This window comes from Polyangium jinanense (assembly GCF_028435365.1).
In genome coordinates, this window is record NZ_JAGTJJ010000007.1 from 230,687 (window position 1) to 346,029 (window position 115,343).

The window sequence follows — 115,343 nt, forward strand, 5'->3', positions numbered from 1 at the left end:
GCCGCTCTCGGTGATGATCTGCTCGCCGGGTTGGTCGAAGTAGACCTGGACCAGGCCGAAGTCGGGGTTGTGACGGATCTCGTGTCGCACGGTTAGGACCTCTTCACTGCTCGCGCGGTGGCAAGAGAGCGCCGATCGCCGAGCCGTACTCGGCGGCGTTGCGGGACTGCAGGTACACGGTGCCCTGCCCCTCGAAGTGGCAAACGAGCCCCTCGCCCGAGAGGAACGAGGCGATCCAGCCGGCTCCGCTCTTGCCGACCTTGTACTGGAGCGTCGACTCCCACGCGGCGAGGTGGCCCGTGTCGATCACCATGCTGCCGTCGACCTGCACCTGCTCGAGCGCGCCGAACGTGCCGATGATGACCTGGCCCATGCCCGACGTTTCGAGCGTGAAAAGACCCGCGCCCGAGAACATGCCCTTGAAGCCGCCGCTCTTCGTCTTCACGTCGACCGAGGGACTCGAAGCGACGTAGGCGCTGTTCTGGATGCACCACTGCTTGTGGCCGGCTTCGAGCACCGCCATGTCCCCGCAGAGCGGCGTGGCGAAGAGGACCTCGCCCTGGCCGCCTTGCGCGGTGAACGTGTTGCGGAAGAACGACTCGCCGCCGAAGAGCCGCTTCAGGCCCTTCATGAGGCCGCCGGACTGCGTCTGCATCTGGACGTTGGTCGACATGCCGACCATCGCCCCGCTCTCGGCGACCACGGACTCGCCGTTCTGCAGCCAGCACTGCGCGAGCGACTGGGACGGGCGGTAAAGAAGGTTCACTTGCATCGCTGTTCGTCCTTATCTCCGTTTGCCCCTCGCCTCACGGCGGCAGCATCGGCGTGAGCCAGTCGACGAGCGCGCTCGTGTTGCGCGACTGGATGAGGATCTTTCCCTGGCCTTGGAACTCGCAAACGATGCCCTCGCCCGAGGCCATGAAGCCGAGGAGGCCGCCGCCGCCGCTCTTGATCTTGAAGTTCAGCGACGAGTCGAATCCCACGATGTGGCCGTTGTCGACGATGTAGCTGCCGTTGCAGTCGATCTCGTCGATCGCGCCGTAGCTCGTCACGAAGACCTGCCCGTTGCCGGAGGCCTCGACGAAAAACGCGCCCTCCTTCGCGAGCAGCGCGCGCAGGCCGCCCCAGCGCATCTTCAGATCGATGTCGCCCGCGCTCGCGAGGAACGCGCCGGCGCTGAAGATCATGGAGTTGCCGGCGAGCTGGATCGGCTTGATCCCGCCCGAGAGAGAGGGCGCGAGCCATACCCAGCCGCCTTGCGGACTGGAGAAGTGGTTCACGAAGAAGGTTTCACCACCAACGATCTTGCGGATGATCGCGATGAAGAACGCCTTCATTTTGCCGAAGAAACCGGCGTTTTTACCCGCATTGAGCTTGACCTCCATCGTGAGGCTGCTCGAGCGGGCCACCATGGACCCAGCCTCCGCGATGATCGTCTCGCCCGGAGCGAGGCTCACCTGGAGCATCGAGAACGTCGGCTCGTACTTGACGATGTGTTGCATCCGAATCCTTCCCCTTCGTTCGGGAGGAGTTCTTTCGGCCGGGACGGCATGCGTTTCGACGCGCTCCCCCCACGGGCGGCCGAGAAGCGGGCAGGGTATAACGGAGACATGTCGGGAGCGGAAGCGAGAAGTGGGCAAGATGCGTCCGGTACGGGATTCGGGCACAGCCCCAAGCGCCTCGCGGCCGAGCTCGGGATCCTGCTCCTCGCCATCGTCGGGCTGATCTTCGCCGCGCGTGGATGTGCAGGATGCGCGTCGACGGGCATCGTCGCCGCGATCCCGCCCGACGCCGACGCGGCGATCGGAAAGACCGCCGGCGAAGCGATGCGCGCGCAGCACGGGCTCTCCGGTGCGCCGACCGAGGAGCAGAAGGCGCGCGTCGATCGGATCTTCGAGGAGCTGCGATCGAGCCTCACGGACGAGGAAAAGCGGATCCTCGTGGCGCCGCGAATCACGGTCTTGAAGGACGATCAGGTGAACGCATTCGCGCTGCCCGGCGGCGAGGTCTTCGTGCTGACGGGGCTACTCGATCGGTCGAAGGACGACGACGAAGAGCTGCGCGGCGTGCTCGCGCACGAGATCGGGCACGCCGTGAAGCGACACGGCGTGCGATCCCTCGTGCGAAATGCGCTGTTCGGGCTGACGATCGCGTTCGTCGTGGGCGACCTGAACGACATCACGGCCACGGTGATCGCAGGCGCCTCGCAGCTCGACACGCTGAGCTACAGCCGCTCGATGGAGGAAGAAGCCGACGCATTCGGGGTGGAACTGCTCGCGCGGGCGAACAAGAGCCCCGAGGGGCTCGCGCGGTTCCTCGAGAGCCTCGAATCCGCACCCGTGCCGGAGCTGCTCTCGACGCACCCGGACAGCGCGGAGCGCGCGAAGGCGATCCGCGAGCGGATGCGCGCCGGAAAGTGACCGTCAGCTCCGGATGTTGCGCGAGGCGCTGCTGACCGCGGGCACGAGCGTGTCGCCCTCGATGCGGGCGAAGACGTCGAGCACGGTGCGGCCCTCGGCGTCGCGGCCCGGGCGCTCGCGGGTGTACCGCGAAGGCGCAGCCGCGAGGATCACGCCGAGCTCGGTGGCGACGTCGTGGAGCGGCCCCGCGAGCTCGTCGTCGATGGCGCGGCCGCGCGCCTCGTGCGAGCTGCCCGGCGGGACGCGGACGGCGACCGAGCCGAAGACACGCGTCCCCTCCGCGACGATCGCGTGCTCCTTGCCGGTTTTTTCGAACAGGCGGAGCGCGGCTTCCGCGTCCTTCAACACCTCGCGCGCGTCGACGACCATGGCCTTGCGGCGACGGAGCTCGGTTTTGCGATCCGGCGAGTCGTCGCCGAGCTTCGCGATTTTCTCGGCGAGCTTGTCGTGTTCCGCCTTCAAACGCTCGACCTCGGCCTCCGCTGCCTTCTGGGCGGCCTCGAGCCTGTCCCGCACTTCGCTGCTCATGCGCGAACGTTGACGTTCGTCCTGGGCCACCGTCAACGGGGGAAAGTGCGAAGTTTTTACTTGGCCCGCGCGAACAGGATGCTGCCGAGGAGGAGCACGCCCGCGCCCGCGGCGCCGTAGAGGCAGTAGCGGGCGAGGTGCGCCTGGCCGGCGAGGTGGAGCTGTAACGCGGCGAAGCCCGAGGCGATGGCGAGCGCCGTGTAGATGAGCTGGCGGATCCCGGTGTAGACGAGCCGGGCCGCGCTTGGCAGGCCTTTTACGCGAAGCTCGAACTCGCCGCGGTTCGCACGGTTCAGGTACTTGCGAAGGTCCTCCGGGATCGTGATGGCCTTGAGGGCCATGTCCTTCGCCGCCTCGACCGCGATCTGCGCCCAGTCGCGGTTGCCGAGCACGAAGTCCTGCAGGTACGGCCGGATGACCTCCATCGGCGAGAGCTCGGGATCGAGCTGCGTGCAGAGCCCCGTGAGCAGGAGGATCGTGCGCTCGAGCAGGACCCAGTCGCGCGGGATGTGGAAGGCGCCCGAGAGCTCCTTCAGCCCGATGTTCATCTTGCGCAGATCGACCAGGCTCTCGATGCCCTTTTGCGGATCGAGCTTGATGTCCTTGAGGTTGAAGGTGTCGATCTTCACCTCGTCCTGGAAGCGCTGGTGGAAGAACTCGATGACCTTCTCGCTCACGTCGGGCGAGTCCGTGCGCGAGAGGAAGCCCATCTTGCGCATGGCCTTGATGAGCTGATCGGTGTCGCGGCGGATCACGCCCTCCAGGAACTCGGGGATGCCCTCGCGCATCTGCGGCGAGAGCTCCGCGACGGCGCCGAAATCGAGCAGGATGAGCGCGCCGTCGTCGCCGACGAGCATGTTCCCGGGGTGCGGATCGGCGTGGTAGACGCCGTCGATGAAGATCTGCTGGCAGAAGACCTGGACGACCTTGCGGGCGAGGGCCTTGCGGTCGATGCCGCGCGCGTCGAGCGCGGCGATGTCGCCGATTTTCACGCCGGGCACGAAGTCCGTGGTCATCACGCGGCTCGTGCAGTAGCCCTCGATCGGGCGCGGGAAGCGCACCGTGGGATCACGGAGGAAGTTGTCGGCGATGCGCGTGATGTTCCGCGCCTCGCTCTGGAAATCGAGCTCCTCCAGGATCATCGAGCGGACCTGGTGGTAGTAGGCGTCCAGGCCCTGCACGGGGACGAAGATGCTGACGATCTGCATGATGCGGCGGATCGTGGTGAGATCGAGCCGCACGATCTCGTCGATGTCGCGGTGCTGCACCTTCACCGCGACGTGCGTGCCGTTCTTGAGCCATGCCTCGTGCACCTGACCGAGCGAGGCGCTCGCGAGCGGCTCCTCGCAGAAGCGTTCGAAGAGGTCTTCGACGGGCCTGCCGAGCTCGCGCTCGATGCGCTCGGCGATCTCGCGGTACGGCCGCGGCGGGACCTGATCCTGCAGCGCCTCCAGGCCCGAGCGGAACTGCGCGGGCAGGAAGTTCGCCATGATGCTGAGGAGCTGCCCGACCTTGATGAACAGGCCCTGGAGCTCGACGATCGTCGAGAGCACGCGGCGCGCGTTGCGGCCGTGCACGTCGGCCATGCGCGCGTCGAGCCACGTCTGGCCAAACCAGCGCCCGAGGAAGAAGAACCAGAGGTAGCTGCCGAGGACGACGAAGGTCGTGTAGTAGGCGCGGATGAAGCGGTAGCTCTGCCGCCCTTTCGGCCTTACGCCGCGCGGCCCTGCGCCACGCTTCACGGGCTTCGAAGGCGCCTTCGCCGCGGGCGCGATGATGCTCGCGCGCGGCTGTTCCTGGAGAGACGGGGCGCCTTGCGACACGGGGCGAGCTTATCCCGCGGCTCGTTGGGCCTCCACCATCGCGTCGAACATGGCGTCGTAGGCGGCCGGCCGGGCGCGCCGGATCGCGAGTGCGGTGCGTGTCGGGTGGACCCGATTCGTGAGCAAAACGCCGACGAAACCCGCGTCCGGATCGATCCACAGGCTCGTGCCCGTGAAGCCGAGGTGGCCGAAGGTCCGCGGCCCGAGCCGCGCGCCGGAGCTCGGATCGTCGCCGCTGCGCTGATCGAAGCCCGCGAGGAGCGAGCCGCCCGGGCGAGGCCGGACGAGCGGCGCGAGATCGTCGGGGTCGAGGAAGTCGCGGCGGTCGCCGGAGAGCGCTTCGAGCAGGGCGATCCCGAGCCGCACGACCGAGCGCGCATCCCCGAAGAGCCCCGCGTGCCCCGCGGACGCATGCCCCACGAGCGCCCAGGCGTTCTCGTCGTGCACCACGCCCCGCACGAGGCCGTCGCGGAACGGGACGATCTCCGTCGGCGCGACACGCGCATCAAACGAAGAGTTTTTCGCACGGAGAATGCGCGCGGATCCGATGTCGAGATCGAGCGGTCCCGTGACCTCACGCGTCACGAGCGCGTCGAGATCGAGCCCGCTCCGCTGCGCGAGCGCCACGCCGAGCAGCACGTATCCGAGGTCACTGTAAACCGGCGGAAATCCTTCGGGCGGCGGTTCGCCCGTACAGTCTTCGCGCCTCGCGTCGGCGGCCATGACGAGCGCGGCCTCGACGTCGACGCGCCCGCCGCGCACGAGCGGACCGTAGAGCGATCCGTGCGCGTCGAGGCCCGCGCGATGCGCCGAGAGGAGGTCGAGCGAGACACGCGCAGAGCGTGTGTTTGCAAGCGTCGGCACGAGATCGACGAGTGGTTCCGAGCGAGTGAGCGAACCATGACGAGCGAGCCGAGCCATCACGAGCGCGGTGATCGGCTTCGTGACCGAGGCCAGATCGAAGGGCGTATCGAGATCCGCGCGTGGCGCGCCTTCCTCGAACGAGAGCGTGCCTGCCGCGCCCGCGCCGTGGATCCAGCCCGAGCTCGTTCGCTTCGCGGCGGCGACCACGGCGCACGGCGCGGCGCGGTGATCTTCGACGACGAGGCGCGCGGCGCCCGTGAGATCGATGGCGGGGGCGGGGTTCTTCACGGCGGTGAGGATCGCCGAGCGTAGCCCCCGAGCGTCGAGAACGGGAAGGGGTGTCAACGAACTCGCGGATCGATCAATCGTGCCGCGTCTTTGACCCCGAGCGCGCTCGCCCCTTATCCTGGTAGACCGGGGAGTCGAGCAAGAAACCATGGCCGAGTTTGCATGGGAGGCCCGTGCCAGGACCGGAGAGGTCCGCAAGGGCGTGATGGATGCGGAGAACGAGGCCGCCGTGCAGACCCGCCTGCGCGGCTTGCAGCTCAACCCGACGAAGATCACGCAGAAGCGGAAAAGCCTCGATCTCAAGAACGTCACGCTCGGCTCTGGCGTCAGCTCGCAGGACCTCGTCAAGTTCACGCGCCAGTTCGCGACGATGATCGACGCGGGCCTGCCGCTCGTGCAGTGCCTCGACATCCTCGCGAACCAGGAGCCGAACCCCAGGTTTCAGATCGCGCTGCGCGACATCAAGAACAGCGTCGAGCAGGGCGCGACGTTCAGCGACTCGCTGCGCCGGCACCCGAAGATCTTCGACGAGCTCTTCGTGAACCTCGTTCAAGCCGGCGAGGTGGGCGGCATCCTCGACACGATCATGAACCGCCTCGCGGGCTACATCGAGAAGCGCGCGAAGCTCGCACGACAAGTGCGCGGCGCGATGGCGTACCCGGTGGCCGTCATCATCATCATGATCGTGGTCATCGTCGTGCTGATGACGTTCGTGATCCCGGCGTTCGAAGGCATGTTCGCCGAGTTCGGCGCGAAGGACGCGCTGCCGGGCCTCACGAAGGCGGTCATCGCGACCTCGCGCGCGTTCGTCAGCGCCTTGCCCTTCACGATCGTCGGCTCGATCGGCCTCGTGTTCGGCTCGATCCAGTTTTACAAAAACCCGAAGGGCAAACGCATGGTGCACAGGCTCCTGCTGAAGTTGCCTATTTTCGGGCCGGTGATGCAGAAGATCGCGGTCGCGCGGTTCACGCGGACGCTCGGCACCTTGCTCGGCTCGGGCGTGCCGATCCTCGACGCGCTCGACATCGTGGCGAAGACCGCGGGCAACGTGATCATCGAGGAGGGCCTCGTCTACGCGCGGGCCAAGATCTCCGAGGGCAGGAACATGGCCGAGCCGCTCGAGGAGATCAAAGTCTTCCCCGGCATGGTCGTGCAGATGGTGGCCGTCGGCGAGCAGACCGGCGCGCTCGATACGATGCTGAACAAGATCGCCGACTTCTACGAGGAAGAGGTCGACGTCGCGGTCTCGGCATTGACCTCGCTGCTCGAGCCTCTGCTCATGGTCATCGTCGGCGTGGTCGTCGGGGTGGTGCTCATCTCGATGTACCTCCCGATCTTCAGCCTGGCAGGCAACATCAAGGGCGAGTGATGAAGCTCGGCATCCGCGACGGCGCCGAGAGCTCGTTCGCGGTTCGCTTTGCGTGGCTCACGGGCCTGCGCCTGATCGTCCTCACGATCGTGCTGATCGTGATGACCACGATCTATCTCGGCGGCATCGGCACACGCGCGGATTCGAGCCGGATCGCGATGCTCACGTTCGCCGTCGCGTTCGCGCTCACGGGCGTCTACGCCGCGGTGCTGCGGATCGGCAAAGGTTTGCCGCTGCTCGCGTATGGGCAGATGCTCGTCGATCAGGTTGCGTGGTCGATGATCGTCTACGTCTCCGGCGGGGCGACGAGCGGCGCGACCTCGCTCTACGGCTTCACGTGCCTTTGCGGAGCGATCCTGCTCGGCCTCCGCGGTGCGCTCATCGGCCTGATCGCAGGGGCCTCGTCGTACGCGCTGATCTGCATGCTGCTCGTGCAGGGCTACCTGAAGCCGCCGCCGGATCAGCCGCTCGAAGCGTACGCGACGGACTGGTCGGAGGCCGCGTTCCCGCTCGTCTTGAACCTGCTCGCCATGTGCGTGGTCGCGCTGCTCGGGAGTTACCTGGCCGAGCGTTTGCGCGAAACGGGCGGCCGGCTCGTCGTGGCGACGGCGCGTGCCGAGCAAGCCGAGCGGCTCGCGGCGCTCGGCCGGCTCGCAGCAGGGCTCGCGCACGAGATCCGCAATCCGCTCGGATCGATCGTGGCCTCCATCGAGCTCTTGCGAACGGGTGGATCGCTCGGCGCCGAGGATGAAGCGCTCTGCGCGATCATCGAGCGGGAGACGACGCGCCTGAACGAGCTGGTGACCGACATGCTCGACGTCTCGCGCCCGCGCGCGCCCTCGAAGGCGCCGATGGATCTCGCCGCGACGGCGCGCGACGTGGTGGTGCTGGCCGGGAAATCGGGCCGTGGTCGCGACGTCCCGTTGCGTTTCGTGGGGCCGAACTCGCTCCCGATCGTGGGTGACATGGCGCAGGTGCGGCAGGTCGTGTGGAACCTCCTGCGCAACGCGATCCAGGCGAGCTCCGCCGGCGCGGAGGTCGTCGTGCGTGTCGAGGCGGACGCGGGCGGCGCGGTCGTGCTCGCGGTGGAGGACCGGGGCGTGGGGATCCCGCCGGAGGCGCGCGAGCGGCTCTTCGACGCGTTCTTCACGACGCGATCGCAGGGCATGGGCATCGGCCTCGCGGTGGTGAAGCGGATCCTCGACGATCACGGTTTCGCGATCGAGGTCGAGAGCGAGCCCGGGAAGGGCACGACGTTCCGCGTGCGGATCCCGGCCTCGAAGGAGCTCGAGCTCGCGTCCGGGTGAACGATCAGGGCGACTCGAAAGGCGCGACCGGCGGATCGATCCGGAGCGAGGCGTCCGGGAGCAGCACGATCGAGGACGCGTCGAGGAGCAGGATGGGCTCGTGCGGGCCGGCGTCGGGCGTTTCGGAGGCACCCTGGCCGCGGGGCACGGGCGGCGCCTCCGGGGGCGAGAACCCGCGCGACGCGAGCCAGCCGAGGCCGAAGAAACCGAGCGCGCCGGCGAGCCCCGCTGCGAGGAGGATCGGGCGGCGCTTCATGGCCCGATGGTGGCCCGCGAGCGACAGTGGCGCCACGCGTGTCGTGGCCGCCCGTTCACAGGACCTGCGTCGGGGTTCGGAATCGGCTAGATCCGGCGCGTGGCACGGAAGGTGAATAAAAGCGGGCTTATGGACGTCTGCCTGCAGTTCCGCGGCGCCCGGGCGGCGAAGAGCGGTGGAGGCAGGAGGAGCTGGAACGTGAAACGAACGAACTTTGTCGGCGCGTTGGTCTTGTCGTTCGCCGTGTCGCTCGCGGGCGCCGCGGGCCTCGCGCATGCCGGAGCGGCGACGGACGTGGTGAAGGCCAAGCAGACGGCCTTGTTCGATCTCCTCAAGAAGCCCTCGAACGACGCGAAGGTCAGCGCGATGTTCGACGAGCTGCTCGATTATCAGGCGCTCGCGGAGGCCTCGCTCGGATCGGAGTGGGCGGCCCGGACGGACGCTGAAAAGGCCGAGTTCAGCGAGCTCTTGAAGCAGCTCGTCCGCAAGTCGTACGAGCGAAACCTCAAGAAGACGCTCGATTTCAACATCGAGTACACGTCCGAAGAGAAGAAGGGCGACGCGATCGTGGTGAAGACGCGCGCCGTGTCGAAGAAGGACGCGCGCAGCGAGCCGGTCGAGATCGCCTACGTGATGGCCGAGAAAAACGGCACGTGGCGCGTGAAGGACATCATCACGGACGACGTGAGCCTGGTGGGGAGCTACCGCTCCCAGTTCACCAAGATCGTCAAGAAGGACGGCTTCCCGGCGCTCATCAAGAAGATGAAGGACAAGCTCGCGAAGGGCGACGTCTGAAGCAGCTTCCGACATGAACACGCGGCCCTCGGGCGAACGAGCCCGGGGGCCGTTTGCCTTTCGAACATCCTCAATCGACGCTCGGGGGCTCCGCCCGGACGAGCCGGGCTACGCCCCCAAACCCCCCGGCTCGGGAAATTCGCGGTACGGCACGCCTCTTTGGTAGGCTAGGGCGCGTGGCTTTTGGTGTCGGGCCAGGAGGGCGAGCGCGCCCCTTCGGACGCGCTGAGCCGCTCCGCGTCCCGACGACGACGGGGAGCAGCGGCGCGGAGGCGAAGCCTCGCCCGACGGATCGGCCGATCCTGCTGCTCTCGGTGCAACGAGGGACGCTTTCGATCGAGCTCGACGCGCCGTTCGCCGTAGGGCCGCTCGTCGCGACCGAGCTCGCGATCGCGCTGCCAAGCGTGCGTTTTCCGGTGGATCTCACGGGAGGCGTGACGCGGTTCCGGCATCGACGTGGTGTGCTCGGGCGGCTCGCCGTGTCGGCGAGGACCGAGGATCTCGCGGCGTTCGCGGCGCCGCGCGCGCGGGGTGTGCTCGGGGAAGGGACGCCCGAGATCGGGATCGTCGCGACGGAGGTGGGGCTTCGCGTGGGGATGCGGCTCGGACGCGCGGCGCTCGCGTTCGATGTGGTGATCGCGCCGAACGAGCGAGACGTGCGGCTCGTGCCCGAGCGCGCGCGTGGCATGGGCCTCGGGGCGCCGCCGCATGTGCTCGCGCTGCGTGTGCTCGCCGAGGTTTGTCGGCCGTTCGGGCGTCTTGCAGGCAGCGCGGTGATCCTGCCCGATGCCGTGGCTTCGCTCGTCAGGCACGTGATGCCGGCGGCTGGAGCGCGCGCGCCGTCGGTGCATGGTGCGCGGTGGGAAGCGCCGGCCGTGGAGGAGATGAGTTTGTCCCTGCGCGCCGATGCGACCGCGTCGCCGCCAGCGCTGCCGGCCGCGGCGATCCGGGCGATCGAGCAAGCCGAGCTCACGGCGGATGCGGACGCGATCGCGGCGTCCGGCGACCTGGAAGAAGCGCGCAGGCGGTACTTGCTCGCGCTGGAGCGCGCGCCGCGGCATCCCGAGATTTCCTCGCGGATCGCGTGGATCGACGTCGCGGAGGGCGAGCGAGCCGAGGCCGCGCTCTCGACGCTGGTCGACGCGATCCCGGCGATCGACGCGGGTCTGCTCGGCGGTGCGCTGCTCGCGGCGATCGGCGATGAAGGCGGGGCGGTCGCGGCGTACGCGCGCGCCGCGCACGCCGAGGCGTTCGGGCCGCTCGCGGCGCTCGTGTGGCTCGAGGTCGCGCGGATCTCGCCGGAGCTCGCGACGCGGCTCGACGCGCTGGATCAGGCCGTCGTGCGGTCGCCGAGCTTGGAGGACGCGCGCTGGGCGCGGATCGAGGCGCGGCTCGACGTGGGAGACGCGCAAGGCGCGCGGGTCGATGCCGAGCACCTCGAAGCCGCGGCCCGCGGGCCCGAGGCGCGGCATCGCATCTGGAGCCGCGCGGCCGATGCGTTCCTGTCGCGAGGATACGTGGCCGAGGCGCGTGTGCTGTTCGAGCGGGCGCTCCGGTATGCGCCTGACAGCCCCGAAGCCGCGCTCGGGCTCGCGCTGTCGCTCCGCGCCGCGGGGGAGGGACGGCGCGCGCTGGATCTGCTCGCGCGTGCCGCATCGCTCGCCGCGCGCGCGGGGCGCACGTTGCCTTCGGTCGAGATCGAGCTCGCGCGTGCGCTCGTCGAGCATGCGTCTGATCGTCCCGCCGCGATCGCGCGGGTCCGTGCGATCCCGCCGGGGCTCGTGCAGACCGCGGAGGCGCGTGCGCTCGAAGGTCGATGGCGCGCCGAGCTCGGGGATCTCGCGGGCGCCTCGCTCGCGCTCGCGCGGCTGCGCGAAGCGGCGGAGGCGGTTTCTCCGGACGATCCCGATCGGGCCGCGGCCGTGGCCGCGATGCTCGTCGAGGCCGCCGACATCGAGGAGAACGCGCGTGGGGATCTGCGCGCCGCGCAGCGCCACCTCGGCATCGCGATCCGGCTGCGCCCGCGTGATCGCCAGATCGGTGCGGCTTTCCGTCGAATCTCGACCGAGCTCGGCCGCGCTGCGCCCGCGCCTCCGCCCCAGGCCGCGCCTCCGCCGGTTCCCGCGGAAGAGATCGTGCCGTCCGATCGCGCGCCTTCGTTCACGCCTCCCGCGCCGTCGGTGGAGTCCGCTCGCTCGCTCGACGAAGCACCCACGAACGACGAGGACGACGAGAGCGACGAGATCCTCGTCGAGCGCCTCACCGACAAGCTCCGCGCGAACCCGCACGATCACGAGGTCGCGCTCCGCCTCGCCGACGCGCTCGCGCGTCTTGGTCGCGATCTCGAGCTCTTCGCGCTGCTCTCGGCGCGCATCGAAGAGGGCGGCGAGGAGGTCCGGCGCGAGCTCTGGCCGCGCAGACGCGCCGTGCTCGAGCGGCTCGCGGAGACGGCGCGGGCCGAGGGCCGGCCCTCGGAGGCGGAGCTCTACGAAATGATGGCGGCGAGCGAGGAGGACTAGCCTCGCCGCGTGTTTGCCCCTTGCGCGGCGGTCGTGCTAGCGGTCGACGAAGGCGCGCTCGCGCGCCCTCTTCTCTCCGAGGTACCTCGTGCAAGGCAGTGAGTCGAACGGAAGGCGGCGCCCGATCATCGTCCAGAAGTACGGCGGCTCCTCGGTGGCCGACGTCGAGAAGCTCGGGCGGGTGGCCGATCGTGTCGTCGCCGCGAAGCGCGCGGGCAACGACGTCGTCGTCGTCGTGAGCGCGATGGGCAAGACGACCGACGGCCTGCTCTCGCTCGCGCGGCAGGTCGCGAGCCAGGCCGGAGGTGCCGCCGATCCGCCGCGCCGCGAGCTCGACATGCTCCTCTCCACCGGCGAGCGCGTCTCCATGGCGCTGCTCTCGATCGCGATCCAGGCGCGTGGCGAGGCCGCGATCTCCTTCACCGGCTCGCAGTCCGGCATCCTCACGAACGACCGCCACTTCGACGCGCGGATCATCGAAGTCCGGCCGCACCGCATCGAGGACGAGCTCGCGCGCGGGCAGATCGTGATCATCGCCGGCTACCAGGGCATGAGCTACCGGCGCGAGATCACGACCCTCGGCCGCGGCGGCTCCGACACCACGGCCGTCGCCCTCGCCGCCGCGCTCGAGGCCGAGCGCTGCGAGATCTACAGCGACGTCGACGGGGTCTACTCGGCCGATCCGCGCGTCGTGCCGGACGCGCAGCACCTGCCCGAGCTCGATCACGCGATGCTACAGGAGATGGCCGAGTGCGGCGCGAAGGTCGTCTGCGCGCAGGCCGTCGAATGGGCGCGCCGCGCGAACATCGCGATCTACGCGCGATCGACGTTCGATGTGGAGGACTTTGGCGCGCGGCAAACCGTGGTGCGCAAGTTCGGCCCCCGCGAGGATCTCCGCGCCCGCGCGGTCGTCGGCGAAGGCAATGTCGCGCTCGGGAGCTTGCCCGACGTGGCGAAGCTCGACGATCTGCTCCGCGTCGCGGGCGAGGCGAAGGTGCCCTTGAAGGATCTCGCCGTGAACGAGCGCGGCGCGAGCTTCGTGGTTTCCCTGCTCAACGTGCCCGACTGGCGCGGCGCCAAGCAGCGGCTCACCGGCGCGCTTCCGTCGCTCGCGCTCGTGGAGGACGTCGCCGTCGTCAGCGTCGTCGGTGATGGCCTGGCCGCGACGACCGAGCCCCTCGCGCGGTTCCTCGCCGCGCTCCGCGGCGTCTCCGCGACCCCGAGCGCCCTCACCGCGACGCCGCTCCGGCTCAGCGCCGTCCTCCCCGCGAGCGCCCTCGCCGAGGCGCAGCGCGTCCTGCACCGCGCCTTCGTCGAGAGCTGATCCACCGCTGTCAGTGCGGCCGCGCCGGACCGAGCGCGACGAGGCCGAGGCGGCTCGCGATCCAGACGACCTCGCGCGAGCCGTCCCATGCGATCGATGCCTCGCCGAGGCCCGTCCCATCCGGCCCGCGTAACTCTGCGACGCGCGATACGTCGCCATCCTCGCCCACGCGCACCACGTACGACGTCGCGTTGCCTGGGGGCACCATCAACGCATAGAGCGGCGCATCCTCCTCATCGCCCGCGAAGCACGCCCCGATCACGTCGTGCAGATCGACCGACTCGAACGAATGCGCGCCGTCGTTCGACAGGAGCAGCCCGCGCGGCGACACGATCGCCACGCGCCTCCCCGCCGCCGCGACGGCGAGGCTCGACCTCGGATCCCCCACGGCGAGCTCGGCCGCCGCGCCTTCGAGCGGCGCCCTTTGCCAGGCCTCGTCATCGCCGCGCAGCCTCTCGATGGCCGCGCCTTCGGGCCGCGTCGCCAGCACCACGAGCGTCCCGCCCGCCGCCTTGATCGCCCGCACCCCGCCTTCCCGCGCGAGCACTGGCGTCCCTTCGCGGCCCGTCATCGACCAGAGCGAGCCCTCGTGCAGGATCCAGATTCGCCCCGGCGTCGCCGCGAGCTCCACGGAGCTCTTCCCCGATCGGAACCCCGCGACCGGCGTCGCCGACGCGCATCCATCACGGCTCACGAGCAGCCCCCCGCGCGCCGACGCCACCACCGTCACCTCGTCCGTCGCGACGACCGCCGTGCTCGGCGTATCGAGCCCCGTTTGCCGCGCCGCGTGCGCGCCCTCGTCCACCACCAGCACCACGTCCCCCGCGGCGAGCACGCGCCCTCCGCACACCGTCACCGCGGTGCACGGCACGGGCGCGCCGGCGCCCTCGAGCACCACGAACCGGCTCGGCGCCCACGGCGGCAGTTTTCCGCGCGCCGCCTCTTCGAGCAGCTCGTCCGCGAGCGCCTCGTCGTCCGCCTCGTCGTTCGCGCTCTCGTCGAGCTCCGGCAGCGCCGACTCGTCGACGTCGTTCTCCGCGTTCTCGCCTGTCCCTTCCGCGCCGCCGTCGTCCTGCGTCGCGTCGAGCTCCAGATCTGCCGCATCGTCGTCGCCGAACGCGCTCTCGTCCCGATCCTCGTCGAGCGCGCTCTCCTCGCTGTCGAGTGTCGCCAGATCCTCGTCGAGTGACCCGACGTCGACCCCCTCCTCGGCGTCGTCCCCGGAGCCTGCGTCCGCGTCCTCGTCCACGTCGAGCCCCACGTCGAGATCCTGGGCGTTTGCGTCGTCGAGCGGATCTCCGCCGTCGTCGCGCAGCTCTGGAAGCGCATCGTCGAAGCTACCGTCGTCCGCGTCGTCGTCCCCGGCGTTCGGGTCCGTGTCGAGCGGCGGCAGCTCCATGTCGTCGTCCTCTTCCTCGGTTTTCCGGGGTGCGCGGGCCGGGGCCCCGAACGCGAGCGCGCGCCCGGGTTCGTCCTCCCTCCCGGGCTCCCCCTCCCGGCTCTGCGGAGCGCAAGCAACTTCGGCAACCGGATCGTCTTTCCCGTACGACATGGCGGCACGAATCTAGCGCCTTTGCCCCGACGAGCACGGCGCGAGCGTTGCTTCCTCGGCTGGAAAGGCCGTCCCCACATGGCACGCGTGGAGGGTCGTACCCGTGCTGGATCCCGGCGCTGGGCAGTGCTTACCTGTTCCGTCCCATGCCCCCGTCCGACACGGCGCATCACGCCGATGGCGCCTGCACGCCTCACGCCGACCAAGCGCCTTCCTCCGCGCGAAGCCCTGGCCACGGAGGCCCGGCACGGAGGCGACGCGCGCTGCCGATCCCCGAGGTCTCGGCGGGCATGCTCGTGCGTCGCGTCGACGTCCGCCCCGCGGATGTCGTTTTTCTCAAGGGCATCCTCGAAGCGAGCGAGGGCCTCGGCACGATCTTCGCCGAGCGAGGTGGCGAGCTCTTCGTCGCCGCGCCGCCCGATCGCGAAAAAGATCTCGTCGAGCTGCTCGACGACCTCGTGCGCGAGATCGACGTCCGCGTCCATCCCGAGGCCCAAGCCGGGAGCGATCGATGAACGAGCCGCAGGAGCCCGGAAACCCCGAGCCTCGTATCCTCGCGGCCTGGCGCGAGTGGCTCGGCGCGCTCGCCAACGACGCCGACGCGGCCCTCGCCGCGGCCGACGTCTACGCCGGCCTCGCGCCCGAAGCCCGCGACGCCTGGCTCGACGCGCTCGCCGAGGATGCGCCTGGTTTGTCCGTTCCCCTCGTCGCCCTTTACGCCCCGCTCCTCGCCGTCGAGGCCGATCCCGAGCGCCGCGCGCGCATGGAGGCGGCCATCGTCCTCGGCGACACCTCGGCGTGGCGTGGCCGGCCCATCCGTGCCCTCTCGGGCATGGCGCGCGGCGGCGCGCGTGTCGTCGCGCTCGTCCAGCCCGTCTACCTTCGCTTCGTCCGCGTCCTCTGGTGCCGCTACTTGCCCGACGAAGGCTTCTTCTGGGCCCGGCACGACTGCCTCCTCAGCGAGGGCGACGCTCCTCGCAATGGCGCCGTCGTCGATGGCGTCTTGCTCGAAACCACGCCGCTCACCCCGGTCGTCGAGGAGCTCGCGCATGCGATCCTCGCCCATCGCCGTCGCGGCGGCGAGCTACCCGCGTCCTTGCGCGAGTTCGCCGACCTCTTCGACGCCGACTTCGAGGCGATCGATGATCCGCGCTAGACGCGCCCTGCTCCTCGCCTTCCTCGCGGCCCCGGTCGCGTGCTCGTCCACGCCTCCGCCCGACGCGCCCACGCAGCCGCTCGTGCGTGGCCCGCGCATCGTCTTCTCCTACGAGACGCTCGACGGCGGCGCGTTGTCGACGGACACGGTCGCCGGCCGCTACACCGTGATCGGGTTCGTCGCGACGTACGACGACTCGTCCCACGCGCAGGCCCGCTTCCTCTCGACCCTGGTGCGGCGCCATGTCCCGCGCATCAACGCCGGCCTCGTCGTCCTCGAACCGCCGCACCACAAGCTGCTCGTCGAGTCCTTCGCGAAGGTCGTCGATCCGCCGTATCCGGTCGCCATGGCCGACGAGGCCACGATCGCGGGCGCGGGGCCGTTCCAGGGCCTCCACCACGTCCCGAGCGTCGTCATCCTCGATCCCCAGGGCCGCGAGGTCTTCCGCAACCTCGGCCTCGCGACGGCCGACGCTCTCGACGCGGCCCTGCGCGCGCTGGAACAGGGAAAGACCCCGCAGACGAACGCGCGTTAGGCCTCGGGATCCTGCTTGGCGATGAGCTTCGCCAGCGGATCCAGGTGCTCGCTCAGCGCCACGACGAACCCTTCCGCGCCGAAGAGCGTTCGCGCGGCCCGACCGAGCTCGCTGTCTCCACTGCCCACGAGCGCCCGTTGCACCTTGCGCATCGTCGACACCGGCACGCGCACGCTCGCGGCCATCACATCGGACGGGATCGGCCCCGCACACGTGATCACGTGCACCTCCGCCGCGCCCCATCCGGCCCGCACCACGCGCTCGCCGCGCGGATGGCTCGGATCCGGCTCCACGTGCACGAACGTCGCGCCCACGTCCGCGTCGCCCCGGAGCACCGCGCGCGCCACCTCGCCGTGCGAACCGAAGAAGAGGTTCTCGCGGAAGGCGCGATCGAGGTCCACGCCGATCGAGCGCAGATGCGCCCGCAGCACGATGTACCCGGCCGCGCTCTGCCGATCCACCCACGCCGCGCGTAGCCCCTGGAGATCGCTGATCTCCCGCAGCGGCGAGGCCTTCGGCGCATACAACGCCGTCATGTAGGACGACGCCCCGTTCCGCACGGGCAGCACGATCGGCATGACGCGCGCGCGGCTCGTCGCGCGCATCGCCACGAGTGGCGGCAGCCAGCCGAGATCGACCTCGCCTGTCTCCAGGGCTTCGAGCAGTGTGTTGTAGTTCCAGCCTCCGAGGCCGTTCACCTCGAAGCCCGTCGCCTCCGACAGCGCCTTGCAGAACGCGTTGAGCGACGTGCGTGACCCCTCTGGATCCGACGTGAGCACGACGCCCACGGTGAGGGCCGTCTTCTCTTCTTCCGGAGCCATGCCCCACGGTCGCAGGGGGTCACGCGGTGGTCAAGACGGGAGGAAGGACGGGCCTGTCACTCCGCGGCGATCGGCTCGTACGTCGTCGTGCGAATCTCGGGGTTGTTCTCGAACACGGCCTTGCCCATGAGCTGCTCCAAGAGCGGTCGGAAGCGCACCATGGCCTTGCCGCGCACGATGTCCCGGAGGACGAGCGCGTCCTCGCGGGCCTTCGCGATCGTCTCGGGATTCGTCGCCTTTCGGTAGACCTCGGCGATCGTCCCGGGCGCGTTCACGGCCGCCTCGCGCAGCACCTCGGCCGCGTGTTTGGCCTTGTCGATCGCGCGCTCCGCGGCCGACTTCTTGATGAGCGGCGCCACCACGTAGACCAGGTTTGCCGCCGTCCCCGCGACGCGGTGGGGCGGGTAGTAGAGCGCGCTCTTGTACTTCGGGTTCGCGTCGAGGAACGCGCGCACCTCTTCGATCGTCACGCCCTCCTCGGCGAGCACGCGCTCGAGCTCCTGCTCGGCCGCGATCCGCGCCTTGAACATGTACATCTGGATGCGCGAGTAGAAGTTCGCCGCGCCGTCGCCGCTCGTCTCGACCGCGCAGAAGATCGTGCCCGGGTACTTCCCGGTGATCAGCGACTGCACGCCGTCCGAGACGCCGGACGACGGCATGCATCCAAACGGCTTCACGCTCACCGTGATGTGCGCCTTCGCGCGCACTGTGTTCACGATCAGCTTGCCGACCTCCATGTGCCCTTCGCCGCCGCGGAGATCGTTCGAGTAGTAGTCCTCGGCCACCTGCGCGACGAGGTCCATGTCCGGCAGGTGATAGTCGTGCAGGCCGATCGGTTGCGCGAACGCCTGGAAGCCGACCTTCAGCGCCGCCTCCGCGAGCCGCATCGTGGCGATCCGCTTCGCCACGTCGAACTCGCCCTGGTGGTCCTTGAGGCCCATCGTCCCCTCGTCCACGCCGCGCAGCACCTCGCGATCCTGCGTGTCGTGACGGACCTCCCACACGTTGTAGAGCAGCCACGCCGTCGTGAGCTGAATGTCGTTCTCGGCGCCCTCGCTCTCGAGGAACTTCTGGAGCTGGTAGTTGCCGTCGCCCTCCGTCGTCATCGCCCAGAACTCGCCGATGATCGACGCCTTCGCGCGCACACGCAGCCGGTCGACCTCGATGGCCTCGAAGAGCTTGCGGCACTTGTAGAGCGCGACGAACACGTTCGTCTGATCGTGCAGCGACTTGTAGATGATGCGCTTGGCCTCCTCGAGCGCCTTGTTCGTCGCGCCGGGCACGACCTCGTAGGGCCGGATGCGGTAGCCGAGCGCGTTCAGCACGTCGCCGCACACGATGCCCTTCACGATCCCCACGAAAAACGCGGGGTTCATGTCGATGCCCACGTCGTCGCCCGTCGCTTGCGACAGGCCTCCGGTCTGCTGGAACAGCATCACCCGGAAGCCGTCGAAGCCCGCGTCGCGCAGCGCCTTGCGGTACTCCGTCACGTACATCCCGAAGCGGCAGGGCCCGCACGCGCCGGCCGTCAGGAACACGTAGTTCTTGACGACCTCCTCGCTGGTCAAACCCTGCTCGTCGCGGAGTTTGATCAGGTAGTTCACCAGGTTGCCGACGGTGAAATACGTCGGGTTGCACTGCCCGCGGTTGCCGAACTCCTTGCCGACCTGCAGGCCTTCCTGGTCCGGACAGCCGATGTTCTTGATCTTGTAGCCGAGTCCGCCGAGCGCGCCTTCCACGAGGAAGTCCTGCGCCGCCGTCAGGCCCGAGATCAGGAGCGTCACGTTCTCGCGCTCGGCCCGCTTCACCTGGGGGTTCAACATCGAGTCGACCCACTGCTTGCGGTCGGCCTTGATGCCGAGGCGCTCGCGCTCCGCCTCCTCGAAGGCGCGGAGCTCGGCTTCCAGAGCCTCGTCGACCACGGACTGCTTCGCGCCGCCGTTCATGATCGGCAGCCGCGTCCTTTGCACTGCAGTTTCCATCGATTCCTCCCTGACTCTTTCGACGTCAAACCGAAACGACGCTGCCGTCGGCGCGCTTCTTCTTGAGTTGTACGAGGCCCTTCGGCGGCTCGGGCGGGGCCGGCGGGGGCGCCTCGTAGGCCCGCACCTTCGCCGAGAGCTCCATGATCTGCTTCTCCAGCTCCGGATCCGACGTTCGCCGCTCCGCCTGCTGCTTTTGTTTGAGCTGCAAGAGCTCGAGCCGCTTCTTGTCGATGTTGTGCGCGAGCTCCGCCTTCTTCTTCGCGAGGTCTTCCAAGGACTCCTGGTAGAGCTTCAGGCTGTGCGCGTACGTCTTCACGCGGATCTTGATCGAGCCGCCGGGCTTGTTCGCGTCGATGTCGTGCAGCGCCGCGTAAGGCGTCGCGCTCGACGACACGATCCCGTCCACGATGCCGTACGTCGGCGCGTCGTGGCCGCACTTGAAGCTCGACAGATCGAGCAGGACGACGTTCGGGTGCCGCGCGGCGAACTTCACGGCCCACACCTTCTGGGCGCTGTTCGCCGAGTAGTTCTCCGGCCACACGTCGTTGATGTCGAGCGGGTGTTGTCCGCGCGCGTACTCCTCTTTGAAGTAACGGCGCAGGTACTCGTCGTCGCGCGGGATCGAGCGCACGCTCAGAATCGGGTAGCCGAGCACCTGGAACTCCTCCGGGATGCCGTGGTTCAGCCCCGGATCCGAGTGGTACGGCCGGCCGACCATCAGGATCGCCACGCGGTTCTCCGCCTCGACCGTCTCCAGGATCGCGCGCCCCTTCTCCTGCAGATCCCGCTCGAACGCGCTGAGCGCCGCCATCGCCTCGCGATGCGCGTGATCACTCTCGTCCTCGGTGATCCCGAGCCGCGGCCCCCAGCACTCGTACATGCGACGCGCCGTGAGCAGCGGCTCGGCGAACGTGAGCGGCGGATCCAGGTACTCGATCCCGCGCGTCGCGAAGAAGTCGACCTCCTTCGTGAACGCCGCCTTCATCACGTCGGGCACGCCCGCGACGATCGGGCAGCTCGCGTTGTCCATCACGTTCTTCCCGAAGCTCGGCACGTGCGTGAGGATCGGGAAGAAGATGTACTTCAGCGGTTTGTCCGCGGAGTGATGGTGGAACAAGAGATTGTGGATGTGCGCCTGCGTCACCTTCGACGGGAAGCACGGATCCACGGACCCGTACTTGCCGCCCTCGACCCACATCTCCTCGGTCGTCTCGTCGCTGAAGATCACGTTTTGCTTCGGGATCCCGAGCGCCTCGAAGTAGGCCCGGAAATACGGGCCCGTCGAGTAGAGGTTCAAGACACGCGGGATGCCGATGCGCGTCCTGCGCAATCGCTCCTGCACCTCGTACCCGCTTCGCCGGAAGGGCCGCGTCGTCTCCACGCGCCGCACGCTGAAGAGACCCTTCTTGATGACGGTGTCCTTGATCGGCGTCCCGTCGGCGGGCATCGCGTTGCCCTTGTAAAAACTCCGGAACGCGAGCTTCGACTCGTAGTCGACGCAGTTCGGGAACTGCTTCGCGATCTTCTTCCGGTCGGCCACGAGCGCGAGCATCGCGTCCTCGCTCTCGACGGTGCCCTTCTCGCAGGAGAACCCCGAGATGTACCGCGCCGTCGATCCGTCGGGCCGCTCGGCGTCGATGAACGTCCGCTTGCACTCGTTCGGGCAGAAGTGGCAGACGGTCTCCTCGTCGTTTTTCGTGCGGTACTTGAGGTCGATCGCGGCTTCGAGCCCGATGAACGTGCTCGTCCCGCGCCGCTTGATCACGCGCAGCGTCTCGAACGCCGCGCCGATCGCGCCCGCCTCGCCCGTGTGCGGGTGGACGAACACCTCCGCGTCCGGCACGCGCTCCTTGATGTAGTCGACCTGCGCCTTGACCGCGGCGAGGTTGTACTGCGTGCCGCCCTGCAGGACGAACCTGCGCCCGAGCGACGCGAGCCGCGGGATCTGCACGACGTACTGCCACACGTTCTTCGGAAGGACCTGGGCCAAGCCGGCCAGGAGCTCTTCCTTCGAAAAACCTTCCTTCTGGAAGTTCACGCGATCCGTGTCGAGGAAGACCGCGCAGCCGTAGCTGAACTTCGGCGCGAGCTCGGCCTGGAACGCCGTGTCCGCGTACTCCGTCACTTTGAGGCCAAACTGATCGGCCATGGCCTGCAACAGCATCCCGTTGCCGGCCGAGCACGAGTTCGAGAGGCGGAAGTTCGCGATGTCGCCGTTCTTCATGAACAGGACCTTGATGTCCTGCCCGCCGATGTCGCAGATGACGTCGACGTCGCCGAAGTACCGCACCGCGCTCATCATGTGCGCCACGGTCTCGACGATGTTCACGTCCGCGCGCATCGTCTCCTGCAAGACGTCCGCCGCGTACCCCGTGGCCCCGAAGCCGAGCACCTCGAACGTCGCGCCGTGCCCCTGCACGTAGTCACGCAGCTGCGCGAGCAGCTCCTTCGTGTCCTGGATCGGATTGCCCTTCGAGAGCTGGTAGGCCTTGCAGACGATCTCGCCGTCCTCGTCGACGAGCACCGCCTTCGACGACGTCGACCCGCCGTCCACGCCGATCACGCCGCGCACGACCTGCCCGGCTTCGAGCTGCATCGGCTTGAACCGCGGGATCGCGTAGAGCTTGCGGAAGTCGTCGATCTCGTCGCTCGTGCGGACGAGCGGCGGCCCCGCGCTCTCGCCGAGCCGCGCCTTGCGCCCGTTCTTCATGTAGTCGACGAGCCCGTCCGTCCCCGCGTACAGGCCCACCTCGGGCGCCTCGCGCAGGCCGTACACGCACGAGCCGTACGCCGCGTAGTACTGCGCGTTCTCCGGGACGAAGATCGTCTCCTCGATCGGCCGATCCTTCGGCCACGCGTAGCCGCGCTCCTCCCACGTCTCGGGGATGCGCTTGCGCCAGCACTCCTGCAAAAACGGCAGGTACGTATTCGGCCCGCCGAGCAGGATCACCCTGTGTTTCAAGGTTGACCCGCGCGTCAGTACGGACAGGTTCTGCAAGACGATCGCGTCCGCGAGCGAGCACAGGATCTCCGTCGACGGGATCCCGCTCTTCACGAGGTTCACGATGTCCGTCTCGGCGAACACGCCGCATTTCGCCGCGACGTGGTGCAGCTTCGAGTCGTCGAAGTGGATCTCGCGCACGACCTCGGGAGGCAAACCCACCTTGATCATGCACTTGTCGATCGTCGCGCCCGTGCCCGAGGCGCACTTGTCGTTCATCGACGGCGCCGCGGTCTTGTCGCCAGTCTTCTCGTCCTTCTTGAAGATGATGATCTTCGCGTCCTGACCGCCGAGCTCGATCACGCTCCCCACGTCCGGGTGGAGTTTTTCCACGGCGAGCGTCACGGCGTTGACTTCCTGGACGAACTTCGCGCCGAGCGAGGGGCAGAGCGGCGCCGCGCCCGAGCCCGTCATGAACACGCGCCATTCGGCGCGCGGCGAGTCCGGGAACGCCTCCTCGATCTGCTGGAGCATCTCCAGCACCTTCTCGGGCTGCTTGGTCTGGTGGCGCTGGTAGTCGCTCCAGAGGATTTCGAGCGTCCCTGGATCGAGCACGACGGCCTTCACCGTCGTCGAGCCCACGTCGATCCCGACCACCACCGGGTCACGTCTCTCCATGCGGTCCCTCTCCCGTGCCGTTTGCCGCCGACTGACTGTCCAGTCAGTCAGATTGGGGTATCATGGTGCCCCGAGCGAGGCAAGGCAGAGCCCGCTCGCTCGGCGTGCTTCCGTTGTGCGCATCACGCGGGCGAGGTGGTACAAGGCCCTTCATGGACAAGGCCGAGCGTCGTCTCGAGCTCCTCCGCGCGGCTCGCGACGTCTTCGCGACGAAGGGCTATCACGCGGCGAAGGTCGACGACATCGTGGCCCGGGCGAGCGTCGCCAAGGGCACGTTTTATCTCTACTTCCCCGACAAGCGTTCGGTCTTCGTGGAGCTCGTCGACGGGCTCTTCTCGCGCCTCGGCGGCGCGATCCTCACCGTCGACACGCAGGGCGACATCGAGGCGCAGATCAAGCACAACATCCGCGGCATCGTGGCCGTCCTGCTCGACGACCCGGCGCTCACGCAGCTCTTGCTCTCCTTCGCGCCGGGCCTCGATCCGGCCTTCGCCGCGAAGATCCGCTCCTTCTATGACGGCGTGAAAACGCTGCTCCGCGTGAGCCTCGACGAGGGCCAGCGCCTCGGAATCGTGGCTGAAGGCGATACCTCGATGTACGCGACGTTCACCGTCGGCGCCCTCAAGGAGATCTTCGCCGAGAGCACCGATCGAGGCCAGGCCTGGCCCCGCGAGCAGCTCGTCGAGCAGCTCTTCCGCCTCCTGCAGCGCGGCTACCTGCGCATCGATCGCGCCCCCGAGGCCCCCGTCTCCGTGCCCCCGAAGCCGCGCAAAACCCGCAAAAAGACCGCTTAGCGCAGCGCAGACCGGCCGGTCATTCGGAACCGCGAGCGGGGTTCGTCATGACCTGACCCGCGAGTCAGTTTTTTACGGTGATGACGTAACGTGAGCGGAGTCGCGGAGCGTCAGCGTGCGCGGCGCGGGAGGATGTAGCGGATGAAGTTCAAGAGCGTGCGCCGCCCGAACTCGCCTTCCTCGATGTCGGCATGCAGCGTCTCCACCGCAAATCCCTCGCCGGCGAGGATTTCCCAGCGGTGCTCGATGTAGCCGCGCATCACGTCGGCATCGAGCTCGGGGTGGAATTGCACGCCGTAGCAGGTCTCGGTGAAGCGGATCGCGTGGTGGTCTTCGAGGTCGTTTTTCGCGAGCGCCGTCGCCCCGCGCGGCAGCCGCACGACCGTGTCCACGTGCGTCACGTTCGCCCGGAAGACCTCGGGCAGGCCGTCGAAGATCGGGTCGTCCGCGAGCCTGTGGATCGGCCGCGTGCCGATCTCGCGTCCGCGCGGGTTTCTCTGCACCTCGCCCCCGAGCGCCTGGGCTAGAATTTGGTGGCCAAAACAAATCCCGAACGTGGGCACGCCGAGGCCCACGACCTCGCGCAAAAAGCCCTCCGTGGCGAGCATCCAGGGCTCGCGGTTGGGCACGTTCGCCGCCGAGCCGGTGATCACGAGCGCGGCGGCGTCGCGCATGTCCGGCGGCCCGCCCTCGCGGGCGTCGAAGGTCTCGTAGTCGCCGCTCCAGGCGTCGCCGATGACGCCCGTGATGAGATCGGCGAACTCGCCGCGGCGCTCGCGCACCTTGGGCACGGGTTCGCCCGTCTTCATGATGTAGATTTTCCGGTTCGTAACGTCCGCACGCTCGGCTGCCATCACGCCGATCATAATCATGTTGCGGGAAAAGGTCCCCCTCCCGGCGCTCCGCACGTTATAGGGGCTTCCCATGTCCGCGCCGCCCGTGGAGCGCCCCGTCTGGCGCAGGTTTCGACCACGCAGGCTCTCGCGCGCGGCGGCCCACGTGCGCGCGGGCGGGTTCGCGGCGATCGTGGACGACCGGGATTCGGTGCAGATCCTGCTCGGGCTGACCGAAGCGGGAAAACTCACCGAGCTCGGCCTCTGCGCCCTGCTCACCCTGGAGCAGCGGCGATTTCAGCGCGTGAAGACCGGCCCGGCGGCGGGGCTCGCCCTCGTGCGGGTCCGGCCGCGCTTCCGGCCCGCCGTGCTCGACTGGTGCGCGCGCGACACGCTCTACGAGGGGCCGACGCGGACGATGCCGCTCGATTGCACGACCTGCGCGGCCTGTTGCCACGGCGCGGACGTGCGCCTCGACGCGCACGACCTCGCGCGGTTCCGCGCTGCGGGCCGACGGGACCTCGCGGGCCGGGCCTACGTGAAACGGTCGCGGGACGGGCGGGTCACGCTTCGTCTGGCCGACGATGGCCGCTGCCAATTGCTCGGCCCGGACAAACGGTGCACGATTTACGAGATTCGCCCCGGGGACTGCAGGGCATTCGTGGCGGGAAGCGAGGCGTGCCTTTCGGCGAGGCGGGAGACGCTCGGGCTCCGGGACGGAGCCGCGTGGGACGAGATCCTCGAGGCGTTCGATCGGGGCCCTCGCACGCGAGGGCCCTGAATCACTACTCGGGGATGTCCTTGTTGAGGAACTGGTTCGCGGCCGCGTCCTCCACGCAGGTGAGCGTGTTGTCCGCGTTCAGGTTGCAGCGGATGAGCTTCGAGTTCGCGTCCGAGCAACCCCGGCCCATGCCGAGGAAGCCGCTCGAGCACGTGCCCTCGAGGTAGGTCTGGTACAGGGCGACGGGCTTGCGCTCTTCCGACATGAGCCAGCCGCCGGCGGTCCGGTAACGGACCTTGTTGCTGCACCCCGAGAGCAGGCAGAGCGCCGCGCCGATCAGGAACAACGTCTTTTTCATGGTCGTCGCTTCTCCGCTCAATAGATGCTTTGGGGGATGACGTTCGTGAGGACCTTCGTCTCCTTGCAGTTGGTCGCGCCGGTTTCGGTCGCGTCACAGACCTGGACGGAGAAGTCGAAGAGCATTTGCTTCGTGGCCGGGTCGATCTCGCCGCGGGTCTGGATGCGCTCCTGGTACACCTTCTCCCCGCCCAGGAAGGTTTGACGCGTCAAGACCTTCGGGGGCGGCCCACACGCGACGCCGAAGAGGGCGATCAATGCGACAAGCGCGATTTGAATCGATTTCATCGTGCTTCCTCCTCAGCGGACGTTGCTACCCGCGCCGCCGTAACCGGCCTGCCCCTGCGGGCAAACGACATCATTCTTGCCGTCGCAGGACAGCTTGCACACGAGCTTGTCGCCCGTGTCCTGACACATGTAGAACTGGTGCGTCCTCTTCGCGAAGAAGAGGTAGTTCTCGGTCTTCAGGACCTCGAGCGCGGTCACTGGGCTCTTCAGGTTGTCCTCGAAGTTGACGACCGCGCGCGTGACGCAACCCGTCGAGAGGGCCGCGAGGGCGAAGGCAAAGAGCGCCATCGGGATGCGGGACATGGTCATTCCTCTCAATCCTCATCCTGCAGGACGAGCTGCATCGTTTTGCATCCGGAGAGCGCGCCGTCGGCGGCCACCTGGCACTTGACGATCTGCTGGGAGTTGCCCTGGACGACCAGGAATTTCATCTGGTCACGAGCGCTCGTGATCTGTGTGACGACCTTCGGAGGCGTACATCCGAAGGCGCCCGACAGCACCACGAAGGCGCCCGCGCTGAGTAGCCATTTGCTCATCTGCACCAAGCTCCTGTGATCTCGCGCGGAGCCTGCGTGTGGCCCCCCGCCGCGCATAGACGCTCGCCAACTTTTACGTCTATGTCAACGTTTTCCCACGTGCGTGTGCTGACACGGGGGACTCGGACGTACCCGCGCGAAGGGGACTCGACAGCGGGGGGATCAGGGCGTGGGCGTGGGCTCGACGGGCGCGTCGAGCGCGCAGCGGAAGCCGATGGTGACGTGCGCCGCGCTCGGGATGACGCCGAGGCGGAAGCTCGCGCGGATGCGGCTCGCCGGGTCGAGGAAGCTGCCGCCGCGAATGACACGCAGAGGCACGCTGGTCGGGCCCTTGGGATCGTTGCCCGCAGGCGGCGGCGCGGCGTAGCCGTCCGCGACCCACTCGGCCACGTTGCCGCCGAGATCGTAGAGCGCATCGGGCGTGCGATCGAGGGGCCTTCCGCCCGCCGGGCACGTGGCCACGCCCTCGCTGCCCTCGACGCACTTGCCGTTGCGATCGAAGCAGGCGCGGTTGCACGTGGGCGCGTTATCGCCCCAGGGGAAGGCGCGGCCCGCAGTGCCACGCGCGGCGATCTCCCACTCGGCCTCCGTGGGCAAACGGCGGCCGCGGAAGGCGCAGTAGGCCTCGGCAGCCGCGTGCGTGACGCAGTTGATCGGGTGATCCGTGGCGTCACGCGTGTCGTTGCACTTCGACGTCCACGCCTGGGCGAACTCCTCGGGCGAGGCCTTCGCCTCGGGATCTTCCTCCGCGTCGGCCGACGCCATGAGCTGCGCCGCGCTCTCGGCCGGCAGGACGACTTGCTTCGCCGCCGGGCATTTTCCGGCTGCGACGCAGCCGCGGTACTGCCCCGTCGTGACCTCCATCGCGTCGAGGTAAAACCCCTTCGTGAGCGTCACTTGCCGCTGATCCGGGCCCTCGCCGAGCTTGGCCGAGCCCGGCGCGACGAGGACCATGTCCCGCGGCGGCACGAACGGCGCGGCCGCGGACGCCGAGGGCATCGCCGACGCGCTCGCACTCGCGCTCGCGCTCGCGAGGGCTGACGGCAGCGTGGTGTTCGGGCCGCCGGAGGGCGAGCCCTTCACGGTCGCCGTCGCGCTCGCCACGGGCTTCTGCGTGGGTTTGCCCTTGGGCGAGCCCATCGTGAGCAGCGTGTAGCCGAGCGCCCCGCCGCCCACGAGCAGCGCGCCGAGGAGCCACGGCCACACCGGCTTGCCTTTCCCCTCGGCCGTCGACGTCGCTTCGAGCCCGGTCTTCTCGGTGTTGTCCTTCGCCGGCGGCAGCGGCGTCGCGCTCGCGGGCGGCTGCTTCGGGCCCGTCTGCGAAGGCTGCGGCAGCCGCTCGCCGAGCGGCGTCTCCGCCATCGGATCCCGATCCCGCGTGGTCATGGGGCCGGCGGGCCTTGCGCCCGGCTTCCCCACCGTGGGCGCGGCCTCGGTGGCGCCGAACGCGTCGCTGTTCCGGATGTTGCCCGTCGCGCGGTTCTGCTCCGTCACCACGCCGAGCTGCTTCTTTTCGGCGAACTCGGCCGTCGAGAGCAGGCTGTCGGCGGCAGACTCCTGGATCGTCGGCGGGATGGACGCGGCGTGTTTGTCCGGGGACGAGGCCCTGGCCGCGCCTGCGTTGCCCTCGGCCGCGGCCGTGACGAGCGCGTCCCAGAACGCGCCCGCGTCGGGGAAGCGGTGCTTCGGCTCCACGCTGAGCGCCCGCTCGATCACGCGCTCGACGGCCTCGCTCACGTTCGCGCCTCGTGCGCGTGGCGTGGGCCGCATGCTCGGATCCGCCGCGATGATGTAGAGCTCCGTCGGATCGTCGCCTTCGAGCGCTTTGCGCGCGCTCACGAGCTCCACGAAGATCAGCGCGAGCGCGAACACGTCGGTCCACGGGCCCGTGGCGCCGCGTTGCTTGTTGAACTGCTCGGGCGCGCCGTAACGCGGCGTGAACGCGGTCGGGCCTTGCCTCGTCGCGGCGAGCGCCTCGGTGAAGCTCGCGTGCTCGGTGAGCACCTTCGCGATGCCGAAGTCGAGCACCTTCACGGTGCGCTTGCCGCCGACGTCGGTGACGAAGAGGTTCGCGGGCTTGACGTCGCGGTGCGCGATCTTCTGCGCGTGCGCCACGGCGAGCGCGCGCGCTGCCGGTTCGAGCAGGGCGATCGCCTCGGCCGTGCTCATGCCGCCGCGGCTGCTCTGGCTCTTGATGAGCTCGCCGAGCGTCTCGCCTTCGAGCCACTCGAGCACGAGGTACGGCACCCACGTGCCGTTTTGCGTGACGAACGCGCCGACATCGAGCGCCTGCACGATCCCCGAGGTCACGCGCGAGAGCCGATGGAGCAGCCGCCCCTCCTCGCGGAGCTGCTCGAGGAACTGGGCGCGTTGCTTCTCGCCGAGCTCCGCGGGCAGCTTCAAGCACTTGATCGCGATGCTCTCGCCGAAACCGATGTGCTCGCCGCGGTAGACGACGCCGAAGCCGCCGTCGCCGATCACCTGGGTGACGCGGTACTTGCCCTCGATCGTGGTGCCGCAGAGCTGGAAGGGATCGCGGTTCTTTTCGGGCTCCGACATGGGCGGCTAGCTTCTACCGCTTCCGGCGCCGCGCGTCATCGCTTGGCGCCGACGATGTCGGCGATCGCTTGGTAGTCCGTCTCCTCGACGGCCCCCTGGATGAGGCAGGCGAGCTGCCCGCTCGGGGCGATGAGGGCGTGGACGGGGAGGTTGCCCGCGTCCTTGACCCCGAGGGCCGAGATCCACGTGTCGCGCCCGCCGCCCTCGGGCAGCCAGTAGGACGCGCGTACGCCGGCCTCGGGTTGGGCTTCGAGGAACCGCGAAAGTTGCCGCTCGTCGTCGTCGAGCGAGACGAACGCGAGGTCGATCATCACCCCGGCGTTGCGCAGGCGGCTCTGGAAGTTCTGGAGCCGGGGCATTTCTTCTTTGCACGGCCCACACCAGGCCGCCCAGAGATTCACCCAGACCCATTTTCCGACGCCGAACGAAAGGCTCCCGGGCAGCGCCGTCGCGCCCGGGGCCGCGGCGGTCTTCAGCGCGCCCTTCGGCGCCGGGCGCGCCGTCGTATCGGCGCAGAGCTTGCGGGGCGCGGCGGGCGCGGCGCTCGGTTTGGCGGAAGCCGTGGCCGAAGCCGGGTTCGTCCCGGCCGCGCCATTCGGGGCCGTGACCGCATTGCTGCGGCCCGTCACCGGCGGCTCCGGCTTTGCCGTTTCGCCGTTTTGGCACGCCGTGAGCAAGAGGACCGGGAGAATCAGAGCTGACAATCGACCCATGACACGAACGCGCTCCGGTTGATCGCCTCCGCGGCGCAGGGCTTGCCTTTCCGCGAGACATTCCATTCGCAGTATTCCTTGCCGAGCTGGGCAAACTCGTTGCCGAGCCAGAGCAGGCCCACCTGCTTGTCGAGATCGGGCTCCTTGAATTTGTCGCCGACGTGGAAAAACGCGCTATTCGCGCGCTTGTGCGAGAGCGACCGGTTGAAGTCCGGCGTGCCCGTCTTCGAGGCGCGGGCCACGATGAAGAAATACCGGGCGCCCTTTCGCTCGACCCAGAGCTCCTCCAGCATCTTCTTGCCGTCGTCGTCGAGCTTCTCCGAGCCGTCGTCGAACATCACGACGCCCCCGCGCTCCTTCAGCGGCGTGAAGAGCGCGTTGAAATCGTCGTCGCTGATCGAGGCCAGCGTCTTCACGTCGGCCGGCTGACAGCCGCGCCGCGCCGCCCCGCCTTCGAGGCCGCAGGCATGAATCACGCGGGCCAGCACTTCCTTGAATTTCGGCGTGCAATAGGGGGCTTCCGCGTCGTTCGCGATCGCCACCGCCGGCTTCACCGACTCCGCGATCCCCGTCTTCAGCCGCTCCGCCGAGGATTTTACCTCCGCGTGCACCGCGAAGGCCGATCCGGCGAGCAGCGTGCACCCGGCCACGATTCCGATGATTCCAGCGTATTTCATGGCAACCTCAAGTCCGGCGCGAGCTTGCGGATGCTGTACGCGAGGCCGATGTCGCTGTCCTCGTCACAGAGCCGCGTGTCGCCGAGGAAGAGCTGCGGCGTAGAGACCTGCAGCTGGTTGTTCACGATGTGGCGGAGCATTCGATCGAGGCGGAGCTTCGTTTCTTTCGAATCGATGCACGCGTCGAGGCTCGCCCATTTCTCCCGGATCGCCGCGCGCACGGTCGGCAGGCCCGCCGGAGACTTCGCGCCTTCGAGCAGCCGATCCTGGTTGTCGTAGGCCCATTCGAGCACGTCGACCGCGCGGTTCTCCCCGCAGAGCACGGCCTTCGAGACCAGGCAGGCGCCCGGGTGCAGCGGGCGGTCGAGCATCCAGTTGCACTCGTTGTCGAGTGGGAAAAGCACGAGCGTCGTGTCGAGGCGCTCGAAGATCCCGTCGGCTTCGAGGCGCTTGTGGAAGGCCTTGCACGTCGGGCAGAGCGGGTCGACGAAGAGCGTCGCCGGCTGCTTGGCCCCGGCCGGCGTGTGCCGGAGGAGCGCGTTGTTCGGCTCGGTGGGCTTCGCGAGCTTGCCGCAACCCGTGATGTACGAGGCGTAGCTCGGCAGCGCGCTCAGGTAGATCAACGTCGGCGTGATCGTGAAGATCCCGAGCGCGACGAGCCAGGCGGGCACGAGCCAAATCGATCCCACGGGCCGCCCGCCAGAGCCCCCGCCTTCCGCGGCGCCTTCCGGCTTGTCCGCCGCGGGCGCGGGGGCCGAGGCGCCCTTGCGGGCGTCGAGGAGGATGACGATGCCGGCGATCGCGAGCAGGACCGACGAGATGTAGATCCCGACGCAGGTCTTGCAGTACTGCCCGAGCTTGAGCGCCGAGATCGCGAACATCAGCGCCGAGACGACGAGGGGCGTGACGCTCACGGCGCCGTAGAACTGGGCGGCGCGGCGCGGGGCCGTGGACCCGGCGAGCAGAAGGTAGAGCGCGTAGGCCGCGAAGAACGCGAAGGCGCCGACCGCGAAGAGCGAGATCGGGATGCCGCCCCAGTACCGATCGCGGAAGAGCGCGGAGTACGGGCTGTACATGGCCGTGCGGCAAGCGCTCTCACCCGCCCCGCCGGAGGCGAGCCCCGGGATGAACGAGCAGTGGATGTCGTGGACCTGGCGGTCGAGGTGCTTCGAATAATCGAGCGTCGAAAGACCGCCGAAGACGAGCCCGATCAGCGATGCGACGAGCGCGAGAGCCGAGGGCCAGCGACGAGGTGCGCCGGACATGGAAAGGGCTTACGCCGGACACACCGGCCCGTCAAACGGTCTCTGGAGTGCGCAGGGGCCGGCGCGGCTTGCGGTTGAGCGTCTCGGGTCTGCGCAGACGGGCATTCCGGAGAAGAAGCGGGCGTCCGCGATCCGTCTCGGTTCTGGACGGCACCACCGTTGCGAGGCGGTGAGGGCGGAGGCCCACCGGGACCTCGGGGGGGGAACCAGGCTCGTCATGGCCCGGCTTCCCGAGCGTCGAATGGGTCGGAGGAGACGGAAAGCCATGAAGAAACTCTTTGGTCTGATGGCCGCGGCCGCGCTCGCCACCACGGCGGGGCTCGCGATGGCCGAGGAAGGCGCGCAGCAGCAGCCGCAGCCGCAGCAAGGGGCCCAGCAGCCGCAGCAGGGCGCCCAGCAGCAGCAGGGCATGCAGCAGCACAAGCAGCAGCGCGGTCAGAAGATGGCGCAGGCTGGAATCGGGCGCCATCAGGTGACCGGCCGCATCGTCGACATCGACAAGGAGAAGGGCGACCTCAAGGTGGAGACCGAGCGCGGCCAACTGGAGTTCAACTTCCCGCCCGCGTCCCTCCAGAATTACAACGAGGGCGATCAGGTGCGGCTCGAGGTCCTGATCCGCCCGGCCCAGCAGCAGCAGCAGCAGCAGCAACGCCAACAAGGCGGCCAGCAGCAGGGCGGCCAGCAGCAGGGCGGCCAGCGGTAAGTTTGCGGTCGTTCATGCGAACGCGGGGGAGCGGCGCGTGCTCGCGTTGGCTCCCCGTTTCGTTTGTCCTGGAAAGCCATTCAAGAAAAAACGCGAGAGACCGGCGATCTCGCGCCGGTCCCTCGTATCCTCCGACGGGTCTCGTTCAGCGACTGCTCTTCTTGCCGCTGCTCTGCTCCTGTTCGCCGCCGCCGCTGCCTTCCTCGGCCTCGTGCCCTTTTTGCACGAGCTCGCGCTCGCGTTGCCCACCCTTCTCGCCCCCGAGCCGTCCGGCCTCTTGCACCGTCATTGAGCCCTTTTCCTGGTCCTTCTTCTGCTCGGCCATGACAACCTCCTCCCGGGCCGCACTGCAAGGTCGGGGCCGCGATCCCGAGCTGCCCGCGCGCACGTGCCCGTCCGCGTAAAATCCTTTCCGGGCACCACAATTGCCCCGGCACGTCGCGCGGGGCGCGCTCTCACGGGGAGCGTGTGCCGCGACGAACCGACCAGAGAGAGGGAGCCATGGCAGCACGGAGGTTCACGCAAGGGCTCGTCGCGCTCGCGACGATCGCGGCGGCAAGCGTGGCAGGAGCCCAGGATCGCGCCGAGGAGGGGAGCCTCCTCCTCGACCGCGCCTTCATCGGGCTCGACGCGGACCAGGACGGGAGGATCGAGCGGTCAGAGGCGATGACGCAGCTCAACATGCTCGTCGGCGCCGTGTTTTTCCGGGCCGACGCAGACGGCGACGGCGTGGTGTCGGCCGACGAGGCGCGAGAAGCGTCGGCGTCGATGCCGGCGCTGTCGCGGGTGCTCGGCGCGCTGACGGGGCAGATGAGCGGCGAGTCGCTCGACGCGCTGGAGGCCCGGATCGGCGTGACCTGGGGCGAGTCGATCTCGGCCGCGCAGGCGCGCGAGGCGACCGAGCGCGCGGTCGACGCACTCTTCGGCGCAGTGGACGAGGACGGCGACGGGACGATCTCGCCGCGCGAGCTGCACGAGGGCGCCGCCGCGTTCGCCGAGCGGATGGCGACGAGCGCATTCGAGAAGGCCGACGCGAACGGGAGCGGGACGCTCGACGCGAGCGAGTTCGAGGCGGCCATGCTGGTGCCGGCGCGCGCGGCGTTCGCGGCGGCGGACGAGAACGAGGACGGCGAGCTCTCGCCGGAGGAGGCGCAGGCCGCGACGGCGCTGCTCGGAAGCTGGGTCTCGCTCGTGCCGGCGGCGGCAGGGCAGCCGCAGGGGACGAGCCCGGAGCTCGAGCGGCGGATGCGGGAGCGGATGCGGCCGGAGGGCAGGGGGCGAGAGCCGCGTTGACGCGCGGGGAGGGGCCTTGCTACCACGCGGGGCCATGTCCCTTCAGCCGTTCGACGAAGCGTTCCTCGCCGATCTACCCTACGACCCGGAGGTCTTGCTCTTCGACGCGATCGTCGAGCTCGACCCCGCCGGAAAACGCGTCGTCTGCCGGATGCCCACGGACAAACCGCTACCGTTCACGATCTCGCAACGCGCGCACCCGGTGCGTCACCCGCGGCACGTGGCGGGCGCGGCGATGGTGCATGCCTCGGGGATGCTCGGGTTCATCCATTCGTATTACCTGCACGGAATGCGGCATGCGGCGGGCTGGATCGGATATGGGACGCACCTTTATCAGGTGGTGTTCCGCAAGCTCGTGCCGCCGGGGGAGCCGATCATCGCGACCTGCCGTGAAGTGCGGGCGCGGCGGGGCGAGACGAAACAATTCGTGCGATACGCGTTCGAATTCCGGCACGAAGGCGACGTGTGTTACGAGGGGGAGCAGAGCGCGGTCTGGATGAAGGTGGGGGAGGGGGACGCGGCCTCGGGGCTGACGGAGGAGGCTTCAGGCTGACCCAGGGGAGCCCCGAGCCCCGCCCGTGAGCCTTTCGCCTGACCCGGGTCATCCCGCGAGCCTCGTCGAGAAGCCGCCGCCCTCACCCGGGTCACCTCGAAGCCTCGTCGACGAGCCTTCGCCCTCACCCAGGTCATCTCGAAGCCCCGTCGGCGAGCCTTCGCCCTGACCCGGGTCATCCCGGAAGCCTCGCTGGCGAGCCTTGGGGCTCCCTCGGGTCAGCTCGAAGCCTCGACGGGACGCCTGCTATCTCCAGGGAGTCACCGAAGCGAGGCGACGGCGAATCGCGAGCGTGCGCGTGAAAGAGGGGCCACGATTCGCAGCCGCACCCGGCGGACGTGGAGGGCGGCGTCCCACCCCACGAGGTTCAGGGCGAGTCATCAAGGCGACGTGTTCCCGCTTGCCAAGCTCGCTGTGTTCGTCGTACCGTCCGCTACATATGCGACGTCTCCGCCTTCTCAACCTTTCGGACCTGAAGCTGGGTCTCGACGACCTTTTCACCCAGCGTCTTCCAGCGCTGACCCTGTCTTCCCTCGGCAAGGGTTACGTCCCCTCGCTCAAGCTCAAGAAAGAGCTCGTCGATGATCTCCCACCTGCCCTTACCGGAGGGCGTCCGCTCGCCGAGGAGCTCGACGAGACCGACCGCGCGCATGACGGCTTCGGCGCCGCGCTTTACTACACGACCGAGGTATACCTGCGCCTTCCAGGCGCGGATCCGGCCCTCGTGGCCGCGGCCAAGCGTATTCGCGCCGCTTTCATTCCCGAGCTCGAAGACCTTCGCGACAGCTATGCCGACGAGGCCGCCGCCGCCGTCCGGCGCAAGGACGACCTGCCCGCGCTCGAAGCCGATCTCAAGCTCTTCCCTACCGCCAAGGGCGGCACACTCCACGACTGGGCCATCGCATACCTGGCCGCAGGCGAAAAACTGTCGACACTGCTCAGCAAGCGGGCCGACGTGGAGACGGACGGTCGCAAGCACGCGTCGAAGCTCCGGTCGGAGACGGTGGCATTGCTGAACCGGGTGCGGAATGCGATCGCGGACGACGTCGCGACGATGCCCGAATTGCCGCGGGATCTCGACGCGCAGATCTTCGGCTACCTCGACGAGCTGGAGCAACGACGCGAGGTCGCAAATCGCGCGGCGAAGGCGGCGAAAGAAAAGAAGGACGCGGCCGCTATCGGATGAATCGGACCCGGATCGGCGGCGTCTTCGCCGCCATGGGCCGGCCGTCTTTGTCGAGCGCTGGCGAATACTTCCTCACCATCGCGCATTGCGCTGCGACCATGCCGAACCCGTGGCCCGGGTCGTTCAGGATCTGCACCCACTCCGGGGATCCATTGGTGGTGACCCAGACCCTCAGCATGACGGTGGCGTCGTCGATCTCCGCCGCGTCGGCCGCCTTCGGGAATTGGCAATCCCACGTGTTCACCCCGCCCGGCGGTGGCGCGGCGTCGCTCGGAGCCGGCCTTTGCGGGGCGACGCCGAATGCGATTTTCGCGATCCCGCCTTGTCTCAAGAGATCCATCGTGTGCACGACGTCTTTCCACGGCGCCGCGGAATCCGCCTGGATGACGGCCCTCACGTCCGGGGCTTTTTCGTGCGCGCGCGCCGCCGCCGCGCGGATCTCCTCGTCGGAGTGGACCACGTTCCCGTCGATCATCGTCGCGCCGTTCGCGTTGACCACGACGACGAAGACCGTCACGACGTTCGACCATTCCGCGGCCTGTGGAAGGTCCACGGGGATCGCCGGCACGGCCGGTGGGGTGGTGGAGGGCGACGACGCGGCAGGCGGCGGCGCAGTCGCCTGGCACGCCGCGAGCAGCGGGAGCAAGCCGAGGAGGGCTCGGCGGAAGGGCACGGGTTGTCGCATCGAACCCGTATCCTGCCACGAGATGGGCTCAGGGCGAGAGCTTCATCACGAAGATATCGTCGTACCCGGTGCTCGAAAGCTCCGTGACGCCGAGGTTGATGTTGCCGTCGAACGAGCCGGCGAAGATCGTGTTGCCCGCGCGATCGATGGCCATTCCCTCGGTCACCTGGTCGTCGTCCTTGTCCCCGAACGGCTTCGCCCACAGATATTTTCCGTTCGGATCGAGCTTGAGCGCGAAGAGGTCGTAGCGGCCCACGTCGAGCCCGCTATTGATGAGCGCGTCGTCGCCCGTGAACTGGAGGACGCCCTTATAACTTCCCGTGACAATCACGTTGTCGTCGGCGTCGACGCCGATGGCCTTGCCTTCCTGCGGGCCGACGCTGCCGGCGCGGAAGCTCCAGAGGTGCGCCCCGTCGGGATCGAACTTCGCGACGAACAGGTCCGGATCGCTGTTCGAAGGGCTCGAGAGCGGGTCTCCGCCGAAGTTGATGGTGCCGGCGAGCTCGCCGGTCAGCAGGATGTTGTTCTTCGAGTCGATCGCGAGGGCGCGGCTGCGTTGCTCGGTATTGGCGGCGCCGAAGACCTTCTGCCAGAGCGGCACGCCGTTCGTGTCGAACTTGGCGAGCAACATGGTGCGGCTGCCGGGGCTCGCCTGATCGGGGAGCGGATCGCCGAGGCTCATGGTGCCCGCGAAGGCCGTCTCCAGGACGATGTTGTCCTGGTGATCGAGCGCGACGCGGCAGAGGATATGGTTCGGCGGGTCGCCCGGGGCCCCATTGCCGAGGCGCTTGCTCCAGACCGGATTGCCGTCCTTGTCGAGCTTCGCGAGGAAGACGTCTCGACCGCCTATCGCGTTGATCAGCTGGCCCGAGGCGAACTGCAGCGAGCCCTCGAAATACCCGGCGATGATCGTTTCACCCTTCGAATCGACGGCGATCGTCGTCGCAATCTTCGGCTGCGACGAGCCGTCCCCGAATCCCTTCGCCCAGACGGTCGCGCCCTCCGGGTCGAGCCGCGCGACGAACACGTCGGATTGGCCGCCCAGGTCCGTGAGCTTGATGCCGTTCGGCAGCTGGAGCTCCCCCTGATAAGAGCCGGCGATGAAGATGTTTTGGTCGGGGCCAACGGTGACGGCGTTGACGTACTGGGCTTGCCAGTCGCCCGACCACACGACCCATTGAAATGCGCCCAGCGGATTGAATTTGGCCAGGTAGATGTCCCAGCCTTGCCCATTCGTTGAATTGTTCGCCCCATCGAACGAGAACCCCCCGTCGTAGTTCCCCACGAGGTAGATGGAGTCGTCCATCGGATCCACGGCGACGCCCGACGCGCGCTGGTGGTTGAACTGGCCGCCGAACGCCTTTCCCCAGAGGACATCACCCGTCGCCGCGCCGCCCGATCCGCCGGCCCCGCCGCCGCCCGCGCTCGAGCCGCCCGGCCCGCCCATGCCGCCCGCGCCCGCGTCGCGCTCGGGCGACGGGACGGCGTCGGGCGTGAGGCAAGCCGCGAGGAAAATGACCGACGAGCTCAGAGCGACGATAGCTTTCATTAAAATCGACCCCCGACGGCAGCACCTGCGACATTCGGTCCGATCCAAGGGACGACCACGGGGCCCGCCGACGTCCCCCGAGAGGGCGACCGGGACCCGAGGACAAACCCCGTCACCGCCGCGCCGAGCGCGAGGACACCCCCGGCGCCGAGGCCCACGAAGAGCGCGAAATCCCGCTTCTTGCGGGCATTGTCTTCCGTGGGATCGTATTCCGAGAGCGGCGGGCACCCGCGCTCGAGCTCGCCGTTGCAACGCGCCTCCTGCCGCCCCTCGATGTGGGCCTGATCGACGCGGAAGGTCGCGGCCGCGACGCCGAGCGCGACGCCCCCGCCCGCGGCGACCCACGCCCATGCCGGAATGCGCCCGCCGCCCGGCGTGGCCGCGTCGCCGCTCTCTGGTTCGAGCTTGATTGCAATCTCCTCCGTCTTGCCCTCGGCCGCGGTGAACGATTTCCGGATCGCGCGGAAGCCCGGCGCTTGCACGGCGAGCGTCTGCGGGCCCGGGTCCACGGGAATGACGCTCCCGAGCATGGCCGCGGGCACCTCCTGGCCATTGCGCGTGATGTAAAGGCCGGCGGGCGGGTTCACGACCGTGAGCTTCACGCGCGGTAGCTTCGGCTCGATCTGCGTGATGCCTTCTTTCGCGATCGTGTCGAGCGCGCTTTTCCGCTCCGCGCCGGGCGTCTCCTGATTGAGGACGAGCGCCCGCTTGTACGCGGACCAGGCTTTGGCGAGCTTGCCCTCGTGCTCGTAGCACTTCGCGAGGTTGAGCATCGTGCTCGGTGCTGAATACACCATCAAGCTCGCCTCGAATTTCGCGCAGCCGGCGGCCCAGTCGCCCTTCTCCACGAGCTCCCGCGCGCTCTCGAAGAGCGCCAGCGCCGCGGGATCCGGCACGGCGGGCTCCGCGGCGGCCGCGGGACGGGCCCACGCGGTCGCCGCAAGGAGGCCGACCCAGGCGGCGCGCCGGGAATGCCTAGAGAGTCTTGAGCTGATCATAAACGGAGGTCTTGCGGGCTGGCTTGGACGGTGCATTCTGCGACGGAGGTCTCCCGCGGGGCGAAGCAGAAGCGCTGGCGGTCGGCGCGGTCGGGAGCGCCGAGGCCGTTGCCGCGACCGGGACCAGCTCGGCTGTCGTGGGCGGCGTCTGCGCGGACGGCCGAGGCTCGGGCGGTGCCGCGTTCGTGCTCTCGGGCGGTGCCGCATGCGTGGTCCTGGTTTCCTCCTGTGCAGGCCACCGCGCAAAAACGACGACGAGCGACGCGCCCAGGAGCAAGGCCATGAGGGCGACGAGGACGGCCGCCACGCCGGTCTTCGATTGGGGTTTGTCCGAGGCGACCGCGGGCGCCGGGGCCAGAGGCCGGAGTACCTCGGCCTCCGCGGGTCCCGGAAGCGCCACGCCGAGCGCCGTCGCGAGCGCGGTGATCTCCTCGGAGGCGCGCTCGAACCTCACGGAAGGCACGATGTCGGTTGCCCGGGCAAACCACGCGTCGAACGCCTCGGGCAGCGTCACGCCATATCGCTTCGCCCGCTGCGTCGGCGCCTCCTTCGCGCCCTGCATCATGGTCATCAGGAACGCATACACCGAGTCGCTCGTCTTCGACTCGTCCATCCAATACGGATGCCCCACGAGCAGCGCATACGCGATGTGCCCGAGCGCATACAGATCGGAGCGCGGCCCGATCGTCCCGTCGCCCGTGATCTGCTCGGGCGACATGTACGGGGGCGTGCCGAGATTGCGGGTTTGCCGGTCCGCGGCCTCGCTTTGCGCGACCATTTTCGCGATCCCGAAATCGAGCACCTTCACGCGCGGCGAGCCGTCGTCGCGGTGCGTGACGAAGAGGTTCTCGGGCTTGAGATCGCGGTGCACGATGCCCGCGGCGTGGGTCTTGTCGAGGGCGCGCGCGACCTGCCAGAGCAGCGTCACGACCTCGGCCGGCGCGAACCGGCCGCGGTCGTAGAGGAGCGTCGCGAGGTCGTCGCCCTGGAGGAGCTCCATCGTGAGGAACGGCGCGCCCGTCTCGGGATCCACCCCGGCGTCGAACGTCTCGACGAGGTGCTCGCTCACGATGTCCGCGGTGATCGTGGCTTCGAGCTTGAACCGCTCGCGCATCTCGGCGTTCTGGATGATGCTCGGCAGCATCACCTTGAGCGCGCGTCGCCGCCGCGTCTTGAGGTCGACGACCTCGTAGACCACGCCCATCGCCCCGGCGTTGACGGAACGCACGATCTGGTAGTGCCCGTGAAAGATCGAGCCTTCGGAGAGCTCCGTTCGCGAGGGGGCGTTCACGTGAACGCCATCGTACCCCGGCCTCGCGCGGCGGTTCAAGAAGGAGGAGACGCCGGGGGAGTGCTCGTGACGGCGATTGCCGTCGCCCGCGTGACGCGTTTCACTTGGGCGATTCCATCACGCATTTCTGATCGCAGCCGTCGCCCGGCGTCTTGTTTCCGTCGTCGCACGACTCGAAGCCCGCCTGCACGATGCCGTCGCCGCAGCGGGGCCCGAGCGCGCAGCCCGCGGCGCATTCGCCGTAGCCGCCGTCGTTCGTCCCGTCGTCGCAGAGCTCGCCGAAGAGGCTGTCGATCTGTCCGTCGCCGCAGGACGCGGCCGTCTTGCAGCCCGGCGCGCAGCCATTGCCGTACGGGGTCAAATTCACGCCGTCATCGCACTCCTCGTTGCCTTCCGCCTGCACGATGCCGTCCCCGCAGTACGGGCCCTTCTTGCAATCGGGGGTGCACGAGCCGTAGCTGCCGTCGTTCGTCCCGTCGTCGCAGGCCTCGTTCGGGGTGACGATGCCGTCGCCGCAGACGCTCTGGCAGGTCGATTTCGTGTTCACGAAATTGGAGAGCGTCAGCCGGTAGTTCGATTGCGTCGTGTGCCGTTCCGCTTGGAGCACGACGGTCTCGTAGATCTTGCCGACCTCGAGCCCGAGCTCCAGCGCCTTCGCCGCGTTCAGCAAGACGCTCCCGGAGAGCGCCCCGTGCACGCCGCCGAGGTTCACGGCGAGCCGCTTGTTCACGAAGACCCACACGTCGTCGTCGCCCGTGAAATCGAGCTGCTCGTTGCCCTTGTACTCGAACCAGTACCTGACCTCGCTCGTGAAATGGAAGTTGTTCGCGTTCCCCTCGTTGCCGAAGCCGAGCCCGTTCAGCGGGAAGAACGTCGTGTCGTCGAACCGGTACGCGCCCGAGGGCAACTTGTTCAGCGTGAGATTCTGCAGGACCGTGAAGTTTACCCCGGCGACGTCGCGGTACCATTGATCGAAGTTCGCCTTGCCCGAGGTGGTCGGCGTGGTCGGGTTGCCCGCGTAGACGGGTTTGCCGTCCGGGCCGAGCATGTTCTGCACGATCCCGAGGTCGCTGCCGTTCGGTCCCTCGAAATCGGGGTGCGCGATCTTGAAGTCGCGCAGGACGATCGGGATCTCCAGCGTGTCCCCCGCATTCTGCGCGACGTCCTGGCAGGAAAAACCCGGCTCGATCTGGCAGGTCGAGGAGCAGCCGTCGCCGTTCGCGCTATTGCCGTCCTCGCATTGCTCGTCGTCGCCCGGAAGCTTGAGGCCGTCGCCGCAGGTCGATTTGCACGCGCCCATGGCGCAGTCGGGCTCGCGCTGGCAGAACGGCGTGCAGCCGTCGCCCATGTCGTTGTTGCCGTCGTCGCAGGGCTCTTTGCCCTCGACCACGGCGTCGCCGCAGACGGTGGGCTTGCAAGGCATTCCAGGCGGACAAACCCACCCGATTTCGAGCTGGCAATTCGTGTCGCAGCCGTCGCCGGGCGCCACATTGCCGTCCTCGCACTCTTCCTGTCCCGCGAGGATGCTGTCGCCGCACGCGGCCGCCTGGCAGGCGGCACCGATCACGGAGCATTGCCAGCCGAGCTCGACCTGGCAAAGCGCGTCGCAGCCGTCCCCCGGCGCCGCGTTCGTGTCGTCGCACGTCTCGGCGCCCGTCACCTTGCCATCGCCGCAGACGACCGTGCTCACGCAAGCCATGCCCGGCATGGGGCACGCGTAATCCTTCTCGATCACGGAGCAATCGTTGGAGCAGCCGTCCCCTGCGTTCACGTTGCCGTCGTCGCACGTCTCCCCCGGCTCGATGATCCCATTGCCGCACACCGGCCCGCAGGGCCCGCCGTCGCAATCGCCGCCGCCGCCGCCCCCCGCGCCGCCCTCGCCCCCCGCGCCGCCAGAGCCACCGGACCCGACGAAAATGTCCCCGCCCTCGCCCCCGCCGCCGGAATCGCCGCCGTCGGGCGCGCCGCCAGTCCCGGTCCCGCCCGGCGTGCCGGGGTTGGACCCGCCTCCGCAGCCGGCGGCGATCGCGGAGGCGAGGGAAACGGCCGCGAGGGGGAAGAAAAGCAAGGCGTGTTTGTGTCGCATGGGCAAGCTCCTTTGCTGGGGCCTCGGGTGTGCTTTGGGCACAATCATGGAAGATAGCGCGAACGGGCGAGCAAGCTCGCGGATGGCAAGGGCTTGACGGGTCCGCTTGCTCGCTCTAGCCCGAAGAGCCCCGAGGCCTTGCCCCGTTCCCCTCCGAACCCCCATGAAACGCCGAGCCCCATGAGCGAAAACGACATCGCCACCCTGCGCCGCGCCCTCACCGAAGGCGCCCTCCTCCTCCGCGCGCCCGAGCTTGGGACGCTGTCGGTGCGCGGCAAGGACCGACAAACCTGGCTGAACGGGATGATCACCTGCGACCTTGGGCCGCTGAAAGCAGGGCAGGGCGCGTATGGATTCGCCGTCGCCAAGACCGGCAAGATGCTCGCGGAGCTGCGGATCCTGATCGAGGACGACCGGATCCTCGTGGGCGCGCCGCGGGATCGGATCGCCACGCTCGTCGAGCACTTCGATCACTACGTGATCATGGAGGACGTCGAGCTCGAGGACGTGAGCGAGGAGGTCGCCTGGATCGTCGCGCACGGCCCCGGGGCGAAAGATCTCGGCTCGCTCGCGCGTGCACACGGCGCCCTCGCCGCAGCGTCGGTGGATATGTCGGGCAAGGGCGGGGCGCTGCTCGCGTTCGAGCCCAAAGACGTCGACACCGCGCTCGGACGCTTGGAGCGCAAAGGATCAGCGCCGCTGCTCCTCGCGGACGAGGCCGCGTGGGACGCGTTGCGCGTGGAGATCGGCCTCGGCCGCTGGGGCAAGGATTTCTCCGGGGAGAACTATCCGCAGGAGGCCTCGCTCGAGGCTTTCGCGGTCTCGTTCCAGAAGGGCTGCTACCTCGGGCAGGAAGCGGTCTTCATGCTGCAGAACCGCGGGCACGTGAAGAAGAAGCTCGTGCCGATCTCGATCGAGGGCGACGCAGAGGTGCCTGCTTCCGCGGAGATCACCGACCCCACGGGCAAAGTGATCGGCGCCGTGACGAGCGCGGCGAAGGGCCCCGAGGCGGGTCGCGTGCTCGCGCTCGGGTACGTGAAGTACAAGCACGCGGCGAAAGGCACGGCGATCTCGGTGGCAGGGCGGCCGGCCGTCGTTTCCTGAAGGATCGGCCGAAAAAAAAGCGGCGCGCGGATCCGAGATCTCGCGCGCCGCAAAGACGGCCTTTATCGGGCTTGGATCAGGGGAAGATGTCGCGCTCGCCGTAGGCGGCGGCGATGCGCTGGAGCGCGACGGCGTAGGCGGCGACGCGCATCGAGCACTTCTTCTGCCGCGCGACCTCGACGACCTCGCGGTAGGCGCGCTGCATTGCCTTCTCCAGGCGCTCGTCGACCTCTTCGAGCGTCCAGTGCTCCGAGCGCTTGTTCTGCACCCACTCGTAGTAGCTGACGGTCACGCCGCCGGCGTTCGCGAGCACGTCGGGCAGGATGTCGATGCCACGATCGATCAGGATCCGCTCGCCCTCGGGCGAGCAGGGGCCGTTCGCGCCCTCGGCCACGAGCTTCACGTTCAGCGCCTTCGCCTCGTCGATGCCGACCTGGTTCTCCAGCGCGGCGGGGATGAAGATGTCCGCCTTGATCTTGAAGAACTCCTCGCGGCTGATGTGCTTGCCGCCCGGGTAGCCCGCGATCGAGCGGTTCTTCTTGACGTAATCCTGGAGCTTGTGCGGGTTGAAGCCCTCGGGGTTGTAGAGGTAACCCGTGTGATCACCGACCGCGATCGTCGAGGCGCCGAGCCGCGACAGGATGAGCGAGGTGAACGAACCGACGTTGCCGAAGCCCTGCACGATGAGCGTCGCGCCGCCGAGCTGGAAGTCGCGCTCCTCGGCCCACTCCTGGATGCAGTACACGAGGCCCTGGCCCGTGGCCTTCTCGCGCCCGAGCGTGCCGCCGCAGGCGACCGGCTTGCCCGTCACGACGCCCTTGACCGACTGGCGGAAGAGGCTGCCGACGGTGTTCATGTACGTATCCATGGCCCACGCCATGGCCTTCGCGTCCGTGCCGACGTCCGGCGCCGGGATGTCCGTATCCGGGCCGATGTTCGAGCCGAGCGCATGGAAGAACCGACGCGTGATCCGCTGCAGCTCGTCGCGCGAGACCTTGTTCGGGTCGAACTTGACGCCGCCCTTGCCGCCACCGAGCGGCAGGTTCATCAGCGCGCACTTCCAGGTCATCATCGCCGCGAGCGCCTTGACGTCGTCGAGCGAGACACCCTCGTGATAACGAATGCCGCCCTTGTACGGGCCGAGCAGGTTATTGTGCTGGACCCGGTAGCCCTTGAAGAGCCGGATCGAGCCATCATCCATCTTCACGGGGAAGTTGATGATGATCTCGTTCTTCGGCTGGCTGAGGATCGTCTTGATGTACTCGGGCAAATCGATGACGCGGGCGGCCTCGTCCAGATAGCCCTGTACGACCTTGAAGAACTCGTACTTGTGGTGCTTCTCGACAGAGGCGGGCGGCACGCTCACGGACCCGGCAGTGCTCACCGTCTGTTGGTTATCCATGGGTGGCCGTTCTAGTCCGTGCCAAAGCCCAAATCCATTTTTTGTTTCGAGGTTCTGCGCACGCGCCGCGCGTCATTCGCCGATGACGCGCGGCATCGACCCTTTTGCGAAAAAATTGCCATTGTGCGCTGCAACATCGCGCCCGGGCGACGATGCGCGTCAATGGGTGGTCACTCGATCGATCAAGGTCGAACCCAGAAGAAGAGGACGTAGATGTATGTGAACGTCCCCGTCACCATGAGCGCATCAACACGATCGAGGATGCCGCCGTGCCCAGGCACGATGCCGCCCGAGTCCTTGACCCCGGCCGATCGCTTGATCATCGACTCCGCGAGATCACCCGCCTGGCCGAGCGCGCCCGCCACGAGGCCGAGCACGATCGCGTGGTTCAAGGGCAAACTCTTCACGTACACATAGTGCCCCACGACAGCGCCGATGACGGCCGCCGCGAGTCCACCGATCGCGCCCTCGATCGTCTTCTTGGGGCTGACCGCTTCGTAAAGCTTGTGTTTGCCCAGGAACCGGCCCGCGAAGTATGCGCCGGTGTCGCTGAACCAAGAGAGCACGAGCGCGAGCACCACGAAGCCCGGCCCGCTATCGCCTGCGTCGCGCCGGAGCAGCGCGAGCGAGCCGAGCCCGCCCCCGAGCCACAGCGGGCCAAACCCCATCGCCGCCGCCCGCAACGCCGCCGTCTCGATCGAGCCGAGCCGGAAGAGCGTGAGGAAAAGCGCGACCGTCGGCAGCAGGAAGACGAGCGCCACGAGGGCACGCGCATCCGTGCCGAAGAACCAGAGCACGGCCATCACGGCGAGCGTGACGCCGACGCCGAGGATCCGCGACGGGCCGTCCTGCGGATGCGTCATGCCGAAGAACTCGATCGCGCCGACGATGAGCGCGACCGCGAGGAAGATCGCCCAGCCCCACGCGGGGCCGAGATAAAGCAGCGCCAGGATGGCTGGGACGCCGATCAGCGCCGAGAGCAGGCGCATCGCGAGGTTGCTACGGGCCAAGGTCAAACCCCAATCGCCCCGCCGCCAAGGGGCGAAGCCGTGCGCGGAGACGTAGCATGCGACAGGACGCGACCGAAGCGCCTCTCGCGACGCTGGTAGCTCGCGAGCGCCTCGAAGAGGTCCTGTTCCGTGAAGTCGGGCCAGAGGACGTCGGTGAAGGCGAGCTCGGCGTAGGCCGCGCCAAAGAGCAGGAAGTTCGAGATCCGATGCTCGCCGCCCGTGCGAATGATGAGGTCGGGCTCGCCGACGCCGAGGCTCGGCAGGCGCGAGGCGATCGCCCGGGTGTCGATCGTCTGCGGGTCGAGCCTGCCCTCACGCGCCTCGATCGCGAGGTCCCGCGCCGCCCGCGCGATCTCCTCCTGGCCGCCGTACGAGAGCGCCAGCGCCAGCGTCATCTTGCGGTTGTCCCCCGAGGCCGCGCGCAGCGGATCGAGCGCGTCACGCACGAACGGCGGCAGTCGCTCGAGGTCGCCGATCGCCACGAGCCGGATCTCGTTGTCGAGGATCTCGTTCCGCTCGGCGACCAGAAACTCGTGCAAGAGCCCCATCAGGGCGTCGACCTCACCGGTCGGTCGCGCCCAGTTCTGCTCGCTGAACGCGTATAGCGTCAGCGCCGTCAGCCCGAGCCGCCGCGCCGCTCGGACCACCCTTCGGACCGCTGCACTGCCGGCCTTGTGGCCAGCCTCACGAGGTTCGCCGCGCAATTCGGCCCAACGGCCGTTGCCGTCCATGATGATCCCGACGTGGTGTGGGAGGTTGCTCGCGTCTACGTACGTCATCACAGTCTCGAACGCCCGAAAGGCGCGGCGCAGTTTCCCCTGTTGACTACCGACTGTCGACTGTTGAGTCTCCCGCCATGAGCATCGGCCTAGGTTTGACCGTCACGCTTCGCGTCCGTATCGGAGCCCACGACGCCCACTACGCGGGCGAGCTCGTCGATGGGGCGCGAATCCTCGGGCTCTTCGGCGACGTCGCCACGGAGCTGCTCATCCGCCTCGACGGCGACGAGGGCCTCTTCCGTGCCTATGAGGCCGTGGAGTTCCTCGCGCCCGTCCGTGCCGGCGACTACATCGAGGCGACCGGCGTCATCACGAAGGTCGGCAACACCTCGCGCACGATGGCCTTCGAGGCCCGCAAGGTCGTGGCGAACGTGCGTGATCCCGCGCTCTCGCCCTCCGCGGCGGACGCGTTCGCCGAGCCCGTCGTGGTCTGCCGCGCGATCGGCACGTGCGTGGTGCCGAAGGATCTGCAGCGCCGGCCGCGCCTCGTGCTCCCCGCGCTCTCTTCGCCCGGCCCCGAGCTCGTGGCCAAGTTGCCCGAGCCGCGCCCGATCATCACGCCGCCTCCGAACGTGATCGTCACGCCGCCCGAGTCGCCGCTCGTGCTCACGGCCGCGATCGTGGGCGCCGAGGTGACGCGCGCGCACACGCCCTACCTGCCGATCACGGCGCAGGAGCTCGCCGACGAGGCCGCTCGTTGCCGCGACGCCGGCGCCGCCGTGATCCACCTGCACGTGCGCAACGCCGACGGCTCGGCGTCACAATCGAGCGAGCTCTTCGGCGAGGCGATCGCCCGCATCCGCGAGAAGACGGACGTCATCATCCAGACCTCGACCGGCGGCGCCGTCGGCATGAGCGTCGAGGAGCGGCTCGGCCCGCTCGCGTGCAAGCCCGAGATGGCCACGCTGAACTGCGGCACGATCAACTTCGGCGACGACATCTTCGTGAACACGCGTCCCGACATCCGCGCGATCGCACGCCGCATCCGCGAGGCCGGCAGCATCGCGGAGCTCGAGTGTTACGAGGTCGGCCACATCCACGAGGCGATCGCGCTGCTCAAGGAAGGCCTCATCGGCGAGCCTTTGCACTTCCAGTTCGTCCTCGGCGTGCCCGGCGCGATCATGCCGAGCGAGGCGGTCATCCAGTTCATGCGCTCGCAGATCCCCGCGGGCGCGACCTGGGCCGTCGCCGCGGTTGGTCGTCACCAGCGGCCCATGACCGAGCTCGCGATCAAGCTCGGGGGCCACGCGCGCGTCGGCCTCGAAGACAACATCTACCTGGAGAAGGGCGTCCTCGCGGAGGGCAGCGCGCCGCTCGTCGCGCGCGCCGCTGCGTACGCGAAGAGCCTCGGTCGCGAGGTCGTCGACCCCGATCGCGCCCGCGTGCTCCTCGGTATCACCACGGCCGCCGCGTGATCGTGCGAGCCCAGAACATCCCCGCCCGGAAGCCATGACGTCGCCGCGAGGCCCTTTTTTCGACACCCTCGCGGCGCACGCGCGCTCGCGTGGACCGTTCGTCCTCGGGATCGCGCTCGTCGCGCTCCTGATCCGCGTCGCCACGAGCCCCGCGCCTCCCGCGCGCAGCGTCGAGGCGATCGCGGCCATGCTCGGCGCCTCCGTCGGCGGCTCCGTCCAGCCCGAAGATTTCGTGTGGGAAGAGCGCGGCGGGTTGGTGCACGACGCCATGATCGGTCGTCGCGTGCTGTTCATCGCGGCGCGGCCGAGTGGCCCGAATGCTACGCCCACGAACGATCTCTACCGTGCGGAGGTACGTATCTCGCGCGGCGGTCGTCCGATCTCCGTGCGCAGGGTCGTCAACCTGACGAACACGCCGCTCGGGCACGAGCACGACCTCGTCGCGCACGGCCGATGGGCCGCGTATGCCACGAGCGCCGACGGCCTCGTCCAGGGGATCACGATCCTCGATCTCGCGGGCGACGCGGCCTCGCAGGCCGCGCGCACCCGAAGCGAGCGCCTGCGCGCCTCCGTGGAGAACTGGCTCTCCGAGGGCGCGCTGCGTGGCATCGGGGAGACCGCGGTGCTCTTCGGCGTGCCGCCCAAGGAAGCGCGCTTCGAGCTCACGGAGGACATGCTCGTCATGGCCCTCGGCGAGGCCGCGCTGCCCGCCGCGGTGACGCTCGCCGACGCCTCGGTGAACCCCGGCCTGCGCGATGAGCACGTGCTCGCGGCGCAGCGACTCCCGCACGACGTGACCCCGTGGTCGCGGTTCCTCGAACAGACCACGCGCGAGCTCGTCGGCGAGGGCGCGGCCGGTCGCGTGAAGCGGATCTCCACGAGCGCCCGGACGATCGCCATTCGCCTGCGCGAGGCGACCGCATCGCCGCCGCCCGAGCTCCCGGCCGCGCCGCCGCCCGAGACGCCCTCGGACGAAGGTTTCCCGCCGCCGCGCGTGGCCACGAAGCGCGACCGGACCTTGCCCGGCGAGGGCCTGTGGATCCCGGCGCCCGCGGCGCATCCCTTGCCGATGAGCAAGCCCGAAGCGCCGCCCGCAATCTTCACGACGCTCGTCCGCCCCGATCCCGATCGCCCGCACGCCGTCGTGCACCTCGTCGCGATGGATGGCCGTCGCCTCGAGCTGCGCCCGATGCCCGGCACGCTCGCGCCACGCACGCCCACGGGCCTGCGCGGCGAGGGCCGCATCCCGGCCGCCGACGTGCCCGCCGCCGTCGCCGTGTTCGCGGGCGGCCCGCCGGCAAACACGCCTCCGCTCGGCCTCGTCGTCGAGCGCCGCACCTTCCTCTCGCCGCGCCCGGATGCCTCCACGCTCGCCGTCGATCGCTTCGGCCGTCCCTCGATCGGCGCCTGGCCCTTCGGCGCGGACGTGCCCGTGGGGATTCGCTCCCTCCGGCAAACTGGCGCGCCGCTCGTCACGTCGGGCCACATCGGAAAACTCTCCGAGGCCGATGCCGTCCTCGCCGATCGCTCGGCGCTCTGCGTGACCGAGGCGGGCCACCTGATCTACGGCTGGGGCGAGGCCCTGCCTGCGGAGCTCCTCGCGCGCGCGCTCGTGCTCGCCGGCTGCCGCGACGCGCTCCCGCTCGCCACGAGCCCGGATCCCACGGGCATCGGCTTCTTCCAGCGAACGGGCGACGAGATCGGCGCGCGCGCGCACGTGGCCGGCATGTCCCTCGCCCCGGAGCGCGCGCTCAGCGGCTCGCCCACCGAGCTCGTCTACGTCGTCGTGCGCAAGGCGAACCCGGATGCGCCGCTGCCCGAGGGCGTCGCGTGGGAGCCGGATCTCGGCACGCAGCCTGCGCCGCTCTGGCAACCGGGCATCTACACGGCGACCGTCTCCAAGCTCGGCGCGCAGGTGCGCCTCGCGTGGTTTGCCCCCGAGCGCTTCACCTTCCACATCCGCGCCGGCGAGAAGGAGCTCTCGCACCGCTTCGGCGGCACCTTCCCGGCCGCGCTCTCCGACGCCGAGCGACCCCACGTCCTCGCCGCCACAGGCCTCGGCACGGGCCGCCGCAAGGGCCCGCGTGGCCTCGCCATCGACGGCTCCATCGGCCTCAAGTTCGGCCCCGGCGCCGGCGTGCTCGTCGTCGGCGACGGCCCCGTGCGCATCGACAAAAGCGAAGCCTTCACGCCCACGCCCGACGCCGACGCGACCGAGCTTCCTCTCACCGCGGACGAAGGCCGACCTCTCCCCGAGGCGCGTGTCGTCGGCTCGATGCGCCCGCGCACGGCCCTCTGCGCGTTCGGCGACGGCGCGGTCCTCCTCGCGTCGACCACCTTCGACACGGACGAGGCCACGACCGAGGCGCTCGTGGACGCTGGCTGCACGCGTGTCGTGGCGCTCGATCGCGGCGCGCACCTCAACGCTTTCGTCCACCGCGCTGGCGGCGACACGCCGCCCGAGGCGCGTTACGAGCAGACGACGCTCTACGCCCTCGAGAGCCCCATGCGGGGCCGCGCGTCCACGTTGATCGATTCTACGAAAGCAAACTAGTTGCGTGCGCCCCTCTTCCGAGCGGGAGAGGGGAGTGCGGCTAGGCCGCGGCCGCGGCGCGCTGGATGAGGATCTTCAGCCGCCCGAGGGCGCGCGCGTGGAGCTGCGACACGCGCGGCTCGCTCACGCCGAGGTGCGCGCCGATGTCCTTCAGCTTCACGCCGTCGAAGTAGTGCATCCCGACGATCTGCCGCTCGCGCTCGGGGAGCTGCTCCATCGCCCGGAAGAGCGCGCGGTACGACTCGCGGGCCTCGTATGCCGCTGCCGGATCCTCGTCCTCGGCGATGAGGTGCACCTGCTCCTCCATCGGCGTGAGCTCGTGCAGGCTCACGAGGCACGTCGGCCGCGCGGTACTCGAGTCGCCCTCTCGCGCGGCCGTCACGGCGGCGCGCCTTCGCCGGCTCAGCCAGTCCTGGGCGCGCAGCTCGTCCACCACGGCGCCGCGGATGCGCATGCGCGCGTACCACTCGAACGTCTCGCCCCCGTTGCCACCGTTTCTGCGGAGCGAGTCGAGCAGCCCGAACACGCCTGCGGCGAGCAGGTCGTCCCGCAGCACGTTGGCCGGCAGTCGCCGCGCGATCTGCGCGACGATCTGGTTCACGAGCGGCAGGTAGCTCTTGAGGGTTTGCGCGCACACCGGTGCCAGGCTCCCCTCTTGGAGCGCGCGCGCTCGTCGAGGTCTCACGTCGGACACCGGGCCTTCGGGGATCGAGCGGCGACTGACCATGCTGGCGGGCTCTTGCGGGGCGCAGGGCGACACCATGGCCGTGCACCCGCTCAGATCCGCCTGGGTGATGACGGTCGCGTCTCGTTCCTGAACATCCTGTCGGTGGAAGTAGGACTGCTGCATCTGTTCAGGGACCTCGTGATGTAAGCAACGTTCGTGGCACATCCTTGTGAGGTGGCAAGGAACGGCTCGTCCCAAACGTACACTGGTCCCGTCCTCCAGAGAAGGACCGCAAACGAATCTACACCACGCATTCTGCACCAGGAAATTCCCTCAGACTATCAGGAAAATCCCTACGGTTGCCCCGCCGGGGCTGGGTCAGTTCTGACCCGCCTTCGGCGCGTTTCGAGGCGTCGGATCCTGCGTGCTGGAGTTTCCAGTTGAAGGATCAACGACTTGCGAAGGGGGGGGATGGGTATCCCCGGACCCACCTCCCTGCGTGGGGGGTGTAGGCGGCGTTTCTTTTCCTGCCCCACCGGGGGCAGGGGTTGCGCCCGAAGGCGCTTGATCCACGTCCGCGGTCGACTCGTCCGCCGAAGCTTGGGCCACGGGGGAATCGTAGCGGGGGGCCTCACCTGGCCTGGAGTAGTCGATCCAGAAGGCCTTCGTGGTTCGAACGTCGAGGTGAACGAATGTGCTGTTCGGGTAGTAACCTACCCCAGCATTGCGGAAGGTCCGACAGAAATCGCGCAGCATCGTGTTCGGCACGCCCTCGATGCTGAAATCGATCGCCCTGCCCAGGTTGTGGTTGGAGTGCTTGGTGTACTGGGTGGGGGAATAGGGGCGGAACCCACTCGTGATGTGGATCGTGCGCCCGCCGAAGTGATCACTCACCATGCCGATCAGCGTTGCGAGGCGCGGATCGATCGCGGTCTTCGCGCCTGAAGGCCCGTGCCGCATCATCTTGCCGAGCCCCGTGAGCGCCGACGGCACGAGCCGCCCGTGCTTCGTGAGCAGCTGCGTCTCGAGCCGATCGGTACCGCGCACGAGCTTCACGAACCCCGGCCGCTTCGGCTTCATCACGAGCGGCTCGGGCTTCGCGGGTTTCGCGTCGCCCTTCTTTTTTCCCTTGCCAGCGGCGGCGTTCTCCTTCGTGTCCGCCTTCTTGCTGTCCTTCTTCGCTCGTTCCGCCGCCGCCTTCTTCGCGGCCTCCGCTTCTTTCCCCTTTTCGGGGATCACGAGCTCCTGACCCGGCTTGAGAAGCTGCCCAGGTCGCAGCCCGTTTGCCGCTCGGATCGCGTCCACCGTCGTGCGATACCGCTTGGCGATCTGGACGAGCACCTGCCCCTTGGCAACGACGTGAACGACGTCCCCCGCCTCGGCGTATACTGAGGTGAGCGCGACCGCGGCGCCGGCCAGCAAGGCCACGCAGCGGAGCCGGAACGAAGATCGAGCCGGTTTCGAGGCGAAAGCGTCCATGTGTGATGTGTTCAACGTTGCCCGGGGGCTCCCTACGAACGCGCACCCAAGGCTGTCTTACCTTCGGTACGCGGAACCGTGCGATGCGTAAAGCACTATTTTGGCCGCGGATTGGCGGCGGTGCGATGCTGGCTCCGACCCCCTCCCGGGGTCTGGCCGGCGGAGCCCTCCCGCGCCGCAGCTGCGAGGACCAGGACTGATCGATGGCGGACGGAAACAACCTGGTGGGCGTCGACATCGGTTCGAGCGCCATCAAGGTGTGCCAGCTCAAGGAAGGGCGCAAAGGGCTGTCGTTGGTCCGGGCCGGCTACTGCCCGCTGCCGCCGCAGAGCATCGTCGACGGCCACGTGATGAACGCCTCGGCGATCGTCGCGGCCGTGGGCCGGGCGCTCGCGGACGCGAAGATCAAGCAGCGCGAGGTGGCGCTGAGCATCAGCGGCCAGGCCGTGATCATCCGCAAGATCACGGTGCCGCTCATGACCCAGAGCGAGCTCGACGAACAGATCCAGTGGGAGGCGGAGCAGCACATCCCCTTCGACATCAAGGACGTGCACGTCGACTACGAGGTGCTCCGTCGCCGGCCCGAAGCGGGGCAGATGGATCTTCTGCTCGTCGCCGCAAAGCGCGAAGAGGTCAGCGACTACCTGGAGATCGCGCGACAAGCAAAGTTGAAGCCTCTCGTCCTCGACATCGACGCCTTCACTGTCCAGAACCTCTTCGAGTACGGCCGCGGCATCCCCGCCGATCAGACGTTCGCGATCATCAACGTCGGCGCCTCGCTCACCTCGATCAACATCGTCTCGCGTGGCGCGAGCTCGTTCACGCGCGACATCCCGAACGCGGGCAACTACGTCACCGAGCAGATCCAGAAACAGCTCGGCGTCACGTTCGAACAGGCCGAGGAGCTCAAGTGCCAGAGCGTGGCGCAGCCCTTCGGCCCGACGGCCCAGGTGCCGCCGATCGTCGACGCCGTTTGCGACACGATCGCCGGCGAGATCCAGCGCTCGCTCGACTTCTTCCTCGCCACGAGCGGCGAGCCCGAGATGCACCGGATCTACCTCACGGGCGGCACCTCGAACCTGCCGGCGCTACCGGCGGCGATCTCGCGGCGCTCGCGCGTGCAGGTGGAGCTGCTCCAGCCGCTCGAGCGTGTGTCCGTCGAGGGCAAGGACGTCAGCGCCGACATGCTCCGCACCCGCGGCTCGCAGCTCTGCGTGGCCCTGGGTCTCGCCATGCGCAAAGACAAGGAGAAGCGCGCGTGATCCGGATCAACCTCCTTCCGCACAAGCGCGGCGCGGCGATGGGGGCCCCGAGCCAGCGCTGGCTCGTCGTCGTGCTCGCCGTGGTGCTGCTCGAGATCGTGGGGCTCTTCCTCTTCTACCAGTCGAAGCGCGAGGAGCTCGACGCGCAGAACCGCACGAACGCGCAGCTCAAGAGCCAGATCGACGACATCAAGCGCCTCGTCGCCGATCACGACGAGCTCAAGAAGGCCCTCGCCGTCCTACGCGCGCGCGAAGAGGCGATCGCGAAGCTCCAGGCGGGCCGCACCGGGCCGACCGCGGTCTTGCTCGAGCTCGCGCAGATCATGACGACCGGCAAGGGGCCCTCGGCCGATCCGGACAAACTCGCGAAGCTGCGCAAGGACAACCCCCTCGCCGTCTTCAACCCGGCCTGGGACTCGCGCAGGCTCTGGCTCACGGGCTACCTCGAAGGACAGCGCACGGTGCGCGTCGAGGGCCTCGCGCGCGACGGCAACGACGTCTACGAGCTCGCGCAGCGGCTCAAGCTCTCGCCCTACTTCTACGAGGTCACACTTTTGCCGGGAAAGAAGGACGAGGACCGCGTCTCGAAGATCGATCTCGTGAGCTTCGCGCTCCAGCTCAAGGTGAGGTACTGATGGCCGCCAAAGCACCCGCGGCGGGCAGCTCGTCGCTCGATCGCCTGCCCCTTGCCGGAAAGATTGGTGTCGGCCTCCTCTTCCTGACGCTCGTCGGCGCGCTCTTCTTCGTCTTCGTCTACGAGGACCTCTCGAACGAGCTCGCCGCCGCCAAGCAACGCGAAGGCACGCTCCGCGGCGAGCTGCGCGCGGCCGAGGCCGTGAGGGATGCCTACCAGAAGGACCGCGACGAGAAGATCCGCAGCGAAGCGCGCGCCGAGCAGACGAAGAAGATCCTGCCCGACGAGCCCGAGACGCCCGCGTTCCTCGCCTCGCTCCAGCAGACGGCTACCATCGCCGGCGTGAACCTCACGAGCTGGACGCCCGTCGACGAGATCCCGCAAGAGTTCTTCGCGAAGGTGCCGATGAAGCTCACGCTCACCGGCCGCTACCACCAGATCGCAAAGTTCTTCCACGGCGTGGGGCAGATCGACCGCATCATCAACATGGAAGACATCCAGATGAAGCTGTCGACGAAGAACGGCACGGTGAAGCCCGAGAACCCCGGCGAGCCGGAGGTCAACGTCGAGTGCCTCGCGACCGCGTTCCGCGCCCTCCGGCTCGACGGCAAGGACGGCGCGAAGCGCAGGGGGACCGGCAAATGAAGCGCGCGCGTTCGCTCTTCTGGCTCCTCTTCGCCGCGCTCGTGCTCATCGTGTTCGCCTCCGGCTGCGAGGAAGACGAGCTCTGGGTGCCGCCGCCGAGCGCGACTCCATCGCCCGGCGCTGCGCCCGACGGCGGCGTGGGCACGGACGGCGGGCCGCAGACGGCCGCGAAGAAAGATCAGCCGGAGCTGCCGCAACGGGAGTTCGTCGAGGCCGACTTCACCGAGACCGAGAAGAACCGCGACCCGTTCCGCGGCTTCGCGAGCGTGTTCGCGCAGCAAGCCAAGGGCCGCGCCGTCGTGCAGCGGACGGTGGTGATCGAGCGGTACGCGCTCGACGAGCTCAAGCTCTCCGGCCTCGTCACGCGCTCGCAGCCCCGCGCGCTCTTCATCGACCCCGCCAACGTCGGGTGGGTCGTCAAGGTCGGCGATTACGTGGGCAAGCCCGAGATCGTGCGCACCGGCGGGCCCGCGGGGATCGACGTCGCCATCAACTGGCGCGTCGATCGTATTCGCGAGGGGGATGTCGTCTTTGTTCGCGAGGACCCGGCACACCCGGAAATTGCCCCCGTTACGCGCGTGATCGCGCTCTTCCCCGAGGAAAACGCCGGGAACGAAGCCCGGCGGTAGCGACGAATTGGGCCCCCTTCGCGCGGTTTGGGTAGGATCGGGGGCATGCTGACGAAACCGCGCTCCGCGATGCTTCTCGCGGCGCTCCTCTCCTTCGTCCCCGCGAAGGCATCCGCCGACGGGAACACGCGGCTCGAAGTACGGGACGTCAAGCTTGCATCGTTGGGTCAAGGCGAGGCGCGTGTCTCGATCACGACGAGCGCCGAGCCTCGCTTCTTCGCGCGTGTCGACAGCGGTGGAAAGCGCCTCGTGATCGACGTCTCGGGCGCGGAGATCAAGGGCGCGCCCGCGGCCATCACGCAAGGCAACGCCCTCGTCGGCGGCGTCCTCACGCAGACCTTCGATCAGGACGGCAAGAAGATCACGCGTGTCCTCGTGCAGCTCGCGCGCACGGCCGAGTACCGCATCAGCGCGACGCCCACGGGCCTCGTCGTCGACCTCGCGGCCGCGGATGCGACCGCGCCGATGCGCGCGCCCGCGCCCGTGGTGACGTCCTCGTCGCCCTCCGCGACGACGCCGAAGGCCGAGGCGCGCAAGGTCGAGCAAGCCTCCGGCGCGGCCGTCACGAACGTCCGTTACGACCACCAGGCTGGCAAGGATCGCGTCACGGTCGAGCTCAACGAGAGCGTGAAGTTCTCGCACGTGACCTCGCCGAGCGGCCGCTCGATCCTCGAGCTCGAAGGCGCGCGCTTGCCCGACGCGCTCGAACGCAAGCTCGACGTGAGCGCCTTCGGCGGCACCATCACGGCGATCTCCACGTACCGGCGCAAGAGCGACTCCTCGCGCGTCGTCGTCGAGGTCGAGCCCAAGGGCGATGCGATCGGCGTCGTCTCGCGGGAAGGAAGCACGCTCGTCCTCACGTTCGCGGACACGGCCGCGCACCCGATGCTCAGCGGCGTCGGTGCCGACGGCGGAGCCGCGCGCCGCGTGCGCACGGTGGCGCGGGAAGAGGACGTCCTGGCGACGCCGAGCACCTCGCGCGCTACCGAGACGACGATCGACGGCGAAGAGGCCGCGGGCTTCTTGCCGACCACGCTCGCGCAGCAACGCCGCTTCACGGGCCGGCGCATCGACCTCGACCTCAAGGACGCCGACGTCCACAACGTCCTGCGCCTCATCTCCGACGTCGGCCGCGTCAACATCGTCACGTCCGACGACGTGAAGGGCAACGTCACGATCCGGATGCGCAACGTCCCGTGGGATCAGGCCCTCGAGACGGTCCTCCAGGCCAAGGGCCTCGGCATGGTCCGCCAGGGCAACATGATCCGCGTCGCGCCCCAGGCCGAGCTCAACAAGGAGCGCGAGCTCGACCTCGCGCGGCGAAGGAGCGAGCTCGCGCTCGCGCCGCTGGAGACGCGCCTCATCCCGGTGAACTACGCCGTCGCCAAGGAACTCCAGGCGCGCGGCAAGGATCTGCTCTCACCGCGCGGCTCACTCGCCGTCGACGAGCGCACGAACGTCCTCGTGGCGCGTGACGTTGCGGGCAACCTCGACCAGCTCGAAGAGCTCGTGCGCGCGCTCGACACGCAGACGCCGCAGGTCCTCATCGAGGCGCGTATCGTCGAGGCCACGAGCCGCTACCTGCGCGACGTCGGCATCCAGTGGGGCGGCGACGGCACCTTCAGCCCTGCGACCGGCAACCCGACGGGCCTCGTCTTCCCCTCGCAGATTGGCCTCACGGGCGGCGCGAGTGATCAGACGACGCCCACGGGCGGCCTCTCGCCGTTCCAGAACACCGTCCCGAACCCGAACTTTGCGGTCAACTTGCCGGCCACCACGGGCACGGGCCTCGGCGGCGCGATCGGCATGACGCTCGGCTCGATCGACAACACGGTCAACCTCTCCGTGCGCCTCTCGGCGGCCGAGGCGAGCGGCCTTTTGCGGATCGTCTCGAGCCCGCGCATCCTCACGCTCGACAACCGCGAGGCGCGCATCAGCCAGGGCACGCTCATCCCGTTCTCGCAGATCAGCGCGCAGGGCGTGCAGACGACGTTCCAGGAGGCGAAGCTCCAGCTCCTCGTCAAGCCGCACGTCACGAGTGACGGCAGCGTCTCGATGCACGTCAAAATCAACCGCGACGAGCCCGACTTCAACCAGACCTCGGCGCGCGGCGATCCCACCATCTTGAAGCGCGAGGCCGAGACCGATCTGCTCATCATGGACGGCCACACCGCGGTCATCGGCGGCATCTTCACGCGCAACACGGGCAGAAACCTCGATCAGGTCCCCGTGCTCGGCGACATCCCGATCCTCGGCGTGCTCTTCCAGCGCCGCAGGTCGAGCGACAGCCGCAGCGAGCTCGTGATTTTCATCACGCCGCGCATCGTCAACCGGGCCGAGTCGCTGGGGAAGTGAGGTCGTTGACAGGTCGCTGGAAAGCCAGGTAACTGGCGACCTGAATGACCTCGAACGACCACCGGACCAAGCGCTCGTCTTTTTCCCTTTCTCGCGTCTTCCTCGGCATCTGGGGCACGGCTGCGATCGTCGCGATCGCCGGTTGTGACGACGGCGCCGGCACGTCTGGCTCCGCGGGCGCGCCCTCCACGGGCGGCAGCGGCGGCGCGGGCGGCTCGATGCAAGCCGGCGGAATGGGCGGCGTCGGTGGAATGGGCGGCGCCGGCGGCGCCGGCGGCGTTGGCGGCGTTGGCGGCGTCGGTGGAATGGGTGGTTCCGGCGGGCAGAACTGCATCCCCGAGACCTGCAACGGCGTCGACGACGATTGCGACGATACCGTCGACGAGGACATCCCCGGCGTCGGCATGTCCTGCGACACCGCCCTCTCGGGCGTCTGCGCGGCCGGCACCACGGCCTGCAAGGATTCCGCGCTCACCTGCGTGCAGAACGTCCTTCCGAGCCCCGAGGTGGCGGATGCGCTCGACAACGATTGCAATGGCCAGGTCGACGACGGCCTCATGCTCGGCAAGGGGCTCTGGGCCAAGGGGTACGGCAATGACACGTCGACGCAGAGCGTCCTCCGCATCGCCACCGATTCCGTGGGAAACATCGGCGTCGTCGGCTGGATGACGGGCGGGTTCGTCAATTTCGGCGGCAGCACCATGACCGTCTTGGGCTTGGAAGACGCCTTCCTCGTCAAGCTCGACCCGAACGGCGGCTTCTTGTGGCAACAGCAGTTCAGCGCCTCGAACAATCTCGGCTGGGTCTCGGCCCTCGCCTTCGATTCGACGGGGAACGCGTACACGGCCGGATATTTCATCAGCAACATGACCGTGGGGGGCAAGACCCTCAACCCGATCGGCAGCGGGGACATTTTCATCCTCAAGCACGACGCCGCCACGGGCGCGGTGCTCTGGAGCAAGGTGTTTGGCGAGTCCACCAACTCGCAAGGCGTGTCGGACCTCGCGACCACGCCGGCCGGCAACCTCGTGGCCACGGGGACCGTGCATGGTGGCGCCGTGAGCCTTGGCGGCGCCCCCTTGGCCGGATCTTCCAGCGACGCCATCCTCGCCATGTACGACGCCACGGGCGTCCATCTCTTCAGCAAGCGATTCGGGGACGGCTTGATTCAGTCCGGCAAGAGCGTCGCCGTCAATGCGGCGGGCGAGATCGCCCTCGCCGTCGACCTCGAGGGCACGGTCGATTTCGGCGGCGGCGTGCTCACGTCGGCGGGCTCCACCGACGTCGCGATCGCGAAATTCGCCGCGGATGGGACCCACCTCTGGAGCAAGAACTACGGCTCCGCGATGCAGCAGGCAGTCAACAGGGTCGCCTTCGATGCGCAGGGCAACATCCTGATCACGGGTACCCATTACGATCCCATCGATTTCGGATGCGGGCCCGTATCGGCGGTGAACAACTACGGATTCTACGTGGCGAAGCTCGATCCGAACGGCGCGTGCCTCTGGACGAAAACCTACGGCACGACCCCTGTCAAAGGGGTGTACGCATCCAAGATGGCCGTGGATCCGACGGGCAACGTCGTCGTGACGGGCACGTTCCTGGGCAGCATGGACCTCGGCGGCGGCATGATGACCGCCGTGGAATCGTCTCAGGATATCTTCGTGCTCAAGCTGAGCTCCACGGGCGCCTACGTGTGGAGCAAGCACTATGGCGACCCGGTCGTGTACGAGATGGACTCGGGCAACGACGTGGCGACCGATCCGATGGGGAACATCCTGCTCGGCGGGGATTTCGGCGGTAACATCGACTTCGGCTCGGGGACGATCTCGGCCGTCGACCTGAACCACCAAGACGCGTACGTGGCGAAGCTCTCGCCCTGAACCGGGCGGAATCGCGCGAAAAGTAGCGTCTGCGCGTACCGGGGGGCGCTTGCAACGCTTGCAAGCGCCTCTTTGCGTGTACAGGGAGCCGGTTGCAACGCTTGCAAGCGGCTCTTTGTATGGTCACGGAGCCGCTTGCAACGCTTGCAAGCGCCTCTTTGTGTGTACAGGGAGCCGGTTGCAACGCTTGCAAACGGCTCTTTGTATGGTCACGGAGCCGTTTGCAACGCGTGCAGGCGGCATCCGGTACGCGCAAAGCGCGGTTTGCACGCGTTGCAAGAGGGGGATCGCGTCCTGATCCGATGGGTCGACCGCGGGGGAGGCGCTGGGCAGGTAACCGCCTTGGCAGGTCGCCCGAAAGCCAGGTACCGTGAGGCTTATGACCTTGAACGATCACCGACCCAAGCGTCCTTCCTTTTCTCTCCACCACGTATTCTTCGGCCTGTGCGGCTCGGCTGCGATCGCGATCGGCGGCTGTGGCGACGGCGGGAGCACGGCGTCCACGTCAACCGGCGGGCAGGCCGGCGGCATGGGCGGGGCCGGCGGGCAGACGTGCGTCCCCGAGATCTGCAACGACCTCGACGACGATTGCGACGGCAGCGTCGACGAGGACGTCCCCGGCGCCGGCCTTTCGTGCGACACCGCGCTCCCTGGCGTCTGCGCGGCCGGCACCTCGACCTGCAAGAATGCCGCGGTGACCTGCGAGCCGAACGTAAAGCCGAGCCCCGAGGCGCCGGATGGGCTCGACAACGACTGCAATGGTCAGGTCGACGACGGCCTCTCCCTCGGCAACGGGCTCTGGGCCAAGGGATACGGGAGCGACGCGGCCTCGCAGTACGCACAAGGCATCGCCACGGATTCGGCAGGGAACATCGCCGTCATCGGCCAGCTCAGCGGCGGCGACATCGATTTCGGCGGCGGCAAGATGAAGGTGACGGGCACGGACGATTCGTTCCTCGTCAAGCTCGACCCGAGCGGCGGCTTTTTGTGGCAGCAGCAATTCGACTACGCCGGCGAGTACGACCGTATCAATTCCGTCGCTTTTGATCCGGCCGGCAACGTGTTCGCGGCCGGAACCTTCTCCAGCGAGATGACCGTGGGGGGCACGTCCCTCGTCCCCAACGGCGGCGGCAAGGACATTTTCATCCTCAAGCACAACGCTTCCACGGGCGCGGTGCTCTGGAGGAAAGTCATTGGCGCATCCACCGAGCCGGAGAACCTGTTCGACATCGCCCCGACCCCGGCGGGCGGCCTCGTGATCACCGGGACGTCTTTGGGAGACACCGTGAATCTCGGCGGCGGCGCCTTGAAAGGTTCGTTCGCCGATGCCTACCTCGCCGTCTACGACGCCGCGGGCGCCCACGTCTTCAGCAAACGATTCGGGAACGACGACCTGGGCCAGAACGGCCGGACCGTCGCCGTCAACGCGGCAGGCGAGATCGTGCTCGGCGTCGACCTCAACGGCGCGGCTGATTTCGGCGGTGGCGTGCTCACGTCGGCGGGCGGCAGCGACATCGCGATCGCGAAGTTCTCCGCGGACGGGACCCACCTGTGGAGCAAGGTGTACGGCACCGCGGAGCAGCAGACCGTCAGCCAGGTGGCCTTTGATGCGCAAGGCAACATGCTGATCACCGGCCCCCACGTGGATCCCATCGATTTCGGGTGCGGGCCCGCGTCGCCGCCGAACTACGCCGGGTTCTACGTGGCGAAGCTCGATCCGAGCGGCGCGTGCGTCTGGACCAGGACCTACGGCACGACCCCCGGCCAGACGGTTGGCACGCCAAGACTCGCGGTGGATCCGGCTGGCAACGTCCTCGTGGCCGGTGGCTTCTCGGGCACCATGGACCTCGGCGGCGGCGCGATGGAGAGCGGGGGCAAGCAGACCGACGTCTATGTGCTCAAGCTGAGCCCCTCGGGCGTCCCCATCTGGAGCAGGCACTATGGCGCCCCGGCGCCCGAGAGCGACGGCTGCGCCGCGCTGGCGACGGATCCCATGGGCCACGTCGTGCTCACCGGCCATTTCGAGGCCAACATCGATTTCGGTACCGGGACGATCCCGTCGGGGGACCTGGGCGAGTCCGACGTGTTCGTGGCCAAGCTGTCGCCTTGAATGTGCGCATGACCACTGCATGGTACGTGAGGCCCGCCCCCCGCGTCGACGCGCGCGCCGGGCCAAGAATCCGCCGCCGATTTCTTTGCCTCCCGCCCCGCGGCCGCTAGGTTCCCCCCGATGACCCCGCACTCGAACTGGTTTCGCGCAGCCACCGCGGCCCTCCTCGGCCTCGCCTCGGCGGGCGCGTGCGGCGCGGCCATGCCCGAGGCCGATTCCACGAAGCAAACCGCCTCCACGTCCGAAGCGGACGAGCTCGCCCGCAAGCGCGCGGACGGCGAAGGCGCCGATTCTCCGTCGAAATGCCCCCACGGCGCCCTCGAAGATCCGCACCGCGGGTTCGTCCGTTGCTTGCGCCCCGACGAGCGTGACGCCGGCTGGCTCCCGCCGCCCCCGCAACCCGAGCCGTCTTCCCCGGACGCCGGCACGGACGCGGCCCCGCCGCCTGAAACGGCCCCGCCGCCGCCTCCGCCGCCGCCGCCTCCGCCGCCGCCTCCGCCGGAAAAACCGAAGCCGGGGCCTCCGCCCCTCGTCACGATCTCCACGCCCAAATTCGAGGGCGGCGACGTGCCCCGCGCCGAGAAGTTCATCACGTCGAACCTCGAAGGCATTGCCAAGTGCATCGCCGACAATGGCGGGCTCGAGGCGGCGAAGGGCTCGATCAAGGTGAGCTTCCTCGTCCGCGCGCGCGGCCGCGCCGAGGGCGTCGAGATCGAGAGCAAGAAGGGCATCACCGAGGAGGCGGCGTCCTGCATCCGCTTGCTCCTCAAGAACCGCGCCGTGGGCGCCCCGAGCTCGGATCCCGTCGGCGTCACGGTCACCTTCTCGCTCGAACGACCCCGCTGACGATCGTATCCTGCCGGCATGGCACGGCAGCGCTTCCTCTCCTTGTCCTCGGGCCTCGGCGCCCTGATCCTCGCCTTCGTCGGCGCGGGCGCGCGCCTGCCCGACGCCGGCCCGAGCGCGGCCCGCGTCGTCTCGCCCGGGATCCCGCTCGACGCGCCGGCTTATGGTCCTTCCAAGGGAAAACAGGCGACCCCCGCGGTCGCCTACGACGGAACGAACTGGCTCGTCGTGTGGGAACACCACGCGGCGGACGGTTTTTCCTCGGGCCTGCGCGGCGTCCTCGTGGGCCCGTCCGGCGCGCCGCTCGACCCGCAGGGCTTCGAGATCGAGCCGTCCGTCGGGTACAACTTCGCGCCCGCCGCCGCGTGGGACGGCGCGAACTGGGTCGTCGCCTGGGAAAGCGGCGTTCCGGGCGACGGTACGAACTGGGACATTCGCGCGCGGCGCTTCGGGCCGACCGGTACTCCGCTCGGCGACTCGTTCGTCCTCGGCGGCGCCACCAATGCGCAACGCGCCCCGGCCATCGCCGCGGCAAATAGCCGCGTCCTCGTCGTCTGGGAGGATTTCCGTAATGGCACCTCGAACGACATCTTCGGCGCGCGTCTCCTCTCGAACGGCGTCCTGCTCGACCCGCTCGGCCTTTCCATCGGCGCCGCCACGAACGAGCAGAGCCGCCCCGCGGTCGCCTGGGATGGCACGAGCTTCGTCGTCGCCTGGCAGGACTATCGCAGCGGCACGAACCAGGATGTGTACGCGGCGCGCGTGACGCCCGCGGGCGTCGTCCTCGATCCTGCGGGCATTGTCGTCTCCACGGTCGCGGGCAGCCAGATGTATCCGTCTGTCGCCAGCAATGGCATGAGCTCGCTCGTCGTCTGGCGTGATTACCGCAGCGGCAGCTCGTACGACATTTACGGCGCGCGTATCGATCCGAACGGCACGGTGCTCGACGCCGCGGGCGTGCTCGTCTCGGCCGCGTCGGGCTCCCAGCGATATCCCCAGATCGCCTGGGATGGCGTGAACTTCGTCGCCGTCTGGGAAGACCTGCGCAATGGCGGCGGCGTGTACGATCTGTATGCCACCCGCGTCGATTCCCAGGGCACGGTCCTCGATCCGGCCGGGTTCGCCGTGATCAAAGGCGGCACGGACGACCTCTCCGTCGCGCTTGCCCCCGGCGCGACCCACACCCTCGCCGTCTGGGATGTCGACCGGGACAACCGCGATATCGTCGGCGCGCGTATCAGCCAGGGCGGCACGGCCGTTGACACGCCTCCGGCGCTGCTCTCCACGGCGCCGAACGAGGAGCGCATCGGCGACGCGGCGTTCGACGGGACGAACTGGTTCGTCGTCTGGGCGGACTCGCGAAATGGAGAGAGCGTCATTGCCGGCGTCCGCGTGAGCCCTGCGGGGGCGGTCCTCGATGCCTCGGCGATCCTCATCGCCACCGGCCAGGGCCCCGTCGCGGACCCGCGCGTCGCGTTCGACGGGAAAAACCATCTCGTCGTCTGGACCGACCGACGCACGATGCAAAACCAATCCGACGTCTACGCGGCGCGCGTGACCCCTGCCGGCGCCGTCCTCGATCCCGGTGGATTTCCCGTCGCCACGGGCACTTCGTCGCAGCAGTCGCCGTCCGTCGCCTCCACGGGGAGCGCCTGGCTCGTCGCATGGCTCGACGATCGCACGGGTGCCACGGCGTGGGACATCTATGGCGCGCGTGTCTCGCCTTTTGGCGCGGTGCAGGACCCCCAGGGCTTTCCGATCACGACCGCGCCGGGCTCCCAGTACATCTCGGACATGGCCTCGAATGGCTCGCTCTACCTCGCCGTGGCCACCGATCACCGCAATGACACGACAGGCGACGTGTATGCCTTCCGGATCGACCCGAGCGGCGTAGTCCTCGACGCCGCGGGCATTCCCGTATCGGTCGCGCCGAATGCGCAGACGAGCCCCTCGGTCGGCCTCGATGGCAAGGATTTCCTCGTCGTGTGGTCGGACGACCGAGCGGCCACGGCCCCCGATATTCACGCCGCGCGGGTCACGGCCGCGGGGGTCGTCCTCGATCCGGACAGCCTCGTGCTCGCGGCGACCCCCAGCGCCGAGCGTGCGCCTTCCGTGGCCTTCGACGGCGCGCGCCACGTCGTCACGTATTCGATTGCCTCGGACAGCGCGAACGACATTGCGGGGCTTCGGCTGCACACGGATGGCACGCCCGTGGATGCGATGCCTTTCGTGATCAGCGCCGAGCCGGCGGAGGAGAATCCGTCGATCGCTTGCGCGGGGCCGCCTGGAAGTGTGCTCGTCGCATACGGGGCGCAGGACGACGTGACGGATCGAATTCGCGTCCGGGCGAGGGTCGTGACCGACGATGGAGGCGGCGGAGCCGGCGGCGCAGGAGGCGGAAGCGGAGGCGGAGGCGGAGGCGGAAGCGGGGGCGGAAGCGGGGGCGCAGGCGCAGGCGGAAGCGGTGGCGCAGGCGGAAACGGAGGCGCAGGCGCAGGCGGAAGCGCAGGCGCAGGCGCAGGCGGAAGCGGTGGCGCAGGCGCTGGCGGAGCCGGTGGCGGAAGTGGCGGCGCAGGCGGGACTGGCGGCATCGCTGGAAACGGCGGCGCTGGCGGCAGCGCCGGCGCGGGCGGGGAGGGGGGCCTTGGTGGAATGGGCGGTGGGGCTTCGTCGGGGGGCGGTGATCGGCCTTCGGGTCCGATCCTCGTGGATGACGGTTGTGGGTGCCGGATGACCGACGACGCTTCGGGGACATCGCCGGCTCTCCTCTCGCTTGCCGCGCTTTTTCTCCTGCGGAGACGTCGGATCGAGCGTAAGCTCCGGTCCGCGTGACGACGGCGGGGGATCCATCGGTGGGCACGGAGCTACGTTTCGGCGCGCACAGGCTCGCGTTCGAGGAGCCGGACACGGTCCATATCGAGCTTTGCGGCGAGCTCGGCGACGAGCTCCAGTCGTTGGTCGAGGCCCTCGAGGCCTGGTCCGTCGGCCGCCCCTACATACTCACGCTCGCCTCCGTCTCGCGCGTCACGACCTGGACCGCGGGGGCGCGGAAGGTCGCATTGTCGTCGCACCAGATTCGCCTCCCGCCGCGCGCCCTCGCCCTTTATGGGGGAGGTTTTGCTTTACGCATGTCCGTCGAAATGCTCATGCGCGCGACCGCCGTGCTCGGCGCCCGCGATCGATACTTCTTCCACGGCCACGACGAGGCCGAGGCGCGCGCGTGGCTCACGGACATGCGCCCGAAGCTCGCGGGCGCGGCGAGGGCGTAACCCCGCGCGCGCTTCGTCGCGGGTTACCCCTCGTTCCGCGGCGCGAGCCAGCGTGCGAGCTCGTCCGGCGATCGATCGAGCACGACGTCCCCGACGCGAATCGCGCCGAGTTTGGCGAGCCGGTCGGCCAGGGTTTGTCGTTCCGGCGTGGTCAACGGGCGCCCGAGGCGCCGTTCGAACTGGTGGGCGAGTGTTTCGAGACGTCCCTGGAGACGCCCTTCCTTGCGTCCCTCTTTGCGCCCTTCCTTACGCCCTTCTCTGAAGATCCAGTTTTGCATGACCAACCTCCCGGACCCCACAGAAGCTACCACATCCCCAAGCCCTTTCACACGATCGTTTGTCTCCGCGAGGACGCTCATGGCTGCGCAGAGTTCCTCGAGCTCCGAGGCGGAGCACTGCGCGCGCAAAATCTCCATGACCTGCGCGAGTTTGTCCGCGTCCACATCCCGCGTCAGGGGCGCGAAGATCAACCAGAACGGACTTCCTTGTTCGGTTGCTCGTCGTACGAGCTCGGCCACGGTCCGCTGGTAGACCGGCTCCACGCGGAACGAGACCCCGGAAAACGGCCGATCGTCCGGCGAGGTTCGGTACACGCCTTGCTCGGGCCAGGGTTCGTCGCGGCCGGCCAGGAGCACGAGTACGCTCTCGATGCGCGGCGGCCTCTCGTCCGGGTTCGTCCCGCGCCGCGCGCGCGCCTCGTCCCCCAGCGCGAGCGCCGTCAGGGTGTTGTATTCGAACATCCGCCACGACACGTCCCGTGTCATGGTCCGCGCCCATTCCACGTGCAGCAGCCGTTTTCCCTCGGCTGCCTTCACGAGCAGCGCGCGATCGAGCCGCCGCTGTCGTGACGTCACCTGCGTATCGACCCATTCCAAAGGCTCGATGGGCCCCTCGCAATCGAGCAGCGCCCGCGCGACCGCGTGGGGCAGCTTCCGCGACACGTGCCGGAGGATCAGATCGATGTCGTCCCCCGCCAAGACTCGCCCCGCTCCTCGCTCGGTCGCTTGCACGCGCGGGGCCGAGAGCGATCCTCGTGCCAGGACAAAGCCCCTGCAATCCCTGCGAACTTCGGCCCTCCGGGGGTGGTGCCGCCGTTTTTCGCCAGGCGCCCGCCAGGCGCGCCCAAGCGACCCCTCGGCCTCGGCCGTGGCTCTTCGCGAGCGTAGCCCGGGGCGGAACCGGTGCTAAGGTGCGCGCGCCGCCGTGTCCGACCCTCAACTCCTCCAGCGCGAGATCGCTCGCCGCAAGACCTTCGCCATCATCTCCCACCCCGACGCGGGCAAGACCACGCTCACCGAGAAGCTCCTGCTCTACGGCGGGGCCATCCAGCTCGCGGGCGCCGTCAAGGCCAAGCGCGCGCGCGCGCACGCCGTCAGCGACTACCTGGAGATGGAGCGCGAGCGCGGCATCTCCATCCAGTCGAGCGTCCTGCAGTTCCCTTACAAGGGCCGCCTGCTCTCGCTCGTCGACACCCCGGGCCACGCCGACTTCAGCGAGGACACCTACCGCGCGCTCATGGCCACCGACGCGGCCATCATGCTCCTCGACTCGGCCAAGGGCGTCGAGGCGCAGACGAAGAAGCTTTTCCGCGTCTGCAAGCTCCGCTCGATGCCCATCTTCAGCTTCGTCAACAAGATGGACCGGCCCGGCCGCGATCCGTTCGAGCTCATCGGCGAAGTCGAGGAGGTCCTCGGCATCGGCGTCTACCCGATCACCTGGCCCATCACCGTCCGTGGCCAGTTCAAGGGCGTCTACCACCGCCTCCTCCGGCAGGTGTTCCTCTTTCAGCAGGTCGCCCACGGCGCCGAGATGGCGCCCATGCAGGCCCACGACCTCTATGCGCCCGAGCTCGAGCAGGCCGTGGAAGAGGAGGGCGTCAAGCAGCTCCGCGAGGACGTCGAGCTCCTCGACGCGGCCGGCGATGCCCTCGACACGGGCAAACTCGCGCGCGGCGAGGTCACGCCGATGTTCTTCGGCAGCGCATTGACGAATTTCGGCCTCCCGCAGCTCCTCGATTCCTTCGTGGAGATGATGCCCCAGCCGGCCCCTCGCGCGAGCGACAAGGGCGCGATCACCCCCGACGACGAGCGATTCACCGCGTTCGTCTTCAAGATCCAGGCGAACATGGATCGCGCCCATCGCGACCGCATTGCGTTCGTCCGCGTCTGCTCGGGCCAGTACGAGCGCGGCATGAAGGTCCGCCACGTCCGGCTCGATCGCGACATTCGCCTCACGAACCCCGTGCAATTCCTCGCGCAGGAGCGCACCGTCGTCGACGACGGTTTCGCGGGCGACATCATCGGCGTCTTCGATCCGGGCATCTTCCTCATCGGCGACACCCTCACGGACGGCGCGAACGTCAAATATGCGCCGCTCCCGCAGTTCCCGCCCGAGCATTTCGGCCGCGTGGTGATGGTCGATCCGATGAAACGCAAGCAGCTCAAGAAGGGCCTCGAGCAGCTCGCGCAGGAGGGCAGCGTGCAGCTCTTCCGGCCACCGGAGGGCCGCGAGGGCGAGTCCATTCTCGGCGCCGTCGGCGAGCTCCAGTTCGACGTCGTCAAGCACCGCCTCCTCAACGAATACGGCGCGGACGTCCGTATCGAGCGCCTCTCGTGGAACATCGCGCGCTGGGTCGAGGGCGAGCCCGTGCCCCTCGCGGAGCTCGAATCGCAGCTCTACGGCTATGGCGCGCTCGACGTGCATGGCCAGCCCGTCGTCCTTTTCAAGGGCGACTGGCAGCTCGAGACCTGCGCGAAGGCCTTCCCCAAGACCCGCTTCGTCGAGCTCGGCGCGGGCGCGCTCAAATTGCCCACGGCGGACTGAGCGCGCGTCTCAGGACGCCCTTCGGGGCGCGACCGGCGCATGATACAAGGGATCATGCGCCTTCGATCTCCCTCTTTCCTTCTCCTCACGGCCCTCTCCCTCCTCGTGGCGCCGGCTTGCGGCCCGGACGCGGAAACGCCCCCGACCATTGCCCCGGTCCGGCCGGAGCCGCCGGCCGAGAACGACCCTGCGTTCACCGTGACCGGCGTCCCGCGCTACGTCCTCGCCGGTGACGGCCTCACGGTGCCCACGAAGGCCTTTCAGATCAACGTCACGGCCCCCAAGGACATCGTCGACATCGACGCCTGGATCGACGGCGCCGCGGAGCCGGTTCCGCTCGTCTTCAACGGCAACCAGTCGGAGGGCGAGATCGGGACGCTCGACCTCCCGATTGGCAACCATTCCTTCATGCTCTCCGTGCGTGGCTCGAAGGACGCCTTTTTTCGCGCGGAATTCGTCAAGGGCCACGCCCTCTACATGGTCATCTCGACCGACTGGGATTTTTCGGACGTCGACGACCGCGTCCTCGACCACCACACCGAGCTTCACACGGCGCACCCCGAGCTCAAGATCACGCACCTCATCGGCCCGTACACCTTCACGGATCCGGCCATTCCCCAGCAGCGCCGCGACGACCTCGTGAGCTGGGCCCAGGGCATGCGCAGCACGTACGGCGACGAGATCGGCCTCCACATCCATCCATATTGCAACTTCGTCGAGGCGGCGGGTGTGGCTTGTAAAACTTCGCCATCCGTCGCCGATCCGGCCGGGGACCCCACCGGTTACACCGTGCGCCTCGGGGCCTACAGCCGCGAGGAATGGAAAACGCTCTTCGGCAAGGCCAACGAGATCTGGGAGCAGGTCGGCTTCGGCAAGCCCACCTCCTTCCGCGCCGGCGCGTGGACGCTGGAGACGCACGTCGCGCAGGCCCTCGTCGATACGGGCTTTTTGGTCGACTCCTCCGCGAACAACTGGAAGCTCATGGAGGAGTGGATCGGCTACGACATCTACGAGTTCAACAAAACGCAATGGGCGCCGATCGGCGACACGAGCCAGCCGTATCGTCCGACCGAGGACAGCATCGTCGCCGGCGGCAAGGGCCCCGAGCTCGGCCTGCTCGAGGTCCCGGACAATGGCTGCATGGTCGATTACTGGGCCGTGGAGGAAATGGAAAACATCTTCGACGCGAACTGGAGCGGAGGCGCGCTCACCGCGCCCACGCAGGTCTCGACGGGCTTCCACCCCGCGACCACGCAGTATTACTCCCCGAACGAGTTCGAGCGCCTCGACGCGTTCTTCACGTACGTCGACCAGTTCCTCGCCTCGAAGCACGAGGGCCCGGTCATCTACATCAACATGACCGACGCCACGAACGTCTGGTGAATCAATCGGGATCGCGCCGCGTCCTCCGCACCCGGAACGCCGTCTCCGGCGGCAGGACCGGCGTGACGCCCGTCCACGCTTCCAGCGCATCGAGCGCTTTCGCGCGGTCCGGCTCCATCAGATCGACGATCGACGCGGAATGGTTTTTCCCAGGCGCGAGGAACCAGTAGCTATCCTTCGCACTCCCGAGCTCGAAGGCCGCCGCCGTGTAAGGATCGGTCTCCCCGTACACGAAAAGGAGCCGTTCCCCCTCCGCCGAGATCCAGGTGGAAATGTCCTGCATCGCCGACGCATCGAACACCGGCGTCTTGCCCGGCGTGAGATACGTCTCCGGCACGTCGATCCCGGGGAACTGTAGCAGATCCGCGACGTTCGATTCCGTGACCGCCGGATACCCGAGCTCCGTGGCGGCTTGCCAGTAATAAGGCTCGTACGTGAGGAACTCCTCGTCCGACCAGAGGCTCGGCGAGGCGATCTCGTCGAGGAACGTCCACACATCGTCGTCCGTCGGCACGATGCTCATGTCGGGACAAACGCTCTCGTCGTAATACTGCCAGAACGTGAAGATGAGCTGCAGTGTGGCCACCTCGAGCGCCTTCTCCCGCCCGAGCAGCTCGTAACCGAGCCCGTTCTCCGCGGCCTGCGCGTCGATCCGCGCGAGCATCGCCTCGCGCCGCACGAGCACCTCCCGCTGGAAATACCGCAGCGCGTCCTTGCAGGTCGAGCTCCCGAGCGACCCCACGAAATCGAGGTACCGCGCATCCGCCGTGCCGAAGCTGTGCGGCGCCACGTACGCGACCGTCCCGTCCACGTCGTCGGGGAAAAACCGCCGATGATACACGGACGTCATCCCGCCCTTGCTCCCGCCGGACGAGATCCATTTGCCCGTGTAGATCGGCTTCAACGCAAGGGCGATGCGGTGGTGATCCGCCGCGGCTTGTTCGATCGTGAGCAGCGACCAGTCGGCCGGCTCCGGCCGCGAGGGCGCGAAGAACCGTTGCTCCACGTAGAGCTGATTCGCGCCGAGCAACATGGCCGGCTCCCGGATCCTTTGTCGCGTCGGACTGACGTTGTACCCCGACGTGCCGAGCACGAACGGCGCGGCCGCGTCCCTGTGGTGCAGGAGCAAGCGCTGCCGGAAGACCGACCCGCCTGCCGCGCCGTGATCCGCCGGCTGCTCGTACTCCATCACGAAGTAACGATATCCTTCGGCCCCCGAGTTCTCCTCCGTCACCACCATTCCGGGGATGGCCGCGAGCCGGTCGAAAATATCGACCTCCGGCGGCGGACGCGTGGGTTCGTCCGAGCAGGCGGGCAGAAAGCCAAGGGCGAGCGGGGCGACGAGGCAAAGCGCGCCCCGCATCCTTCGAGACATCATCGTTCCCTCAGAGCGGCGCGACCTTCACCCAGAACCGCGGCTCGTACGTGAAGAGCGTGTTGACACTGCCCGACCCCATGATCCCGAAGCCGAGCGGGGTGAATCCGATGGCGAAATGCGAGGTGAGCGGGAAGCCGAAGCCGAGCTGGAATCGCGCGCCGAACCCGTTCGCGGGCTCGAAATAGGCCGAGTCGAACACCACGCGCGAATAAAACGGCAGGGCCGTGAACTCGATCTCCGAGTACCTGCCGAGCCCCGTCACGAACCGGATCGGCACGCCGATGCCCCATTGCGCCGCATCGCTCGTCCCCACGAAGCGCCCTTCGAGGCCGACCTCGAAGCGCTGCCGGGGCCCTGTCGAGATGCGGTACGTCGCTTCGAGATCCACGAGCGCGCCGTCCTTCACGGCGAACCTGCCCGGCGCGAAATACCCTCCGCCCGCGAGGCCGATCCCGAAACGGAGCTTGTTGTAATCCTTCTGCGGATCCGCGGGCTTCTCCTCCGGCGGAAGCTCCTCGGCCGGCACCGACTTCACGCCCGCCTTCGGCGGCGTGGCGCCCTGCGGAGGCGGCGGATACGGGTAGGGGTACGGATACGGGTACGGATAAGGCGCGGCGCCCTGCGGCGGCGGCGGATACGGGTAGGGGTACGGATACGGCGCAGCGCCCTGCGGCGGCGGCGGATACGGATAGGGATACGCCGAGCCCTGCGGCGGCGGAGACGGCTGCGCCTGCTGCGCGGGCGGCGGCGGGGCGCTGGTTTGTCCCGCCGGCTGCTTGGGCGTCTGCCCCGCCGGCGCCTGCGTGGTTTGTCCCGCCTTCGCCGGTTGCGCCGCGGCCTCCTCCGGCACGACGAGCGCCGCCGCTGCCAGCATCGCCGACGCCAGGGACAACCGCGGGCCCTTTCGGGCGAGCAGAACCGCCGCGCCCACCGCGAAGAGCAACACGATCGACACGACCTGCGCCGAGCTCAAGGGCCCGTACGTCCCGCGCGACGCGTCGCCGCGCAGCATTTCCACGAAAAACCGCCCCGTCGCATAAAGCGCGATCCACGTCCCGAACGCCCGCCCGTCGCGCCGCGGCCCGAGCAGCCATAGCGAGGCGATCGCGCCCGCCACGAGCCCCACCGCGGCCTCGTAGAGCTGCGTCGGGTGCACGGGCAGGCTCGGCGCGCCGTGCGGCACCCAGCCGAGCGACGCGTGATCGAGCGCCGCCGGGCTTTCCGCCGGGAAACGCACCCCGAACAGCCCCGCCGTCGGTTTGCCGTAATCACACCCGGCGAGGAAACAGCCCGTTCGTACGAACCCGTACGAGATCCCGCAAAGCGGAACCGCTCGATCCAAAAAAGGCAGCGCCTTCGCGCCCCCGCGGCGCAGCACCCAGGCCGCCGCGAGCGCCCCCATCAAGAGCCCGCCATACGCCGCGCGTCCCGCGTGGAGCAGCGGATTCAGGGATCCCGCGGCGATCGCCTCCGGCACGGCCCGCAGCCATTCGAAGACGTAACCCCCCGCGAGCGCCCCGGCATAGGCCGCGACGAGCGCCCGCCCTTCGAGTCCCGCGTCGGCCCCGTCGCGCCGCGACAGTTTTTGCGTTGCAACCGCGCCGAGCAGCGCTGCGAGCCCGACCATCACCATGTAATCGGGCGCGAGCCACCCGGGCAGCCCGTTGCGCTCGAGCCAAGCCACGATGAGGGTTCTCATGGCCGCCTCCGACGCGAAAGGAGATACAGATACGCGACGGGGAGCGCGAGCCAGAACGCTGTCCCGACCGGCGCGGGCAGGGGCGACCGCCCGGGCCGCCGCGCGACGGCGCACTGGCTGCCCTTGCAGTTGTTGTTGCAGTCCTTGCAGTTCTGGTTGCAATCCGAGCAATTGTCATTGCACTTCGAGCAATTGTCGTTGCACTTCGAACAATCGTCGTTGCAACCGCCGCACGAGTCGCCCGAGCAACCCCCGCAGCTCGACGAGCTACTGCCGCCCGACGGCTCGCCCGAGAGGCTCCCGTCCGAGAGGCATTGCTGGAGCAAGCTCATGCAGCTCTCGCTCGCCAGGAACGCGAGCGCGTCGTCCCGCGTCGTCACCGGCAGCGCCGCGCAGATCGATCCGCCCGACTCCACGCACGCCCGCACCCCATCGATGTTCATCAGCGCGAGCACGCAGAGCGCCGCCGCGTTCGCCTCCGCCTGGTTCACCCACGTGCACTCCGCATTCGCGTCGGAGAACGTCGGATCCGTCACGTCGTGATCACACGTCCCGCTCGCCGCGCAGCCGCACGTCGTCTGCACCTGCAGCGAGCACTCCTCCAGGCTGTCGGGCAGCTTGTACGGATTGAAATCGACCGACAAAGGCTTCGATCCCGGCCACTCCGGCATCGGCACGACCGCGGGGACGGGCACGACCTGCGCGCCCTCCTCCTCCAGTGCCGCGAGCGCGACGAGCCACGACGCATTCACGTAGACCTTGTCCTCGAAGGCCCAGGCGCCCATCGGCAGACCCGTGGTCCGCACGATCTCCTTCGCCTCCGAACGTTTCGCGAGGTCTTGCACCCAGCGCCCCGCGCGCCCTTCGAGCGCCGCCTCTTCGAGCGCCGCGGTCACGTTCCCCGGGCGCCCCCGCATCTTCGGCGGCCCCTCGCTCGCGACGCCGGTCTCCTTGGCTTCACGCGCTTCGAGGTGGAGCTCCGCGCCCTCTCGCTCGATCGCGCCGAGCACGAGCGCATCTTTTCCTTGCTCCTCGCGCTCCTCGTCGGCGGCGCTCGCGAGCGCGTCGATCGTCGTGATGTCCCGCGGCGGGATCACGAGCCGCTCCTCCACGGGACCGATCCCGGCCTCTTCCAGCCGCTGCGCCACTTCGCGTCGCGTCTCCTTGGGCAGCGACGCCATCACTTCGGGCGCTGCGCGGAGCGCGTCTCGCAGCGGAAGCGCATCATAAGGCGGCGCCTCCTCCCCGCACCCCGCGGCGAGCAACGCGGTCACGGCCAGCGCCCCGCACCTCCCCCAAAGCCTCCCCAACCTCCCCATCGTCGCCCCCTTCCGTTTCCCGGGCGATCCACGAATATCAGACCCTTTACCGCGCGCCAAGCCCCTCCCGAGATCGTGATTCTTGCTACGCGTCGCCCCGCGTCAAAATCATGTCGGTGGCCAGCCCACGCACGTTTTTGCAAAGCTACGCAATCCGTATCGGCCCCTTCCGGGCCGGACTGCGAAAATGGCGTGGCACCAGGCGTGGGCGGAGCGGCCTGCCCATTGCGGTCGCCTTTCGGAGGTCCCGCTACGTGAAAGACCGCCGCCCCGACGCCCGGCCAAACCAGTTCTTTCGAGGATCAATCCCCGAGGCCGTAAAGGTCGATTCCTGGGGCGTTGTGCTCGATTAACGCCGCCGCTCGGCCCGTGCGCGGGCCTCTTCCTCGCCCATCTCCGCCTCGGCGAGCGCCTCCTGCTCGGCCGAATGCGGAGGCACCCGCGCCCCCGTCCCCACACGAACCCGCGGCGCGCCGATACGCGCGCCCATCATGTCCTTCACGTAATACCGGAGCGTCCCATCGTCGTCGACCTCCAGCGTGACCCGTCCATCCGGCCGTTTCGCCATTTCCGTGAGCCGGGCGTCCGCCTCCGCCTCGGTGATGTTCACGGCGCGCGCGAGCTCGGCCGGCGTGACCGATCCGGCATTCCGCCGCGCCACCGCCAGGACCGCCTGCTCGTGCGCCCCGCGCTCGCGCTCCTTGCCCGTCTTCCAGAGCAAGCGGCCGCCCAGGATGAACAGGAGGCCGAACAGCACGCTCATGCCGCCCAGGAACCCGCCGACGATCCACGCGACCGTCACATTCAGGAGCCCGATCAGCCCCCCGAGCGTACCCGCCAGGAGGAGACCCGTGATCAGAATGACCCAGCCGGCCACGCTCGCCACGCCGCCGCCGATCTTGGACGGCTGGCCCGCGACGTTGACGGGCGTGTCCTCCAGAAGCGAGCGAGGCGCGCCGCAGGCCGTGCAATACGCGCGAGCTCCTCGCACGATGGTGGGCGCATCCTGACGGCAGTTCTGGCATCTCATCGTTCTGGCTCCGACTCCTGGCGGCCGAACATAAGACTCGTCTTTCCCGTTGTCGCGGGGAAAGCAGCCAGGCGACGGCCGAGCCGTTCAGGCCCGCTCAGGGCGCAGGCGGATGCACGAGGATCCGCTGGGTCTGCTTCCACGACACGAGGTCGGCCGTGCGCACGGTCGCCGAGACCTCCCAGCGCAGCTCGTTGTTCGGCGCGCCAAACGAGGGCGGCGCGCGCAGCGGAATACGAAACATCTCCTGCACCACGGTCACGTGTCCCGGCGGCAAGCGCAGCCGCGCCCGATCGACCGAGCGCCGCTCGCCGTGCAGCGAATGACGATAATGCCGCGGCTCGTCCGGCTCGCTCGACGGGCGCACCACGACCTCCTGCGCCGCGAGCGAAACGATGATCTCCTTCAGCACCTCGGGCCGGCCCGGCTTGAACGAGACCGACACCGTGATCACCTCGCCCGCCCGCACGATCTCCGGATGCACCGCGAGCTCGGGCGGGCCGAGCCGTTCGCGCAGCGTGCGCCGCCGGAGATGCGCGAAGAGCGCCGAGAGCCCACCGACGAGCAGGACCAACGCGAAGACCCGCGCGAACGCCCCCGCGCGCAGGACGAGCAGCGCCGCGCTCGCCGCCGCGAGCGCCACGCCGACGATGGGATGCTCGAGCGTCTTCGGTTCGTCACGCTTGCCGAGCGAAGCGTCCGGCAAGGGTCCGGGGTTGTACACGAGCGCATGGCGCGACGGCGCCGTTCGATAACTCGTCGCCGTGAGCGCGCGCGCCTCCTCGGTCCACGGCAGGAGCAGAATGCGCGCCTCGACGCGCTCGCGCGACGTCCAGCCGAGCTTCGCCTCGACGCGCAACGTCCAGCTCACCGTGAGAATGTGCCCGTGGTACGTGAGCGGGCCGGCCGGCGCGGGAATCTCGAACGGCACGAACATCGGCTCGTCGGCCGGGAGCGCGAGGCCCGCGGCGAGCACGAGGGGCGCGCCGCGCACGGCATAAGGTTCGCCGCGGCTCTCGACGTCCCAATCGAGCGAGGCCACGAGCTCGTCGCAGCGTTTGCTTTCGGGACAAACGATTTCCACGCGCCCGGTGATGAGCTCACCGGGCCTGTGGACGGCATCGCGACGGTCGAGGTGGAGGGTCAGCCGGGGCGACACGGCATGGCCCTCGTTGCCTCAGAAGCGCGCCGAGACGCTGGCGCCGAAGCCGAGGAAGTTCGGGCTGATGAAGGTGCGGAGCGCCAGCGTGCCCTCGCTCGGGTCACGCTCGACGTACGTGCCGTTGTTGTCGCGCACGTACTGGAGCCACAGGAGCGCCGACATGATGGACGAGAGGTCCCATCTCAGGCTCGCGCGCGCCTGGAAGATCGGCACCGAGCCCTGGTTGACGGGCAGAATGGCGATGTTGCCCTGCTCGCGCACGACGACGGTGCGCGAGATGGGGGCGTCGGACTGGTCCACCGTGGAGGTGGAGAACGTCGACGGGAACTGGAGGCCCGCGCCGAGCCCGAACGTGAGCCGCGGGGCCGGGATGTGATAATCGGAGGCGACGGCCAGGAAGAACTCGTTCGCGGTCGCCGCGTCGTTCGGCAGCGACTGGAACGGAATGTAGCTTGGCTGGTTGCGCAGGACGTACGGCAGGTCGCGATAGATCGCCGTGAAGCTGCCGCGCAAGAAGCCGGACTTCACGTTCGCCTGCACCGCCGCGGCCCGTGCCTGCTGGTACGTGGTCCCGCCGGCGACGTCGAAGTCCTTCACGCGTTGCCAGAGGTTCGTCCCTTCGAGCGCGAGCGACCACGTCGTCTTGCCGGGGTTATAGACCTCCGGCTTGAAGATGATCATCGGCTTGTTCGGATCGTTCCGGTACAGCGCGAAATCGATCGACTGCGGCACCGGCGTGGTCTTGTCGTGGAGCAGGATGCGCATCGAGGCGCCGGCCGTGTGAATGCTCTGCCCCGCGACGTCGGGCAGATCGAACTTGCCCTGCTGGAAGAAGCCGCCGCCGACGTCGATGTGGAGGTAATCGTTCACGTCGACGCTGCCGCCGCCGAGCACACCGTAGTTCGTCTGGCCGATGCGGATCTCCTCGACCTCGCTCGTGCCCGGCGTCAGCGTCTGCTCGACCTGCACGATCGTGGCGGTCTTCAGGCCGAAATACACGCTCCACTTGTCGCCCGTGTATTCGATCTTTCCGCCGGGGGCGCCGCCCTGCACGCGCGGGAAGATCGATTGATTGATGAACGGGTTCGTGCCGCCCCAGGAGATGTCGTAGAGGTAGCCGAGGCGGAAGCGGTCGGTGTCGAGCGGCCAGAGCGTCACCGAGATACCACGCTTGCCGTTCTTGTCGCCGTCCGTGTGATAGAAGGCGCGGATGAACGAGCCGGCGTCGTAGAGCGATTGATTGAGGTTGTTCGTCGCGCGCGCGAGCGAGGCGAGGTCGAAGCGCAGGACCATCGACGCCTCGGTATCGAGGCCCTTGATGAACCCAGGCATCTTCTTGTAGAGCGCGAGGTGCGTCAGGTTCTCGCGGCCGGCGAAACGCGAATTCAGGTTGTCGAAGAAGAGCCGGTACGTCCGCCGATCCCCGATCGACAGGTTCGGCGAGAGCGGCTGCGCCTGCCCCGTCTGGTGCAGCACGTCGTCGTCGCCCATGACCCACGTCAGGCGCGTATCCATGAAATCGCCGATACGCACGGACGGCGGATTGTTATCGACCGTCTTCACCGGCCCCGGCTCGGCCAGGAGCACGGGCACCGCGGCGGGCGGCGTAGGCTTCGGCGTCTCGACGGCGGCGGGAGGCGCGGGCGGGGGCGGCGGCGGCGCCTCGGTCGTCGGCGGAGGCGTGGTCCCGCCGGGGTTCGTCTCCGCGGGCTGGGGGGTTGTCCCGCCAGGCTGTGCCGCCGGATCCGTCGGCGGAACCGGCTGGGCAGACGCGCCGGCGGCCGCGAGGAGGAGGGCAGGGATCAGGGCCAGGGGAGCGCCGGCGGCCTTGCGGAGTCGCATGCGGGAATGCATGAGCTATCGAGGGTCCTTCAGTTCGAGCCTTGATCGTTGTCGTCGATGGTCCGGAGGCGTACGCAGGCTTTCGTGGACGGCACGGTCGCTTTCACGCACCCCTGCGTCTGGCACACGAGATCGTCCGAGCAGCGCGTCTCGACGGTCCAGTTGAGCGAGCCTCCCGAGAAATTGCGGAGCGTGCCCGTGACGGCGTCGAGCGTCTCGCCCTTGTGCCCCGTCGGATCGAAGCCCGCCGCGGTGCCGGTCTGGATCTGGATCTGCGTGTTCCCTTTGAAGACCTTGTAATTGCCGCGCGCCGAGTACGAGGTCCACTCGGTACACTCGGCATCCGCGGCGCAGGCGTCCGAACACGCGCCCTCGGCCTGGCTCTCGAAATCGACCTGGCCGTCGCCGTTGAGGTCACAATTCGAGTGATCCGCGTCCGGAATGTTGTCGACCACGGGCTTCGGGCCGAACTTCGTGGCCACACGGAACCCTTCGATCCGCACGAGGCCGGATTCGAGTTTTTCCATCGCGTCCGCGTTCCCGATCGTGGCGTCGTCGAGCACGGTCGGCTCGGGCACTTCACACGTCTCCTCGCCCTCGAGCGGGTAACTCACGACGTACGAGGGGAACGAGAGCTCCGTGAAGCCGAAGAACTCGACCACGGTGCCCGTCAGGAACGTCACGCGGTCGCAAACGCGCATGCCCGGCGGCGTGGAGAAATTGAACGCGAAGATGTGGTTGTACCCCGTCGCCGCTTCCGACAGGTCCGTCACGTAAAACCCGTCGCTCGCCACGCGCGTCACGACGAGCGGCTTCGGCCGGTGCGTGTTGATCTCGATGGCCTCGTACGGGAACGGCGTCGCCGCGCCGAGGCCCTGGATGTCGCTGATGCGCGGGAGCTCGTAATGCACGGGCGGCGAGATGCCGGCCGCGAACGTGCCCACGTCCTCATTGTCGTCGTCCGCGAACGCGCAACCGGGATCGGCGGGGAAATCGATGAGCACGTCGCCATCGTCGTCCTTGCCGTTCGAACACGCGGGCTTCTCCCCGAGCGGCACGGGCGTATACCCGAGATCGTCGATCCAGAGCCGCGCCGGGCCATACACGGCCGTCACCGTGGCGACGCCCTTCGCTTTGCCGCCCACCATCTTGATGTTCCGGCCCGCCGCGCCCTCGCCCGTGACGCCGAGGACGGTGCCCGGCTCGACGCTGACCCGCACGGTGCCATTGAAATCGACGGGCTCACCATAAGGCGAGCGCGCTTCGATCTCGAACGCCCACGTATCCTCGCGATCCCCGCGGTTCGCAGGCAGCGGCGTGTCGTCCGAGGGCGCGTCCGCGCCGTTCACCTGCGTGATCACCACGCGGAACGTCGACGCGCCGCTCGGCAGCGGGACCTGATCAGAGCAGGCGGCGAGCGCGAGGAGCGAAGCGAGGCCGAGAGATGCCCTCTGCGGAGCGGTGAAAAACTTCATTGCCCGACCATCCGGATGCGACCATCGGAGAAGTTTCCGATGTAACGATCCACGCAAGCGAGGTACTTGCAGGTCTCGCCCGCCGTTCGGCAGGGCGCGAGCTCCCGCTCGCATTCCCGCTCGATCGCGGCGGACGGCGCATTCTCGCAGACCGACCGCTGGAACGCCGCGATGTCGTTGCGGCAGGCGCGGAGCACACACGTCCCGCTCGAGCAGGGGCGCGCCGGGTCGGAGCTGCAGACGTCGCCCTCGATGACGGACTCGGGGCAGGCGCAGACGAAGTCCTTGTCGAGCTTCTCGCAATCGGCGTCGACCTCGCAGCCGATGGGCTCGTCGTGGTCACACACGCCGTCGTTCGTACACGTGGCGGCGAGCCCGAGGAGCGAGGAGCACTCGTCCGATTGGCCGTTGCCGTTCAGATCGGCGGGGCAGGGGGGCCGGATCGTGCAGGGGTCGCCGGCGCGGATGTAATCGATGAGCGCGTCGCGCTGCTGGATCTGCGTGTCGAATTGCGTCGTGTTGCGCTGCAGGACGCGGAAGCCGCTGCCGCCGGCCGCGAGGTAGTTCGACGTGGCGAGCTCGTAGCTCGCGAGCGAGTCGAACGGCTGCCAGCAGACGCCGCCCTCGACGTCGCAGCTCCCGAGGCCCTTGTCGGGGCATTGCGCGTCGCTCGTGCAGGGGACCTTGGGGTTGCGCGCGCCGATGTAGATGTTCGTCGCGACGCCGGGCGGGCTGTCGGGCGTCTTCTGCTGCGTGCAATCGACCACGATGCGGGCGCCCGCGATCTGCACCTGCGAGACGCAGCCGCGGCCCGCGGACCTGCGCGCCACGAAATCGAAGAGGTCCTGCACCTCGACGCCCGAGAGCTGCATCTTCGAGATCGAGTTGTCGAACGGGAAGATGTTGTACATCTGCTCGACGGTCACCGGCCCGGGCACGAGATCGGCGCGGATGCCCGTGGTGTTCGTCAGCGAGAAATCGGTCTGCACGCCGAGGCGCAGCCACATCGCGGTGGAGATCATGTTGCCGAGCGGAGAATCGCCGCCGCTCGTGGAGAACCGCCGCGACCCGTCCCGCGCATACCCCACGAGCAGGTCGAGGTTCGCCAGCGCGTCGAGGCTCTGCGAATACGGCTCGAGCGTGGCGAGCACGAGCGGATCCTCGGGCACGTCCTCGGTGACGGGGAAGAGCCTATAATCGTTGGAGATGACCTCGAACCCGTTCGCCGGGTCGTATTCGGACTCGCCGCCGTTCTCGCCGGGGAAATCGACCGGGTCGTTGGAGAGGATGAGGTCGAGCCGGCCCACGTACTTCGCGAACGCGCCGGAGTGGGAGAGGACGACGTCGCGCGGCCGGCAATACCTGCGGATCTTGCCGCCGCCCGCGTTCGGGTCGTTCAGCTCGATGTAGTAGCTGTTCACCTCGGCGTCGTAATTGGCCGAGCAATCCCGCACGCGCTTCGGCGGCTGGAGCACGATGTGGTTGTGCCCGCCGAGCACGACATCGATGCCCGTCGTATTCTGGATCATGCGCTCGTCGACCTCGAGGCCGAGGTGCGTGACGAAGACGACGACGTCGACGATGGGGCGGAGCAGGTCAGTGTAGAACTGGGCGACCTCGACGGTGTTGAGCGGGGTGATCCCGAGCCGGTTCGGCGCGTCGAAGATCGAGGTCATGCTCGACAGGTTGCCCATGCCGATGAGGCCGACGCGCAGTCCGTCGAGGTGGTAGACGGTGTAGGGCTGGAGGACGGCGCCGAGGGGCGAGGCACCAGGCTGCGCGGGGTCTTCGAGCAGGTAATTGGCGGCGAGGACGGGGAAGCTCGCCCAGTTCTGGAGCTGGATGCCGAGGTTCAGGGCGCCACGATCGAACTCGTGGTTCGCGACGAGCATCGCGTCGGCGCCCATGGCGCTGAGGGCGCGTATCTCGGCTTCGCCGGAGAAGAAGTTGAAGACGGGCGCGCCCTGGAAGCAGTCGCCGCCGTCGACGTGGAGGACACGCGAGGCGCGCGCCCGTTCCCTGCCGACGATATGCGAGATCCGCGCAGCGCCGCCGACGTTGGCGATGCTGAGCGCCTCGCCGAGCCCGAGCCCGGAGTCGACCTGCCCGAGCTGGAGGTTGTACGGATAGAGGCGCGAGTGGATGTCGGAGGTGTGGATCAGGGTCAGGTGGGTCTGACCCTTGAGGCGTGGGGTGGGCGCGGACTCTTCACAGCCCGAGCCCAGGGCCAAGGTCGCGACGAGGGGGGCGGCCAGGAGGGGAGCCAAGAAGCGTCGGAAGCGCATCGAGCGGGCGTAACCTAGGCAGGATGCCCCGCGTGGCTCAAGGGAAAAACGTGGTAGGTGAACACACCATAGAAGGGCACGAGCCAGGGTTCGCCCGGACGCCCGCGAAAAACGGCGGGGTTCGAGGTGCCAGGCGCGAGCCGCGCCGCTGTGCGTCGTGACGAAGAGGGGACGTCACGGAATCGTCACCCGGGAGCGCTTGACAAACGGGACGGTTTGGATCTTGCGAACGGGCGAGGAGGCGGGGGAGCGCTCAGGCGTGGCTCGGGGCCTTGGCTTCCGTGGCGGGCGCGGGATCGGTTTCGGTGCGCGCTTGCTTGTTCTTGCGGCGCTGATCGGCGGCCTTCTTCGCGTACCGGGAGCGGTACTCCAGGGTCTTGTTGAAGGCTGCCTGTACGGACGGGTCGCCGTGCAGGGCGGTGGCGTCGACGAATCCGCCGATGCGGCTGATGTCGGCCTCGCGCGCGTCCTCGTAGTAGACCTCGCTCTCCTGGAGGACTTCGGCGAGCTTGAGGACATCCTTCTTGAGCGCCCGGATTTCGTCGAGCGTGGCTGTCTTGTCGACGATCCTCTGCCACATGCTGGTGTGAATGCCGAGGGTCTCTCCGTACTGCGGGATGGCCTTCGAAAGTTCGTCGAAGACCTCCGGAAAACCAACCTTCTCGCGCTGCGCGCCCGCGAGCTTGCCATTGGCAAGGTCCACGAGCTTCGGGCGAATCGTCGAAACGTCGATGATGCTGGGGCCCATATAGGGAGCGATCGTGTCGTTCATGAAAACCTCCATGCCCGCACCTCGATGGAAGGAGCGAGACGTACTGGGGTGAGGGCGGACTTGAGACGCCCGAGGGCGCGCTGCGATTCGACGGAAATTTGCTGTGTCGGTGTCGCGTCAGGGGCGTGGACGCGGTGGGGGGAATGCGCGGACGCGGTTGGCGAGGTCCAGGAGGCCAGGGGGAATCGCGCGGACGCGGTTACGGAGGTCCAGGGGTCCGGGGGGAATCGCGCGGGCGCGGTTGCCAAGGGTGAGGACGCGGTTGCCGAGGGTGAGGACGCGGTTGCCGAGGGCGACCACCCGATGGGGATCGCTCGGACACCGTTGCAAAGGGCGAAGACGCGGTTGCCGAGGGTGTGGAGGCGGTTGCCGAGGGTGTGGAGGCGGTTGCCGAGGGTGTGGAGGCGGTTGCCGAGGGTGTGGAGGCGGTTGCCGAGGGTGCGGAGGCGATGGGGAACCGATCGGACAGCGTTGCCAAGGGTGCGGAGGCGATGGGAATCCGCGTGGAGGCGGTAGCAAAGGGTGCGCAGGCGATGGGGAAGCGTGTGGACGCGGTTGCCGCGGGCGAAGTCGTCATGGGGACTCCCGTGGACGCGGTTGCCGAGGGCGAGGAGGCGATGGGAGGAGGCTCGGGCACGGTTGCCGAGGGCTCAGGCACGGGGAGCGAACCCCTCGGACGGGTTGCCGAGGGCTACGACGCGATCGGGGGGGCTGCGCGATCCTCAAGTCGACGGCTCGCCGCCGCTTCGCTTGGCCATGAGCTTGTCCCGGAGCTCGTGGAGCTCTTTGAGCTTTCGATTGAGCTCCACGCTGGTTTCCCCCGGGGGCCGCAAGGGTTCGTTGCACGCTTGGAGCTTGCGCTCGATCTCGGCGATCCACGGCTCGACCACGGCGAGCGCCGCCTCGGGCTCGTTGCTCTCGAGGCAAGTCTCCACGTACATCATTGGATACATCCAGCTCTTGTCTCGGCCTACCCGGACGAACTCGTCCCAGGCGTCCCGGCAGGCCTGGAAGGGCGCGCGAAGCTCACAAGCTGCCCTGAGGATCTCCTCGGCGGTCCTTGCCTTGATAGCGCCAACGCAATCCTCGAACGCCTCGCCTTCGCCCGCGCGCGCCACGAATTCCGCCTCGACCCGTCGGTAACCGGCCGAGATGTCGGCGAAGCTCCGATTTTTCGAGTCTCTGAAGGTCTTGTAAGCGGCGCGGTGCGCTTTCCAGAACTCGTCGTAAAGCTCGTCGGCCTGCTCTTCTTCAGGCGTCATCGGGGGGGCTGCCTCGTCCTCGCGGCGGGTCTCGAGCCACGGGACAACCTCGCCCCGTTTTTGGGCTTCGAGCGCGGCCCGGAGGTTCCCCAGACGCTCCAGCTCGTTTTCGTAAAGGCGCGCGGGATACTCCACCCCGCTCCCCTTCGTTTCCTCGAGCAGACTGTCGAGCTTGGCGAGGAGCGGCTCGAGCACCGCGAGCCCCTCGTCGGGCCGCTCGTCGTATGCGCAGCAATCGGCGTAAAACCAGGACATCGAGCACTCGAGGTCGATGCCCGAGAAGCCGAGGCGAACCAGATCGTTCCAGGCATCGCGGCAGACCTCGAAGGGGGGACGCTTGTCATGGGCGAGGTCCAAAATGGTTTCAGCGATGCGCCGTCTCGTTTCGCGCACATCAAATTCGTCATCGCCTGCGCGCGCCACGAACTCGGCCTCGAGCTTACGGAAGTCAAGGGCGGCCTCGGCGAAGGTGCGGGTTCGCTGTAGCGACTTGATCAAGAGCTTGCTGTGCGCCTGCACGAACACACGCTCCTCCGGGGTCATGGTTCTCTTGGGCTTTAGTTGTTCCATTTGTCATGCCCTTCATATTTGCAGGATTCGATTCCCCAGCTCATGGGGACGGTTTCTGGCCAATCTTTCGTGACCTCGCACGTTACTCGACACGCATTGCAGAGGGATGACTTCCAATGGTCCCCAAGTCTGTCGGCGATGCTGGCGTCATCCATACACCCCTCATAATGGTCCACACACGTCGGCTCGTCCTTCTTCTTCGGCTTCTTCCTCTTCGCAAACGCCTCCGCCGCCCCCGCCGCGACCGTCGCCGTGACCGTCACGCCGACGGCGATCGCGAAGGCTTCGATGATGACCTCGGTGAAGACGATCGTGACGACCACGATGGTCACGACCTCCCCGATCGGCCCCCGATCCGGCATCGCCTGCCCGTTCGCCGCGACGGACGTTCGCAAGCTGCTCCTCGCGAGGACATCTTCGGGCAGCCTCATCCCCCGCAGAGCGATCCGCATGCAAGCGCCGACCTCCGGATTGGGCTGGCCCGTCGTCTGCACCTCCACGACACGCCCTTCCTGGTCGACCTTCACCGAGGCGTCGAGCGTGTAGTATCCGGGCTCGATGGTGCCGCTGAGCTCATCCACACACTCCCTGAGGCGCTCTGCGGTGGCTTCAGGGACGCGCGGCCGGTCATCGGGCAATGAAGAACGGTAGATCCTCGCTGACGAGCAGCCAATCGGGATGAGCGAGAGCGAAAGGCAACCGAGAACGCCCAGGGAGAGGAGGGGTCGCCAGCGCGGACGTCTCATTTCTGGATGGGAGCAGAAATACCGAACTCATGTCAACGCAGCGCGTGTTTCGCCGGCCATGAGCGCGGCCCACACGTGCCCGAATGGATACACGTAATTGAATAGCCTTTGGAGGAGCGCCCGGCGTTCGAGCGCCACGAGCGGCACGGGCGGAACGATAACGAAGGGGTCGTTGCCCAGCCGCAAGCGTAGGTACTTCCGTGCGCGGAACAGCGCCGTATTCTTCGTGGAGCCATCAAGTTCGGCGTAATGGATCCGAAGATTGCCGATGAATTCGGCATGCCGCACGAGGCTCTTCATGCCCTGCCGGAGCAGCGTGCTTTTCTGGACGCGCGAAGAAGATGGCTCGTAGAGCAGGAGAAGGAATTTATCAAGACGTTGAATCTCGAGGTGAGCGATAGCGAGTCGTGAGGACCTGAGGGGCCACCTCATCACGCCCGTCCGCCAGATGGCTTGCTGCGACGAGCGGGGACTGTTTCGGGCTGTCCGGCGAGCCCCGACCTCGCCGTCCAGCTTCTAGCACTCCTGCATATACGTCTCGAACGCGCCGCCCCGCGCCCGCACCCTCTCACTCCGTCACACAGCGCAGATCGTACCTGACGGCCTCGACGTCCTTCCCAATCCACGACGGGAAAAAAGCAAAGTCGAGTTGCCCGAGGTCCTCGCTCAGACGAATCTCCGCGAGGTCGCCCGTCTCGACGCTGCCCGACGTGCCTGCGAATGAAATGCGGATCTTGCCGAGGCCCGTGCCGTCTTCGACGAGGCCGACGAGCTCGTACGTCTGCTCGGGGACGGGCTGGGACGTCCCGTAATAGAAGGCCGTACATGCCTCGAACAGGCACATCGCCTCGTACCGCCCGAGCGTGTCGAACGTGATTTCGACGGGATACTCTTCGTAGGGAACCCACCCCGCCGGGGTCTTCGCCATCCCCCGCCACTGGGCGGCGAACCCATACCGGAGGAGCCCGACGGCGTCGCCGGGCGCGGGCGCGGCGAGCGGGTCGCGGCCGCACGGGGGCGGCGTGAGATCGGGCGGATCGTCGGGCGGAGCCTCGCGGTCGATGACGACCTTGCCGCCGCAGCCGAGGCACAAAGACGCAATCGAGGCGGCGAGGCCGGCGAGCCGCGCGGCGAAGGAGAGAGAGCCCATGGCGGATTTCCTGGGCGCCTCAGCACCCCTGCATGCACATGTCGAACGCGCCGCCCGGCGTCGGACTCGCAATCTCCGCGCATGACGCGTTCACGATGCACGCCGATTCACACGCGTATTTGCCCGTGCATTTGTTCGGGTCCGGGTCCGAGCAGACGAAGTTGCATTCGTCGCAGAGCTTTTTCGCCGCGGCGCTGCACTGATTGCCGCCGCCGCACTCCGCGAGCGCGTCCTCTTCGATGTCGCAGCCGTCGAACGCGAACTTCTCGCCGTCCTGGCACTCGGCCTCTTTTTCGACGCACACGAGCCACGCGTCGTACTGATCCGTGCAGCCCTTGCTCTCGGCCAGCGTCACCGTGCTCTCGATGTCGCCGATGCAATCGTCGCGCTCGGCCTCGGTGCAACCCTCGCACGCGCACTTGATGTCGCAGATGTCCGAGGCCCCGGGGCTGCAGCCGCCCGCCGATCCGGCGAACGACACGAACCCCATGCCGAGGGCGAGCCACGCGCCGAGCCTCGCGAGCGGCCGATTCTTCGTTTCCATCGGTATCCTCCTCCCCCTCACGGACCACCGCCGGAGCTCGATCCCGAGTTCGAGCAGGCGACCACGCAATTGACGTAGGGTGTATCCGGCTGCGGATTCGAGAGATCGTCGCAGCTCGCCGAAAGCGCGCAGTACGCCGCGCACTCGTCTCCGCCCGTGCACGGGGAAGCGCCGCCCCCGTTGAGCCCGCAGGACTCACGCTTCGCGCGCTCCTCCTGGCAGGCCGTCTTGATGAACGCCGCCGATCGGTTCGAGCAACCCCGGAGCGCATCCGCCGCGGCCGCGCAGCTCGACGTGATGAAGGCGCCATTGGTGCACGTTCCTTCATCCACGTAACAGGTGATGAAATTCGAATACTCGGCCGCGCAGCCGTCGTGCTCCGCGAGGCGCTCGGCGTCCTCCACGTCGTCCGTGCAGTCCTCGGTCTCGCGTTCGCTGCAACCCTGGCAATCGCAGCGCGACGCGCAATACGACGCCGTGTCGCTCTGGCAGCCCCCGCCGAGCGGGGCGAGCACGACGCAAAGCCCCGCGAGCGCCGCCGTGACGAACCCCCGAAAGGGCCCGAGTCCCCTTGTTTTTCGCACGATGTCCCCTCCTTCGTCGCCCTTTTTCACGGCGCCGTGGGCTTGTTCATGTCCTCGCAGGACATGGGCCAGTATCCGGTCACCTTCGGCTCGACGCAGGCGGTGCACGCGTTCGGGAACGTGCGCGGCGTGGTCGAGGGGCAGGGCGCCTTGATGCAGCGGATGCCGTTATCCATCTCGCCGCAGACGGGCCGCAGATCCCGGGTACACCCCGCCGCCTTGCGCGACTCCTCCGAGCACGCCTGGAACGCGAGCCTGCCCGCGGGTTTTTCCACGGGCGGGGGCGCCTCCGTTTCGGTGGGCTTGTCCGCGGGAGGCGGAGGAACCTCGGTCGTGGCGGCCGTGGGCGCCGGCTCGACGGGGACCGTGGCCGTGGGGGCCGAGCCGTCGGTCGGCGGCTGCGTCGAGGCGCAGCCGAGGGCGAGGGCCGAAGCGAAAAGAGCGAGGGAAGCCAGGAATTTCATGATGGCGGCGCGTGTCTAGCCGTTTTCCCTGGCCGCTTCAAGGCGAGGCTATACTCGGATCCATGCTCTCCCCGCGCACCCCATCCTCGGTCTTCGTCGCCCGCCGTCGCGCCCTCGCCGAGCGCTCGCCGACCCCGGCGCTGCTCGCGGCCGGTCTGCCGCCAGCGCGCCAGTACCGCGCGAACACCTACCCGTTCCGCGCCAAGAGCCACTTCCTGTACCTCGTCGGCGAGCACATCCCCGGCGCGGCCCTGCTCGTCACGCGGGACCGGCAGATCCTGTTCGTCGAGCCCGAAGCCGACGGCGACGCGCTCTGGCACGGGCCCCGCCCGTCGTTCGAGGAGCTCCGCGCGGCGCACGCCGTCGACGAGGTCCGCGCGCTCGCGGACGTCGACGCGGTCCTGCGTGATCTTGGCGCGCCCGTGGCCACGCTCCCGACCGAAGACGCGCGGAGCGCTGCGTGGCTCTCGGCCCGGCTCGTCCGCGTGATCCCGGCCTCGAGCGGGGACAAACTCGAAGCGGGCAGCCCCGACGAAGCGCTCGCCGAGGCGATGATCGGCCTGCGCCTGCGCCACGACGAGGCCGCGATCGAGCAGCTGCGCGCCGCAGGTCAGGCGAGCGCACGCGCGCACCTCGCGGGCATGCGCGCGACGCGTCCGGGCGGCACCGAGGCCGAGGTGGCGGGCGTGATGATCGGCTCGCTGCGCCGCGAGGGCTTCGAGGATGCCTACGGCCCGATCGTGACAATCCACGGCGAGGTCCTGCACAACGAGCACCACCACGGCACGCTCGCCGCGGGCGATCTGCTGCTCGCCGACGTGGGCGGCGAGACGCCCGAGGGCTTCGCCGGCGACATCACCCGCACCTGGCCCGTCTCGGGCACGTTTTCCCCCACGCAACGCGCGATCTACGACGTCGTGCTCGCAGCCCAGCGCGCCGCCGTGGCCAAGGTTCGTCCAGGCGTCCGCTACCGCGAGGTCCACGAGACCGCGAAGCGCATCATCGTGGAAGGCCTCTGCCACCTCGGGATCTTCCGCGGCGAACCGAGCGGTCTGCTCGAGCGCGGCGCGGCCGCGATCTTCTTCCCGCACGGCATCGGCCACCTCATCGGGCTCGACGTGCACGACATGGAAGACCTCGGCGATCGCGCCGGCTACGCGCCCGGCCGCACGCGCTCGAAGGCCTTCGGCGACTGCTACCTAAGGCTCGATCGCGACCTCGAGCCCGGCATGGCCGTGACCATCGAGCCCGGGTTTTACCAGGTCCCCGCGATCCTTCGCGACGCGCGGTACGTCGGCGCCGTCGGCGACGATCTGCGCCGCGACGTGCTCGCGCGTTACGCCGACGTGCGTGGCATCCGCATCGAGGACGACGTGCTCTGCACGGACGGCGAGCCCGAAGTGCTCACCTCGCTCGTCCCGAAGGACGCGTCCGAGGTCGAAGCCGCGATGCGGTCGTGAGATTCATGGCGAGGCGTCGCGCCGGGGCGCTGCCCCGGGCCCCGCGGGGGCTATTCGCCCCTCGACCCGAACCAGGGCAAGCCCTGGACCATTTGGGGAAGAACTGCGCGGTGCGCAGTTCTTCGTCCTGGGTCCAGCCCCTGGCTGGTCCGGGTGCAGGGGCGGACAGCCCCTGCTGGGGCCTGGGGCAACGCCCCAGCGCAGCGGCGTCGACATGAGACCCATGCTCAGCCGCCGCGCGGTGAGGCTACTCTCGGTACGGATTCGCCGCCTCCACGTACTTCCGCTGCGCGCGGGCCTTGTCGATCCCCTTGGGCTTCGCCGCGACGTCCTTCTTCGCGCCGGAGATCGTGCTTTCCTGCGCCGCCAGATCCTGGGCTAGCGCCTCGCCTTTGGTCCCTCCCGCCGCGCGCCTTGCCCGCTCGGTTACCTCGCGCAGCGCCTTTTCCTGCTCCGCGAGCTTGGCCTCCGCCTCCTCGGTGCGACCTTGCTCCAGGAGATCGTTCACCGCGTCGAGCGTGTCGGCCGTCCGGGTACGCTCGATCCGCGTCGCGATGATCGGATCGAGCTCTGATGCCGCTTCCCCGTCTGCGCCGATGCGCACGTCGAGCTTGCCGCTGCACGAACCTTCCCCGCCTGCCTTCCGATCGTCGAAGCGCAAGCGCACGTCGGCCACGGGCGTGATGCCTTCGGCTTCGGCAGGCACGCCGACCTCGAGCAGAAGCGTCTTCGTGTCGCCTGCGGAGAAGTTTCCGAGCGGCACCGTGATGCTCGAGCCATTCTGGGTGAACGAGCGATCGAAGACTCGCCGCAGCGTGATCCCTGAGGCGAGGTTGACGGTCACGGAGGCCGAGACGGCGACGGTCTTGCGGAGTTTGTCGGCTTCGGCGAGGAAGACACGCTCGAGCGAGGCCGCGTCCTCGATGAAGTGGTGGCGCCCGCCCGAGTGCAGCGCGATCGCGCCCATGATCTTCTGGTTGTACGACGTGCCCACGCCGATCGTGCTCACGCCGATGCCGGTGTCCCGCGCCGATCGCGCGATCGATTCGAAGCCCGGCACGTCCCGCACGCCGGCCGTCGCGTCGCCGTCGCTGAGCACGATCATCCGATCGGCCGCGCCTTCGCTCTTCCGAAGCTCCTCCACGCCGGCCTGGATCCCGCACGAGATGCATGTGTCGCCGCCGAGGGAAATGTTCTGGATCGCGGACCGGATCGCCTGGCGGGTCGAGGGGTTGACCGTGGTCATCGCGACGTCGGTCGTGGGCCGCGTGTCGAACGAGATCACGCTGACCCGGTCGCCGTCTTCGAGGTGATCGACGGCCGCGTTCGCCGCGGCGAGCGCCCGGGGAAGCCTGTCGCCCTTCATCGAACCCGAGCGATCGATCACGATCGCCAGGTGGTTCTCGGCGACGCGTTTGCCGTCCTCGGCGCCGTCGGCGTGCACCTCGACCATCACGTAGGTCCCTCGAAACACGCCCTGTTCGAGCCGCGTGTGCCCGATCCGGCCCTCCATGTGGAGTGTCGTGCCCGTGCTGAACGTCGAGGCGACCTCCGGCGTCGTCGCCGCCGGCGCGACGTCGCCGCTACGCGCTTCCGGGGCTGTGCCGAGCGTCGTGGCGCCCGAGGACGCGGGGGCGAGGAGGTACACGGACGAACCGGACACCAGCATGCCGAGGGCGCTCAGGAGGGCGACGCTTTGGACCTTCATCGGGGGACCTCGCTCGGGCGCGGCGCCGGCGTCAGCGCCCTTCGTTCGAGGCGCGCAGCATGTCGAAGCGCTCTTCTGGCGTGCTCACGGCGTGCAGTTTGCCGTGGCGGACGTCGAGCACCCCGAATACGTGCCCCGGGCAAATGCGACCGAGGCGGCCTGCGAGCAGGCTCAGCATCACGCTCGTGCGGCGCGGCGTGAGTGGCTCGCCGCGGAAGTACATCTTGATCACGTGCGGCGTCTCGTCGATCGCGAGCCCGAGCTCCGGGTTCACGTCGACCTCGTGCGCGCCCATGCGATAGCGGGTCCGCGGCGGATCGAACCATTTCATCGTCCCCGTCTCGAGGAAGCGCCGGTAGCCCTCGATCCCGCGCGCGAACACGCGGCGCTTCTTCTCGCTCGTCTCGCGGGCGACCACGGCGTCGAGCGTCACGGGCAAGAGATCCTGGCGATGCATCTCCACGATCGCGTCGCGAAGCGGATGATAATAATCGGGGGCCGAATCTCCCTTGCGCTCCTTCAGCGGATCCGCGACGCCGCCCGCGCCAGCTTCGAGCACGAAGTCGACGAATCCCGTCAACGAGATTCTATTCATGATCCCTCCGCCACATTCTTACGCCAAGCTGCTGTCCAGCGTACCGGCACACGCTTCCATACCACGGATCCCCCCGCGCCGTTGCGCCATGGTAGGTTTCCCCTGACGAAAAATGTCCGTTCGGACCCCTACAGCGGGGCCGATTCGTCCAGGTCGCCGGAAAGTCGAGCGACCACCCCTGTGAAAGCAAGTTCGCGTCAAAGCGCTTCGTACATCGTGGAGAACGCGGCGGCCTCGCCGCGCAGCAGCACTTCGAGGCGCGGATTCGGCAGGTCCTTCGCGGTGTGGAGCTTCGCGCGTGGCACGTCGAGCATCGTGATCACGTGATTCGGATAGAGGCGCGTGAGGCCGCTCGTGAGGAGCGCGAGGGCCACGGCGCTGCGCTTCGCGGCGAGCGGCTCCTGGCGGAAATACAGCTTGACGAGGTGGGGCTTCTTGTCGATCACGAAGCCGACCTCGGGGTTCAGGTTGATCTCGAGGTCACCGAGCTTCATTGCGCCGTGCGGTGGCTCGAACCAGCGCTTGTCGCCCGAGGCCAAGAACTTCCGGTATCCGGCGGCGACGTGGGGATAGATACGGCGCCTTTTGTCGTCGGTCTGCATCGCGATGACCGTGTCGAGGACGGATTCGCACTCGCCTCGCCGGTGCATGGCCACGATGCCTTCCCGGATCGGACGATAAAAATCCGTGCTCAGCTCGTCCTTGCGTTCCTTGTATTCGCGGACGCCAGTCAGCTTGGGTGTCCCGGATCTCAGCACGAAGTCGACGAAGTACGTCAGCGAGACCTTCTCCATGGGGATCCTCCCGTGGGCTCCGCTCCGGAATGTCGACCCCCCCGAGGCCGACATCACGATTTGGTATTTATCACGAACGTGATTCGAATGCTGCCCCTCGATGGAGGTCGATGCGACGAAGAATGTCCCACCTGAACCTGAGAAGTCCGCGATCAGGTGTTCGGCTTCCGCATCCAAGACGGCTTCTGTGAATCACGCGCGGACGCAATATGTCCCATGCGCCGGAAGCGTTGCGGTAATGATGTGTCGCAGAATGTCCGATTGGTCCCTCGGAGGTCCTGCGATCGGTCGTTTTCGTTCCGAGGGGTTGACGCCGCCCCTAGACCGTGGAACGGGGCGGACGGAGGAGGTTTTCGTGAAGGCAATCGTCATTCAGGGCTCGTTCGGGCTCGGCTCCCTCGCCGAGGTCACGCTGCCCGATCCCACCCCCGGGCCCGACCAGGTCGTGATTCGCATGCGCGCCGCGTCGCTCAACTATCGCGACCTCATGATGGTCAGGGGCCAATACAACCCCCGCCAGCCGCTCCCGCTCGTGCCCTTCTCGGACGGCGTCGGCGAGGTCGTCGAGGTGGGCCCCTCCGTGACGCGCCTCAAAAAAGGCGACCGCGTCTGCCCCATCTTCACGCAAGCCTGGCAGGACGGCGAGCTCGACGCCGAGAAGCTCAAGACGACGCTCGGCGGCCCCCTGCCCGGCGTCCTCTCCGAGCTCTTCGTGGCGGGCGAGTCCGGCGTCGTGAAGGTGCCCGCCCACCTCACGGACGAGGAAGCGGCGACCCTCCCCTGCGCGGGCGTGACCACGTACAATGCGCTTTTTTTCTCCGGCAAGGTTTCACCGGGCGATACGGTGCTCGTGCAAGGCACGGGCGGCGTGTCGATCTTCGCACTGCAATTCGCCCGCCTCGCCGGCGCGCGCGTGATCGTGACATCGAGCAGCGACGCGAAGCTCGAGCGCGCGAAGGCACTCGGCGCGTGGGCCACGATCAACTACAAGACCACGCCCGATTGGGACAAAAAGGCCCTCGAGCTCACGGGCGGCGTGGGCGTCGACCACGTGATCGAGGTCGGCGGCGCGGGCACGTTCACGCGCTCGCTGCGCGCCACGCGGATCGCGGGCACGGTGAGCGTGATCGGCGTGCTCGGGGGCGCGGCGCAGGAGATGAGCGTGCTTCCCATCCTGATGAAGCACCTCGAGCTCCACGGGATCATGGTCGGCTCGCGCGTGATGTTCGAGGCGATGAACCGCGCGATCGAGGCAAGCGGGCTCCGGCCGGTGATCGACGAGAAGACGTTCTCCTTCGGTGAGGCGCGCGAAGCGCTCACCTACATGGAGAGCGGCGGGCATTTCGGAAAGATCGTGCTGCGATTCTGAAGCGGCTTCGGAGCGCGCGCGTCACGGTCGTTCGAGGTGCACGCGTGTGCAGACGACCCGGAAGCCCACCCGCTGTACATTTCGCTCGGTGGGCTCGCCGGGCATCGATCCGATCGTCGCCACCGTCGCGCCGCGCGCCCGCGCCTCTGCAAGTCGCGCGCGGATGAGCGCCTGCTGGATGCCACGCCTCCGCCACGCCGGCAGCACGCTCGTCCCGTACAGCGCCACGACCTCGCCGCGCACCTCCGCGCTCCCCGCGCCCACGGCCTCGTCCCCGGCCCAGGCCATCACGCTGATCGAGCGTGGGTTTCTCACCATGCGCAGGCTCACGTCCCGATCGGCCTCCGACATGGGCGTGCCCTCGGGCCGGAATCCGCTGCTGGACACCTCGACGAACCGCTCCTCCTCGTCCGGCGAAACCTTTCGCACCACGATCCCTGCGGGCAGCGCCGTGCCGGCGATGGGATCCTCGTCCGCGGGGAGCTCCCGCGCGAGGAGATTTTCGAATCGGGTGAGCACGAACTTCCGCGCGGCAAGTATAGGCAAGAGCCCCGGATCCACGTAGGGCGAGAGCTCCATCCGGATCGGCACGCCGCGGCCCTCGTAAAATGCCTCGATTCGATCGAGATCCTCGGCCGTGACCGGCCCGGCGAGGCCGATTCCAATGACGACGTTGCACCACGAGCCCGGCCCGGCGAAGCAGGCGATCCCGCCGGCGACGCGGATGGACTCGGGCGCGATGGAGGCGAAGCCCTGCACCTGGCGGGCTTCTTCGAGTCGGGAGATGTCCTCGGCGGTTCGCATGGCGCCTCTTTATCACCGTATTGAATACGAAAACAACCGGCACTCGATCGGACCATTCCAGACCGTGATCTCCTTCGACGGCCGGATCCGCATCGCTCGCGAGATCTCCGGCGTCCCGGCGAGCAGCACCACCGTGTGCCCCGACAACCGCCGGAGCGCCTCCGCCATCCCCCGGTAGAGCTCCTCTCCTCCGGACAAACGCTCCCCGTACGGCGGGTTCGTCACGATGAACCCCGGCGGCTCCAGAGGCTCCACGTCCCGCACGTCCGCGCGCGAGAAATGCAGCCGCACGCCCGCGGCTTTCGCGTTTTGTTTTGCCGTCTCGATCGCCTGCGGCGAGACGTCGCTCCCCGCGACGAACGGCCCCTCGCTCTTCACCCGCGCCCGCGCGGCCTCGCGCATCTCCGCGATGCGCCTCTTCCGTGTCTCGTCGTGGCTCGGCCACCGCTCGAAGCCGTGCCGCTCCCGCAAGAGCCCTGGCGCCACGTCGCGCGCCCAGAGCGCCGCCTCGATCGGGATCGTCCCCGATCCGCACATCGGATCCACGAGCGGGCTTTGCCGGTCCCATCCGGAAAGACGCAGGATCGCCGCCGCCAGCGTCTCCTTGAGCGGCGCCTCCTCGATACGCTTGCGGTAGCCCCGCCGGTGCAGCGACTCGCCCGAGAGATCCACGTACAGGCTCGCTCGATCCCGCACCACGTGCACGAACACGCCCAGATCCGGGTCGTCGAGGTCCACGCTCGATCGCGCACCGAGCTGCTTGCGCTCCTGATCGACGATCGCGTCCTTCGTCTTCTGCGCGATGAACTGCGTGTGCGTGAGGCGGCTGTCCTTGCACGCCGCGCGCACCGCGAGCGTGCGCTGCGGATCTACGTACGGACTGAAATCTACGCGGGAAACGCCCTCGTAGAGCGCCTCGCCCGACTCCGCCTCGAACTCGGCGAGCAGCGCGAGCACGCGCACGGCGATGCGCAGCTCGAGGCATGCGCGCATGCCCTCGTCGATCGGGCCCTCGAAGTGCACGCCGCCTCGATCCGCGCGCACCTCGCGGAAGCGCGCCTCGCGCAGCTCGTCGCGCAGCGCGCCCTCCGTGCCCTTCGCGGCCGTCGCGAAGAAGCGCATCACCTCGCCCCGGTTCTTTCGCTCGGTTCGCATGTCGTCGGTCCGGGGCGTACGCTTGTGCAGCCCTTCGCGCAAGAGGTTGTTCGTTCCCGTGCCCCTTGCCGAACTCGCCCCGGAGGGCCTACGCTCCGCGCCCATGGCAAATCCGACTGCGCTCCTCGAGACCTCTCTCGGCAACATCAAGGTCGAGCTCTTCGTCGACAAGATGCCGATCACGGCGAATAACTTCATCAAGCTCGCGAAGAGCGGTTTTTACGACGGCCTGCATTTCCATCGGGTCATCGACAAGTTCATGATCCAGTTCGGCTGTCCGCACAGCCGCGACCCGAAGAGCCCGCGCGCGGGCACGGGCGACGGGCCGGACGGGACGATCAAGGACGAGCATCCGGCGAACGCCAAGATCTCGAACGAGCCCGGCACGCTCTCGATGGCGAACACCGGCGATCCCAACAGCGGCTCGTGCCAGTTCTTCATCAACACCGTGCACAACGATTTCCTCGACTGGTTCACGCCCGGAGAGTCGAAGCACCCCGTCTTCGGCAAGGTCATCGAGGGCATGGACGTCGTGCACAAGATCGAGAAGACCCCCCGCGATCGCAACGACCGGCCCACCACGCCCGTCCGCATGAACCGCGTCGTCGTCGAAGGCGCTTGATGTCCGTGTCGGCGCGCCCGTTCGTCTTCCTCGCGGCGCTCGTCGCGCTGGCTTCAGGTTGCGGCGGAAATCGCCCGGCCGTGGCGCCAGCCGTCGATCTCGCCGCGGGGGCTCGCGCCGCGCCTCCCGAGGCGGAGTCCGATGGCGAGGTCCTGATCTGGGGCAAGCAGGACGACGGGCTCCCGGCGACCTATCGCGTGGCGGACGACGGGCGTGTCCTCGGCGAGGAGCCGGGGATCGTGATTGCGACGAGCCGCGGCGAGCTCGTCTGGCGCGAGCGCGAGGCGGAGGTCAAGCTCGGCGGCTGCGAGGGGGGCACGCCCCCGGAAAACCTCGAGCCGGGGACCGTGACGCATGCGTGGCTCGCGCCCCGCGACGATCAGGCGCGGCAGGTGATCGTGGATCCCGGCGACGACGGCGCTGGCGTGGGCGAACTTTCGCATCACGTCGAGCTCCTCGGCAGCGTCGGGCCGTATCTGTTCGTGCACGAGGATGTGTCCGTTTTCTCCTGCGGCGCGCACGGCAACACCGTGGCGAACTTCAAGTTGTGGGACGCGGAGGCGGGCAAAGAGATCGATCTCATGCGCCATCTGCCGAACAAGGAGGCGCTCGCGCGGCGCGCCGAGCCCATGCTCGACGAGGGCGACATGGATCCGGAGGAGGCGCGCAAACACGAGGCCATACCCGATCTCGTGCAAATCTTCCCCGTGTATGGCGAGCGCGGCGGGCTCCGTATCGACGCGCAGTTCGCGCGCGACGATTGTTATGCATGCAGCGACGGCCTCTGGAGTGGGTACACGCGCAGCGTCATCCTGCCGAGCGAATCGATGCCCGAGCGATTCGCGCCCTGGTCGACCCCGCCCGTCGCCGTGGTGAAGTTCTTGCAGTCGCACCCCGGCTTCACCCTCAGGGGTTGGTCCCGGGGGTAAGGTTTTCTGCTATCCTCGGCGCGCCATGCACGGCTCCCCCGAAGCGCGCGCGCTCCACGACCTCTACCCCGCGATTGACTTGCATGCCGACAGCTTGATGTGGTCGCGCTGGGTGGGATACGACCTGCACGCCCGCCATGATCCGCCGCTCCCGCTCGCCGCGCTCGGCGGGCACGTCGACGTGCCTCGCATGAAAGAGGGCGGAATGGGGGCGCAGTTTTTTGGGCTCGTCTCGCTGCCCATCGGCCAGCGGCACGGGCTCGCGCGGGTCATCGACGAGCAGATCGACGCGCTCGAAGGGCAGATCTCGCGCGCGCCGCACCGCATCGCCAAGGTGCGCACGGCGGCCGAGATCGAGGCGGCGCGGGCGCGCGGGCAGGTCGGCGCGCTCCTCGGCATCGAGGGCGGGCACGCGCTCGAAGGTTCACTCGACAAACTCGCGCATTTCGCGCGGCGCGGCGTGCGTTATCTCGGTCTCTGCCATTTCAGCCGAAATGAGCTTTGTTATCCGGCGTATGGCCGCGGGCGCAAGGACGACGCGGGGCTCACGCCGTTCGGCCGCGAGGTCGTGGCGGCTTGCGAGGCGCTCGGCGTCGTCGTGGACCTCGCGCACATCAATCGCACGGGGTTCCTCGAAGCGTGCGCGATGGCCAAGCGCCCGCCGATCGTCAGTCACACCGGGGTCATTGGCGCGTTCCAGCACTGGCGCAACGTGGACGACGATCAGCTCCGCGCCATTGCGGACAAGGGCGGCGTCGTGGGCGTCATCTTTTGTCCGCAGTTTCTCGGCGGGGATGGGCTCGCGCCCGTGGTGAAGCACCTGAAACACATCATCGACGTTTGCGGCGAGGATACGCCCGCGCTCGGATCGGACTGGGACGGCTTCATCGTGCCGACCCGTGATCTTTGCGACGCCGCGCGATTGCCGCTACTCACGGACGCGCTCCTCGAAGCGGGGATGCGGCCCGAGGCGATCGGAAAGATCCTTCGGGGAAATGCGATGCGGGTTTTGGCGGAAGTGCCCTGACAGGGGAAAGCGCGGGCGACGGGGGGATCGCCGCCCGCGCAGCACGAATCAGAGGTTCGGCAGGGGACCCGTGCCGTTGTCGCCGAACGTGGTCGCCTCTACGCCCACGCCCTGCAGCATCGAAAGGAACAGGTTCGCGAGCGGCGTCTCGTCCGGATACACCACGTGCCTGCCGGGCTTGAAGATCCCGCCGAGGCTGCCGCCGACGAGGACCGGCAGGTTCGTGTGCCTGTGGGCGTTGCCATCCTCGATCTCGCTGGAGAAGAACACGGCCGAGGTATCGAGCGCGCTCACGCCATTGCCCTCGTCGATCGCCTGGAGCTTGCCGAGCAGGTAGGCGAATTGCTCCACCTCCCACCGGTCGATGGTCGTGAGCTTCTCGTAGTTCGTGTCGAGGTTCTGGTGGTGCGAGATCTCGTGATGCCCCTCGTTCACGAGCAGGAACGGATAGCTCCGGCCGCTGCCCGCGTTGCCGAGCATGAAGCTCACGACCCGCGTCGCGTCGCATTGCACCGCGAGCGCGATGAGGTCGAGCATCATCATCACGTGCTCGGGGTAGGGCAGGTCGCCGGGCGGGCGGTTCATCGGCGTGCATTGCGGGCCTTCGCCCGTCTTCTGGATCTTCTTTTCGAGCTCGCTGATGCCCGTCATGTACTCGTCGAGCTTGCGCCGATCCGTGGTGCCGAGCTTGCCGTTCAGCGAGTTCGCCTCTTCGAGCACGTAATCGAGGACGCTCGTGCGGTAGATCTTCTGCCGCGCCTGCTCCTCGGCCGTGGCCTTGGGGTCGAAGCCGCCGAACAGGATGTCCCAGACGACCTGCGGATTCACCGCCTTCGGGAGCGGCTGCGTCTCCGAGGCCCACGAGATGTTCCGCGCGTAGGCGCAGCTATACCCCGAGTCGCAATCACCCGCGCTCGAGCCGCCGTCGATGCCGAGCTGCAGCGACGGGATCCGCGTGAACTGGCCGAGGTGCGCCGCCGCGACCTGGTCCATCGAAATGCCGTTCTTGATGTTCGCGCCCTCGGTCTTCACGACGTGGCGGCACGTCAAGAAGCCCGCCGTGCCCGCGGCGTGATCGCCGGGTCCGTCGGGCCGCGCGGGCGTGTTCGCGAGGCCCGAGAGGACGAGGACTTTCTCCCGGAGCGCACCGAGCGGCTCGAGGATCGTGGGAAGCTGGTATTGATCCCCCTCGGTCGTCGGCGTCCAGGCCGGCATGTGGATGCCGTTCGGCACGTAAAACGCAAGGATGCGCTTGAGGTCGTTCGGCTCGGCCTTCGCGTTTTTCGGGGAGAACATCTCGAGGGCCGGCAGGGCGAGCAGCGCGCCCGCTCCGCCGAGGAACGCGCGTCGCGACAGCTTGAAACGTTTCACTTTGCACCTCCCGGCGCCTCTCCGCGCCGCATCCGGAACGGCTCGCTCGTCGCGACGAGCTTGATCAGATCGACGAACCTCTGTCCGCGTTCGTTGAGCTCTTTCGTCAGGTGCTCGAGGTCGTCCGCGTCGGCCGACTCGTGGCCGCGCCCGAGCGCGTAGGTGAGCATCTTCTCGGAGACGCAATGCAAAAAGCGCGGATCCTCGGCGAGGATGGCGCTGAGCTCCGTGAGGCCATTGAATGTCTTGCCGCCCGGCAGGACGCCGCTCGAATCGACGGGGAAGCCGAGGTCCTCCGTGCGGAACAAGCCGATGCCGTCGAAGTTCTCGAAGCCGAAGCCGAGGTTGTCCATTTCCTCGTGGCAGCCGGCGCAGATCGGGTTCGCGCGGTGCATTTCGAGGCGCTGCCGGATCGAGCCCGTGGGCACCTCCTCGGTGACGAGCCCCTCGACGCCCGGCGGCGGCGCGTCGGGCTCGGTGCAGAGCATCTGCGTCATCACCCATTTGCCGCGCTTCACCGGCGAGGTACGCGTCGGATAGGACGTGACCGTGAGGATCGAGCCCTGCGCGAGCAGGCCTTGTCGATTGGGATCCTCGATCGTGACCTTGACGAACCCTTCCGCTCCGGGCGAGGGCATGTTGTAATGCGTCGCGAGCCGCTCGTCGATGTACGTGAAATCGGCCGTGAGCATCTCGGGAATCGACAGATCGTTCTTCAAGAACTCGCGGAAGAAGAGGCGCGTCTCTTGCCGCATGGACTCGCGCAGCGTCTCGTCCCAGGTCGGGAACGCGTAATAGTCGGGCTGGTGATCGTCGAGGGCCCGGGTGAAGAGCCATTGCCCGGCGAAGTTGTCGACGAGCGCCTCGGCCCTCGGATCGGCGAGCATGCGCTCGACCTGCGCCTCGATCTCAGCCGGATCCTGCAATTTGCCCTCGCGCGCGGCCGCGAAGAGCTCCTCGTCCGGCATGCTGCTCCAGAGGAAATACGAGAGGCGCGAGGCGAGCTCGAAGTCATCGAGCGGGTGCGCCGGTGTATTGGCATTCGGGTTCGGATCGAGCTCCGGACGGAACAGGAAATGCGGCGACGTGAGGATGGCGCGGAGCGCGATTTCTAGACCGACGTCGACGGTTTGTCCCTGCTGCTCGGCGAGCGTGACCACGCCCGCGAGCCGGTCGAGCTCTGCCTGCGTGACCGGCCTGCGGAACGCGCGCTCGGCGAATTTTTGCAGGATCTCCCGGACGCATGCGGCGCCGCCCGTCGGATCGCAGACCACGATGCGCTCGCGGATTGGGTTTTCCCCGACGACCCCGAGCGGGCCCTCGATTTCGGTCGACGTGCAGGTTCCGGTCAGCGCTCGCGGCCTCGTCGTAATAGTCGTTCGTGAATTCGACGGAGACGACCTGCGTGCCCGCGTTCGCGTCGGCCTCGGCCTCGACGACCACGGGATCCGCGCTCGTCTGGCTGACCTCGAAGCTGCCCGCAATCGTACCGCCGACGAGCAGGTTCATCTGCACGGGATCCGCGCCCGCCTGATCACCCCAGACCCGCGCGGCGATACGATATTTTCCGGTCGAGGGGAATTCGTGCGTGACCGGCAGCTCGCCGCCGCTCCATAGGTTCCAGTCCTCGCCCCCGGCCGCGCCGACCTGGCCCGTGAGCGTCTCCGCCTCGACGCGCAGCGTCGTGGACGACGACGGGAGATTCATCGCCTCGCGGGCGAGATCCTCGGCCGCGCGGGCATAAAGCTCGGCCTGGAGCGGCGAGATCGATAACACGTCGGCGATGTTGTCGAAGCCATAACCACGATCGTCGGCGGGGAAATCGTCCGCGGGGGTCCGCGCCGTGCCGAGCAGATCGCGGACCGTATTGTTGTACTCGACCCGATTGAGCCGATGCATGGTGACGCGCCCGGGATCCGTCGCGGGCGTTCCCGCGTCCCCGGAGCACCCGATCGCGGCCGGCGCGAGCACGGCGGCGAGCACGAGCGGGGCAATGGTCCTTCCGCGCCTCTTCGGGCGCGGCCGATGAGAAGCTATCGAACGAGGCATCGTGTTCCTCCCTGGGCGGCGAGGGTACACCGATGCCCTGCACGGACGTGGACGAAATGGGGCGATGGCAGGCGAAATGGCCCTCGAACTCGTGAAATGTTTCGTCGAGGGCCGACGTGATGCCCTGCGGTGGGCATCATTGGGGATGATGGATACAGGCTACGTCGAGGTGATTTTTATCACCTGCCCGTCACTGTGGGCTCAGGATCAGCGAGCAGTAGTAATACGTGCCCGTGACGGCCGGGTCCTGAGAATCGGCCAAGACCCGCATCTTGACATTCGTCGCGCCCGCCGTGATCAGCGCGCCGTCGATCCAGAGGACGTGGTCCGAGCCCTCGGCGCCGGAGCCGTTCTTGAGGAACTGATCATTGCCGTCGAGCAGCGAGACCTGCAGGCCGCGCAGGCCCGAGCCGCTGCGCTCCGCCGTGCAGTAGGCGCTCGCGAGGCCCATGCCCGCCGGGACGGGGACCGTGAAGACGTCGTTGTCGCCGGCCGTGATGTTGCCCGTGATGGCCGTGACGTGGCCCGTTCCGTCGTCCGTCGGCGTGAGCTCGAGGCCCTGGGCACTGTTATCGTTCGGCTCCTTCTCCACGGTGTTCGAGCCCGCCTGGACGTGCGAGAAGAAATAGAAGTCGTTCGAGCCGGCGGTGATGCCGTCGGGCCGCGACAGGGTGACGAGGTAATCCTTCCCCTTGTCGCAGGGCATCGTGAGGCTCGGGAGCTCGGGATAACCGAACGTCAGGTCGAGGTTGCTCATGTCGGTCTGGGCGAGCGTGACGTCGGGCGCGCTCGCCGCGGCCACGCGCACGAGGACGCCGTTTGTCGCGGTCGAGCCGCTGCCCTCGGGGCCGGCGGGGGCCCAGAAATCGAAGATGCAAAGCGCGCGGCTGTTCATGTCGACCGCGACGTCGTTCTCCACCTTGAATGTGTAGACGTCCTTGTCCGTGACCGCGGAGAATGCGCCCCAGCCAATCGATTGATACCCCTCGACGGGGCCGCCCTCGGGGAACGAGACCTTCTTGACGAGCGTGGCGTTCGCGGGCGTCTCGTTCGGCTCCTTGTCGACCGTGATGAGCGAGCCCGTCGGATCGAGCTCGAACGAGCTCACGTCGTAATCGAGGTTCGTGATGCCCTCGGGCGGCGCGCAGAAATCGGGGCCGAAGACGACGCCGCACTCGGAGACCTCGAGGCAATACGTGCCGTCCTCGGGCACGAGGTAGAGTAACTCGCTGTTGTTGCTGCCCGACATGTCGTCGTTTTGCGCGATCTGCGTCTTGCCGTCGGCGGACCAGAGCGTGATGACCGTATCCGGATACGAATCGCCGTACGGATCGTCGTCCGGCTTGCTCGTCGCGCCGAGAAAGATTGCCTGGCCTTTCTTGAGATCGACCTTGTAGTAATCCCTGTCGGACGTGACCGGGTCGAGCTTCGACGGGACATCCATCCCCGACAGGTCGAGGACCTCCGCGGTGTCGCAGCCGTTGTTTCCGTCCGTATCCGGACCGCCGCCGCCCTGCGCGCCCGTGCCGCCGGCGCCCCCTTGCGCGCCGCTCCCGCCCGCGCCGCTGCCCGCCGTGCCCCCGGGGTCGTCGCTGCACCCCGTTCCCGTGGAGCCGACGGCCACGAGCGACAGGGTCGAAAGCAAGAGTCCGAAGAGATGACTGGATCGCATGGTGCCTCCCGCGAATCGCGAACCTTGGATTGCGCGGGCCGGACGATCGGCACGCGCCCACATCACCATTGTTACAACCACGCGCACCAGCCCATCAACCCTCATATCGCTTGGAAAATCTCCAAGAAGGTGGCGAGTTCTGGTGGTCAGGAGATCGACCAGAAAGCAATCGTACGAATGCAGTGCGGTATGGGAACCGGGCGAGCAGGCCCGCGCGTCATGCCCGACGCGCGAGCCATTCGTCGATGAGCTTGCGCGCAATGCTCATCGGCGAGGGGAGCTTGGGCAAGGAGCCCCGGTCGAACCAGGCGGCCTCCTCGAGCTCGTCGTGATCGACGACGAGCTCGCCGCCCGAACGGCGCGCGAAAAAGCCGATCATGATCTGGTGCGGGAAAGGCCAGGGCTGGCTGCCGAAATAACGGATGTCGTCGATCTCGATGCCCGTCTCCTCGCGCGTCTCGCGCTTCACGCAGTCCTCGAGCGACTCGCCCGGCTCGACGAACCCCGCGACGAGGCCGTACATGCCCGGGGGAAAACGCGGTTGCCGCGTCATCAGGATGCGCGATCCGTCCTCGATAAGCACGATGATCGCCGGGGTCACGTGCGGGAAATGCTGATGCGCACACCGCGTGCATCGCTTCGATCGATGCCCGATTTCGAGGTCGAGCGGCGCGCCGCAACTCCCGCAGAACTGGTGTGTCCGATCCCAATACTGCACCTGAAACGCCGTGCCCGCGGCGACTTCGAGGTCCGGATCGATGCGGCCGTGCAAGCGGCGAAGCGAGACGTACGCGAAGCCGGGCGGGACGGGCGCATCGGGCGGGAGCTCGGCGGATCGACACGGGACGGCGTCGAGCCAGCCGAGAGGCTGGATGCGGACGGGTTCGAGGCCGAGCGCGCCGAGGGTTTCGAGCAGCGGTACGTCGTGAGGGAACGGCGCGGGCGGGTCGCCGTCGACGAGGCGAACGAGGAGATCGTCGCCGCGGTACGCGAACCAAAGGCCGAGCGACGGCGCGCCGAGGAGTGCGGGATCCGCGCGGAAACGGGGAAGTTTGTTCATGGGGCGACAGACCTATCGCGCCATCGTAGCAAGGCCGCGCTTTACCGCGGATCGAACCTCCGGTATTTTTCGTCGGGAAACCAACACGCTGGCGGGCGGCGGACATACCAGGGGGAGACGCGATTTTCATGGGGGCGCCCGAGCGCGTGATCGGCGGACGGTTCGAGATCCTCGAGCGCGTCGGCAAAGGCTCGTTTGGGGAGGTGCTTCGCGCCCGCGATCATGCGAGCGGCGGCCTCGTGGCCATCAAACGGCTTTTCGACAAGGACGCGAGCGCCGATCTGCGCGAGCGTTTTCATCGCGAGGCGCGTTATCTCACGTGCATCCAGAGTCCCCACGTCGTCCGTTTCGTGGCCGAGGGGATGGACAGACTGGGCAAACCGTGCATTGCCCTGGAATGGCTGGAGGGCACGGACCTCGCGGACGTGATCAGGCGCGGGCCGCTCCCGGTCGAAGTCGTCGTCGAGGTCGCGCGGCGCGCGGCGCTCGGCCTTTCCGCGCTGCACGAGCAGGGCATCGTGCACCGGGACGTGAAGCCCGCGAATTTTTTCGTCGCGTGTGACGCCGAGCGGCTCGCGGAGATCGGGTCGCCGCCGGTAAAGCTCATCGATCTCGGCATCGCGCGCGCCTCGGGCGAACGGGCCTTGACGGAGCGAGGGAGCCGGCTCGGGACGCCTGTGTACATGTCGCCCGAGCAGGCGCGCGGCGAGGAGCAGGTGACCGCAGCCTCGGACCTCTTTTCGCTGGGGATCGTGCTGTATGAGCTCGCCGCGGGAAAACGGCCGTTCACCGGGGACCGGACGCTCATCGTGCTGGCGAAGATCGTGCTGCACGATCCACCGCCGCTCGACGTGGCGCGTCCGGACGTGCCCGCCGAACTCTCGGCCCTGGTGGCTCGCGTGCTGGCGAAAAACCCCGCCGAGCGGTTCGGCTCGGCGCTCGAAATGGCCCGCGCGCTCGAACGCGTGTCGATCGAGCTCGCCCGGTGCGCGCGTGGATCGGTGTCGCCGCCCTCGTGGGCCGCGGTGCAGGCCGATCCATCACGCCCCGCCTCGGGAATCGAGCCCGTGCCGCGCGCGAGTTTTCCCTCGAGGCCCGCGAGCGAGCTGCTCTCGGGGCGCGGCGAGCAACGCGTGATCACCGCGGTCTTCGCCGATCTCTCGGCCGCCGCGGACAGGACCGCGGGGCGGCTCGCTTTGGAGCTCTCCGCGTCGGAGCTCGGGGGCGTTTGTTATGGCACGCTCGGCCATCAGGTGATCGCCCTGTTCGGCAGCGCCGCGTCGGCCGGGGATGAGGCGCTGCGGGGCGCGCGGCTCGCGCTTTCGGTGCGGGCGCGCGTGCCGGGCGTGCGGCTTGCCGTGGCGACGTCACGCGCGCGCGTGGGCGAGACGGGGCTCGCGGCGGACGCGATCGAGCGCGGATCGGGGCTCCGGCCGCCCGGAGCGGGGGAGGCGATCGTGCTCGATGCGCCGACGGCGCGGCTCGTGGGCGCGCAGCTCGCGGTCGAGGAGATCGACACCGGATTCCTTCTGCGCGGCGAGATCGGCGCGGACGTGCCCGCATCTCCGCGTTTGCTCGGCCGTGCGACGCCGACGGTGGGGCGTGATCGGGAGCTCGCGATGCTCGAAACGATGTTCGCGTCGTGCGTCGCCGAGCGGGCCGCGCGGCTCGCCGTCGTGACGGGGCCCGCGGGCGTGGGGAAATCGCGATTGCGATGGGAGATGTCGACGCGGCTTTCGGGGCGCGCCGAGGCGCCGACGATTTTGCTCGGCCGGGGCGAGTCGCTGCGCGCGGGTTCGCCGTACGCGATGATGGCCGACCTCGTGCGCCGCGCCGCGGGGATCGTCGAGGGCGAGCCGCCCGAGGCGCAGCGTCGCAAGATCGAGGCGCGAATCGAACCGCTCGTGAGCCCGGTCGACGTGGGCCGGCTGGTCGATTTCCTGGGCGAGCTCGCGCAGGTGCCGGCCGCGCCGGGCTCCGCGAGCGCCGCGCTGCGGGCCGCGCGTTCGGATCCGGCGCTGATGGGCGACGCGACGCGGATGGCCTTCGAGGACTGGATCGTGGCCGAATGCGCGCGCGCGCCGGTGCTCATCCTGCTCGAAGACCTGCACTGGGGGGATCTGCCGACGGTCAAGCTCGTGGCCTCGGTCGTCGCGGTCGCACGCGACATGCCGCTTTGCGCGCTCGCGCTCGCGCGGCCCGAGGTGCACGTACTTTTCCCGTCGCTCGCGAAGGAGGAGCGCGCCACGGTGATGCGGCTCGAAGCGCTGCGGCCGGAGGCCTGCGAAAGGCTCGCGCGCGCGGTGCTCGGCGCGGGCGCGGATCCGGCGGTGGTGCGCCTCGTGGCCGAGCGCGCGGGCGGCAACGCGTTTTACCTGGAGGAGATGATCCGGGCCGCGGCCGAGGGCAAAGAGGGTCTGCCCGATTCGGTGCTGGGGCTCGTGCAGGCGCGCCTCGACGCGCTCGGGCGGGCCTCGAAGCGGGTCCTTCGTGCTGCAAGTATCTTCGGCGAGCGGTTTTCCCCGGCGGGCGTGTGCGCGCTTTGCGGGGGGGATGCGGCGCTCGTCTCGGACGCGCTCGACGAGCTCGTCGAGCGGGAGGTGCTCATCCGCTGCCCGGATCCGGCGCAGGCGTCGCAGGGCGATCTCGCGTTCCGGCACGCGCTCGTGCGCGAGGCGGCATATGCAATGCTGTCGCCGGAGGACCTCACGCGCGGGCACAAGCTCGCGGCCGAGTATCTGGGCGCGTCCGGGGAGACGGACGCGGCGCTCGTGGCGACGCATTTCGAGCGAGGCGGCGAGCCGGAGCTCGCGATCCGCTGGTGGGTACGGGCGGCGGAGCAGGCGCTCGTGGGCAACGATTTCGACGCGGCGATCGAGCGGGCGGAGCACGGCGCGCGGCGTGCGGAGGGCGAGGTGCTCGGGAGCCTGCGGCTCGTGCAGGCCGAGGCGAGCCGGTGGAGCGGGGACGCGACGCGGGGTTCGTCGTGGGCGCGGGAGGCGGTCGCGCTCTTGCCACGTGGTTCGTCCGCGTATTTTCGCGCGATTGGAGAGATCGTGTCGTCGGCGGGCCGGCGCGGGGCGTGGGAGGAGGTGGAGCGCTGGCTCGACGAGGCGCTTGCGCTCGAAGCCTCACGCGAGGCGCGGAGCGCGCAGATCGCGTGTGTTTGTCCCGGAGCTACATTGCTTTTGCAGGCGGGCCGGCCCGAGCGGGCGGCGCGGGTGGCCGAGCGGTCGCAGGCGCTCGCGAGCGGGGTCCGGGACCTCGAGCCTTATGCGGTGGGGCGCATCGGGCAGCTCCGCGCGTTTCGCGCGCTGCACGAGGGCGATCTGGCGGGGGCGCGGCGCGGCTACGTGCGCTCGATGGCGCTGTTCGAGAGCGCGGGGCACGTGCGGCAAGCGTGTGTCGAGCGGATCAACCTGGGGCACGTCTGCGCCGAGCTCGGCGATCTCGATCGGGCCGAGGAGGTGCTTTCGACGTGCCTTTCGGCGGCGCAGCGGATGCGGCTCGGGACGGTGGAGGCGGCGTGCCATTTGAATCTGGCGCGCGTGCTTTCGGAGCGGGGGCGGCTGGCGGAGGCTTGGCTTGCGGCGGCGCGCGCGGAGGAGCAGGGACGCGCGCACGGTGGGTATCGCATTGCGGGCGCGGCGGAAGTGCATCGTTCGGGGATTGCGTATCGAAGGGGCGATTTCGTGGAAGCCGAGGTGCTCGGGCGCAAGGCGGAGGCGACACTCTTGAACGTGCCGCCGCTCTGCGCGGGGGCGATGGCGTCGCGGGCGCGCGCGCTCGTGGCGCTCGGGCGCGTGGAGGAGGCGCTTGTGGAGTCGCGGCGCGCGAATGCGATTGTGGAGAGCGGCAAGCGCGAGACGCTCGACAAGCTCGTGCGATTGGTTCACGCGGAGGTCTTGTGGGCGGCGGGGGCGAACGAGGAGGCGCGGGCGGCGATTGCAAAGGCCCGGGCCGAGATTCTGCGGAGCGCGGATCGAATCGCGGAGCCCGAGCTGCGCCGGAGCTTTCTGGAGAATGTCGAGGTCCATGTGAGGACGATTGGGCTCGCCGCCGCGTGGGGAGCCTGACGAGCGAAAGGGGCTGCACTGCCGACCAGGCAAACGCGGCCCATAACACGAAAACGCCGTATGCCGGGCGCTCCGTTTGACGTAAAAGGGCCTGATGAGCCCTCCTCGCGAGTGGATGTGCGGGCAACAACGATTATGGATGGAGACTTCGGACCTCCTGTGCATGGAGCTACACGGCACCTTCGATGTAGCGGCCGTCGAGGCCTACCTGCGTCTCGTCTTCGATCTCGGTGACCGTCAGGGCACGTTCTCGCTCCTCGCAGACATGCGCGATCTTCGAGGCATTTCGCCCCAGGCGCGGTCGAGGCTCTCCCGGGTCGAGCGGCCGTATCCGTATCGCGCAGTGGCCCTTCATGGCGCGAGCTTCACGTTCGCGATCATGTCGATGATGGTCGTCAAGGCGGGACGCACGCTCGCCCCCGCTGCCTTTCCCTTCGAGCTCGCCTTTTTTCAGACGGAGGCCCAGGCGCGTGCGCACCTCGCCCCCTATCGTGATCCGCCGCAGGATCGAGCGTAGCCCATTCCCCCCCGGGGCGCTTACCCGGGCATGCCCATCGCCGGGTCGGTGATCGACGGCTGCCCGTTCTCGATGCGCCCCGCGACACGACGGCTGAAGGGAGTTTGCCCCTCCACGGTCACGGAGAAATCGTACCAGCGGCCGCTCCCCGATACGTCGAACCACGCGTCCGCCGTCTCCCCGGGGCCAACGTCGAGCGTCGTGCCGTCCTTCGTGTACGCGCGTGGCGTCACGAGGAAACGCTGCATGGTCCCGCCCGCATTCTTGCAGCGAATCCCGAGCCGTGACCCTTCCACGTCGTACATCGTCTCGATTTCGAGCCCGCCTTGCGACCCGGCATCCACGAAATCGCGATGGAAGCCGTTCGGCCCGAGCACGAAAAGCGAATACTGGTTTTCCGTCGCCGGCCACCGCCCTTCGAGGGACTTGCCTGGTTCCACGGCATAACGCCGCGGGATCTCCGTGAGCGCAAGCCGGTCGTACACGTGGAACACCGCGCCTGCTTTGCCGGTGTTCACGAACGAGAGCACCGCCTCGTCCCCGTCGACCACGCACCGGACCTCGAGCTCGTAGGGCAATGCGCGTGACGGCCGTGTCCCCGTCTCCTGCTGCGGGAGCGAGCCGTTCTCCCCTGTCGGAACCGTCACCTGCGCGAGCTGCTCCTGGTCCGCGCGAATGGCATCGGCCTCGTCCTGCGAGAGGCTCGGGAACATGGGAAGGTCTTCGTCGTTCGGCGTGACGAAATCGAACGCCGAGAGAAGATCGCCGCACATCGCGCGCCGATAGGCGCTGATGTTGGTCTCCTTCACGCCGAATCGAGCTTCGAGAAAGCGCAGGATCGACGTGTGGTCGAAGTTCTCGGAGCAGACGAATCCCCCGCGGCTCCACGGCGAGACGACCCACATGGGGACCCGCACGCCGGGCCCGTGCGGGTGGCCTCCGAGCGGATCGGTGAGTGTCTCGTCATAACGCTCGCCGGTATCGTCCACCGTGCTCGCGCCCATGAGCACGCCGTCGTCCCGCCGCGAAGGAGCGCAGGGCGGCGGTACGTGATCGAAGAATCCGTCGTTTTCGTCGAACGTTACGAAAAGGACCGTCTTCGCGAAGACCTCGGGATTCTCGATGAGCGCCTCCAGCACCTGCTGCACGTACCAGGCGCCCTGCACCGGGCTCGACGGGCCCGGGTGCTCGGAGTAATCGGCCGGCCCGACGATCCAGGAGACGTGGGGCAGCCGTCCCGCGAGCACGTCCTCCCGAAATCCGTCGAGGTTCTGGTTCGAGAGCCGCGACTCGATGCCCTTCTTGAAGAGCGGCGATTCCTGGTCCTCGAAGAATGCCTTCCGGAACGACTGGAAACCGACGAGCGGGTTGTCGGAGAAGTTGTCGGCGTAATCCTGGTACACGAGCCACGAGATCCCCGCTTCTTCGAGCCGCTCCGCGTATGTCTTCCAGGTGTATCCCGCGTCGATGGCGCCGAGGAAGTCGTGCGAATTGTCGATGGCGGGGCCGCCGTTCTGGCCGAGGCTGTCGATCGTGCCGGTGAACGCGAAGAGGCGGTTCGGGTTCGTGCTGGTGTGAGCGCTGCAGAAGTACGCGTCACAGACGGTGAAAGCCTCGGCGAGCGCGAACTGGAACTCGAGCTCGGCGCGCTTGTAATACCCCATCGACTGCGGCTGTTTCCACGCGGGCCATTGGCCGTATCGGCCGTGATCCCAGGCTTCGTGTCCGTCGACGAAGTTGTGCGGCGTGCCGTCCACGCGCTGGGCGTTTCCGGCGACGGAGTCGAGATGATAGGGCAGGATCACCTCGGCGCCGTTTCGCTGGCGGAAGACGCTCGGCTCCTCCGCGAGGGGAAGGGTGAACCGGTCGCCGAAGCCACGCACCCCGCGCATCGTGCCGAAATAATGGTCGAACGAGCGGTTCTCCTGGATGAGGATCACCACGTGCTCGACGTCCATGATCGAGCGTGTCTTCGTGTGGGCCGGAATCTCGACCGCCTTCTCGATGCAGCCCGGAAAAAACCAACCGCCCGCGGCAATGCCGCTCATGTGAAGAAAGGAACGCCTGCTCAGCTTCGACACGGGGGACCTCCGTCGGAAGATCAAGAACTCCCGGGAGACTATCCTGGCAGGCGGAGCTCTGTCCATGCGCTTCCAATGGCGGGCCACGGCGCCAAGGCACGTCTCGCGGGCGTAACATTGTAACGACCGCATGACAGCCGTTGTCATGGCTGCGTGACAGGGGCCGCGCTCGTCGACGCCAATTTCGGAGGCTCGCGTGGGCAAAGCATGGCACGCTGGTTGCTTGGTGCGCCCATCGACCCGGCACGACGCCTGGACTCATCACGGCGAGGTTCTGATGCGCATGATTCGCTTCGAGGTTGCGTCGCTCGCAACCGTACTTCTGTCTCTGTTCGCCACTGGCTGCGAACAAGATCCTCCCCCAGGTTCCGAATGCTTCACGGGCGAGCCCTGTTATCATGTCATGCAGTGCATCAGCATACTCCCGGGCGTTCTTCCAACCGATCCACCCTCGACGCCAGAACCCGTACCCGTGACGCTCTGCGACGGGAATCTGATCCAGAACGGGGATCTGCCGTTCAGGGAGGTGTGCGCGATCGATGAGGAAGTAGCGCAGGAGCTATGTCACGACGATTGCATCAAAGCAGCGCTGGACACAGGCCGCTCGGCGGCGGAGGCCGAGTACATCTGTCAGTTCACACTCGTCACTCCGTACCTGGACGAACAAGGGTTAATCGAGGCCTGCTATTACGATCGACACCAAATGAACCAGCCCGGCGTGTACGATCCGGATCTGCGGTGCCCTGACGGGTCGGACACGGTCAGCTGCCTCGCGGGCAGTTATGCGACCACCCCCGATGGTGAAACGATCGAGCACACCGACCACACCGATCTCCATTACTGGCGGGAGACGAAGGAGAACGGCGTGTGGGGGACTTTCACGGAGGTTCCCGTCCCCCATTCGGGCTGTGGATACGAGGTGGACCGGAGTGCGTACTCCAACCTCAACGACGACGACGCGATTTGCCAGGCGTGGTGCCAGGACTTCATCACCCAGCAGGATCCCTACCCCAATGACGATCAGCGGATCAACCACCACAACTGCGATACCTTCTACGCCGGCTCTCTGTGCTACGCGGCGGTCACGCCGCCTGTCGTGGGGCCTTTCAACAAGACGCTGACCCTGGGGGCCACGCTCGAGACCACGACCGGGTATGTCAACACGCTGTTCAATGGGGAGATCAGCTACTCCACCTATGCGTGCTCGGCGGGCACCACGAGCTGCCCCATCTTGATTCACGATCTGGCGTTCACGATGGCCCAGTCCGTGACGGGACAATGGCCCACCGCTGCGGCGAACGTCACGTTCTCTTCGAGTAACCTGAGCCTCTCGCTCGAGCGGCCCACCTCGGGCCTCTACTCCGTCGCTGACGACACGTTCTTGCTACCCGCGGCGCAGGTGCCCATTCACGTGGCGGGGACGGCTGTGCTTGGGACCGGATCAACCGCGCAGCCCATCGACCTCGACGTGCACAACCCCACGGACATCCAGGGCATCATCGAGAGCGACGGGTCCGTGATGATGTTCGGCGAATTCGAGGTGGCGCCAGGGTTTTCCCTGTATTTCGGCGACCCCACTCCGCAGTAGAATGGTCGCGGTAGGGCTGGGCCCCCTGTCGGCATCCAAATGCTGAAAAAAAGCGCCGACGCGATCAAGCAGGGGCAAGCATGACCCTGCCGAAGCCCAACTTTCCTCGACGAGGGCCGGCTGCGGGGGAGGTTGGCGGCTTCGCTGATATCGAATCATGCTTGGCGTATGGATCGCGCGCGTCCTACTCGGTGGCATCGGATACGCCCGCTGCGGCTGAGCCGGCTCCTCTCGCTGGCGATCGCTGCACTCTCGTTCCTGGTCATCCTCTCGGCGGTATCGCTGTTTCTTTCGACCGCGGTCCTGCATCGCAATACCGAGCGGCTCGACGCGGCCATGATGGGGGCCGGACTCGCGCGTGACGTGGAGCTCGAGCTCCTGCATTACGGGCGCCTGGTCGAGCACGCCGTCGCGCGAGACGGGGTGGAGCCGGACGAGCAGCGAAAGGCCGTCCTCCAAGCCGTCCAGGCTCGGCTGAGCGAGGCCGAGGCGCACGTCGGCAGCGACATGGAAAAGCAGGTCCTCGGCGAGCTCTCGAAGCGGACGGCGACGTATTTCACGGCGCGGGATCGCCTGGAGAAGGCTGGCGTGCCGCTCGGCCAGGCGCTGCAGCAGACGCAGATCGATTACGACGACGCGCTGGCGAAGGCCGCCGAGCTCGTGACGATCAACCTGGCGGACGCGGCGCAGGCGCGGAAGAGCGCGACGTTCTGGGATGACGCCCTGGATACGGTCAGCGTCATCGTCATCAGCGGGTTGCTCCTGCTCGTCCTCGCGCTCGTGCAAGGCGCGCGTTCCCAGATCTACGTTCCGCTGTCCGCGCTCCGGCGCGCCATCGAGCGTTTCGCGCGCGGGGACGACCATACACGCGCGCCCGATGTCGGGCCCGTCGAGATCCGCGAGCTCGCGGCGGCGTTCAATGAAATGGCCGCGTCGATCGCGCGAAAACGCGAGGAACAGATCGCCGTGCTCGCGGCCGTCGCGCACGATATCCGCAACCCGCTCGCGGCGATCAAGATGTCCACCACCGTCCTCGCGCGCAGCGCGCCTTCCACGGAGCCGCGCGTGCTCCGGACGCTGACCATCGTGGATCGGCAAATCGATCGCCTGGCCCGGATGACGGACGACCTCCTGCAAGCCACGCGCATCCAGGCCGGCCAGCTCGAGCTCTCGAAGAAGCCCTGCGATCTTTGCCAGATCCTGAACGACTCCGTCGAGCTTTATGCCTCGACGTCGCCGAACCACCGCATTTCGCTCGTGATCCCCGAGGGAACGCTGGTATGCGACCTCGACCAGGCGCGGGTCGAGCAGGTCCTCGACAACCTGATTGGCAATGCGATCAAGTATTCACCCACGGGTGGCGAGATCCGGATCGCGGCGAATGGCGACGGCAACGAGGCGGTCGTGGCCGTCTCGGATCAGGGGGTCGGGATCGAGCCAGAGGAGATCGAGCGGATCTTCGAGCCATTCCATCGCGCGGTCTCGACGCGCAAGGTGGCGCACGGGGTCGGGCTCGGGCTCTCGGTCGCGCGGAAAATCATCGAAGCCCACGGCGGCCGCGTCGAGGTGGAGAGCCGGCGCGGGGAGGGCACGACGTTCCGCGTGCACCTGCCCTTGTTGCGCCACGCGTCCATCCGACGATCGGCGTGAAGGCGAATCAGATCCCGCCGTTTGCGCTCAAAACTTT

98 protein-coding genes and 1 pseudogene (2 of these 99 running past the window's edge) are annotated in these 115,343 nt (G+C 68.2%); 39 read left to right on the forward strand and 60 right to left on the reverse strand.

Going from position 1 to position 115,343, the window contains the following annotated elements:
• The 3 genes in view from KEG57_RS17295 to KEG57_RS17305 are tightly spaced (at most 34 nt apart) and all read right to left on the reverse strand, a layout consistent with a single transcriptional unit that may run on beyond the window.
• Positions 1-90: the 5' end (the start) of a TIGR00266 family protein gene (locus tag KEG57_RS17295; RefSeq protein ID WP_272420727.1), read on the reverse strand. It extends 600 nt beyond the left edge of the window; 90 of the gene's 690 nt are visible here — the first part of the coding sequence; its start codon is at positions 88-90; its stop codon lies off the left edge, out of view.
• Between the two features lie 13 nt (positions 91-103).
• Positions 104-772 (reverse strand): TIGR00266 family protein, encoded by a 669-nt coding sequence (locus tag KEG57_RS17300; RefSeq protein WP_272420728.1) that lies wholly within the window; start codon positions 770-772, stop codon positions 104-106.
• Between the two features lie 34 nt (positions 773-806).
• A complete protein-coding gene (locus KEG57_RS17305; protein WP_272420729.1) occupies positions 807-1,502 on the reverse strand; it encodes a TIGR00266 family protein in 696 nt (231 codons plus the stop codon).
• Positions 1,503-1,610: 108 nt separating this feature from the next.
• Between KEG57_RS17305 and KEG57_RS17310 the strand changes: the two genes are divergently transcribed.
• Entirely contained in the window at positions 1,611-2,420 is an 810-nt protein-coding gene (locus KEG57_RS17310) for a M48 family metallopeptidase (protein WP_272420730.1), read from the forward strand.
• A 3-nt stretch (positions 2,421-2,423) separates the two neighbouring features.
• Here the strand turns inward: KEG57_RS17310 and KEG57_RS17315 are convergent, their stop codons facing one another.
• Genes KEG57_RS17315 through KEG57_RS17325 form a run of 3 tightly spaced genes read right to left on the reverse strand, consistent with a single transcriptional unit; the run spans position 2,424 to position 5,923 of the window.
• Positions 2,424-2,948, reverse strand: a complete 525-nt coding sequence (locus tag KEG57_RS17315; RefSeq protein WP_272458634.1) for a hypothetical protein — start codon at positions 2,946-2,948, stop codon at positions 2,424-2,426.
• 56 nt (positions 2,949-3,004) lie between these two features.
• Positions 3,005-4,771 (reverse strand): ABC1 kinase family protein, encoded by a 1,767-nt coding sequence (locus KEG57_RS17320; protein WP_272458635.1) that lies wholly within the window; start codon positions 4,769-4,771, stop codon positions 3,005-3,007.
• Between the two features lie 9 nt (positions 4,772-4,780).
• Positions 4,781-5,923 carry a serine hydrolase domain-containing protein gene (locus KEG57_RS17325; protein ID WP_272458636.1) on the reverse strand — a complete coding sequence of 381 codons (1,143 nt, stop codon included), beginning with the start codon at positions 5,921-5,923 and terminating at the stop codon, positions 4,781-4,783.
• Between the two features lie 148 nt (positions 5,924-6,071).
• Between KEG57_RS17325 and KEG57_RS17330 the strand changes: the two genes are divergently transcribed.
• Together KEG57_RS17330 and KEG57_RS17335 are read left to right on the forward strand one after the other, a co-directional pair.
• Positions 6,072-7,292: a type II secretion system F family protein gene (locus KEG57_RS17330; RefSeq protein ID WP_272420737.1), complete on the forward strand. Its 1,221-nt coding sequence runs from the start codon at positions 6,072-6,074 to the stop codon at positions 7,290-7,292.
• Complete coding sequence (locus tag KEG57_RS17335) at positions 7,292-8,599, forward strand: sensor histidine kinase (RefSeq protein ID WP_272420739.1); 1,308 nt, start codon at positions 7,292-7,294, stop codon at positions 8,597-8,599. The genes KEG57_RS17330 and KEG57_RS17335 overlap by 1 nt, the downstream gene beginning before the upstream one ends.
• Before the next feature lie 4 nt (positions 8,600-8,603).
• On the opposite strand, the gene KEG57_RS17340 is transcribed toward KEG57_RS17335, so the two are convergent.
• A complete protein-coding gene (locus KEG57_RS17340) occupies positions 8,604-8,855 on the reverse strand; it encodes a hypothetical protein (RefSeq protein WP_272420741.1) in 252 nt (83 codons plus the stop codon).
• Between the two features lie 198 nt (positions 8,856-9,053).
• Here KEG57_RS17340 and KEG57_RS17345 point away from each other — a divergent pair, with 198 nt between their 5' ends.
• The 3 genes from KEG57_RS17345 (at position 9,054) to KEG57_RS17355 (ending at position 13,493) form a co-directional block, all read left to right on the forward strand.
• Positions 9,054-9,650, forward strand: a complete 597-nt coding sequence (locus KEG57_RS17345; RefSeq protein ID WP_272420742.1) for an MlaC/ttg2D family ABC transporter substrate-binding protein — start codon at positions 9,054-9,056, stop codon at positions 9,648-9,650.
• A 176-nt stretch (positions 9,651-9,826) separates the two neighbouring features.
• Positions 9,827-12,169, forward strand: coding sequence for a tetratricopeptide repeat protein (locus KEG57_RS17350; protein ID WP_272420744.1), 2,343 nt, complete (start codon positions 9,827-9,829; stop codon positions 12,167-12,169).
• An 88-nt stretch (positions 12,170-12,257) separates the two neighbouring features.
• The gene (locus KEG57_RS17355; protein ID WP_272458637.1) at positions 12,258-13,493 is read left to right on the forward strand and encodes an aspartate kinase; all 1,236 of its coding nucleotides are present in this window, start codon (positions 12,258-12,260) and stop codon (positions 13,491-13,493) included.
• A 10-nt stretch (positions 13,494-13,503) separates the two neighbouring features.
• Here the strand turns inward: KEG57_RS17355 and KEG57_RS17360 are convergent, their stop codons facing one another.
• Positions 13,504-15,045, reverse strand: a complete 1,542-nt coding sequence (locus KEG57_RS17360) for a hypothetical protein (RefSeq protein ID WP_272458638.1) — start codon at positions 15,043-15,045, stop codon at positions 13,504-13,506.
• Between the two features lie 146 nt (positions 15,046-15,191).
• Between KEG57_RS17360 and KEG57_RS17365 the strand changes: the two genes are divergently transcribed.
• Genes KEG57_RS17365 through KEG57_RS17375 form a run of 3 tightly spaced genes read left to right on the forward strand, consistent with a single transcriptional unit; the run spans position 15,192 to position 16,736 of the window.
• Complete coding sequence (locus KEG57_RS17365; RefSeq protein WP_272420749.1) at positions 15,192-15,560, forward strand: DUF4911 domain-containing protein; 369 nt, start codon at positions 15,192-15,194, stop codon at positions 15,558-15,560.
• Positions 15,557-16,201, forward strand: a complete 645-nt coding sequence (locus tag KEG57_RS17370) for a hypothetical protein (RefSeq protein WP_272420750.1) — start codon at positions 15,557-15,559, stop codon at positions 16,199-16,201. The genes KEG57_RS17365 and KEG57_RS17370 overlap by 4 nt, the downstream gene beginning before the upstream one ends.
• Positions 16,188-16,736 (forward strand): thioredoxin domain-containing protein, encoded by a 549-nt coding sequence (locus KEG57_RS17375; RefSeq protein WP_272420752.1) that lies wholly within the window; start codon positions 16,188-16,190, stop codon positions 16,734-16,736. Before KEG57_RS17370 ends, KEG57_RS17375 begins: the two co-directional genes overlap by 14 nt.
• On the opposite strand, the gene KEG57_RS17380 is transcribed toward KEG57_RS17375, so the two are convergent.
• The 3 genes from KEG57_RS17380 to KEG57_RS17390 are packed head-to-tail and all read right to left on the reverse strand — an operon-like array spanning position 16,733 to position 23,161.
• On the reverse strand, positions 16,733-17,557 hold the full coding sequence (locus tag KEG57_RS17380) for a phosphate/phosphite/phosphonate ABC transporter substrate-binding protein (RefSeq protein WP_272420753.1): 825 nt from the start codon (positions 17,555-17,557) through the stop codon (positions 16,733-16,735). The genes KEG57_RS17375 and KEG57_RS17380 overlap by 4 nt on opposite strands.
• Before the next feature lie 56 nt (positions 17,558-17,613).
• On the reverse strand, positions 17,614-19,539 hold the full coding sequence (locus KEG57_RS17385; protein ID WP_272420754.1) for a 2-hydroxyglutaryl-CoA dehydratase: 1,926 nt from the start codon (positions 19,537-19,539) through the stop codon (positions 17,614-17,616).
• 25 nt (positions 19,540-19,564) lie between these two features.
• Positions 19,565-23,161 (reverse strand): BadF/BadG/BcrA/BcrD ATPase family protein, encoded by a 3,597-nt coding sequence (locus KEG57_RS17390; RefSeq protein WP_272420756.1) that lies wholly within the window; start codon positions 23,159-23,161, stop codon positions 19,565-19,567.
• A gap of 152 nt (positions 23,162-23,313) precedes the next feature.
• Here KEG57_RS17390 and KEG57_RS17395 point away from each other — a divergent pair, with 152 nt between their 5' ends.
• Positions 23,314-23,955 carry a TetR/AcrR family transcriptional regulator gene (locus KEG57_RS17395; RefSeq protein WP_272420757.1) on the forward strand — a complete coding sequence of 214 codons (642 nt, stop codon included), beginning with the start codon at positions 23,314-23,316 and terminating at the stop codon, positions 23,953-23,955.
• A gap of 110 nt (positions 23,956-24,065) precedes the next feature.
• Here KEG57_RS17395 and KEG57_RS17400 read toward each other — a convergent pair whose 3' ends face one another.
• Complete coding sequence (locus tag KEG57_RS17400) at positions 24,066-24,809, reverse strand: glutamine amidotransferase (RefSeq protein ID WP_272420759.1); 744 nt, start codon at positions 24,807-24,809, stop codon at positions 24,066-24,068.
• 70 nt (positions 24,810-24,879) lie between these two features.
• Here KEG57_RS17400 and KEG57_RS17405 point away from each other — a divergent pair, with 70 nt between their 5' ends.
• Entirely contained in the window at positions 24,880-25,569 is a 690-nt protein-coding gene (locus KEG57_RS17405) for a YkgJ family cysteine cluster protein (protein ID WP_272420760.1), read from the forward strand.
• A gap of 4 nt (positions 25,570-25,573) precedes the next feature.
• Here KEG57_RS17405 and KEG57_RS17410 read toward each other — a convergent pair whose 3' ends face one another.
• The 8 genes from KEG57_RS17410 to KEG57_RS17445 form a co-directional block, all read right to left on the reverse strand.
• Complete coding sequence (locus KEG57_RS17410; protein WP_272420762.1) at positions 25,574-25,867, reverse strand: hypothetical protein; 294 nt, start codon at positions 25,865-25,867, stop codon at positions 25,574-25,576.
• 17 nt (positions 25,868-25,884) lie between these two features.
• The gene (locus KEG57_RS17415; RefSeq protein ID WP_272420764.1) at positions 25,885-26,154 is read right to left on the reverse strand and encodes a hypothetical protein; all 270 of its coding nucleotides are present in this window, start codon (positions 26,152-26,154) and stop codon (positions 25,885-25,887) included.
• Between the two features lie 12 nt (positions 26,155-26,166).
• Complete coding sequence (locus tag KEG57_RS17420; RefSeq protein WP_272420766.1) at positions 26,167-26,457, reverse strand: hypothetical protein; 291 nt, start codon at positions 26,455-26,457, stop codon at positions 26,167-26,169.
• 11 nt (positions 26,458-26,468) lie between these two features.
• Positions 26,469-26,690, reverse strand: coding sequence for a hypothetical protein (locus tag KEG57_RS17425; RefSeq protein WP_272420767.1), 222 nt, complete (start codon positions 26,688-26,690; stop codon positions 26,469-26,471).
• 162 nt (positions 26,691-26,852) lie between these two features.
• Positions 26,853-29,249, reverse strand: coding sequence for a bifunctional serine/threonine-protein kinase/formylglycine-generating enzyme family protein (locus tag KEG57_RS17430; protein WP_272420768.1), 2,397 nt, complete (start codon positions 29,247-29,249; stop codon positions 26,853-26,855).
• A gap of 35 nt (positions 29,250-29,284) precedes the next feature.
• Positions 29,285-29,962 (reverse strand): TlpA family protein disulfide reductase, encoded by a 678-nt coding sequence (locus KEG57_RS17435; protein ID WP_272420770.1) that lies wholly within the window; start codon positions 29,960-29,962, stop codon positions 29,285-29,287.
• Positions 29,941-30,639 (reverse strand): OmpA family protein, encoded by a 699-nt coding sequence (locus KEG57_RS17440; RefSeq protein ID WP_272420772.1) that lies wholly within the window; start codon positions 30,637-30,639, stop codon positions 29,941-29,943. The genes KEG57_RS17435 and KEG57_RS17440 overlap by 22 nt, the downstream gene beginning before the upstream one ends.
• Entirely contained in the window at positions 30,636-31,904 is a 1,269-nt protein-coding gene (locus tag KEG57_RS17445) for a vitamin K epoxide reductase/DsbA family protein (protein WP_272420774.1), read from the reverse strand. Before KEG57_RS17445 ends, KEG57_RS17440 begins: the two co-directional genes overlap by 4 nt.
• Positions 31,905-32,169: 265 nt before the next feature.
• Between KEG57_RS17445 and KEG57_RS17450 the strand changes: the two genes are divergently transcribed.
• The gene (locus KEG57_RS17450; protein WP_272420775.1) at positions 32,170-32,607 is read left to right on the forward strand and encodes a hypothetical protein; all 438 of its coding nucleotides are present in this window, start codon (positions 32,170-32,172) and stop codon (positions 32,605-32,607) included.
• Between the two features lie 145 nt (positions 32,608-32,752).
• Here the strand turns inward: KEG57_RS17450 and KEG57_RS17455 are convergent, their stop codons facing one another.
• A complete protein-coding gene (locus KEG57_RS17455) occupies positions 32,753-32,932 on the reverse strand; it encodes a hypothetical protein (RefSeq protein WP_272420777.1) in 180 nt (59 codons plus the stop codon).
• Positions 32,933-33,108: 176 nt separating this feature from the next.
• On the opposite strand from KEG57_RS17455, the gene KEG57_RS17460 reads away from it, so the two are divergent.
• From KEG57_RS17460 to KEG57_RS17470, 3 genes are all read left to right on the forward strand, one after another.
• Positions 33,109-33,900: an EF-hand domain-containing protein gene (locus tag KEG57_RS17460; RefSeq protein WP_272420778.1), complete on the forward strand. Its 792-nt coding sequence runs from the start codon at positions 33,109-33,111 to the stop codon at positions 33,898-33,900.
• Positions 33,901-33,934: 34 nt separating this feature from the next.
• Positions 33,935-34,453, forward strand: coding sequence for a hotdog fold domain-containing protein (locus KEG57_RS17465; RefSeq protein ID WP_272420780.1), 519 nt, complete (start codon positions 33,935-33,937; stop codon positions 34,451-34,453).
• A gap of 439 nt (positions 34,454-34,892) precedes the next feature.
• Complete coding sequence (locus KEG57_RS17470) at positions 34,893-35,639, forward strand: hypothetical protein (protein WP_272420781.1); 747 nt, start codon at positions 34,893-34,895, stop codon at positions 35,637-35,639.
• Here the strand turns inward: KEG57_RS17470 and KEG57_RS17475 are convergent.
• The 5 genes from KEG57_RS17475 to KEG57_RS17495 all read right to left on the reverse strand — a co-directional run bounded on the left by KEG57_RS17475 (position 35,629) and on the right by KEG57_RS17495 (position 42,248).
• Complete coding sequence (locus tag KEG57_RS17475) at positions 35,629-36,324, reverse strand: biopolymer transporter ExbD (RefSeq protein ID WP_272420782.1); 696 nt, start codon at positions 36,322-36,324, stop codon at positions 35,629-35,631. The two genes, KEG57_RS17470 and KEG57_RS17475, sit on opposite strands and share 11 nt — an antisense overlap.
• A 28-nt stretch (positions 36,325-36,352) precedes the next feature.
• Entirely contained in the window at positions 36,353-37,873 is a 1,521-nt protein-coding gene (locus tag KEG57_RS17480; protein WP_272458639.1) for a hypothetical protein, read from the reverse strand.
• Positions 37,873-38,769, reverse strand: coding sequence for an outer membrane protein assembly factor BamD (locus KEG57_RS17485; protein ID WP_272458640.1), 897 nt, complete (start codon positions 38,767-38,769; stop codon positions 37,873-37,875). Before KEG57_RS17485 ends, KEG57_RS17480 begins: the two co-directional genes overlap by 1 nt.
• A 79-nt stretch (positions 38,770-38,848) precedes the next feature.
• Positions 38,849-40,162: a serine/threonine protein kinase gene (locus KEG57_RS17490; protein WP_272458641.1), complete on the reverse strand. Its 1,314-nt coding sequence runs from the start codon at positions 40,160-40,162 to the stop codon at positions 38,849-38,851.
• A gap of 100 nt (positions 40,163-40,262) precedes the next feature.
• Entirely contained in the window at positions 40,263-42,248 is a 1,986-nt protein-coding gene (locus tag KEG57_RS17495) for a DUF4215 domain-containing protein (RefSeq protein ID WP_272458642.1), read from the reverse strand.
• 180 nt (positions 42,249-42,428) lie between these two features.
• Between KEG57_RS17495 and ygfZ the strand changes: the two genes are divergently transcribed.
• A complete protein-coding gene (ygfZ, locus tag KEG57_RS17500; protein ID WP_272420790.1) occupies positions 42,429-43,352 on the forward strand; it encodes a CAF17-like 4Fe-4S cluster assembly/insertion protein YgfZ in 924 nt (307 codons plus the stop codon).
• Positions 43,353-43,428: 76 nt separating this feature from the next.
• Here the strand turns inward: ygfZ and KEG57_RS17505 are convergent, their stop codons facing one another.
• The 3 genes from KEG57_RS17505 to uppS form a co-directional block, all read right to left on the reverse strand.
• Entirely contained in the window at positions 43,429-44,754 is a 1,326-nt protein-coding gene (locus KEG57_RS17505; RefSeq protein WP_272420791.1) for a Glu/Leu/Phe/Val family dehydrogenase, read from the reverse strand.
• A gap of 182 nt (positions 44,755-44,936) precedes the next feature.
• The gene (locus tag KEG57_RS17510; RefSeq protein ID WP_272420792.1) at positions 44,937-45,764 is read right to left on the reverse strand and encodes a phosphatidate cytidylyltransferase; all 828 of its coding nucleotides are present in this window, start codon (positions 45,762-45,764) and stop codon (positions 44,937-44,939) included.
• A 2-nt stretch (positions 45,765-45,766) separates the two neighbouring features.
• Positions 45,767-46,543: a polyprenyl diphosphate synthase gene (gene uppS / locus KEG57_RS17515; RefSeq protein WP_272420794.1), complete on the reverse strand. Its 777-nt coding sequence runs from the start codon at positions 46,541-46,543 to the stop codon at positions 45,767-45,769.
• A 77-nt stretch (positions 46,544-46,620) separates the two neighbouring features.
• Between uppS and kal/cle the strand changes: the two genes are divergently transcribed.
• Positions 46,621-47,958 (forward strand): bifunctional 3-aminobutyryl-CoA ammonia lyase/3-keto-5-aminohexanoate cleavage enzyme, encoded by a 1,338-nt coding sequence (gene kal/cle, locus KEG57_RS54885; RefSeq protein ID WP_276073191.1) that lies wholly within the window; start codon positions 46,621-46,623, stop codon positions 47,956-47,958.
• A gap of 34 nt (positions 47,959-47,992) precedes the next feature.
• Positions 47,993-50,512: a hypothetical protein gene (locus tag KEG57_RS17530; protein ID WP_272458643.1), complete on the forward strand. Its 2,520-nt coding sequence runs from the start codon at positions 47,993-47,995 to the stop codon at positions 50,510-50,512.
• A gap of 40 nt (positions 50,513-50,552) precedes the next feature.
• Here the strand turns inward: KEG57_RS17530 and KEG57_RS17535 are convergent, their stop codons facing one another.
• Entirely contained in the window at positions 50,553-51,197 is a 645-nt protein-coding gene (locus KEG57_RS17535; protein WP_272420798.1) for a sigma-70 family RNA polymerase sigma factor, read from the reverse strand.
• Positions 51,198-51,557: 360 nt separating this feature from the next.
• Complete coding sequence (locus tag KEG57_RS17540) at positions 51,558-52,607, reverse strand: peptidoglycan L,D-endopeptidase MepK (protein WP_272420800.1); 1,050 nt, start codon at positions 52,605-52,607, stop codon at positions 51,558-51,560.
• A gap of 254 nt (positions 52,608-52,861) precedes the next feature.
• Between KEG57_RS17540 and pilM the strand changes: the two genes are divergently transcribed.
• The 10 genes from pilM to KEG57_RS17590 all read left to right on the forward strand — a co-directional run bounded on the left by pilM (position 52,862) and on the right by KEG57_RS17590 (position 66,291).
• Positions 52,862-53,920 (forward strand): type IV pilus assembly protein PilM, encoded by a 1,059-nt coding sequence (gene pilM, locus KEG57_RS17545; RefSeq protein WP_272458644.1) that lies wholly within the window; start codon positions 52,862-52,864, stop codon positions 53,918-53,920.
• On the forward strand, positions 53,917-54,555 hold the full coding sequence (locus KEG57_RS17550; protein WP_272458645.1) for a PilN domain-containing protein: 639 nt from the start codon (positions 53,917-53,919) through the stop codon (positions 54,553-54,555). Before pilM ends, KEG57_RS17550 begins: the two co-directional genes overlap by 4 nt.
• Positions 54,555-55,199, forward strand: coding sequence for a type IV pilus inner membrane component PilO (locus KEG57_RS17555; RefSeq protein ID WP_272420805.1), 645 nt, complete (start codon positions 54,555-54,557; stop codon positions 55,197-55,199). The genes KEG57_RS17550 and KEG57_RS17555 overlap by 1 nt, the downstream gene beginning before the upstream one ends.
• Positions 55,196-55,828: a pilus assembly protein PilP gene (locus tag KEG57_RS17560; RefSeq protein WP_272420807.1), complete on the forward strand. Its 633-nt coding sequence runs from the start codon at positions 55,196-55,198 to the stop codon at positions 55,826-55,828. The genes KEG57_RS17555 and KEG57_RS17560 overlap by 4 nt, the downstream gene beginning before the upstream one ends.
• 45 nt (positions 55,829-55,873) lie before the next feature.
• Positions 55,874-58,183, forward strand: a complete 2,310-nt coding sequence (locus tag KEG57_RS17565) for a type IV pilus secretin PilQ (protein ID WP_272420808.1) — start codon at positions 55,874-55,876, stop codon at positions 58,181-58,183.
• Positions 58,184-58,227: 44 nt separating this feature from the next.
• A complete protein-coding gene (locus KEG57_RS17570) occupies positions 58,228-60,066 on the forward strand; it encodes a MopE-related protein (RefSeq protein ID WP_272420811.1) in 1,839 nt (612 codons plus the stop codon).
• A gap of 385 nt (positions 60,067-60,451) precedes the next feature.
• A complete protein-coding gene (locus tag KEG57_RS17575; RefSeq protein WP_272420812.1) occupies positions 60,452-62,176 on the forward strand; it encodes a MopE-related protein in 1,725 nt (574 codons plus the stop codon).
• A 120-nt stretch (positions 62,177-62,296) separates the two neighbouring features.
• The gene (locus tag KEG57_RS17580) at positions 62,297-63,022 is read left to right on the forward strand and encodes a hypothetical protein (protein ID WP_272420814.1); all 726 of its coding nucleotides are present in this window, start codon (positions 62,297-62,299) and stop codon (positions 63,020-63,022) included.
• Positions 63,023-63,040: 18 nt separating this feature from the next.
• The gene (locus KEG57_RS17585; RefSeq protein ID WP_272420816.1) at positions 63,041-65,854 is read left to right on the forward strand and encodes a hypothetical protein; all 2,814 of its coding nucleotides are present in this window, start codon (positions 63,041-63,043) and stop codon (positions 65,852-65,854) included.
• Positions 65,851-66,291, forward strand: a complete 441-nt coding sequence (locus KEG57_RS17590; protein ID WP_272420818.1) for a hypothetical protein — start codon at positions 65,851-65,853, stop codon at positions 66,289-66,291. Before KEG57_RS17585 ends, KEG57_RS17590 begins: the two co-directional genes overlap by 4 nt.
• Positions 66,292-66,314: 23 nt before the next feature.
• On the opposite strand, the gene KEG57_RS17595 is transcribed toward KEG57_RS17590, so the two are convergent.
• Positions 66,315-67,268, reverse strand: a complete 954-nt coding sequence (locus tag KEG57_RS17595; RefSeq protein WP_272420820.1) for an RpnC/YadD family protein — start codon at positions 67,266-67,268, stop codon at positions 66,315-66,317.
• Between the two features lie 226 nt (positions 67,269-67,494).
• On the opposite strand from KEG57_RS17595, the gene KEG57_RS17600 reads away from it, so the two are divergent.
• On the forward strand, positions 67,495-69,114 hold the full coding sequence (locus KEG57_RS17600; protein WP_272458646.1) for a peptide chain release factor 3: 1,620 nt from the start codon (positions 67,495-67,497) through the stop codon (positions 69,112-69,114).
• 54 nt (positions 69,115-69,168) lie between these two features.
• Entirely contained in the window at positions 69,169-70,497 is a 1,329-nt protein-coding gene (locus KEG57_RS17605) for a polysaccharide deacetylase family protein (RefSeq protein ID WP_272420824.1), read from the forward strand.
• A 1-nt stretch (position 70,498) separates the two neighbouring features.
• On the opposite strand, the gene KEG57_RS17610 is transcribed toward KEG57_RS17605, so the two are convergent.
• The 16 genes from KEG57_RS17610 to KEG57_RS17685 all read right to left on the reverse strand — a co-directional run bounded on the left by KEG57_RS17610 (position 70,499) and on the right by KEG57_RS17685 (position 88,779).
• A complete protein-coding gene (locus tag KEG57_RS17610) occupies positions 70,499-71,875 on the reverse strand; it encodes a S28 family serine protease (protein WP_272420826.1) in 1,377 nt (458 codons plus the stop codon).
• 7 nt (positions 71,876-71,882) lie between these two features.
• Positions 71,883-73,574: a prolipoprotein diacylglyceryl transferase gene (locus KEG57_RS17615; RefSeq protein WP_272420827.1), complete on the reverse strand. Its 1,692-nt coding sequence runs from the start codon at positions 73,572-73,574 to the stop codon at positions 71,883-71,885.
• Positions 73,571-74,848: an SPFH domain-containing protein gene (locus tag KEG57_RS17620; RefSeq protein WP_272420829.1), complete on the reverse strand. Its 1,278-nt coding sequence runs from the start codon at positions 74,846-74,848 to the stop codon at positions 73,571-73,573. The genes KEG57_RS17615 and KEG57_RS17620 overlap by 4 nt, the downstream gene beginning before the upstream one ends.
• A 394-nt stretch (positions 74,849-75,242) precedes the next feature.
• The gene (locus tag KEG57_RS17625; RefSeq protein ID WP_272458647.1) at positions 75,243-75,923 is read right to left on the reverse strand and encodes a hypothetical protein; all 681 of its coding nucleotides are present in this window, start codon (positions 75,921-75,923) and stop codon (positions 75,243-75,245) included.
• Between the two features lie 97 nt (positions 75,924-76,020).
• On the reverse strand, positions 76,021-77,082 hold the full coding sequence (locus KEG57_RS17630; protein ID WP_272420833.1) for a hypothetical protein: 1,062 nt from the start codon (positions 77,080-77,082) through the stop codon (positions 76,021-76,023).
• 18 nt (positions 77,083-77,100) lie between these two features.
• On the reverse strand, positions 77,101-78,927 hold the full coding sequence (locus KEG57_RS17635) for a hypothetical protein (protein WP_272420835.1): 1,827 nt from the start codon (positions 78,925-78,927) through the stop codon (positions 77,101-77,103).
• A gap of 29 nt (positions 78,928-78,956) precedes the next feature.
• Complete coding sequence (locus KEG57_RS17640; RefSeq protein WP_272420837.1) at positions 78,957-80,402, reverse strand: hypothetical protein; 1,446 nt, start codon at positions 80,400-80,402, stop codon at positions 78,957-78,959.
• Positions 80,399-82,687 (reverse strand): bifunctional metallophosphatase/5'-nucleotidase, encoded by a 2,289-nt coding sequence (locus KEG57_RS17645; RefSeq protein ID WP_272420839.1) that lies wholly within the window; start codon positions 82,685-82,687, stop codon positions 80,399-80,401. Before KEG57_RS17645 ends, KEG57_RS17640 begins: the two co-directional genes overlap by 4 nt.
• A gap of 253 nt (positions 82,688-82,940) precedes the next feature.
• Positions 82,941-83,459, reverse strand: a complete 519-nt coding sequence (locus tag KEG57_RS17650) for a hypothetical protein (protein ID WP_272420841.1) — start codon at positions 83,457-83,459, stop codon at positions 82,941-82,943.
• 722 nt (positions 83,460-84,181) lie between these two features.
• Positions 84,182-85,264, reverse strand: coding sequence for a hypothetical protein (locus tag KEG57_RS17655; protein ID WP_272420842.1), 1,083 nt, complete (start codon positions 85,262-85,264; stop codon positions 84,182-84,184).
• A 14-nt stretch (positions 85,265-85,278) separates the two neighbouring features.
• Positions 85,279-85,872, reverse strand: coding sequence for a hypothetical protein (locus KEG57_RS17660; protein ID WP_272420844.1), 594 nt, complete (start codon positions 85,870-85,872; stop codon positions 85,279-85,281).
• Between the two features lie 192 nt (positions 85,873-86,064).
• Complete coding sequence (locus KEG57_RS17665; RefSeq protein ID WP_272420846.1) at positions 86,065-86,337, reverse strand: hypothetical protein; 273 nt, start codon at positions 86,335-86,337, stop codon at positions 86,065-86,067.
• A 268-nt stretch (positions 86,338-86,605) separates the two neighbouring features.
• Positions 86,606-87,187 (reverse strand): hypothetical protein, encoded by a 582-nt coding sequence (locus KEG57_RS17670; protein ID WP_272420848.1) that lies wholly within the window; start codon positions 87,185-87,187, stop codon positions 86,606-86,608.
• A gap of 19 nt (positions 87,188-87,206) precedes the next feature.
• Positions 87,207-87,731: a hypothetical protein gene (locus KEG57_RS17675; RefSeq protein WP_272420850.1), complete on the reverse strand. Its 525-nt coding sequence runs from the start codon at positions 87,729-87,731 to the stop codon at positions 87,207-87,209.
• Positions 87,732-87,748: 17 nt separating this feature from the next.
• A complete protein-coding gene (locus KEG57_RS17680) occupies positions 87,749-88,315 on the reverse strand; it encodes a hypothetical protein (protein WP_272420852.1) in 567 nt (188 codons plus the stop codon).
• A 26-nt stretch (positions 88,316-88,341) separates the two neighbouring features.
• Entirely contained in the window at positions 88,342-88,779 is a 438-nt protein-coding gene (locus KEG57_RS17685) for a hypothetical protein (RefSeq protein ID WP_272420854.1), read from the reverse strand.
• 62 nt (positions 88,780-88,841) lie between these two features.
• On the opposite strand from KEG57_RS17685, the gene KEG57_RS17690 reads away from it, so the two are divergent.
• Complete coding sequence (locus tag KEG57_RS17690; protein WP_272420856.1) at positions 88,842-90,239, forward strand: aminopeptidase P family protein; 1,398 nt, start codon at positions 88,842-88,844, stop codon at positions 90,237-90,239.
• Between the two features lie 247 nt (positions 90,240-90,486).
• On the opposite strand, the gene KEG57_RS17695 is transcribed toward KEG57_RS17690, so the two are convergent.
• The 3 genes from KEG57_RS17695 to KEG57_RS17705 all read right to left on the reverse strand — a co-directional run bounded on the left by KEG57_RS17695 (position 90,487) and on the right by KEG57_RS17705 (position 93,336).
• Entirely contained in the window at positions 90,487-91,947 is a 1,461-nt protein-coding gene (locus tag KEG57_RS17695) for a vWA domain-containing protein (RefSeq protein ID WP_272420857.1), read from the reverse strand.
• 31 nt (positions 91,948-91,978) lie between these two features.
• On the reverse strand, positions 91,979-92,542 hold the full coding sequence (locus KEG57_RS17700) for a hypothetical protein (protein WP_272420859.1): 564 nt from the start codon (positions 92,540-92,542) through the stop codon (positions 91,979-91,981).
• Between the two features lie 197 nt (positions 92,543-92,739).
• Positions 92,740-93,336 (reverse strand): hypothetical protein, encoded by a 597-nt coding sequence (locus KEG57_RS17705; protein ID WP_272420861.1) that lies wholly within the window; start codon positions 93,334-93,336, stop codon positions 92,740-92,742.
• A 355-nt stretch (positions 93,337-93,691) separates the two neighbouring features.
• Between KEG57_RS17705 and KEG57_RS17710 the strand changes: the two genes are divergently transcribed.
• On the forward strand, positions 93,692-94,705 hold the full coding sequence (locus tag KEG57_RS17710) for a zinc-dependent alcohol dehydrogenase family protein (protein WP_272420863.1): 1,014 nt from the start codon (positions 93,692-93,694) through the stop codon (positions 94,703-94,705).
• A gap of 21 nt (positions 94,706-94,726) precedes the next feature.
• Here KEG57_RS17710 and KEG57_RS17715 read toward each other — a convergent pair whose 3' ends face one another.
• Both KEG57_RS17715 and KEG57_RS17720 read right to left on the reverse strand, forming a co-directional pair.
• A complete protein-coding gene (locus tag KEG57_RS17715; RefSeq protein ID WP_272420865.1) occupies positions 94,727-95,509 on the reverse strand; it encodes a GNAT family N-acetyltransferase in 783 nt (260 codons plus the stop codon).
• Between the two features lie 12 nt (positions 95,510-95,521).
• The gene (locus KEG57_RS17720; protein WP_272420867.1) at positions 95,522-96,664 is read right to left on the reverse strand and encodes a THUMP domain-containing class I SAM-dependent RNA methyltransferase; all 1,143 of its coding nucleotides are present in this window, start codon (positions 96,662-96,664) and stop codon (positions 95,522-95,524) included.
• Positions 96,665-96,767: 103 nt separating this feature from the next.
• Between KEG57_RS17720 and KEG57_RS17725 the strand changes: the two genes are divergently transcribed.
• The 3 genes from KEG57_RS17725 to KEG57_RS17735 are packed head-to-tail and all read left to right on the forward strand — an operon-like array spanning position 96,768 to position 99,242.
• The gene (locus tag KEG57_RS17725) at positions 96,768-97,286 is read left to right on the forward strand and encodes a peptidylprolyl isomerase (protein ID WP_272420869.1); all 519 of its coding nucleotides are present in this window, start codon (positions 96,768-96,770) and stop codon (positions 97,284-97,286) included.
• Positions 97,286-98,215, forward strand: a complete 930-nt coding sequence (locus KEG57_RS17730) for a hypothetical protein (protein WP_272420871.1) — start codon at positions 97,286-97,288, stop codon at positions 98,213-98,215. Before KEG57_RS17725 ends, KEG57_RS17730 begins: the two co-directional genes overlap by 1 nt.
• A 25-nt stretch (positions 98,216-98,240) precedes the next feature.
• Positions 98,241-99,242 (forward strand): dipeptidase, encoded by a 1,002-nt coding sequence (locus KEG57_RS17735; RefSeq protein ID WP_272420873.1) that lies wholly within the window; start codon positions 98,241-98,243, stop codon positions 99,240-99,242.
• A gap of 48 nt (positions 99,243-99,290) precedes the next feature.
• On the opposite strand, the gene KEG57_RS17740 is transcribed toward KEG57_RS17735, so the two are convergent.
• The 5 genes and pseudogenes from KEG57_RS17740 to nudC all read right to left on the reverse strand — a co-directional run bounded on the left by KEG57_RS17740 (position 99,291) and on the right by nudC (position 105,394).
• The gene (locus KEG57_RS17740) at positions 99,291-100,613 is read right to left on the reverse strand and encodes a DUF1552 domain-containing protein (protein ID WP_272420875.1); all 1,323 of its coding nucleotides are present in this window, start codon (positions 100,611-100,613) and stop codon (positions 99,291-99,293) included.
• Positions 100,610-101,887, reverse strand: coding sequence for a DUF1592 domain-containing protein (locus tag KEG57_RS17745; RefSeq protein ID WP_272420876.1), 1,278 nt, complete (start codon positions 101,885-101,887; stop codon positions 100,610-100,612). The genes KEG57_RS17740 and KEG57_RS17745 overlap by 4 nt, the downstream gene beginning before the upstream one ends.
• Positions 101,888-101,951: 64 nt before the next feature.
• A pseudogene (locus tag KEG57_RS17750) lies at positions 101,952-102,662 on the reverse strand (DUF1587 domain-containing protein); the annotation flags it as partial.
• Between the two features lie 190 nt (positions 102,663-102,852).
• The gene (locus KEG57_RS17755) at positions 102,853-104,334 is read right to left on the reverse strand and encodes a hypothetical protein (RefSeq protein ID WP_272420879.1); all 1,482 of its coding nucleotides are present in this window, start codon (positions 104,332-104,334) and stop codon (positions 102,853-102,855) included.
• A 217-nt stretch (positions 104,335-104,551) separates the two neighbouring features.
• Positions 104,552-105,394, reverse strand: coding sequence for an NAD(+) diphosphatase (gene nudC / locus KEG57_RS17760; RefSeq protein ID WP_272420881.1), 843 nt, complete (start codon positions 105,392-105,394; stop codon positions 104,552-104,554).
• A gap of 128 nt (positions 105,395-105,522) precedes the next feature.
• Between nudC and KEG57_RS17765 the strand changes: the two genes are divergently transcribed.
• Complete coding sequence (locus tag KEG57_RS17765; RefSeq protein ID WP_272420882.1) at positions 105,523-109,470, forward strand: serine/threonine-protein kinase; 3,948 nt, start codon at positions 105,523-105,525, stop codon at positions 109,468-109,470.
• Between the two features lie 139 nt (positions 109,471-109,609).
• A complete protein-coding gene (locus KEG57_RS17770; RefSeq protein ID WP_272420884.1) occupies positions 109,610-109,987 on the forward strand; it encodes an STAS/SEC14 domain-containing protein in 378 nt (125 codons plus the stop codon).
• 20 nt (positions 109,988-110,007) lie between these two features.
• Here the strand turns inward: KEG57_RS17770 and KEG57_RS17775 are convergent, their stop codons facing one another.
• Positions 110,008-112,215, reverse strand: a complete 2,208-nt coding sequence (locus KEG57_RS17775; protein ID WP_308215632.1) for a phosphocholine-specific phospholipase C — start codon at positions 112,213-112,215, stop codon at positions 110,008-110,010.
• Positions 112,216-112,540: 325 nt separating this feature from the next.
• On the opposite strand from KEG57_RS17775, the gene KEG57_RS17780 reads away from it, so the two are divergent.
• Positions 112,541-113,656, forward strand: coding sequence for a hypothetical protein (locus KEG57_RS17780; RefSeq protein ID WP_272458649.1), 1,116 nt, complete (start codon positions 112,541-112,543; stop codon positions 113,654-113,656).
• A gap of 168 nt (positions 113,657-113,824) precedes the next feature.
• Positions 113,825-115,306: a HAMP domain-containing sensor histidine kinase gene (locus KEG57_RS17785; protein ID WP_272420889.1), complete on the forward strand. Its 1,482-nt coding sequence runs from the start codon at positions 113,825-113,827 to the stop codon at positions 115,304-115,306.
• A gap of 7 nt (positions 115,307-115,313) precedes the next feature.
• Here KEG57_RS17785 and KEG57_RS17790 read toward each other — a convergent pair whose 3' ends face one another.
• A protein-coding gene (locus KEG57_RS17790) for an SDR family oxidoreductase (RefSeq protein WP_272420891.1) crosses the window boundary here: on the reverse strand, positions 115,314-115,343 show its 3' end. 687 nt of this gene lie beyond the right edge of the window; only the last 30 of its 717 coding nucleotides appear in the window; the start codon falls outside the window, past its right edge — the gene reads right to left on this strand; its stop codon occupies positions 115,314-115,316.

Coding starts and splice junctions, on each gene's coding strand:
- KEG57_RS17300 (WP_272420728.1), bottom strand. CDS start 772: ATGCAAGTGAACCTTCTTTACCGCCCGTCCCAGTCGCTCGCGCAGTGC.
- KEG57_RS17305 (WP_272420729.1), bottom strand. CDS start 1,502: ATGCAACACATCGTCAAGTACGAGCCGACGTTCTCGATGCTCCAGGTG.
- KEG57_RS17310 (WP_272420730.1), top strand. CDS start 1,611: ATGTCGGGAGCGGAAGCGAGAAGTGGGCAAGATGCGTCCGGTACGGGA.
- KEG57_RS17315 (WP_272458634.1), bottom strand. CDS start 2,948: ATGAGCAGCGAAGTGCGGGACAGGCTCGAGGCCGCCCAGAAGGCAGCG.
- KEG57_RS17330 (WP_272420737.1), top strand. CDS start 6,072: ATGGCCGAGTTTGCATGGGAGGCCCGTGCCAGGACCGGAGAGGTCCGC.
- KEG57_RS17335 (WP_272420739.1), top strand. CDS start 7,292: ATGAAGCTCGGCATCCGCGACGGCGCCGAGAGCTCGTTCGCGGTTCGC.
- KEG57_RS17340 (WP_272420741.1), bottom strand. CDS start 8,855: ATGAAGCGCCGCCCGATCCTCCTCGCAGCGGGGCTCGCCGGCGCGCTC.
- KEG57_RS17360 (WP_272458638.1), bottom strand. CDS start 15,045: ATGTCGTACGGGAAAGACGATCCGGTTGCCGAAGTTGCTTGCGCTCCG.
- KEG57_RS17365 (WP_272420749.1), top strand. CDS start 15,192: ATGCCCCCGTCCGACACGGCGCATCACGCCGATGGCGCCTGCACGCCT.
- KEG57_RS17370 (WP_272420750.1), top strand. CDS start 15,557: ATGAACGAGCCGCAGGAGCCCGGAAACCCCGAGCCTCGTATCCTCGCG.
- KEG57_RS17375 (WP_272420752.1), top strand. CDS start 16,188: ATGATCCGCGCTAGACGCGCCCTGCTCCTCGCCTTCCTCGCGGCCCCG.
- KEG57_RS17380 (WP_272420753.1), bottom strand. CDS start 17,557: ATGGCTCCGGAAGAAGAGAAGACGGCCCTCACCGTGGGCGTCGTGCTC.
- KEG57_RS17385 (WP_272420754.1), bottom strand. CDS start 19,539: ATGGAAACTGCAGTGCAAAGGACGCGGCTGCCGATCATGAACGGCGGC.
- KEG57_RS17390 (WP_272420756.1), bottom strand. CDS start 23,161: ATGGAGAGACGTGACCCGGTGGTGGTCGGGATCGACGTGGGCTCGACG.
- KEG57_RS17395 (WP_272420757.1), top strand. CDS start 23,314: ATGGACAAGGCCGAGCGTCGTCTCGAGCTCCTCCGCGCGGCTCGCGAC.
- KEG57_RS17400 (WP_272420759.1), bottom strand. CDS start 24,809: ATGGCAGCCGAGCGTGCGGACGTTACGAACCGGAAAATCTACATCATG.
- KEG57_RS17405 (WP_272420760.1), top strand. CDS start 24,880: ATGTCCGCGCCGCCCGTGGAGCGCCCCGTCTGGCGCAGGTTTCGACCA.
- KEG57_RS17410 (WP_272420762.1), bottom strand. CDS start 25,867: ATGAAAAAGACGTTGTTCCTGATCGGCGCGGCGCTCTGCCTGCTCTCG.
- KEG57_RS17415 (WP_272420764.1), bottom strand. CDS start 26,154: ATGAAATCGATTCAAATCGCGCTTGTCGCATTGATCGCCCTCTTCGGC.
- KEG57_RS17420 (WP_272420766.1), bottom strand. CDS start 26,457: ATGTCCCGCATCCCGATGGCGCTCTTTGCCTTCGCCCTCGCGGCCCTC.
- KEG57_RS17425 (WP_272420767.1), bottom strand. CDS start 26,690: ATGAGCAAATGGCTACTCAGCGCGGGCGCCTTCGTGGTGCTGTCGGGC.
- KEG57_RS17430 (WP_272420768.1), bottom strand. CDS start 29,249: ATGTCGGAGCCCGAAAAGAACCGCGATCCCTTCCAGCTCTGCGGCACC.
- KEG57_RS17435 (WP_272420770.1), bottom strand. CDS start 29,962: ATGGGTCGATTGTCAGCTCTGATTCTCCCGGTCCTCTTGCTCACGGCG.
- KEG57_RS17440 (WP_272420772.1), bottom strand. CDS start 30,639: ATGAAATACGCTGGAATCATCGGAATCGTGGCCGGGTGCACGCTGCTC.
- KEG57_RS17445 (WP_272420774.1), bottom strand. CDS start 31,904: ATGTCCGGCGCACCTCGTCGCTGGCCCTCGGCTCTCGCGCTCGTCGCA.
- KEG57_RS17450 (WP_272420775.1), top strand. CDS start 32,170: ATGAAGAAACTCTTTGGTCTGATGGCCGCGGCCGCGCTCGCCACCACG.
- KEG57_RS17455 (WP_272420777.1), bottom strand. CDS start 32,932: ATGGCCGAGCAGAAGAAGGACCAGGAAAAGGGCTCAATGACGGTGCAA.
- KEG57_RS17460 (WP_272420778.1), top strand. CDS start 33,109: ATGGCAGCACGGAGGTTCACGCAAGGGCTCGTCGCGCTCGCGACGATC.
- KEG57_RS17465 (WP_272420780.1), top strand. CDS start 33,935: ATGTCCCTTCAGCCGTTCGACGAAGCGTTCCTCGCCGATCTACCCTAC.
- KEG57_RS17470 (WP_272420781.1), top strand. CDS start 34,893: ATGCGACGTCTCCGCCTTCTCAACCTTTCGGACCTGAAGCTGGGTCTC.
- KEG57_RS17475 (WP_272420782.1), bottom strand. CDS start 36,324: ATGCGACAACCCGTGCCCTTCCGCCGAGCCCTCCTCGGCTTGCTCCCG.
- KEG57_RS17480 (WP_272458639.1), bottom strand. CDS start 37,873: ATGAAAGCTATCGTCGCTCTGAGCTCGTCGGTCATTTTCCTCGCGGCT.
- KEG57_RS17495 (WP_272458642.1), bottom strand. CDS start 42,248: ATGCGACACAAACACGCCTTGCTTTTCTTCCCCCTCGCGGCCGTTTCC.
- ygfZ (WP_272420790.1), top strand. CDS start 42,429: ATGAGCGAAAACGACATCGCCACCCTGCGCCGCGCCCTCACCGAAGGC.
- KEG57_RS17505 (WP_272420791.1), bottom strand. CDS start 44,754: ATGGATAACCAACAGACGGTGAGCACTGCCGGGTCCGTGAGCGTGCCG.
- uppS (WP_272420794.1), bottom strand. CDS start 46,543: ATGACGTACGTAGACGCGAGCAACCTCCCACACCACGTCGGGATCATC.
- kal/cle (WP_276073191.1), top strand. CDS start 46,621: ATGAGCATCGGCCTAGGTTTGACCGTCACGCTTCGCGTCCGTATCGGA.
- KEG57_RS17530 (WP_272458643.1), top strand. CDS start 47,993: ATGACGTCGCCGCGAGGCCCTTTTTTCGACACCCTCGCGGCGCACGCG.
- pilM (WP_272458644.1), top strand. CDS start 52,862: ATGGCGGACGGAAACAACCTGGTGGGCGTCGACATCGGTTCGAGCGCC.
- KEG57_RS17555 (WP_272420805.1), top strand. CDS start 54,555: ATGGCCGCCAAAGCACCCGCGGCGGGCAGCTCGTCGCTCGATCGCCTG.
- KEG57_RS17560 (WP_272420807.1), top strand. CDS start 55,196: ATGAAGCGCGCGCGTTCGCTCTTCTGGCTCCTCTTCGCCGCGCTCGTG.
- KEG57_RS17565 (WP_272420808.1), top strand. CDS start 55,874: ATGCTGACGAAACCGCGCTCCGCGATGCTTCTCGCGGCGCTCCTCTCC.
- KEG57_RS17570 (WP_272420811.1), top strand. CDS start 58,228: ATGACCTCGAACGACCACCGGACCAAGCGCTCGTCTTTTTCCCTTTCT.
- KEG57_RS17580 (WP_272420814.1), top strand. CDS start 62,297: ATGACCCCGCACTCGAACTGGTTTCGCGCAGCCACCGCGGCCCTCCTC.
- KEG57_RS17585 (WP_272420816.1), top strand. CDS start 63,041: ATGGCACGGCAGCGCTTCCTCTCCTTGTCCTCGGGCCTCGGCGCCCTG.
- KEG57_RS17605 (WP_272420824.1), top strand. CDS start 69,169: ATGCGCCTTCGATCTCCCTCTTTCCTTCTCCTCACGGCCCTCTCCCTC.
- KEG57_RS17610 (WP_272420826.1), bottom strand. CDS start 71,875: ATGATGTCTCGAAGGATGCGGGGCGCGCTTTGCCTCGTCGCCCCGCTC.
- KEG57_RS17615 (WP_272420827.1), bottom strand. CDS start 73,574: ATGAGAACCCTCATCGTGGCTTGGCTCGAGCGCAACGGGCTGCCCGGG.
- KEG57_RS17625 (WP_272458647.1), bottom strand. CDS start 75,923: ATGAGATGCCAGAACTGCCGTCAGGATGCGCCCACCATCGTGCGAGGA.
- KEG57_RS17635 (WP_272420835.1), bottom strand. CDS start 78,927: ATGCGACTCCGCAAGGCCGCCGGCGCTCCCCTGGCCCTGATCCCTGCC.
- KEG57_RS17640 (WP_272420837.1), bottom strand. CDS start 80,402: ATGAAGTTTTTCACCGCTCCGCAGAGGGCATCTCTCGGCCTCGCTTCG.
- KEG57_RS17645 (WP_272420839.1), bottom strand. CDS start 82,687: ATGCGCTTCCGACGCTTCTTGGCTCCCCTCCTGGCCGCCCCCCTCGTC.
- KEG57_RS17650 (WP_272420841.1), bottom strand. CDS start 83,459: ATGAACGACACGATCGCTCCCTATATGGGCCCCAGCATCATCGACGTT.
- KEG57_RS17655 (WP_272420842.1), bottom strand. CDS start 85,264: ATGACCCCGGAGGAGCGTGTGTTCGTGCAGGCGCACAGCAAGCTCTTG.
- KEG57_RS17665 (WP_272420846.1), bottom strand. CDS start 86,337: ATGAAGAGCCTCGTGCGGCATGCCGAATTCATCGGCAATCTTCGGATC.
- KEG57_RS17670 (WP_272420848.1), bottom strand. CDS start 87,187: ATGGGCTCTCTCTCCTTCGCCGCGCGGCTCGCCGGCCTCGCCGCCTCG.
- KEG57_RS17675 (WP_272420850.1), bottom strand. CDS start 87,731: ATGGAAACGAAGAATCGGCCGCTCGCGAGGCTCGGCGCGTGGCTCGCC.
- KEG57_RS17685 (WP_272420854.1), bottom strand. CDS start 88,779: ATGAAATTCCTGGCTTCCCTCGCTCTTTTCGCTTCGGCCCTCGCCCTC.
- KEG57_RS17690 (WP_272420856.1), top strand. CDS start 88,842: ATGCTCTCCCCGCGCACCCCATCCTCGGTCTTCGTCGCCCGCCGTCGC.
- KEG57_RS17695 (WP_272420857.1), bottom strand. CDS start 91,947: ATGAAGGTCCAAAGCGTCGCCCTCCTGAGCGCCCTCGGCATGCTGGTG.
- KEG57_RS17700 (WP_272420859.1), bottom strand. CDS start 92,542: ATGAATAGAATCTCGTTGACGGGATTCGTCGACTTCGTGCTCGAAGCT.
- KEG57_RS17705 (WP_272420861.1), bottom strand. CDS start 93,336: ATGGAGAAGGTCTCGCTGACGTACTTCGTCGACTTCGTGCTGAGATCC.
- KEG57_RS17715 (WP_272420865.1), bottom strand. CDS start 95,509: ATGCGAACCGCCGAGGACATCTCCCGACTCGAAGAAGCCCGCCAGGTG.
- KEG57_RS17720 (WP_272420867.1), bottom strand. CDS start 96,664: ATGCGAACCGAGCGAAAGAACCGGGGCGAGGTGATGCGCTTCTTCGCG.
- KEG57_RS17725 (WP_272420869.1), top strand. CDS start 96,768: ATGGCAAATCCGACTGCGCTCCTCGAGACCTCTCTCGGCAACATCAAG.
- KEG57_RS17730 (WP_272420871.1), top strand. CDS start 97,286: ATGTCCGTGTCGGCGCGCCCGTTCGTCTTCCTCGCGGCGCTCGTCGCG.
- KEG57_RS17735 (WP_272420873.1), top strand. CDS start 98,241: ATGCACGGCTCCCCCGAAGCGCGCGCGCTCCACGACCTCTACCCCGCG.
- KEG57_RS17755 (WP_272420879.1), bottom strand. CDS start 104,334: ATGCGATCCAGTCATCTCTTCGGACTCTTGCTTTCGACCCTGTCGCTC.
- nudC (WP_272420881.1), bottom strand. CDS start 105,394: ATGAACAAACTTCCCCGTTTCCGCGCGGATCCCGCACTCCTCGGCGCG.
- KEG57_RS17765 (WP_272420882.1), top strand. CDS start 105,523: ATGGGGGCGCCCGAGCGCGTGATCGGCGGACGGTTCGAGATCCTCGAG.
- KEG57_RS17770 (WP_272420884.1), top strand. CDS start 109,610: ATGGAGACTTCGGACCTCCTGTGCATGGAGCTACACGGCACCTTCGAT.
- KEG57_RS17775 (WP_308215632.1), bottom strand. CDS start 112,215: ATGACAACGGCTGTCATGCGGTCGTTACAATGTTACGCCCGCGAGACG.
- KEG57_RS17785 (WP_272420889.1), top strand. CDS start 113,825: ATGGATCGCGCGCGTCCTACTCGGTGGCATCGGATACGCCCGCTGCGG.